This window comes from Nonomuraea sp. NPDC048826, assembly GCF_043198225.1.
Classification (GTDB): domain Bacteria; phylum Actinomycetota; class Actinomycetes; order Streptosporangiales; family Streptosporangiaceae; genus Nonomuraea.
Window position 1 is genome coordinate 1 of the sequence record NZ_JBICUQ010000013.1, and the last position, 108,796, is coordinate 108,796.

The 108,796-nt window shown below is 70.6% G+C and carries 117 protein-coding genes, 1 tRNA gene and 1 pseudogene (1 of these 119 cut by a window edge); 62 read left to right on the forward strand and 57 right to left on the reverse strand.

Features of this window, described 5'->3' with window-relative positions; all coding sequences use genetic code 11:
• Positions 1–1,052 precede the first annotated feature (1,052 nt).
• From ACGFI7_RS37945 to ACGFI7_RS37955, 3 genes are all read left to right on the forward strand, one after another.
• Positions 1,053–2,045 carry a hypothetical protein gene (locus ACGFI7_RS37945; RefSeq protein ID WP_393413437.1) on the forward strand — a complete coding sequence of 331 codons (993 nt, stop codon included), beginning with the start codon at positions 1,053–1,055 and terminating at the stop codon, positions 2,043–2,045.
• A complete protein-coding gene (locus ACGFI7_RS37950; RefSeq protein ID WP_393413439.1) occupies positions 2,042–4,636 on the forward strand; it encodes a hypothetical protein in 2,595 nt (864 codons plus the stop codon). The genes ACGFI7_RS37945 and ACGFI7_RS37950 overlap by 4 nt, the downstream gene beginning before the upstream one ends.
• A gap of 564 nt (positions 4,637–5,200) precedes the next feature.
• Positions 5,201–6,154, forward strand: coding sequence for a GlxA family transcriptional regulator (locus tag ACGFI7_RS37955; protein WP_393413441.1), 954 nt, complete (start codon positions 5,201–5,203; stop codon positions 6,152–6,154).
• Here the strand turns inward: ACGFI7_RS37955 and ACGFI7_RS37960 are convergent.
• Positions 6,147–6,704, reverse strand: a complete 558-nt coding sequence (locus ACGFI7_RS37960) for a hypothetical protein (protein WP_393413443.1) — start codon at positions 6,702–6,704, stop codon at positions 6,147–6,149. The genes ACGFI7_RS37955 and ACGFI7_RS37960 overlap by 8 nt on opposite strands.
• Positions 6,705–7,137: 433 nt before the next feature.
• Between ACGFI7_RS37960 and ACGFI7_RS37965 the strand changes: the two genes are divergently transcribed.
• Together ACGFI7_RS37965 and prfH are read left to right on the forward strand one after the other, a co-directional pair.
• Complete coding sequence (locus tag ACGFI7_RS37965) at positions 7,138–8,331, forward strand: RNA ligase RtcB family protein (protein WP_393413445.1); 1,194 nt, start codon at positions 7,138–7,140, stop codon at positions 8,329–8,331.
• A complete protein-coding gene (gene prfH, locus ACGFI7_RS37970) occupies positions 8,328–8,951 on the forward strand; it encodes a peptide chain release factor H (protein ID WP_393413447.1) in 624 nt (207 codons plus the stop codon). Before ACGFI7_RS37965 ends, prfH begins: the two co-directional genes overlap by 4 nt.
• A gap of 334 nt (positions 8,952–9,285) precedes the next feature.
• Here prfH and ACGFI7_RS37975 read toward each other — a convergent pair whose 3' ends face one another.
• Complete coding sequence (locus ACGFI7_RS37975; protein ID WP_393413449.1) at positions 9,286–11,283, reverse strand: hypothetical protein; 1,998 nt, start codon at positions 11,281–11,283, stop codon at positions 9,286–9,288.
• A pseudogene (locus ACGFI7_RS37980) lies at positions 11,261–11,590 on the reverse strand (hypothetical protein); the annotation flags it as partial. The pseudogene ACGFI7_RS37980 and the gene ACGFI7_RS37975, both read right to left, overlap by 23 nt.
• A gap of 209 nt (positions 11,591–11,799) precedes the next feature.
• Between ACGFI7_RS37980 and ACGFI7_RS37985 the strand changes: the two are divergent.
• From ACGFI7_RS37985 to ACGFI7_RS38015, 7 genes are all read left to right on the forward strand, one after another.
• Complete coding sequence (locus ACGFI7_RS37985) at positions 11,800–12,204, forward strand: DUF1048 domain-containing protein (RefSeq protein ID WP_393413451.1); 405 nt, start codon at positions 11,800–11,802, stop codon at positions 12,202–12,204.
• On the forward strand, positions 12,204–12,968 hold the full coding sequence (locus ACGFI7_RS37990; protein WP_393413453.1) for an ABC transporter ATP-binding protein: 765 nt from the start codon (positions 12,204–12,206) through the stop codon (positions 12,966–12,968). Before ACGFI7_RS37985 ends, ACGFI7_RS37990 begins: the two co-directional genes overlap by 1 nt.
• Before the next feature lie 9 nt (positions 12,969–12,977).
• Positions 12,978–13,739, forward strand: coding sequence for an ABC transporter permease (locus ACGFI7_RS37995; protein ID WP_393413455.1), 762 nt, complete (start codon positions 12,978–12,980; stop codon positions 13,737–13,739).
• Positions 13,740–13,750: 11 nt separating this feature from the next.
• Entirely contained in the window at positions 13,751–14,959 is a 1,209-nt protein-coding gene (locus tag ACGFI7_RS38000; RefSeq protein WP_393413457.1) for a cytochrome P450, read from the forward strand.
• 78 nt (positions 14,960–15,037) lie between these two features.
• Positions 15,038–15,364 (forward strand): PadR family transcriptional regulator, encoded by a 327-nt coding sequence (locus ACGFI7_RS38005; RefSeq protein WP_393413459.1) that lies wholly within the window; start codon positions 15,038–15,040, stop codon positions 15,362–15,364.
• On the forward strand, positions 15,361–15,717 hold the full coding sequence (locus ACGFI7_RS38010; protein WP_393413461.1) for a DUF1048 domain-containing protein: 357 nt from the start codon (positions 15,361–15,363) through the stop codon (positions 15,715–15,717). Before ACGFI7_RS38005 ends, ACGFI7_RS38010 begins: the two co-directional genes overlap by 4 nt.
• A 1-nt stretch (position 15,718) precedes the next feature.
• Positions 15,719–16,045, forward strand: coding sequence for a DUF1048 domain-containing protein (locus ACGFI7_RS38015; protein WP_393413463.1), 327 nt, complete (start codon positions 15,719–15,721; stop codon positions 16,043–16,045).
• 46 nt (positions 16,046–16,091) lie between these two features.
• On the opposite strand, the gene ACGFI7_RS38020 is transcribed toward ACGFI7_RS38015, so the two are convergent.
• From ACGFI7_RS38020 to ACGFI7_RS38045, 6 genes are all read right to left on the reverse strand, one after another.
• On the reverse strand, positions 16,092–17,996 hold the full coding sequence (locus ACGFI7_RS38020) for a PKD domain-containing protein (protein ID WP_393413465.1): 1,905 nt from the start codon (positions 17,994–17,996) through the stop codon (positions 16,092–16,094).
• 141 nt (positions 17,997–18,137) lie between these two features.
• Positions 18,138–19,193: a VWA domain-containing protein gene (locus ACGFI7_RS38025; RefSeq protein ID WP_393413467.1), complete on the reverse strand. Its 1,056-nt coding sequence runs from the start codon at positions 19,191–19,193 to the stop codon at positions 18,138–18,140.
• The gene (locus ACGFI7_RS38030) at positions 19,194–20,186 is read right to left on the reverse strand and encodes a VWA domain-containing protein (RefSeq protein ID WP_393413468.1); all 993 of its coding nucleotides are present in this window, start codon (positions 20,184–20,186) and stop codon (positions 19,194–19,196) included.
• On the reverse strand, positions 20,183–21,067 hold the full coding sequence (locus ACGFI7_RS38035; RefSeq protein ID WP_393413470.1) for a DUF58 domain-containing protein: 885 nt from the start codon (positions 21,065–21,067) through the stop codon (positions 20,183–20,185). Before ACGFI7_RS38035 ends, ACGFI7_RS38030 begins: the two co-directional genes overlap by 4 nt.
• 3 nt (positions 21,068–21,070) lie before the next feature.
• The gene (locus ACGFI7_RS38040; RefSeq protein WP_393413472.1) at positions 21,071–22,060 is read right to left on the reverse strand and encodes an AAA family ATPase; all 990 of its coding nucleotides are present in this window, start codon (positions 22,058–22,060) and stop codon (positions 21,071–21,073) included.
• Positions 22,061–22,081: 21 nt separating this feature from the next.
• The gene (locus ACGFI7_RS38045; RefSeq protein ID WP_393413474.1) at positions 22,082–22,879 is read right to left on the reverse strand and encodes a S1C family serine protease; all 798 of its coding nucleotides are present in this window, start codon (positions 22,877–22,879) and stop codon (positions 22,082–22,084) included.
• A gap of 105 nt (positions 22,880–22,984) precedes the next feature.
• On the opposite strand from ACGFI7_RS38045, the gene sigJ reads away from it, so the two are divergent.
• Both sigJ and ACGFI7_RS38055 read left to right on the forward strand, forming a co-directional pair.
• Positions 22,985–23,935 carry an RNA polymerase sigma factor SigJ gene (gene sigJ / locus ACGFI7_RS38050; protein ID WP_393413475.1) on the forward strand — a complete coding sequence of 317 codons (951 nt, stop codon included), beginning with the start codon at positions 22,985–22,987 and terminating at the stop codon, positions 23,933–23,935.
• Positions 23,936–24,016: 81 nt separating this feature from the next.
• Positions 24,017–25,210: an NAD(P)/FAD-dependent oxidoreductase gene (locus tag ACGFI7_RS38055; RefSeq protein WP_393413477.1), complete on the forward strand. Its 1,194-nt coding sequence runs from the start codon at positions 24,017–24,019 to the stop codon at positions 25,208–25,210.
• Between the two features lie 15 nt (positions 25,211–25,225).
• On the opposite strand, the gene ACGFI7_RS38060 is transcribed toward ACGFI7_RS38055, so the two are convergent.
• The 4 genes from ACGFI7_RS38060 to ACGFI7_RS38075 are packed head-to-tail and all read right to left on the reverse strand — an operon-like array spanning position 25,226 to position 28,167.
• Positions 25,226–25,603 carry a VOC family protein gene (locus tag ACGFI7_RS38060; protein ID WP_393413479.1) on the reverse strand — a complete coding sequence of 126 codons (378 nt, stop codon included), beginning with the start codon at positions 25,601–25,603 and terminating at the stop codon, positions 25,226–25,228.
• Complete coding sequence (locus ACGFI7_RS38065) at positions 25,600–26,352, reverse strand: ArsR family transcriptional regulator (protein ID WP_393413481.1); 753 nt, start codon at positions 26,350–26,352, stop codon at positions 25,600–25,602. Before ACGFI7_RS38065 ends, ACGFI7_RS38060 begins: the two co-directional genes overlap by 4 nt.
• A 46-nt stretch (positions 26,353–26,398) precedes the next feature.
• The gene (locus ACGFI7_RS38070; protein WP_393413483.1) at positions 26,399–27,061 is read right to left on the reverse strand and encodes a response regulator; all 663 of its coding nucleotides are present in this window, start codon (positions 27,059–27,061) and stop codon (positions 26,399–26,401) included.
• Entirely contained in the window at positions 27,058–28,167 is a 1,110-nt protein-coding gene (locus ACGFI7_RS38075) for a sensor histidine kinase (protein ID WP_393413485.1), read from the reverse strand. Before ACGFI7_RS38075 ends, ACGFI7_RS38070 begins: the two co-directional genes overlap by 4 nt.
• A 214-nt stretch (positions 28,168–28,381) precedes the next feature.
• On the opposite strand from ACGFI7_RS38075, the gene ACGFI7_RS38080 reads away from it, so the two are divergent.
• Both ACGFI7_RS38080 and ACGFI7_RS38085 read left to right on the forward strand, forming a co-directional pair.
• Complete coding sequence (locus ACGFI7_RS38080; protein ID WP_393413487.1) at positions 28,382–28,783, forward strand: DUF6223 family protein; 402 nt, start codon at positions 28,382–28,384, stop codon at positions 28,781–28,783.
• 24 nt (positions 28,784–28,807) lie between these two features.
• Positions 28,808–29,761 carry a TAXI family TRAP transporter solute-binding subunit gene (locus ACGFI7_RS38085; RefSeq protein ID WP_393413489.1) on the forward strand — a complete coding sequence of 318 codons (954 nt, stop codon included), beginning with the start codon at positions 28,808–28,810 and terminating at the stop codon, positions 29,759–29,761.
• 2 nt (positions 29,762–29,763) lie between these two features.
• Here the strand turns inward: ACGFI7_RS38085 and ACGFI7_RS38090 are convergent, their stop codons facing one another.
• Together ACGFI7_RS38090 and ACGFI7_RS38095 are read right to left on the reverse strand one after the other, a co-directional pair.
• Positions 29,764–31,188 carry an ATP-binding protein gene (locus ACGFI7_RS38090; RefSeq protein WP_393413491.1) on the reverse strand — a complete coding sequence of 475 codons (1,425 nt, stop codon included), beginning with the start codon at positions 31,186–31,188 and terminating at the stop codon, positions 29,764–29,766.
• 6 nt (positions 31,189–31,194) lie between these two features.
• Positions 31,195–31,878, reverse strand: coding sequence for a response regulator transcription factor (locus ACGFI7_RS38095; RefSeq protein WP_393413493.1), 684 nt, complete (start codon positions 31,876–31,878; stop codon positions 31,195–31,197).
• Positions 31,879–32,048: 170 nt separating this feature from the next.
• Between ACGFI7_RS38095 and ACGFI7_RS38100 the strand changes: the two genes are divergently transcribed.
• From ACGFI7_RS38100 to ACGFI7_RS38110, 3 genes are read left to right on the forward strand one after another with little or no spacing between them, the layout of a single operon-like run.
• The gene (locus tag ACGFI7_RS38100; RefSeq protein ID WP_393413495.1) at positions 32,049–33,089 is read left to right on the forward strand and encodes a tripartite tricarboxylate transporter substrate-binding protein; all 1,041 of its coding nucleotides are present in this window, start codon (positions 32,049–32,051) and stop codon (positions 33,087–33,089) included.
• Position 33,090: 1 nt separating this feature from the next.
• Complete coding sequence (locus ACGFI7_RS38105) at positions 33,091–33,552, forward strand: tripartite tricarboxylate transporter TctB family protein (RefSeq protein ID WP_393413497.1); 462 nt, start codon at positions 33,091–33,093, stop codon at positions 33,550–33,552.
• A 20-nt stretch (positions 33,553–33,572) separates the two neighbouring features.
• Positions 33,573–35,078 (forward strand): tripartite tricarboxylate transporter permease, encoded by a 1,506-nt coding sequence (locus ACGFI7_RS38110; protein WP_393413499.1) that lies wholly within the window; start codon positions 33,573–33,575, stop codon positions 35,076–35,078.
• Positions 35,079–35,130: 52 nt separating this feature from the next.
• Here ACGFI7_RS38110 and ACGFI7_RS38115 read toward each other — a convergent pair whose 3' ends face one another.
• Positions 35,131–36,324 (reverse strand): RNA polymerase sigma factor, encoded by a 1,194-nt coding sequence (locus ACGFI7_RS38115; protein ID WP_393413501.1) that lies wholly within the window; start codon positions 36,322–36,324, stop codon positions 35,131–35,133.
• Entirely contained in the window at positions 36,321–36,659 is a 339-nt protein-coding gene (locus tag ACGFI7_RS38120; RefSeq protein ID WP_393413503.1) for a YciI family protein, read from the reverse strand. Before ACGFI7_RS38120 ends, ACGFI7_RS38115 begins: the two co-directional genes overlap by 4 nt.
• 194 nt (positions 36,660–36,853) lie before the next feature.
• Between ACGFI7_RS38120 and lgt the strand changes: the two genes are divergently transcribed.
• Positions 36,854–37,690: a prolipoprotein diacylglyceryl transferase gene (gene lgt / locus ACGFI7_RS38125; protein WP_393413505.1), complete on the forward strand. Its 837-nt coding sequence runs from the start codon at positions 36,854–36,856 to the stop codon at positions 37,688–37,690.
• Positions 37,691–37,887: 197 nt separating this feature from the next.
• Here lgt and ACGFI7_RS38130 read toward each other — a convergent pair whose 3' ends face one another.
• A complete protein-coding gene (locus ACGFI7_RS38130; protein ID WP_393413507.1) occupies positions 37,888–38,307 on the reverse strand; it encodes a DoxX family protein in 420 nt (139 codons plus the stop codon).
• Between the two features lie 196 nt (positions 38,308–38,503).
• Here ACGFI7_RS38130 and ACGFI7_RS38135 point away from each other — a divergent pair, with 196 nt between their 5' ends.
• A complete protein-coding gene (locus tag ACGFI7_RS38135; RefSeq protein WP_393413509.1) occupies positions 38,504–41,326 on the forward strand; it encodes a protein kinase in 2,823 nt (940 codons plus the stop codon).
• A 7-nt stretch (positions 41,327–41,333) separates the two neighbouring features.
• On the opposite strand, the gene ACGFI7_RS38140 is transcribed toward ACGFI7_RS38135, so the two are convergent.
• The 4 genes from ACGFI7_RS38140 to ACGFI7_RS38155 form a co-directional block, all read right to left on the reverse strand.
• Positions 41,334–41,939 (reverse strand): dihydrofolate reductase family protein, encoded by a 606-nt coding sequence (locus ACGFI7_RS38140; RefSeq protein ID WP_393413510.1) that lies wholly within the window; start codon positions 41,937–41,939, stop codon positions 41,334–41,336.
• A gap of 68 nt (positions 41,940–42,007) precedes the next feature.
• Positions 42,008–42,139 carry a hypothetical protein gene (locus ACGFI7_RS38145; protein ID WP_393413512.1) on the reverse strand — a complete coding sequence of 44 codons (132 nt, stop codon included), beginning with the start codon at positions 42,137–42,139 and terminating at the stop codon, positions 42,008–42,010.
• A gap of 32 nt (positions 42,140–42,171) precedes the next feature.
• Positions 42,172–44,703 (reverse strand): polysaccharide lyase family 8 super-sandwich domain-containing protein, encoded by a 2,532-nt coding sequence (locus tag ACGFI7_RS38150; protein ID WP_393413514.1) that lies wholly within the window; start codon positions 44,701–44,703, stop codon positions 42,172–42,174.
• 68 nt (positions 44,704–44,771) lie between these two features.
• The gene (locus ACGFI7_RS38155; protein WP_393413516.1) at positions 44,772–44,939 is read right to left on the reverse strand and encodes a hypothetical protein; all 168 of its coding nucleotides are present in this window, start codon (positions 44,937–44,939) and stop codon (positions 44,772–44,774) included.
• Between the two features lie 73 nt (positions 44,940–45,012).
• Between ACGFI7_RS38155 and ACGFI7_RS38160 the strand changes: the two genes are divergently transcribed.
• The 3 genes from ACGFI7_RS38160 to ACGFI7_RS38170 are packed head-to-tail and all read left to right on the forward strand — an operon-like array spanning position 45,013 to position 47,614.
• Positions 45,013–46,293: a cytochrome P450 gene (locus ACGFI7_RS38160; RefSeq protein WP_393413517.1), complete on the forward strand. Its 1,281-nt coding sequence runs from the start codon at positions 45,013–45,015 to the stop codon at positions 46,291–46,293.
• The gene (locus ACGFI7_RS38165) at positions 46,290–47,000 is read left to right on the forward strand and encodes an SDR family NAD(P)-dependent oxidoreductase (protein ID WP_393413519.1); all 711 of its coding nucleotides are present in this window, start codon (positions 46,290–46,292) and stop codon (positions 46,998–47,000) included. Before ACGFI7_RS38160 ends, ACGFI7_RS38165 begins: the two co-directional genes overlap by 4 nt.
• Before the next feature lie 2 nt (positions 47,001–47,002).
• Positions 47,003–47,614: a TetR/AcrR family transcriptional regulator gene (locus ACGFI7_RS38170; RefSeq protein WP_393413521.1), complete on the forward strand. Its 612-nt coding sequence runs from the start codon at positions 47,003–47,005 to the stop codon at positions 47,612–47,614.
• Here the strand turns inward: ACGFI7_RS38170 and ACGFI7_RS38175 are convergent, their stop codons facing one another.
• Complete coding sequence (locus tag ACGFI7_RS38175; protein WP_393413523.1) at positions 47,615–48,496, reverse strand: LysR family transcriptional regulator; 882 nt, start codon at positions 48,494–48,496, stop codon at positions 47,615–47,617.
• Positions 48,497–48,567: 71 nt separating this feature from the next.
• Between ACGFI7_RS38175 and ACGFI7_RS38180 the strand changes: the two genes are divergently transcribed.
• Positions 48,568–48,930 (forward strand): YybH family protein, encoded by a 363-nt coding sequence (locus tag ACGFI7_RS38180; RefSeq protein WP_393413525.1) that lies wholly within the window; start codon positions 48,568–48,570, stop codon positions 48,928–48,930.
• A gap of 130 nt (positions 48,931–49,060) precedes the next feature.
• The gene (locus ACGFI7_RS38185; RefSeq protein WP_393413527.1) at positions 49,061–49,462 is read left to right on the forward strand and encodes a hypothetical protein; all 402 of its coding nucleotides are present in this window, start codon (positions 49,061–49,063) and stop codon (positions 49,460–49,462) included.
• Here the strand turns inward: ACGFI7_RS38185 and ACGFI7_RS38190 are convergent.
• Positions 49,450–49,905, reverse strand: coding sequence for a hypothetical protein (locus ACGFI7_RS38190; protein ID WP_393413529.1), 456 nt, complete (start codon positions 49,903–49,905; stop codon positions 49,450–49,452). The two genes, ACGFI7_RS38185 and ACGFI7_RS38190, sit on opposite strands and share 13 nt — an antisense overlap.
• 123 nt (positions 49,906–50,028) lie before the next feature.
• Here ACGFI7_RS38190 and ACGFI7_RS38195 point away from each other — a divergent pair, with 123 nt between their 5' ends.
• Positions 50,029–50,328 (forward strand): hypothetical protein, encoded by a 300-nt coding sequence (locus tag ACGFI7_RS38195; RefSeq protein WP_393413531.1) that lies wholly within the window; start codon positions 50,029–50,031, stop codon positions 50,326–50,328.
• Between the two features lie 20 nt (positions 50,329–50,348).
• Here ACGFI7_RS38195 and ACGFI7_RS38200 read toward each other — a convergent pair whose 3' ends face one another.
• From ACGFI7_RS38200 to ACGFI7_RS38210, 3 genes are all read right to left on the reverse strand, one after another.
• On the reverse strand, positions 50,349–51,209 hold the full coding sequence (locus tag ACGFI7_RS38200) for a phosphorothioated DNA-binding restriction endonuclease (RefSeq protein WP_393413847.1): 861 nt from the start codon (positions 51,207–51,209) through the stop codon (positions 50,349–50,351).
• Positions 51,210–51,280: 71 nt separating this feature from the next.
• A complete protein-coding gene (gene thiL, locus ACGFI7_RS38205; RefSeq protein ID WP_393413533.1) occupies positions 51,281–52,348 on the reverse strand; it encodes a thiamine-phosphate kinase in 1,068 nt (355 codons plus the stop codon).
• A 23-nt stretch (positions 52,349–52,371) separates the two neighbouring features.
• Complete coding sequence (locus tag ACGFI7_RS38210; protein ID WP_393413535.1) at positions 52,372–53,031, reverse strand: HIT family protein; 660 nt, start codon at positions 53,029–53,031, stop codon at positions 52,372–52,374.
• 202 nt (positions 53,032–53,233) lie between these two features.
• Here ACGFI7_RS38210 and ACGFI7_RS38215 point away from each other — a divergent pair, with 202 nt between their 5' ends.
• Together ACGFI7_RS38215 and ACGFI7_RS38220 are read left to right on the forward strand one after the other, a co-directional pair.
• Positions 53,234–53,953: a hypothetical protein gene (locus ACGFI7_RS38215; protein ID WP_393413537.1), complete on the forward strand. Its 720-nt coding sequence runs from the start codon at positions 53,234–53,236 to the stop codon at positions 53,951–53,953.
• On the forward strand, positions 53,946–54,608 hold the full coding sequence (locus ACGFI7_RS38220; protein ID WP_393413539.1) for a class I SAM-dependent methyltransferase: 663 nt from the start codon (positions 53,946–53,948) through the stop codon (positions 54,606–54,608). The genes ACGFI7_RS38215 and ACGFI7_RS38220 overlap by 8 nt, the downstream gene beginning before the upstream one ends.
• Before the next feature lie 2 nt (positions 54,609–54,610).
• Here the strand turns inward: ACGFI7_RS38220 and ACGFI7_RS38225 are convergent, their stop codons facing one another.
• Positions 54,611–55,129 carry an HIT family protein gene (locus tag ACGFI7_RS38225; protein WP_393413541.1) on the reverse strand — a complete coding sequence of 173 codons (519 nt, stop codon included), beginning with the start codon at positions 55,127–55,129 and terminating at the stop codon, positions 54,611–54,613.
• A gap of 300 nt (positions 55,130–55,429) precedes the next feature.
• Here ACGFI7_RS38225 and ACGFI7_RS38230 point away from each other — a divergent pair, with 300 nt between their 5' ends.
• A complete protein-coding gene (locus ACGFI7_RS38230) occupies positions 55,430–55,831 on the forward strand; it encodes a hypothetical protein (protein WP_393413543.1) in 402 nt (133 codons plus the stop codon).
• Between the two features lie 110 nt (positions 55,832–55,941).
• Entirely contained in the window at positions 55,942–56,754 is an 813-nt protein-coding gene (locus tag ACGFI7_RS38235; protein ID WP_393413545.1) for a hypothetical protein, read from the forward strand.
• Here ACGFI7_RS38235 and ACGFI7_RS38240 read toward each other — a convergent pair.
• Positions 56,751–57,191: a hypothetical protein gene (locus tag ACGFI7_RS38240; RefSeq protein WP_393413547.1), complete on the reverse strand. Its 441-nt coding sequence runs from the start codon at positions 57,189–57,191 to the stop codon at positions 56,751–56,753. The two genes, ACGFI7_RS38235 and ACGFI7_RS38240, sit on opposite strands and share 4 nt — an antisense overlap.
• On the reverse strand, positions 57,152–57,553 hold the full coding sequence (locus ACGFI7_RS38245; protein WP_393413549.1) for a hypothetical protein: 402 nt from the start codon (positions 57,551–57,553) through the stop codon (positions 57,152–57,154). Before ACGFI7_RS38245 ends, ACGFI7_RS38240 begins: the two co-directional genes overlap by 40 nt.
• 144 nt (positions 57,554–57,697) lie before the next feature.
• On the opposite strand from ACGFI7_RS38245, the gene ACGFI7_RS38250 reads away from it, so the two are divergent.
• Both ACGFI7_RS38250 and ACGFI7_RS38255 read left to right on the forward strand, forming a co-directional pair.
• Positions 57,698–57,841, forward strand: a complete 144-nt coding sequence (locus tag ACGFI7_RS38250; RefSeq protein WP_393413551.1) for a hypothetical protein — start codon at positions 57,698–57,700, stop codon at positions 57,839–57,841.
• A 110-nt stretch (positions 57,842–57,951) separates the two neighbouring features.
• A complete protein-coding gene (locus tag ACGFI7_RS38255; RefSeq protein ID WP_393413553.1) occupies positions 57,952–58,656 on the forward strand; it encodes an NADPH-dependent F420 reductase in 705 nt (234 codons plus the stop codon).
• A 102-nt stretch (positions 58,657–58,758) separates the two neighbouring features.
• Here ACGFI7_RS38255 and ACGFI7_RS38260 read toward each other — a convergent pair whose 3' ends face one another.
• The 4 genes from ACGFI7_RS38260 to ACGFI7_RS38275 all read right to left on the reverse strand — a co-directional run bounded on the left by ACGFI7_RS38260 (position 58,759) and on the right by ACGFI7_RS38275 (position 61,628).
• Positions 58,759–60,339 carry a TROVE domain-containing protein gene (locus ACGFI7_RS38260; protein ID WP_393413555.1) on the reverse strand — a complete coding sequence of 527 codons (1,581 nt, stop codon included), beginning with the start codon at positions 60,337–60,339 and terminating at the stop codon, positions 58,759–58,761.
• A 121-nt stretch (positions 60,340–60,460) separates the two neighbouring features.
• A tRNA-Ser gene (locus ACGFI7_RS38265) sits at positions 60,461–60,528 on the reverse strand.
• A gap of 346 nt (positions 60,529–60,874) precedes the next feature.
• Entirely contained in the window at positions 60,875–61,057 is a 183-nt protein-coding gene (locus ACGFI7_RS38270; protein ID WP_393413557.1) for a hypothetical protein, read from the reverse strand.
• Positions 61,058–61,115: 58 nt separating this feature from the next.
• On the reverse strand, positions 61,116–61,628 hold the full coding sequence (locus tag ACGFI7_RS38275) for a hypothetical protein (RefSeq protein WP_393413559.1): 513 nt from the start codon (positions 61,626–61,628) through the stop codon (positions 61,116–61,118).
• Between the two features lie 109 nt (positions 61,629–61,737).
• On the opposite strand from ACGFI7_RS38275, the gene ACGFI7_RS38280 reads away from it, so the two are divergent.
• Entirely contained in the window at positions 61,738–62,175 is a 438-nt protein-coding gene (locus ACGFI7_RS38280) for a DUF1772 domain-containing protein (RefSeq protein ID WP_393413561.1), read from the forward strand.
• Here the strand turns inward: ACGFI7_RS38280 and ACGFI7_RS38285 are convergent.
• From ACGFI7_RS38285 to ACGFI7_RS38320, 8 genes are all read right to left on the reverse strand, one after another.
• Complete coding sequence (locus ACGFI7_RS38285; RefSeq protein WP_393413563.1) at positions 62,172–63,188, reverse strand: nitrilase-related carbon-nitrogen hydrolase; 1,017 nt, start codon at positions 63,186–63,188, stop codon at positions 62,172–62,174. The two genes, ACGFI7_RS38280 and ACGFI7_RS38285, sit on opposite strands and share 4 nt — an antisense overlap.
• The gene (locus ACGFI7_RS38290; protein ID WP_393413565.1) at positions 63,185–64,108 is read right to left on the reverse strand and encodes an oligopeptide/dipeptide ABC transporter ATP-binding protein; all 924 of its coding nucleotides are present in this window, start codon (positions 64,106–64,108) and stop codon (positions 63,185–63,187) included. The genes ACGFI7_RS38285 and ACGFI7_RS38290 overlap by 4 nt, the downstream gene beginning before the upstream one ends.
• Entirely contained in the window at positions 64,105–65,055 is a 951-nt protein-coding gene (locus ACGFI7_RS38295) for an ABC transporter ATP-binding protein (protein WP_393413567.1), read from the reverse strand. The genes ACGFI7_RS38290 and ACGFI7_RS38295 overlap by 4 nt, the downstream gene beginning before the upstream one ends.
• A complete protein-coding gene (locus tag ACGFI7_RS38300; protein WP_393413569.1) occupies positions 65,055–66,641 on the reverse strand; it encodes an ABC transporter substrate-binding protein in 1,587 nt (528 codons plus the stop codon). The genes ACGFI7_RS38295 and ACGFI7_RS38300 overlap by 1 nt, the downstream gene beginning before the upstream one ends.
• Before the next feature lie 40 nt (positions 66,642–66,681).
• Entirely contained in the window at positions 66,682–67,530 is an 849-nt protein-coding gene (locus tag ACGFI7_RS38305) for an ABC transporter permease (protein ID WP_393413571.1), read from the reverse strand.
• Positions 67,531–67,541: 11 nt separating this feature from the next.
• Positions 67,542–68,510 carry an ABC transporter permease gene (locus ACGFI7_RS38310; protein ID WP_393413573.1) on the reverse strand — a complete coding sequence of 323 codons (969 nt, stop codon included), beginning with the start codon at positions 68,508–68,510 and terminating at the stop codon, positions 67,542–67,544.
• A 214-nt stretch (positions 68,511–68,724) separates the two neighbouring features.
• Positions 68,725–69,426 (reverse strand): ThuA domain-containing protein, encoded by a 702-nt coding sequence (locus tag ACGFI7_RS38315; protein ID WP_393413575.1) that lies wholly within the window; start codon positions 69,424–69,426, stop codon positions 68,725–68,727.
• Positions 69,427–69,493: 67 nt separating this feature from the next.
• Positions 69,494–70,036, reverse strand: coding sequence for an LGFP repeat-containing protein (locus tag ACGFI7_RS38320; protein ID WP_393413577.1), 543 nt, complete (start codon positions 70,034–70,036; stop codon positions 69,494–69,496).
• A 113-nt stretch (positions 70,037–70,149) separates the two neighbouring features.
• Between ACGFI7_RS38320 and ACGFI7_RS38325 the strand changes: the two genes are divergently transcribed.
• From ACGFI7_RS38325 to ACGFI7_RS38335, 3 genes are all read left to right on the forward strand, one after another.
• A complete protein-coding gene (locus ACGFI7_RS38325) occupies positions 70,150–71,478 on the forward strand; it encodes an MFS transporter (protein ID WP_393413579.1) in 1,329 nt (442 codons plus the stop codon).
• 64 nt (positions 71,479–71,542) lie between these two features.
• Positions 71,543–72,625 (forward strand): DUF6745 domain-containing protein, encoded by a 1,083-nt coding sequence (locus tag ACGFI7_RS38330; RefSeq protein ID WP_393413581.1) that lies wholly within the window; start codon positions 71,543–71,545, stop codon positions 72,623–72,625.
• A 10-nt stretch (positions 72,626–72,635) separates the two neighbouring features.
• Positions 72,636–73,076, forward strand: coding sequence for a hypothetical protein (locus tag ACGFI7_RS38335; RefSeq protein ID WP_393413583.1), 441 nt, complete (start codon positions 72,636–72,638; stop codon positions 73,074–73,076).
• A 4-nt stretch (positions 73,077–73,080) separates the two neighbouring features.
• Here the strand turns inward: ACGFI7_RS38335 and ACGFI7_RS38340 are convergent, their stop codons facing one another.
• A complete protein-coding gene (locus ACGFI7_RS38340) occupies positions 73,081–74,457 on the reverse strand; it encodes an alpha/beta hydrolase family protein (protein ID WP_393413585.1) in 1,377 nt (458 codons plus the stop codon).
• A 133-nt stretch (positions 74,458–74,590) separates the two neighbouring features.
• On the opposite strand from ACGFI7_RS38340, the gene ACGFI7_RS38345 reads away from it, so the two are divergent.
• Entirely contained in the window at positions 74,591–75,109 is a 519-nt protein-coding gene (locus ACGFI7_RS38345) for a hemerythrin domain-containing protein (RefSeq protein WP_393413586.1), read from the forward strand.
• 149 nt (positions 75,110–75,258) lie between these two features.
• On the opposite strand, the gene ACGFI7_RS38350 is transcribed toward ACGFI7_RS38345, so the two are convergent.
• Together ACGFI7_RS38350 and ACGFI7_RS38355 are read right to left on the reverse strand one after the other, a co-directional pair.
• Entirely contained in the window at positions 75,259–77,082 is a 1,824-nt protein-coding gene (locus tag ACGFI7_RS38350) for an ABC transporter ATP-binding protein (RefSeq protein ID WP_393413588.1), read from the reverse strand.
• On the reverse strand, positions 77,082–78,896 hold the full coding sequence (locus tag ACGFI7_RS38355) for an ABC transporter ATP-binding protein (protein ID WP_393413590.1): 1,815 nt from the start codon (positions 78,894–78,896) through the stop codon (positions 77,082–77,084). The genes ACGFI7_RS38350 and ACGFI7_RS38355 overlap by 1 nt, the downstream gene beginning before the upstream one ends.
• A 140-nt stretch (positions 78,897–79,036) precedes the next feature.
• Here ACGFI7_RS38355 and ACGFI7_RS38360 point away from each other — a divergent pair, with 140 nt between their 5' ends.
• The gene (locus ACGFI7_RS38360; protein WP_393413592.1) at positions 79,037–79,567 is read left to right on the forward strand and encodes a hypothetical protein; all 531 of its coding nucleotides are present in this window, start codon (positions 79,037–79,039) and stop codon (positions 79,565–79,567) included.
• 71 nt (positions 79,568–79,638) lie between these two features.
• Here the strand turns inward: ACGFI7_RS38360 and ACGFI7_RS38365 are convergent, their stop codons facing one another.
• Entirely contained in the window at positions 79,639–80,133 is a 495-nt protein-coding gene (locus ACGFI7_RS38365; protein WP_393413594.1) for a hypothetical protein, read from the reverse strand.
• 88 nt (positions 80,134–80,221) lie between these two features.
• Between ACGFI7_RS38365 and ACGFI7_RS38370 the strand changes: the two genes are divergently transcribed.
• Entirely contained in the window at positions 80,222–80,377 is a 156-nt protein-coding gene (locus ACGFI7_RS38370; protein ID WP_393413596.1) for a DUF6203 family protein, read from the forward strand.
• Here the strand turns inward: ACGFI7_RS38370 and ACGFI7_RS38375 are convergent.
• Positions 80,374–80,790, reverse strand: a complete 417-nt coding sequence (locus tag ACGFI7_RS38375; RefSeq protein WP_393413598.1) for a MarR family winged helix-turn-helix transcriptional regulator — start codon at positions 80,788–80,790, stop codon at positions 80,374–80,376. The genes ACGFI7_RS38370 and ACGFI7_RS38375 overlap by 4 nt on opposite strands.
• A gap of 89 nt (positions 80,791–80,879) precedes the next feature.
• Between ACGFI7_RS38375 and ACGFI7_RS38380 the strand changes: the two genes are divergently transcribed.
• Together ACGFI7_RS38380 and ACGFI7_RS38385 are read left to right on the forward strand one after the other, a co-directional pair.
• Positions 80,880–81,221 carry a DMT family transporter gene (locus tag ACGFI7_RS38380; RefSeq protein ID WP_393413600.1) on the forward strand — a complete coding sequence of 114 codons (342 nt, stop codon included), beginning with the start codon at positions 80,880–80,882 and terminating at the stop codon, positions 81,219–81,221.
• 20 nt (positions 81,222–81,241) lie between these two features.
• Positions 81,242–81,562: a DMT family transporter gene (locus ACGFI7_RS38385; protein WP_393413602.1), complete on the forward strand. Its 321-nt coding sequence runs from the start codon at positions 81,242–81,244 to the stop codon at positions 81,560–81,562.
• Between the two features lie 3 nt (positions 81,563–81,565).
• Here the strand turns inward: ACGFI7_RS38385 and ACGFI7_RS38390 are convergent, their stop codons facing one another.
• Positions 81,566–83,575, reverse strand: a complete 2,010-nt coding sequence (locus tag ACGFI7_RS38390; protein ID WP_393413604.1) for a sensor histidine kinase — start codon at positions 83,573–83,575, stop codon at positions 81,566–81,568.
• A gap of 187 nt (positions 83,576–83,762) precedes the next feature.
• On the opposite strand from ACGFI7_RS38390, the gene ACGFI7_RS38395 reads away from it, so the two are divergent.
• A complete protein-coding gene (locus tag ACGFI7_RS38395) occupies positions 83,763–84,095 on the forward strand; it encodes a cupin domain-containing protein (protein WP_393413606.1) in 333 nt (110 codons plus the stop codon).
• A 4-nt stretch (positions 84,096–84,099) separates the two neighbouring features.
• On the opposite strand, the gene ACGFI7_RS38400 is transcribed toward ACGFI7_RS38395, so the two are convergent.
• On the reverse strand, positions 84,100–84,576 hold the full coding sequence (locus ACGFI7_RS38400; RefSeq protein WP_393413608.1) for a nitroreductase family deazaflavin-dependent oxidoreductase: 477 nt from the start codon (positions 84,574–84,576) through the stop codon (positions 84,100–84,102).
• A gap of 24 nt (positions 84,577–84,600) precedes the next feature.
• Positions 84,601–85,416: a polyphosphate kinase 2 gene (ppk2, locus tag ACGFI7_RS38405; protein ID WP_393413610.1), complete on the reverse strand. Its 816-nt coding sequence runs from the start codon at positions 85,414–85,416 to the stop codon at positions 84,601–84,603.
• 127 nt (positions 85,417–85,543) lie between these two features.
• On the opposite strand from ppk2, the gene ACGFI7_RS38410 reads away from it, so the two are divergent.
• The 8 genes from ACGFI7_RS38410 to ACGFI7_RS38445 all read left to right on the forward strand — a co-directional run bounded on the left by ACGFI7_RS38410 (position 85,544) and on the right by ACGFI7_RS38445 (position 91,690).
• Entirely contained in the window at positions 85,544–86,338 is a 795-nt protein-coding gene (locus ACGFI7_RS38410; RefSeq protein WP_393413612.1) for an alpha/beta fold hydrolase, read from the forward strand.
• On the forward strand, positions 86,335–86,781 hold the full coding sequence (locus ACGFI7_RS38415) for a YdeI/OmpD-associated family protein (protein ID WP_393413614.1): 447 nt from the start codon (positions 86,335–86,337) through the stop codon (positions 86,779–86,781). The genes ACGFI7_RS38410 and ACGFI7_RS38415 overlap by 4 nt, the downstream gene beginning before the upstream one ends.
• Positions 86,782–86,895: 114 nt before the next feature.
• Positions 86,896–87,513, forward strand: coding sequence for a hypothetical protein (locus ACGFI7_RS38420; protein ID WP_393413616.1), 618 nt, complete (start codon positions 86,896–86,898; stop codon positions 87,511–87,513).
• A 73-nt stretch (positions 87,514–87,586) separates the two neighbouring features.
• Entirely contained in the window at positions 87,587–88,741 is a 1,155-nt protein-coding gene (locus ACGFI7_RS38425; RefSeq protein ID WP_393413618.1) for a sensor histidine kinase, read from the forward strand.
• A complete protein-coding gene (locus tag ACGFI7_RS38430; RefSeq protein WP_393413620.1) occupies positions 88,738–89,400 on the forward strand; it encodes a response regulator in 663 nt (220 codons plus the stop codon). Before ACGFI7_RS38425 ends, ACGFI7_RS38430 begins: the two co-directional genes overlap by 4 nt.
• Positions 89,401–89,480: 80 nt before the next feature.
• Positions 89,481–89,693: a hypothetical protein gene (locus tag ACGFI7_RS38435; RefSeq protein WP_393413622.1), complete on the forward strand. Its 213-nt coding sequence runs from the start codon at positions 89,481–89,483 to the stop codon at positions 89,691–89,693.
• A gap of 144 nt (positions 89,694–89,837) precedes the next feature.
• Positions 89,838–90,578 carry a hypothetical protein gene (locus ACGFI7_RS38440; RefSeq protein WP_393413624.1) on the forward strand — a complete coding sequence of 247 codons (741 nt, stop codon included), beginning with the start codon at positions 89,838–89,840 and terminating at the stop codon, positions 90,576–90,578.
• Positions 90,579–90,676: 98 nt separating this feature from the next.
• The gene (locus ACGFI7_RS38445; RefSeq protein WP_393413626.1) at positions 90,677–91,690 is read left to right on the forward strand and encodes a fatty acid desaturase family protein; all 1,014 of its coding nucleotides are present in this window, start codon (positions 90,677–90,679) and stop codon (positions 91,688–91,690) included.
• A gap of 12 nt (positions 91,691–91,702) precedes the next feature.
• Here ACGFI7_RS38445 and ACGFI7_RS38450 read toward each other — a convergent pair whose 3' ends face one another.
• Positions 91,703–91,912 (reverse strand): hypothetical protein, encoded by a 210-nt coding sequence (locus tag ACGFI7_RS38450; protein WP_393413628.1) that lies wholly within the window; start codon positions 91,910–91,912, stop codon positions 91,703–91,705.
• A gap of 81 nt (positions 91,913–91,993) precedes the next feature.
• On the opposite strand from ACGFI7_RS38450, the gene ACGFI7_RS38455 reads away from it, so the two are divergent.
• The 4 genes from ACGFI7_RS38455 (at position 91,994) to ACGFI7_RS38470 (ending at position 95,921) form a co-directional block, all read left to right on the forward strand.
• Positions 91,994–93,118 (forward strand): sensor histidine kinase, encoded by a 1,125-nt coding sequence (locus tag ACGFI7_RS38455; protein WP_393413630.1) that lies wholly within the window; start codon positions 91,994–91,996, stop codon positions 93,116–93,118.
• On the forward strand, positions 93,115–93,792 hold the full coding sequence (locus ACGFI7_RS38460; RefSeq protein WP_393413632.1) for a response regulator: 678 nt from the start codon (positions 93,115–93,117) through the stop codon (positions 93,790–93,792). The genes ACGFI7_RS38455 and ACGFI7_RS38460 overlap by 4 nt, the downstream gene beginning before the upstream one ends.
• 110 nt (positions 93,793–93,902) lie before the next feature.
• Positions 93,903–95,156: a cytochrome ubiquinol oxidase subunit I gene (locus ACGFI7_RS38465; RefSeq protein WP_393413634.1), complete on the forward strand. Its 1,254-nt coding sequence runs from the start codon at positions 93,903–93,905 to the stop codon at positions 95,154–95,156.
• Positions 95,157–95,180: 24 nt separating this feature from the next.
• A complete protein-coding gene (locus tag ACGFI7_RS38470) occupies positions 95,181–95,921 on the forward strand; it encodes a cytochrome d ubiquinol oxidase subunit II (RefSeq protein ID WP_393413636.1) in 741 nt (246 codons plus the stop codon).
• On the opposite strand, the gene ACGFI7_RS38475 is transcribed toward ACGFI7_RS38470, so the two are convergent.
• Both ACGFI7_RS38475 and ACGFI7_RS38480 read right to left on the reverse strand, forming a co-directional pair.
• Positions 95,922–97,673 (reverse strand): bifunctional metallophosphatase/5'-nucleotidase, encoded by a 1,752-nt coding sequence (locus ACGFI7_RS38475; protein ID WP_393413638.1) that lies wholly within the window; start codon positions 97,671–97,673, stop codon positions 95,922–95,924.
• Between the two features lie 47 nt (positions 97,674–97,720).
• Entirely contained in the window at positions 97,721–98,452 is a 732-nt protein-coding gene (locus ACGFI7_RS38480; protein WP_393413640.1) for an SDR family NAD(P)-dependent oxidoreductase, read from the reverse strand.
• 68 nt (positions 98,453–98,520) lie between these two features.
• Between ACGFI7_RS38480 and ACGFI7_RS38485 the strand changes: the two genes are divergently transcribed.
• Positions 98,521–99,108, forward strand: coding sequence for a TetR/AcrR family transcriptional regulator (locus tag ACGFI7_RS38485; RefSeq protein WP_393413642.1), 588 nt, complete (start codon positions 98,521–98,523; stop codon positions 99,106–99,108).
• A 10-nt stretch (positions 99,109–99,118) separates the two neighbouring features.
• Here ACGFI7_RS38485 and ACGFI7_RS38490 read toward each other — a convergent pair whose 3' ends face one another.
• On the reverse strand, positions 99,119–100,777 hold the full coding sequence (locus ACGFI7_RS38490) for an alpha-amylase family protein (RefSeq protein WP_393413644.1): 1,659 nt from the start codon (positions 100,775–100,777) through the stop codon (positions 99,119–99,121).
• A 181-nt stretch (positions 100,778–100,958) separates the two neighbouring features.
• Between ACGFI7_RS38490 and ACGFI7_RS38495 the strand changes: the two genes are divergently transcribed.
• Entirely contained in the window at positions 100,959–101,159 is a 201-nt protein-coding gene (locus ACGFI7_RS38495; protein ID WP_393413646.1) for an EF-hand domain-containing protein, read from the forward strand.
• Between the two features lie 3 nt (positions 101,160–101,162).
• Here the strand turns inward: ACGFI7_RS38495 and ACGFI7_RS38500 are convergent, their stop codons facing one another.
• A complete protein-coding gene (locus ACGFI7_RS38500; RefSeq protein ID WP_393413648.1) occupies positions 101,163–102,446 on the reverse strand; it encodes a hypothetical protein in 1,284 nt (427 codons plus the stop codon).
• Between the two features lie 133 nt (positions 102,447–102,579).
• Between ACGFI7_RS38500 and ACGFI7_RS38505 the strand changes: the two genes are divergently transcribed.
• Positions 102,580–103,827, forward strand: a complete 1,248-nt coding sequence (locus ACGFI7_RS38505) for an MFS transporter (protein ID WP_393413850.1) — start codon at positions 102,580–102,582, stop codon at positions 103,825–103,827.
• Positions 103,828–103,830: 3 nt separating this feature from the next.
• Here ACGFI7_RS38505 and ACGFI7_RS38510 read toward each other — a convergent pair whose 3' ends face one another.
• Together ACGFI7_RS38510 and ACGFI7_RS38515 are read right to left on the reverse strand one after the other, a co-directional pair.
• Positions 103,831–104,940, reverse strand: coding sequence for an NAD(P)/FAD-dependent oxidoreductase (locus ACGFI7_RS38510; RefSeq protein ID WP_393413650.1), 1,110 nt, complete (start codon positions 104,938–104,940; stop codon positions 103,831–103,833).
• Between the two features lie 39 nt (positions 104,941–104,979).
• On the reverse strand, positions 104,980–105,519 hold the full coding sequence (locus tag ACGFI7_RS38515) for a hypothetical protein (RefSeq protein WP_393413652.1): 540 nt from the start codon (positions 105,517–105,519) through the stop codon (positions 104,980–104,982).
• A 180-nt stretch (positions 105,520–105,699) separates the two neighbouring features.
• On the opposite strand from ACGFI7_RS38515, the gene ACGFI7_RS38520 reads away from it, so the two are divergent.
• The 4 genes from ACGFI7_RS38520 to fahA all read left to right on the forward strand — a co-directional run.
• Positions 105,700–106,329 carry an IclR family transcriptional regulator gene (locus tag ACGFI7_RS38520; protein ID WP_393413653.1) on the forward strand — a complete coding sequence of 210 codons (630 nt, stop codon included), beginning with the start codon at positions 105,700–105,702 and terminating at the stop codon, positions 106,327–106,329.
• 79 nt (positions 106,330–106,408) lie between these two features.
• A complete protein-coding gene (locus ACGFI7_RS38525; RefSeq protein ID WP_393413655.1) occupies positions 106,409–107,578 on the forward strand; it encodes a homogentisate 1,2-dioxygenase in 1,170 nt (389 codons plus the stop codon).
• Positions 107,575–108,348 carry a hypothetical protein gene (locus tag ACGFI7_RS38530; protein ID WP_393413657.1) on the forward strand — a complete coding sequence of 258 codons (774 nt, stop codon included), beginning with the start codon at positions 107,575–107,577 and terminating at the stop codon, positions 108,346–108,348. Before ACGFI7_RS38525 ends, ACGFI7_RS38530 begins: the two co-directional genes overlap by 4 nt.
• A protein-coding gene (gene fahA, locus ACGFI7_RS38535; protein WP_393413658.1) for a fumarylacetoacetase crosses the window boundary here: on the forward strand, positions 108,345–108,796 show its start. It continues 652 nt past the right edge of the window; 452 of the gene's 1,104 nt are visible here — the first part of the coding sequence; the start codon lies at positions 108,345–108,347; its stop codon lies beyond the right edge, outside the window. Before ACGFI7_RS38530 ends, fahA begins: the two co-directional genes overlap by 4 nt.

Below are 108,796 nucleotides of genomic sequence, written 5' to 3' on the forward strand. Positions count from 1 at the left end.
GCCCGCGGCCGTCGGCGGACACGGTGATCTTGCGGCGGGAAGCGATAGAGTTCACTCGGAAAGTGCCTTCTGATCTGGGATGGACGGGGCCTTAGACAAGTCCGATCCTCCCAGTTCAAGGGCACTTTTCTTATGTGAACGATCAGGTCGGCTCAAATCCGCCGTGAAAGCCGCAGGTTAGGTCACCGCCCGTAGGTCAGGACATTCCGGAACACTAACGACAAGACACGAGAGCCTGGCCGAAAAGACCACTGCAGCCATCCAAAGATTTCGGACACGTTGCCAGCCGGCGGCCGCGCACGGATCAGCACTGTGCGGGAGATGCGCTGGATGATCTTCCTAACGCTGCGTTCGACGCGGAGGATCTGCCCAGGTCAGAGCATAAGAGGCAGCCGTACAGCCACCACTCTCCTACAGCGCGGGCGGTGGTCGAAGCTTGCTCGGCCAGCGACCCGGAGCTCCTACGGCTCTGCGCAAACCATTGACCAAAAGCGTGGAACTTGTGTTGTGATGCCACTGTGACGGTTGTCTTTGGGCCAAGGTGGGCCGCTCGAGGCCTTCACCCGCGAGCCGGCCGCTATCCGCTGTCGGTCGAAGCACCTGTCATGCGAGCCGTCGAAGTGCTCGTTCCCGGGTTGTCGACAGTGACCCGCTATGTCCGCTACTACGCCCTATACGCCGCGCTGGCCGCTCACGCTGGCGAACACAGCTTAGACAGCGAGGCCTGTCGGCGGCTTCTTCGGCGAAGCGAAGTGATCCTAGCCGCGGCGCACCACGAAGTTTCGGCGGAGGCTCTGCCAGGGCCCGCTCACGGGATCGATCGCGTTCGGACTTTCTATCACGACCATCTAGACGTCGCGCGAAGTGCCGCTGACGGCCAGAGCTCATATTCGCCAAGGCCGTGGGGGTTCTGGGCACAGTATGGCGGGCCAAGCCTGGTCCTGGGCACCGTCTCGCTCGAAGAAGGGGCACTACGACCCGGCCGGCACCCTTGCCCGGTCGACGTCCGAGAGCTGTTCGAGCCGCTCTTCTCCCACGCCCAAGCCGACTCGTTGTCCGACCAGTATCTGGGCGACCTCAAGGACGTGACCCTGCAATCAGAGCGTCAACCAGAGGTCCCCTGGCTGCGGGGTTTGTTCACTGCCTCGTGGATGGGTGCTCACGATCCAGGCGCATGGCAGGCCGACGATCGAACCCGGCGAGCCACCCTGCGCATCCTGGCCCGCGCCGTCGAGCTGCACGGAACCGAGGGCGGTTCCTTTGAGGAGGTCTTGCGATCCGCCGTGGCCTTCGGCCACCAGATCGCGTTGGATCCAGTGCTGTCGTCAATCGAGCAGAGCCAGGGGTGGCGCGGAGTGCTACTGCGCCACTACTCCGTGGGCGCCTGGCGGCGCCTGTGGGCAGCCCTGGTCGCATCGATGGGCAGCGAGGGTGGTGAAGCGGACTTGACCCGGGAAGAACTGCGGGGATGGCTTGCCGATCAAGTCGAAGACGTGACCGTCGGAACGGTCCTGGATCAACTGCAGCCCTTGCAGGACGGCTCCGGGCATCCAGTACCCCGAGAGCGCCATTTGCTAAATGGCGACCGACGGGCACCGTTCACCAATATCAAGGTGCTGCTGGCAGGTGCAATGCGAGCGCATGAGCTCTCCGGAATCGTCCAGAAGACCTTCCTCGGGCCACGCCGGCGCGGCACGGGCGAAATCCTCGATCCTACCTGGGTGTACTTTCTAGCTAAGGACTTCCACCACCGCTCAGTGAAAGATCTCGCGGCGCGGCTAGTGGACGACATGCTCGCCCAGGCAATGCGGATAGCACGGGCCAAAATGCGCATCGATCCCGCGACACAGCGTTTGCTCTTGTTCTCCCGCGTGCATGAACGCAACGACCGCCTCTTCAAGACCAGCAACGAGGGAGACAGCGACATCGGCCTGCGCATTGAGCAGCTCGGAGACTTCGCCGTACAGCTCGGACTGATGCACGAGGATGGCGACGGCTGGGATGTCACCCCCACGGCCCGCACCGTGCTGGAGCTGAGGGCATGACCGCGACGGAGTGGAGGTTCACGTCCCCGCTGTCATTACTAAACGACTGGCATGCCCGCGCCGACCAAGCACCCTTGCACGAGCTGGTATTGCTCGGATTCACCATGGACTTGCCGTTCCTCGAGCAGGTGGCGATTCCGACGGCTCGGGGCCTGGGCGCGCGAATCATCGTAGTTGGCGACGCCGGCCAAGGCCTCTACGACCCCATCGACGTACGCTTGGCCGGTAGCTCCTACCTGCACAGCCTGGCCACCTGTGCCGGAGCGTTCCATCCGAAACTGGCCCTGCTCGTCGGCGAGAACGACGTCTGGATGGCCATCGGCTCCGGCAATCCCACCGTTTCCGGCTGGGGTTCCAACGACGAGCTGTGGACAGTCATCGTCTCGTCAGGTGGCCTGGTAAGTCACACGATCGCCGAGGCTGGGACTTGGCTGCGGCGGTTGGCTGATACGAGCCGCTTGTCGATGACGCACTGGGCGGCCGAGCTCTTACGCGAAGTGGCTGCCGACATCAGCGCGCGCCCTTTCGCGGTCACCGACCTGCACGTGCGGCTGCTGGACAACCTAGATGAAGCTTTCGTCCATCAGCTTTCCGCTGGACCGGTCGACGAGTTGTGCCTGTACGCGCCTTTCATCAGCGGCGAGGCAATCCGAGCTTTGATCCACCGCCTTGAGCCCCTACGCACGACTCTGGCGGTGCAGCCGCGCTGGACCAGCTATGACGGCGATGCACTGCTCGATGCCCTGGGCGGTCAAGGCGTGGAATTGCGGTTTCTGGAAGAGAAACATCTACGGCACGGCAAACTGATCCAATGGCGTGTTGGCGAGCAGTTGTACGGGTTGATCGGCAGCCCGAATCTCACGCGCAGCGCTCTTTGCATGGCGACTGCCGAGGGGGGCAACTGCGAGCTAGCCCTCATGGCGCCGCTGCCGGAGAACCTCATGCCCAACGGCGCTGCCAAGTCTCCGGAGGCGCTGGCAGGCCATTCCACCGTTCGTCGTCGGTATCCCTCTCCCTCGCTTGTTTTGCTGGGCGCATTGGTACACAGCAAAGGCTTGGAGGTCACCCTCGCAAGGCCTCAGCCAGAAGCAACCGTGATTCACAGCTCCCCAGATGGGGCTCCCGGCTCGTGGCAACCCATCGGCATCATTCCGCCCGGCGAAATAGCGCTAGTGCTCACAGTGCCGGAGGCCCCCGGATCTGTCATCCGCGCGGAAAGGACCCTGCCCGACGGCCGGATCATGCAGTCCCCGCCCGTGTTCGCCGCCAGTCCCGCCCGATGTGCACGTCGCATCGCCGAAGCCCAGGGGCCACGGCTGCGCCGTGAGTACACCGTCGAGGAAATCTTCACCGATCCTGAACTGGCCCGCCGGTTCAACGCGGATCTGATCCGCCTCGCAGAAATCCTGCCGCGCGCCACTAGCACTCGTCCGGCGCCTGGAAAAGTTGAAGGCAACACAGTCCGCTCGGTGATAGAGGACCGCTGGACAGCGCACTTGGAGGAGTGCGACCGAGTCTACGGCTCATCATTCACGGGCTTGATTTATGGTCCGATCGCCGCGGCGCTTCCCGCTTCCTCACGCCTGTCCCGATGGTCCGCCACCACGAGCGTCGTCGATGAGAGCGATGAAGAAGAAAAGCCGCCAGAAAGCTCGCCTGTGCCGAAGATCGCTCCCTCCCAGTATGCTGCCTATCAGCGCTGGGCGGATCGGTGGGTGCAGGCCGTGACTCGGCCCGGTGAGCTCTCGCCGCTGCCGCTGCGCATGTTGATGGCAGGAATCTACGTAAAACTCCTAGCTGCGGGAGTCTGGGACCACTCCAACGACTCCTGGAGACAGGCCCTAAGCAGATTGACCAAAGCCCTGGTTCCCACGGCTGGCATCGACGCACTCGAGGAGTCAACGGAACGACTGTGTGCTGTCACGGCCGTATGTACAGCTCTCCTGGCTCAGGACTTGTCCCTCACCGGCGGCAGGCCCGACGAACTCCTAGCCGCAAGCGTTTGGGCCAAGGTCAAGCCTCTAATCGCCAAGGCGGATCTCGACCTTGGCGAAGACCTGCTCCTGCCGCCTGTTCAACCTCGAGCCCGCGTCGTTTCCCGTAATGAAGTTCAACGGCTCATCAACCTGGCCGCTGACGACGACCCTCTGGCAGAGATGAAGGCCGAGATCGACAGCGCTGGCTGGGAGATCACTGACCGCAACGGCCTGTGGGAGATCACCGGAAACTTCACCAACCCCACGCCTGTCGCGACCCGCGTGGCGACCACGATAGGCGCAACAGGAAGGCCGGCCGTGGTCCTGGCAAGAACCAGCACAAGATGGACGCTCATCGCGTGGCGGCCACCCGAACTCGTCCTTCTTAGCGACCCAGGACGTGCCTGGCGAACCTATCGCATTACGCCACCCGCGAGTCCTACATCACGCTTCGCGTCAGCCGACATCGCCTCCGTTCCCGGGCGAGTCGGCACGGCAGTGCACATGAGCCAGGCACCTCCCGAGTCGGCGCGCCAGGTTTTCGCGGATTGCGGCTTCGATGCGCTTCAGCTGCGTGACTATGCCATCAAGAAACAATCCATGCAATCGAAATAGCATCTGAGCTGCGCATCCGGCAATGATCAAGCCTACGCCTGGATTGCGCGGGAGTTCGCCGCATCCGACGTCGACATGCTGCTCCCTCCACTTGCTCGGACGCGAAAACTCCGGCGCGTATGGAGAGCAGCATGCGGGCTCGATAGGTCACGCGTCCGATCGGTGCCTCGCAGCTTGTGGCCCTCTGTCCGCGCAGCCCGACAGTCCAGGTGCGGGGACATACGCGGGATGATCTTCCAGATGGCACGGAGAGCGTGAAGCATCTGTGCAGGTCAGAGCTCGCGACCGAGCTGTATAGCCATCACTCTCCTAAAGCGGGTGCGGCGGTTCATATCCTGCCGGGGCACTCCCCTAGATCGCCATTTCCTGTCCCTGACCTGCAGGCGATACAGCCCCGACCCGGGCTGCTACTCATCTCCGCGGCCGTGACTACGCTGGATCGGTGCCCCCGACACCTCGCTGCTCCGTCCACCAACACTGCCCCAGCTCCTGGCCACTCATACCCGGGAGCGCCTCGACGCCCGAGGGATGGCGATGAGGGCGAGCGGTGATGTCGTGTTCGCCGTGTCCGACGGTGTCTTGTTGCTGGATGTGGCCGGGCCTGTTCAGGTGTTCGACAGCGCCGGTGGGTACCGGGTCCGGCTGGCCTCAGTGGACGGGCGATCTGTTCGTACCGACGTCGGTATTTCGCTGAGCGTCGACCTCGCGCTGTCCGAGCTGGACGGCGACGTGGACACCTTGGTGGTGCCGGGATACCCCCGGGACGAGTTCGCCGGGGTCGACGCGGAGCTGGTGGACGCCGTGCGGCGGGTGGCGGCCGGCGCGCGGCGGGTGGTCTCGGTGTGTACGGGCGCGTTCCTGCTGGCGCGAGCGGGGCTGCTCGATGGTCGGCGGGCCACGACGCACTGGACGGCGTGTGCGGCGTTGGCGGAGGCCTTCCCTGAGGTGCGGGTAGAGCCTGACGCCATCTATGTGCGGGACGGTTCGATCGTCACCTCGGCGGGGGTGACCGCCGGGATCGACGTCGCCCTCGCGCTCGTCGGCGAGGACCGGGGCGAGGATCGGGCCCGTGCGGTCGCGAAGTACCTGGTCGTGTTCCTGCAACGGCCCGGCGGCCAGTCGCAGTTCCGGGCCCGCGACGCCCTGGCCGGTCCGCGCTCGGCGACGCTGCGGCGGGCGATGGATCTGGTGACGGCTGACCCGTCCGGCGACCATCGCCTCACCACGATGGCCGACGCGCTCGCGGTCAGCGAGCGCCACCTGAGCCGCCTGTTCCGCCGCGAGCTCGCGATGACGTGCGGCCAGTTCGTCGAACGCCTCCGGGTCGAAGCCGCGCAGGTTCTTCTGGAGTCCGGCGAGGATACGGTGCCGGACGTCGCCCGTGCCTGTGGGTTCGGCTCGGGCGAGACGATGCGGCGGGCGTTCCTGTGCGTGCTCGGCGTCCCGCCGTCGGCCTACCGGCACCGCTTCCGGCTCGCCAAGCAGAGAACCGCACCACGGCGACCGGCGGTCAGTTGACGAACGCGATGACGATGAGCCCGAGGCCCAGAGGTACGTCGAGGAAGATGCAGGCCTCGGCCAGCGACGGCGCCACGACCAGCTTGCGTCGGAGGTGGATCACGTCCCAGATCGCGTGGCTCGCGAGCGCGAGGCCGCCCACGATCACGCCTACCTGAGGTGTGCTGAACACCGCGATCATGGCGACACCGCCGAACCCGACCACGGCGAGGGCCTGGGCGAGGAGCGCGGACCGTGACACCCGCAGGGCGAGGCCGACGAGGACGAGGACGACGGCCGTGCCGCCGAGGCCGGCCCACCAAGGTATCCCGATCAGTTCGCTGACGACGACGACCAGGCTGGCGCCCAGGACGGCCGGCCACACGGTCCAGGGTTCACCCAGCGCCGCCGCGGCGAGATAGCACACGGCGGCGACGGCCAAGGTGATGGCCAGGGACTCCTGGTTGCTGCCGGTCACCAGGGAGAGGATGGCGACGGCCAGTCCCAGTGCGGTGGGCCAGCGATGCAGGAGAAAGTGCCATCGGCTGACTGTCGTCGAAGGGGAGCTCATGACGGGGAGAGTACGAGAGCGCGATGCGGCCATGGACAGCATTACCGGAGCTGTGGGATTGATGGCCGGAAGCGTGGAATCGTACGTACTGTCAGGCGCTCACAGGTGACGCATCAGCGCCTGTGAAGAGGGCGCCACGGTTCGCGCGCTTCGGCCGGCATGCCTGCCACTGCCATGGTGATCGAGACCCGGCCTTCCGGAACCAGTGGCCTACGCCGTGGACCCCGAAGCCGGAAGAGTACGGTGTCCGGCTCCTGAGGCTCCGATCGGCCCGCGCATACCGGATAGATCGCCCGATATTCGGTTGCTCCGGGGAGTCGGCTCGGAAACCATGGTGATCACCACGGTCCGACGGACCACACCTCCCGATCCTCGATGCCGGCTCACGCCGTGATGCCGCCTGCCCACAGCCTGTTCAGCGAAGAGAGCGCCGTTGTCTCAGCACCACTCCCGGCCGCCGGATGCGACGGCCACGGTCACCGTGTTCGCCTCGCCCGCGAGCTGGATCGAGTCCGATGCCGTGGCGCAGTGTCATCAGGTGGCCGCGCTCGACGGCATGGTGCACGTCGCCGGCATGCCGGATCTGCATCCCGGCAAGGGCGCTCCCATCGGCGCCGCCATGGCCTCGACCGTCCTGTATCCGTTCCTCGTGGGCTCCGACATCGGCTGCGGCATCGCCGTGTTCCCCATCAAGCTCAGGCGCACCGTACCCGAGAAGATCGCCGCCCGTTTCCCCGATCTCGATCGCGCGCTGGACCCTGAGCGGGATGCCGGCGATCCCGCCTGGGACGTGGTCCAGGGGGACATCCCGGCAGGCCATGTCGAGGGGCTCGGGACGGTCGGGCGGGGCAACCACTTCGTCGAGCTGGCCCGGATGGGGACCGTCTTCGAACCTGATCGCGCGAGCCGTCTCGGGCTCGCCGCCGACGACCTGGTGCTGATCGTCCACAGCGGTTCCCGGGGGCTGGGCGAGCGCATTCTGCGGGCGCACACCGAGGTCCACGGCGCGGGTCCCGCGCCTGATCCGGCCGCCTACCTGGCGATGCACGACGAGGCCGTCCGCTGGGGGTCGCTCAACCGGCGGCTGCTGGCCGCCCGGGTCGCCGACGCCCTGGGGGCCGAGCCCACCGAGCCGGTCGTCGACCAGTGTCACAACTCGGTCGAGGTCCGCGACGGGATCTATCTGCATCGCAAGGGGGCGGCGCCGGGCGACGGCCGCGACGTGCTCATCGCCGGCACCCGCGGCACCCCTTCCTATCTCGTGGCCGGGCACGCCGGGCCGGAAGCCGGCCATTCGGTGGCGCACGGCGCGGGCCGCAAGATGTCGCGGGCCGACGCGCTGCGCCGGGGGCGGGCCAAGCACACGGTCGAGGAGCTGCGCCGGACCCCGGTGGGGTCGCTGGTGGTGTGCGGCGACCGTCAGTTGCTGTTCGAGGAGGCCCCCACGGCGTACAAGCGCATCGAGCAGGTGATCGCCGACCTCGTCGCCCACGACCTGGCCACGCCGGTGGCCACCACGATCCCGCTGGTCACCTACAAGACGCTCGATCTCGGATCGGCGCCGCGCAAGGACCAGCGTGAGCACCGGGACCACCGGGATCACCGCCGCAGGCGGGCGCGGCCGTGACCGTCCACCTGCTGCTGTCGGCCGGGCGCGGCCCGCAGGAATGCGCCTGGGCGGTGGCTCAGCTGCTGCGCCGCCTGGAGGCCGACGCGGTCCGGCAGCGCCTGACCACCCATCGGGCGCATGTCGTTCCCGGCGACCGGCCGGACACGCACCGATCGGTCCTCGTACGCGTCGAGGGTGACGGCGCCGAGGCGTTCGCCGCCTCGTGGACCGGGACCTTGTGCTGGCAGGCGCCCAGCCCGTACCGTGCCCGCGCCGGCCGGAAGAACTGGTATGTCATCGCCCAGCCGTGCCAGGTCGACCCGCCGCGCACGACGTTCGCCGAGGCCGACGTCGACTTCGTCGCCTGCCGCACCGGTGGTCCGGGCGGCCAGCACCGCAACAAGGCCAGCACAGCGGTACGGGCGACGCACCGGCCCACGGGGATCGTCGTGGTGGTCGACACCGAGCGGCAGTTCAGTCTCAACCGCCGCATCGCCGTCGAGTCGCTGCGCCGGCGCATCGAGCACGACAACGAGGCGGCGGCGCGCGCCGTCGCCGAGGCCCTGCGGCGGATCCATGACGAGCTGGTACGGGGCAACCCCACCCGGGTCGAGCGGCCGGCACGCTCCCCGGGCTGACCTGTGCGCGGGTCGAGTTCAGTTCGAATCGCCTGACGATTTCCGAGAACGATGGGTCGTCGTACGCGGCCATCCGAAACCGGCTCTGACACGAAACTCGTGATGTCGTGGGTGACCGTGGCCGTCGCGCGACCTCATGGCACGATCCGCGTCGACGTCATCGATGCGGGCTCGGACGGCGACCTGTCCCGGGATACGTACCGGCCTCGATGAAGCGCACTGTTCCGGCCCTGGGTTGTGGCCGGTCCGCGAGCCGGCTACGGCCTGGGGCCGGTACGAGAGCGAGCCCGGCCGCGTGGTCTGGTTCCGGCTCGCGGCACCTGACCTGGCCGGGTCAGCGCTTGCGTTTCTTGCGGCGGCCGGCGGCGCCCGGGGGCCGGGTGGGGACGAGGCGCAGGGGGTGGCCGGCGGTCCGGCGGAGCGGTTCGGCCACCTGTTCGCGTAGTTCGCGCATGCCTGCCTTGTCCGGGTGGCCCGAGGCCAGGATCGCGTCCAGGAACTCGGGAGCGTCCCCGGCTCCTATGGCCTTGAGCTGCTCGATCATCATCTCGGGTCCGGCGAGCTCCAGCATCGCCAGGAAGTTCTCCGCTCCCAGCAGCAGGTTCTCTCGCTCGCTCAGCGACCCGGCGTCCAGCTCGCCGGCGTCGATGAGCTGGGTCCAGACGGCGGGGCCGAGGACCGGGTCGTGACGCAGTTCGTCCCGCAGGCGCCTCTCGGGCAGGGCGTCGGCCAGCACGCGCAGCATGGCTCCCACCCGGGTGCGGAACGGGCAGTCGCGTACGGCCTGCAGCAGCGTCTCGATGTCTTGTCCCGGCTGGTCCAGCCAGCCCCGGAGTTCGGCGGCGGCGTCCTCCGGCGGGTAGTGCTGGGCGAGCACGCCGAGCAGTTCGGCCGGCGGGGCAGTGGCGAGTTCGCCGACGAGGGGGGCGTCGCGGCCCTCGGCGAGGAGGCGGTCGCGGACGCCGCGGACGCCGAGCGGGGTGAGGCGGACCAGCGGGAGGTCGGGTTCGGCGAGGGCGGCGCGCAGGCGTTCGACCGCGTCCGGCGGCAGGGGCTGGTCGTCGTGGTCGAGGTCGCTGGAGTAGAGAGGGTCGGCGGGGCCGCGGGTGAGTTCCACGGCGCCGAGGTCGGACAGGACCTCGAACATGCGCCCCAGGTCGCGGGCGGAATCACGGCGCCAGAGGTCGAGCAGGCGCTCGTCCTTCGGGTCGAACAGGTAGTACTCCTGGCAGGCCAGCCACACGGTCTCTTCGAGCCGGACCACTGGCATGTCGTCCATCCCGTACATGGTGTTGAGCACGTCCGGCAGGATCTCGTCGAAGATCCCGGCGAGGATGGGTTCGGGCCGCCACGACCCGGGGAGCAGGGTGACCGCGCGGCCGAGCTCCGGCAGCGCCTCGAACGCGCGCCGCCACAGCGCCTCCGGGTCGCGCAGCAGAGGCGCGGCCTTGGCCACGCGGAGGAGCCGGCCCTTGCTGGTGCGGATCAGGCGCAGCTTCTTGGCCCAGGCGAGCAGCAGGTTGAGCTGCGGCAGGTCGGTGGCGCTGCGGACGCGCAGCTGGTCCTCGCCGGTGCCCAGCAGTGCCGACACCTCGCGGGCGTCGGCGACGCGGAGGTTGCCGGCGTCGGTGAGGGCGCGGCCGTCCTTGCCCACCCAGTCGGCCAGGGTGATGAGCCGCCGCACGGTCTGGCTGCGGGCGGCGGCCTCGGTCAGCTCGGAAGCGGGCGGCAGGGAGACGGGCGGCTGGGGGAAGGCGCGTTCCTCGGCGATGCCGCCGTTTATCATGCGGTTCTGCATGATCTGGTCGAGGACCTGCTCGTCGTACGAGACGCGACCGGCGTCGATCTCGCGCTGGAACCGCTCGAACGCCCCCGGAACGGTCAGGTCGATTCCCTGGTCCATGGCCGTGTACGCCCAGAACGTCGCCATTCCCCGCAGCGTGGGGTCGTCGAGCGCCGCCGCGTACTCCGTCCGCGCCTCGGCGATGATCTCCCCGGCCTCCGCGGGCGTGGCGCCGCGCGGGTCGCGAAGGCCCGTGACGTCGAGGTAGCGCAGGTACGTGAGCAGCACGTCGGGGGCGTGGTCGAGCATCTGCCGCGGGGCCGTCACCTTGTACGGCACGTACCGCAGCAGGAAGAACCTGATGCCCGCACGGTCCCAGTAGGCCAGCCGGCCGTCCCGGCTCTCGTGCCGCGCGTCGACGGCGGCGGAGAGCAGCAGGCTGCCGACCGGATGCCCGCGCTCCTCCGCCCAGGTGACGCACCGCCGGATCAGCAGATCCTTGGCGGCCTCGAACTCCTCGGCCTCTTCAGGTTCGAACCAGGTACGCACGATCCCCAGCGTGCCATCTCCGAAGGGGTGCCGTGCTCCGTCGTCCGGAAAGCCGGGGCCTCGGCGGCCCCTGACGTGCCGTGGACGGTGCCGGCCGATCCGGAGGGCAACGAGTTCTGCGTCCTCGGCAGGGGGTGACCCGGGTCACCCCCTGGTAGGGCAGGTCCTTGCCGTCCATGGTGATGACGGCGGGTGGGCGGAAGTCGATGGCGCTCTTGATGCCGTCGCCGCCCTGCTCGCGGACGAGTTCCTCGATGGTCGGCCCGTAGGCCTGGATGACCTTGTACAGGCGGTAGGTCGGCGGGGACGCCGGAGGACACGGCGGCGGTCGCGGGTCAGGGGCTGCCTGAGGTTCATGCCCTGCCGCCGTCGGCGAGGACGACCCGGCCGTTGATCCGGTGGACGGGGCAGGTCACGCGGCCCGAGCTATTCGGTGTTGCTAGGTACCAGTATTCAGTGTTACTTTGTACCAGTACTCAGCAGCACCAAGTAGCCCCCCGAAAGGGAGATACCCCCATGGCCAACGAGCCGAAGAGCCGCTACCTGCAGTACCTGGAGCTCGTCCTCGGGTCGCTGGACGACAAGAAGCGGTGGCGGCGGTACAAAGCCCGCGTCAAGCAGCTCCCCGAGAACTACCGCGTCGCCGTCGAGGCGATGGAGCGCTACCTCATGCACTTCGGCCCGGCCGACGGCTCCGGGGCGATGGAGATGTACGACGACCTGGCCGAGCTGTTCGAGCAGAGCGCGGCCGACGGGACCCCGATCCGCGACATCTTCGGCGACGACCCGGTGGAGTTCGCCGAGGCGTTCATGGCCAACTACCCCCTCGGCCAGTACCGGGCCAGGGAGCGACGCCGGTTCGCCAGTGCCGTCGAGCGCGCCGCCGGCGAGAAGCCCGAGAACGAAGACAGGAGCTCGTGATGACGACACAACAGAACGCGGCGATCCAGGTGCACGGCCTGGAGAAGTCGTACAAGGAACTCAAGGTGCTCCGCGGCGTCGACTTCACCGTCGCGCGGGGCAGCATCTTCGCCCTGCTCGGCTCCAACGGCGCCGGCAAGACCACGGTGGTGAAGATCCTCTCCACGCTGCTCAGGCCCGATGCCGGGACGGCGCGGGTGAACGGCTTCGACGTCACCGCGCAGGCGGCGGACGTGCGGGAGTCCATCAGCCTCACCGGGCAGTTCGCCGCGGTCGACGAGATCCTCAGCGGGCGGGAGAACCTCGTGCTGGTCGCCCGGCTCCGGCATCTCAAGAACCCTGGCAAGATCGCCGACGACCTGCTCGAACGGTTCTCGCTGACCGAGGCGGGCGGCCGGAAGGCGTCGACGTACTCGGGCGGCATGCGCCGCCGCCTCGACATCGCGATGAGCCTGATCGGCGACCCGCCGGTCATCTTCCTGGACGAGCCGACCACCGGCCTCGACCCCCAGGCGCGCATCGAGGTCTGGCAGGCCGTCAAGGACCTCGCCGCCCAGGGCACCACGGTGCTGCTCACCACCCAGTATCTGGACGAGGCCGAGCAGCTGGCCGACCGGATCGCGATCCTGCACGAGGGCCGCATCCTCGTCAACGGCACCCTCGACGAGCTCAAGCAGCTGCTCCCGCCCGCCAAGGTCGAGTACGTCGAGAAGCAACCGACCCTCGAAGACGTCTTCCTCACCCTCGTCGGCACGAAGGCCTAAGGACACACGATGAGCAAGCATTTCTTCGGCGACACCGCCGTCCTGCTGGGACGCTCCCTGCGCCACATCACCCGCAGCCCGGACACCATCATCACGACCGCGATCATGCCGATCGCCATGATGCTCGTCTTCGTGTACGTCTTCGGCGGCGCGATCAGGACCGAGTCCGACTCGTACATCAGCTACATGCTCCCCGGCATCCTGCTGATCACCGTCGCCTCCGGCATCGCCTACACCGCCTACCGGCTGTTCATGGACATGCAGGGCGGCATCTTCGAACGGTTCCAGTCGATGCCGACCGCGCGCTCGTCCGTGCTGTGGGCGCACGTGCTCACCTCGCTGGTCGCCAACCTGGTCTCCCTCGTGGTCGTGATGCTCGTCGCCCTGCTCATGGGCTTCCGCTCGTCGGCCGGCGTGCTCGCGTGGCTGTCGGTGGCGGGCATCATGCTCCTGTTCACCCTGGCGCTGACCTGGATCGCCGTCATCCCCGGCCTGACGGCCACGACTCTGGAAGGCGCGAGCGCGTTCTCGTACCCGCTGATCTTCCTGCCGTTCCTCAGCTCGGCGTTCGTGCCCACCGAGACCATGCCCACGGTGGTGCGCGTCTTCGCCGAGAACCAGCCGGTGACCTCGATCGTCAACGCCGTCCGCGCCCTGTTCGCCGAGCAGCCCGTGGGTGACGACATCTGGATCGCGCTCGCCTGGTGCGTCGGCATCCTGATCGTCGCGTACGGCTTCGCCATGAACACCTACCGCCGCAAGATCTCCTAGAAGGAACGGTCATGACCGCTTCGCTTCACACCCTCACGCCGATGCCCACGACCCGGCAGCCCGGATGCCCCTTCGACCCGCCCAAGGCGCTGGTCGAGGCCCGCGAGCACGGCCCCATCAGCCGCTTCCCCTTCCCCGACGGGCACCAGGGCTGGCTGGTCACCGGCTACGACCTGGTCCGCTCGATCCTGGCCGACCCCCGCTTCAGCTCACGCAAGGAGCTCATGAGGCACCACCCGACCATCGACTACGGCGACATCGAGGTGCCGCCGGCCGCGCCCGGCGAGTTCCTGCTCATGGACGAGCCGCTGCACGGCCGCTACCGCAAGCCCCTGGTCGGCAAGTTCACCGTCCGGCGGATGCGCCTGCTCACCGAGCGCGTCGAGCAGATCACCGCAGCGCACCTGGACGCCATGGAGCAGGCCGGTCCGGGCGCCGACCTGGTCACCGCCTTCGCCAAGCCCATCCCGGCCGTCGTCATCTGCGAACTGCTGGGGGTGCCGTACGAGGACCGGGACCGGTTCCAGGAGAACATCGACAAGTTCCTCGGCGGCGAGGCCGGCGACGAGGAGCTGATCGCCGCCTACGTCGCCACCCAGCGGTATCTCGCCGAGCTGGTGGCCGCCAAGCGCGCGAACCCGACCGACGACGTGCTCAGCGACCTGCTCGACAGCGACCTGACCGACGAGGAGCTGCAGGGCATGGCCCTGATCCTGCTGTCGGCCGGTTTCGACACCACCGCCAACATGCTGGCCCTCGGCACCTTCGCCCTGCTGCGGCACCCGGACCAGCTCGACGCCCTGCGCGCCGACCCCGGGCTCGCCGACCAGGCCGTCGAGGAGCTGCTGCGGTACCTCAGCGTGGCCAAGCAGTTCCACCGGGTCGCGCTGGAGGACGTCGAGGTGGCCGGCCAGATCATCGAGGCCGGTACGACGGTCATCCTGTCCTTGAACGTCGCCAACCGCGACCCCGAGCGCTTCCCCGACCCTCACGCGCTCGACCTGCGCCGCCAGGCCGGCGGCCACCTTGCCTTCGGTCACGGCATCCACCAGTGCCTGGGCCAGCAGCTGGCCCGCGTCGAGATGCGGGTCGCGTTCCCCGCGCTCCTCGACCGCTTCCCCACCCTGCGGCTGGCGGTGCCCGCGGACGAGGTCGCCCTGCGGCCGGAGCTCGCCGACATCTACGGCGTCAAGAGCCTCCCCGTCACCTGGGACGCGTGACCACGGGCCGGATACGGTACCGTGGAGCGCTACTTGGTACCACAGAGTACTAACGAAGGCATCGGAAGAAGACCCACGATGGACAACCTGACCGAGATGCTGAAGGGCACGCTCGAAGGCTGCGTGCTCCAGATCATCGGAAGCGAAGAGACCTATGGGTACGCCATCACCCGCCGGCTGAACGACCTCGGCTTCACCGATGTCGTCGAGGGGACGGTTTACACCATCCTGCTGCGACTGGAGAAGAACGGGCTCGTCCAGGTGACGAAACGGCCGTCCGAGCAGGGCCCGCCGCGCAAGTTCTACGCGCTCAACGACGCGGGACGCGCCGAACTGGCGACGTTCTGGGCGAAATGGGAGTACATCACCACCCGGATCGAGAAGCTCAAGGAGGGCGGGCGATGAACTTCTGGGAGACCATCACCGGAAGCGACATCACCAGGGACTGGAAGGCCTTCGACGCCCGGGCCGCGACCCTGCCGGCCGACTACCGTGCGGCCTGGGAAGAGATCAAGGGACACGTCTCTCTCTACTCGGACTTCACCGGCCGCAACCTGATCCCGATCCTCGACGGCGCTCTGGGGCTGCTCGAAGAGACCGCGGCCGAGGGGCAGAGCGTCGGCGAGGTGCTGGGCGACGACATCCCGGGCTTCTGCGCGGCGCTGGCCGGCGAAGCGGGGGGCCGGAGCTACCGCGACCGGTGGCGCGAGCAGCTGAACAGGAACGTCGCGAGAAAACTGGGCCGGCTGGGAGGCTGACGTGGGCATCCACGACATCATCAAGGGCAAGAAGCAATGGCGGGCGCACACGGCGCGGGTCAAGGCGCTCCCGCCCGACTACCAGATCGTCTACAAGGAGATCCAGCGCTACTACTTCAAGGTCGGGCCGGTCGGCCTGACGGACGGCACCCTGCTCCCGGGGATCGTCGACTTCTTCGAAGAGGGCGCGGCGGCCGGCAAGGGAGTCCTGGAGCTCATCGGCGACGACGTCGCCGCCTTCTGCGACGGCCTGATCAAGGACACGCCCACGTACGCGGACCTCTACCAGCAGTCGATCACCGGGAAAACCGGCAAGACCGAGAAGTGAGACCACGGAAGCGGGGCGGTCCCAGGGCACCCCGCCTCCGTGGCGGTCAGCGGTGGATCCGGATGGAGCCGTTGCCGCTGGGCGGCGGGTCGGCCTGGTCGAGGTCGTACGATGCGCCCTCGCGGTTGTCGTGGACGGTGTCGCCGTCCGGGTAGGGGCCGTCGGACAGACGCCAGACCACCAGCCGGAACCGGTCGGGTTCATCGGTCACGTAGGCCACGAAGCCGTGGTCGCCGGAGACTCCCTTGACGGCCGCGCCGCCCTGGGGGGTGACGACCAGCCATTCCAGCGCCGTCGACCCGATCGCGAGATCGGGCAGGGTCGCCTTGAGCCGCCCGTGGCCGGGGGCCGGGCCCTCGTCGTGCGGTCCGTACTGCGGGTTGAGCGCGAACCGGCCGCCCTCGAAGGAGCCCGAGCCCGTCACGAACCCGGCGTCGGGGTCGTAGACGACCACCATGACCGCGGCGGTGTCCGAGGCGCCGTCGTCGTCGGCGACCTGCACCTTGATGGTGTACATGCCGGGCGCGGCGAAGGTGTGCGAGCGGTCGCACGATCCGTCGGCGGCGTATCGGTCGGTGTCGCCGTCGTCCCAGACGACCTCGCAGGTGTGGCTGTCGTTCGTACCCCGGTCGGTGAAGCCGGCGGTGAGCGGCACCGGCGTACCGGCCCTGAACACCTGCCAGGGGCGGGGTCCGGTGAGCGTGAGCACCGGGGCGGCGTTGGCGATCCGCACCAGGGCGGAGTCGCGGACCGGCGGGTTGACCCCGTCGTCGGCCGTCAGCTCGGCGGCGTAGACGCCGTCGTCGGTGCAGGTGATCGTGGTCCTGAGTGCTTGCGGCGCGGAGAACGCGCAGCTCGCGCCCGGGTCGGTCCCGTCGAGCGGCGTGTACGTCCACCGTGTGGTGACGCTGTCCTCGCGGTCGAAGGCCGAGCCGTCCAGCTCGACCGCCTCTCCCTCCTCGCCCTTGACGTTGGGGCCGGCGTCCACCCCGGGCGGGTGGTTCTCCGGGTCGCTGCCGCCGCCTCCGCCGCCTCCTGGTGTGTCCAGGTCGACGGTGATGTCGGCCCACAGCGGGTCGTGGTCGGAGTGGAGCGCGTTCGTCACATCGGCGTCGCGTACGTGGATGTCCGGAGAGACGAAGAGGTAGTCGATCTTCTTGCGGGTGAAGAGGTTGCCGTGCGTGGACTCGCCCGACCGGCAGGGGATGAAGACCGGGAGGGGCGTCAGGACGAGGAGCCGTTCCGTGATCACGTTGCGGCACGGGCTGTCGACCTCTTTGAGCGTGCCGTCCGCGCCGGAGCCGTAGCCGGAGTGGTAGAAGCTGTCCAGGGGGTCCTCGCCCGGTTCGGCGTTGAGGTCGCCGCCCAGGAACGTGGTGTAGCCGGCGTACTCGGATTCGAGGATCTCCTTGGCCTCCGCCGCCTCGTGCTTCCGGTCCTCGTGGGAGTCGCCGGACGAGAGGTGGGTGCTGCAGATGACGAACCGCCGGGCCGCCGAGGCCACGCAGAGCAGCTCCCGCTGCTCGGAGCCGGCGGGGCTGCCCAGGCTGTAGCCCTCGGGACGGGTGTCGATGCCCAGGTCGTCACGGTAGATGATCGCGTTGCCGAAGGGGCTCGGGTGCTTGCAGTCGGCGGGCGCGCCGCCCCGCTCGGTGAGGACGGGGTCGAAGTGCACGCTGTAGGCGGGGAGCAGGGCGTCCAGCCTCTCCAGCCAGTCCTGGCAGCCCTCCTGGACGGTGACGAAGGCGGGGTCGCGGTTCTCGATGCTGCGCACCAGCGCGTCGGGCGCCTCGTCACCCTTGTGCCCGTGGTCATCGTTGCCGCCCGCCATGTTGAACTGGCCGATCTGGATCTCCACGACCTCGGCCTGTGCGGGCGTGGCGCCGAACGTGGCCGCGACCATCATGACGGCGAGGGCCGTCACCAGGACGCTGCGTAACTCCCCGGGCATGTCGCTTCCTTCCATCGGGTGTCCGGCTTATGACACCCCGACTCCCTTCGGTTGACAAGGCCCTGAAAGGGGTTGACCGCACGTGTCAACCGCTCAACCGAGCGTGAGCCCGGCGGGCCACGAGTCTCGCGCCGGGGGCGGTCAGCGCGAAGGGGTCCGGGGGCGGTTCCACCAGAGGGAGAGGGACAGGGCCGCGATGACGAGGAGCGCGCCGCCGCCCGCGAACACCGCCGCGGTGTCCACCTTCTGGCGGATCACGGTGAAGGTGCCGGGCAGCGAGTCGAGGGCGGTCTGGAGCTGGTCGGCGTTCTCGGCGCGGTGGTAGGAGCCGCCGGTGGTCTCGGCGATCTGCTTCAGCGCGGGCTCGTCGATGGTGCGCGGGTTGCGGCTGCCCCGGTCGAAGCCGCCGCGCCCCCGGCCGCCCCACGAGCCGAAGCCGCGGCCGTCGAACTGGGAGTTGGCGCAGACCATCGGGGCCGGGTTCGTGGTGCCGAAGCCGATGGTGAAGACGCGGACCCGGCGCAGGGCCGCCTCCTGGGCGGCGGTCTGGGGGTCGACGCCCTGGGTGTTCGCCCCGTCGGTGAGCACGACGACGGCCGCGCCCGCGTAACCCTCGCCGCCGCTGCCGGGGTCGGCTCCCGTGGGCGCGACGGACGGGTCGACCTCGGCGATGGCGTCGATCGAGGTGAGCATGGCCTGGCCGATCGCGGTGCCGCGGGCCACGGCGAGGCCTTCCAGTGCCTCGATGAGCGCGTCGGTGTCGTCGGTGGGCGGGACGAGCAGGCCCGCGGTGCCGGCGAAGGTGACCAGGCCGATGCGCGGCCCGCCGCGCTGCGACTCGATGAACTCGGCGGCGGCCTTCCTCGCGGCGGTGAGGCGGTTGGGGTCGACGTCCGTGGAGCACATGGAGCCGGAGGTGTCGAGCGCGAGCAGGATCGTCGCCGACGTCTGCGGCACGGGCACCGACGCCTGCGGCCGCGCGGCGCCGATCACCAGGAGCACGAGCCCGGCCACGAGCAGCGCCGGGGGGATCTTGCGCGTCCAGCGGGTGCGGCCGGGCAGGGCGGTGCGGACCAGCGCGAGCGAGGTGACGCGCACGGCGGCCCGCCGCCGGCGGCGCAGCGCCCACCAGCGCACGGCGAAGATCAGCGGGATGACCAGGACGGACAGCAGTGCCCACGGCCACGACAACGACATTCAGATCACCCGTCCAGACCGGAGCACGGTGAGCGCCGCTCCCCCGGTGAGCAGCGCGAGGGCGAGCCCGATCAGCCCGCCGGCGAGGGGCAGCGGCTCGTCGGAGACGGTGAGCCGCAGGTCGATCGTGTCGGCGACCCCGTCGAGCGACGCGGTGTCGGACGCGGGGTGGTAGCCGCCGCCGGTGGTCCGCGCGATCAGGGTGAGCGTTTCCTCGTCGAGCGCGGTCTGCAGGTGGAAGCCGTCCACCTGCACCGCCGCCCCGGTCGCGGTGCCGATCCCGACCGTGTGGACGTGCACGCCGGCCTTCTGGGCCACGGTGGCCGCCTGCTCGACGTCCGCGCCCTGGTTGTGGCCGTCGGAGAACATGACGATCGTGGCCGACGGCCAGTAGCCGATGTCGGGCGCGTCGCCGTCGCGGTCGAGGACCACCTGCTTACCGGTGATCGCCGAGAGCGAGCCGGTGATGGCCGTGCCGAGCGAGGTGCCGCCGGTGAGCTTCAGCCGCTCGATGGCCTTGAGCGCGATCGTGTGGTCGGCGTCGGGCCGCGCGGTGGTGAGCGCGCCCCGTTCGAACGCGACGACCCCGATGTCGACGCTGTCCGGCTGGGCCTCGACGAACGCGCGGGCCGCCCGCTGCGCGGCCGCCAGCCGGTTGGGCGCGACGTCGTCGGCGCCCATGCTGTTGGAGACGTCGATGGCGAGGATGACGGTGCCCGCCGTGCGCGGGACCGGCACCATCGCCGCCGGTCCGGCGGTGGCGAGCGCGAGCACGCCCACACCGGCGATCGTGAGTACGGTTCCGAGGGACGTCCTGCGTCCACCCTGCACGACGACCCCGGCGGCGGCGAGCGCGGCCGTCCGGCGGCGCGCCGAGACGACGGCGGCCCAGGCGAGCGCCACCGTGATGAGCACGCCGACGACCAGCAGCAGCGGGGAGGACAGGGTGAGAGGGACGCCTTCTGCCGGTGTCACGGCGAGCGGGCCGGTCATGGCGACCGGTCCCGGGTCTTGGCGACGACCTCGACGAGCGCCTCGGCCAGGTCGCGGTCGGTGTCGACGCGGTGGACGGGCACCCCGGCCCGCCGCATGCCCGCCGCCAGCCGGGCGTCCCGGGCGTCGACGGCCTCGCGGAACCGTACCCGGAGCAGCGGGTCCGCGGAGTCGACGACGAGTTGCTCACCGGTCTCGGCGTCCTCGACGACGATCAGCCCGGCCTCGGGCAGGACGTCGTCGGCGGTGTCGACGATCCGCAGGGCGACGACCTCGTGCCGCCGGGCCAGGCGCTGGAGCGAGCGTTCCCAGTCGCCCTCGCCGATGAAGTCCGACAGCACCACGACGAGCGCGCGGCGGCGGGCGAGCCGCCCGGCCGCGTCGAGCATCTCCGCCAGGTCGGTGGTGGCGCCGCCGTGCGCCTGGGCGGTGCGTTCCAGTTCGGCGCCGATCCGCAGGGTGTGCCGGCGGGTGGTGCCGGGCGGCACGACGCGCAGCATCCCGCTGTCGAACAGCAGCGCCCCGACCCGGTTGCCGCCCCGCCCGAACAGCCGGGCCAGGACGAGCGCGAGCTCGGCGAGCACCTCGTGCTTGCCGCGCCCCGGCCGCCCGGCGGCCATCGACGCCGACCGGTCGAGCACGAGCCACACCGTCAGCTCGCGGTCCTCGGTGAACACGCGCAGGTGCGGCTCGTCCAGCCGCGCGGTCACGTTCCAGTCGATGTGCCGGGCGTCGTCGCCGTCGCCGTACGGGCGCAGTCCGGTGAAGTCGATCCCGGAGCCGCGGTACGCGGTGCGGTGGGCGCCCTGGAGCCGGCCGTCGAGCCTGCGGACGACCTTCCACTCCAGGCGGAGCAGGAGCTTCTCGGGGGCGGTGGCCATGGGTCAGCGATTCTGCAGCACGACGTCGGGCGTCCGGACGGCCCGCAGGACCCTGGTGATGATCGTGTCGGCGTCCACCTCGTCCGCGAGGGCCTCGTACGACAGTACGAGGCGGTGGCGGAGCACGTCGAGCGCCAGCTCCGTCAGGTCGTGCGGCAGGACGTAGTCGCGGCCGCGCAGGAACGCCAGCGCTCGGGCGCCGGTGACGAGCGCGATGGACGCCCGCGGGCTCGCCCCGTACGTGACGTACCGTTCCAGCTCGCCGAGCCCGGCGGTGGCGGGGGAACGGGTCACGGCGACCAGGCGGACCGCGTAGTCCACGATCGCCGGGTCGACGTAGACCTGCTGGGCGCGGGCCCGCATGGCGATCAGCTCCTCGGCCGACACCATCGGCTGCGGCGGCTCCGGCGGGCGCAGCGCGCGGGCGACGATCGCCTGCTCCTCGGCCTGCGTCGGGTAGTCGACGACGACCTTCATCATGAACCGGTCGACCTGGGCCTCGGGCAGCGGGTAGGTGCCCTCCGACTCGATCGGGTTCTCCGTCGCCATGACCAGGAACGGCTCGGGCACCCGGAACGTCTCGCGGCCGATCGTCACCTGGTGCTCCTGCATGACCTCCAGCAGGGCGCTCTGCACCTTGGCGGGGGCGCGGTTGATCTCGTCGGCCAGCAGCAGGTTGGCGAACACCGGGCCGAGCTCGGTGCGGAACTCCCCGGAGTGCTGGTGGTAGACCCGGGTGCCGACGAGGTCGGCGGGCACCAGGTCGGGGGTGAACTGGACGCGCTGGAAGCTCCCCGCCATGGCGGCGGCCAGCGACCGCACCGCGAGGGTCTTGGCCAGCCCCGGCACGCCCTCCACCAGCAGGTGGCCGTCGGCGATCAGGGCGACGGCCATCCGCTCCAGCAGCAGGTCCTGGCCGACGATCGTCCGCTTGACCTCGAACAGCACGTGTTCGAGGGGGTGGGCCGGGTCGGGGAACTGGGTCGAGGTCATGGTGTTCCTTCTCGTGACACGTCAGATCTGGGGTCCGTCGCCGGGCGGGCCGTCGCCTTCGGTGCCCAGGGCCGCGCCGATCGGCACCGCGAACGCGATGCCGGCGAACGCCTCGTCGCCTCCGGGGTCGGCGATCGAGACGACGATGCCGACGACCAGGCCGCGGGCGTCCAGGAGCGGGCCGCCGGAGCTGCCCGGGTTGGCGGCGGCGTCGAACTGGATGAGCCCGCTCAGGCCGCCGTTCTGGGTGCTGCGGTCCAGGCCTGACACGACGCCGGTGGAGACGCTGTAGGTGAGGCCGAGCGGGTTGCCGATCGCCACGACGGGCGCGCCCACGGCCACGCCGCCGCCGAGCGTCGCCGGGACGACGATCTCCGGCAGCTTCGCGGGCCTGAGCATCGCGACGTCGCGCTTGGGGTCGGCCGACGCGACGACGGCCTCGGCCTTGGTGCCGTCGGCGAAGGTCAGGCTGACGTCCTTCGCGCCCTTGACGACGTGGTGCGCGGTCAGGATCGTCCCGTCCTCGGCCGCGATCACGCCGGTGCCGAGCGATTTCCCGGCCCGGATGACCACCACCGACGGCCCGGCCCGCTGGAAGACCTCGGCCGTGGTGAGCGTGGCGCTGGGGGTCGGCGTCGGGCTGGGCGCGGGCGCGGCCTCCTCGCCGTTCCCGCCGGCGCTTCCCAGCCAGTACGCGAGCACGGCCACCAGCACGAGCGCGGCGCCACCGGCGGCGAACAGCCGGGTTCTGCCCGTGGCCACGGCCCCCTGATGTTCCTGAGCCTCGGCCGCACCGTTGTCCTGCGGCACGCGCTCCATCGCCCCATAATCGTAAATTTCAGTTGAAAGTGCTACAAAGACCGCCTGAGAACTCCATGAGAACCCGCCTCTTGGACCGCGTCCACCCCGTCCTAGGATCGGGGCATGGGCTTGACGGCGCATGACGTCGACCGGTTCGAGGCTTCGAGGCCGCGGCTGGAGGCGATCGCCTACCGCCTGCTCGGCTCCGCCGGGGAGGCGGAGGACGTCGTGCAGGAGACGTTCCTGCGGTGGCAGGCCGCCGATCCCGACCGGATCGAGGTGCTCGAGGCCTGGCTGACGAAGGTGCTCACCAACCTGTGCCTCAACCTGCTGAGCTCGGCGCGGGCGCGCCGCGAGACCTACGTGGGCCGGTGGCTGCCGGAGCCGCTGCTCGACGGTGACCCGATGCTCGGCCCGGCCGACACGGCCGAGCAGCGCGACTCGCTCTCGTACGCGGTCCTCACCCTGCTGGAGCGGCTGTCCCCCAACGAGCGGGCGGTGTACGTGCTGCGGGAGGCGTTCGACTACCCGCACCGGGAGATCGCCGAGATCCTCGACCTGACCGAGCCCGCCAGCCAGCAGATCTACCACCGCGCCAAGAAGCACGTCGCCGACGGCCGGGCCCGCACCGAGGTCGACGCGGCGGTCGCGCGGCGGATCGTCGAGGAGTTCCTCATGGCCGCCCAGAACGGCGAGACCGAGCCGCTGGTGCGCCTGCTGAAGGACGACGCCGTGGCGATGAGCGACGGCGGCGGGAAGGTCCCGGCCCGGCGCAGGGCGTTCGAGGGCGCCGCCGCGGTCGCCACGTTCGTGCGGGGGCTGCTCAAGCCCAGCAAGGCCAAGATCGCCCTCATCGGCGGCGCGCCCGACGTCTACCTCTCGACCGCCAACGGCGACCCCGCCGCCGTGGTCGTCATGGACGGCCGGGTCCTCGCCATCCTGTGCATGGAGGTCACCGCCGAGGGCGTCGCCGCGCTCCGCAACCAGGTCAACCCCGACAAGCTCGTCCGCGCGAACGCGCGGTGGGCGGCCGGCGACCACGGGGAGCCGCTGTTCACCGCCTTTCAGGTGTGAGGCAGTTCACACCGCGTTCCTGTCAGCAAACGGCGGACTGCCCGGTTCAAGGGGCAAACCGCGTAAAGGCAGGAGCAGAGAATGCAGCACCGCATCATCGTCCTCGGCGCCGGCTACGCCGGAGCGATCGCCGCCGGCCGCCTCGCCGGGCGGCTGCGCCGCCAGGATGTCGCGATCACCCTCGTCAACGCCGAGCCCGACTTCGTGGAGCGGGTCCGCATGCACCAGCTGGCCACCGGCCAGAAGCTCAAGCCGCGGCCGTTCAGCAAGATGTTCGCGGGCACCGGCGTGGCACTGAAGATCGCCCAGGTGACCGGCGTCGACGTCGACCGCAAGACCGTCACCGTCGAGAGGGCCGGCTCCACCGAGCGGCTCGGCTACGACACGCTCGTCTACGCCCTCGGCAGCGCCTGGAACACGCACGACGTCCCCGGCGTCGCCGAGCACGCTCACGAGATCGCGAGCCGCCCCGGCGCGCTCCGGCTGCGTGCCCGCCTGGCCGAGCTCAGGACCGGTCAGCGCGTGGTCGTCGTCGGCGGCGGCCTGACCGGGGTGGAGGCCGTGACCGAGATCGCCGAGTCCCGTCCTGACCTCGACGTCGCTCTCGCCGTCGCCGACGGCCTCGGCGCCTCGCTCTCCCCCAAGGGCCGCGCCCACCTGCGGAAGGTCCTCCACAAGCTCAAGATCACCCTGTACGAGCACACCGAGGTCACCGGCGTCGAGCCCGGCCGCGCACTCACCGCCGACGGCGACGCCATCCCGGCCGAGGTCACCCTGTGGACCACCGGCTTCGCGGTCCACCCGATCGCGCGGGCGACCGCCTTGGAGGTCGACGGCACCGGCCGGATCGTGGTCGACGGGACCATGCGTTCGGTCTCGCACCCGGACGTGTACGCCATCGGCGACGCGGCCCTGGCGATCGGCGCCGGGGACAAGCCGCTGCGGATGTCGTGCGCCTCGGGGACCCCGATGGCGTGGCAGGCCGCCGACTCGATCGCGGCGCGGCTGACCGGCGGGAAGATGCCGCACGCGCCGCTCCGCTACTTCAACCAGTGCATCTCGCTGGGCCGCAAGGAAGGCCTGATCCAGTACGTGACGGCCGACGACCGCGCGGTGCGGGCGGCGCTGACCGGGCGGCTCGCCGCCGTCTACAAGGAAGTGGTCTGCAAGGGCGCCGCCTGGGGCGTCGCCAACCCGTTCCTCGGCATGCCGGTCCGCCGCCGCCCGGTCACGCGGGCGCACGCCGCGGGCTCGCCGGTCAAGTCGCCGGCGTGACCGGCCGTGGCGGGCTCAGGCGGGCTGGAACAGCTCGACGAGGTTGCCGGCCGGGTCGGTGAGCAGGATCTGGCGTCCGCCCGGCCCCGTGACCGCGTCGCCGAGGAACGATGACACCCCGGCGGCGCGGAGCCGGGCGATCTCGGCGTCGAGGTCGTCCACGATGAGGTGGATGCGGTTGCGCCCGGCCGCCGTGTCGCGCGGGGTGGCGCGGGCGCCGGAGCTGGCGGGGCCGGACAACAGCAGCCGGAGCGGGCCGCGGACCACGTCGGCGAAGGCGGGTGCGGCGTCGACGTTGACGGTGAACCCGAAATGGGCGGTGTAGAACGCGACGGCGGCGGCCACGTCGTCGACGAGGTAGCGGACTCCGGCGAGCTGGGTCGGTGCGGTCATGGCTGTGCCTCCTGGGACATGAGGACGGGCAACAGATAGCGGATACGGGTGTCGATCTCCTCGGCGGTCCGGGCGAACGCCGGGTAGCCGCCGTCGGCGGCCGGGTCGGGGATGCTCCAGTGGACGCGCCGCGGGTCGCCGCCGAAGCCGGGAGAGATCTCGCGGACCTTGTCGCACAGGCTGATCACGTAGTCGAACCGGCGGCCGGTCACCGTGTCGAGGTGCCGGGGACGCCGGCCGGACAGGTCGATGGCGTGCCGTTCGCGCAGCACCCGCACGGCGTCGGGATGCAGCTCGCGGCGGGGGTGGCTGCCCGCGCTCGTCACCTGGACGCCGCCGCCGGTGCGGTGGCGGAGCAGGGCCTCGGCGATCGGGGAGCGGGCGCTGTTGCCGGTGCAGGTGAACAGCACGGCGGTCCGGGCGGCGGACGCCGGAGGTGACGGCGGGGCCGCGGTGAGGCGCAGCGCCGGGTGCAGCGCCGCGCCGGTGGCGGCCAGCGCGCGGGCGCAGCCGTCGAGGTCCAGGTGGTAATAGGTGTCGCGGGCGTCGAACGTGCTGCGCCGGGCGGTGACCAGGCCGTCGCGCCGCAGCAGCCGCAGGTGGTAGGAGACCAGGTTCTGCGGCTCGCCCACCAATCCGACCAGCTCACGGACGCGGTAGTCGCTCGCGGCCAGCTCGGTCAGCAGCCGCCACCGCAGCGGATGGGCGGCCAGTCGCAGGAAGGCCGGAGCGGCCTGAGCCGATGCCACACCCCCAGAATACATCAAACTCATTTGATGCATTAGCCGGGCCCGGTCAGGAACCGCCGGGGACCACCAGACCGGACTCGTAGGCCAGGACCACGAGCTGGGCCCGGTCGCGGGCGCGCAGCTTGGCCATCGCGCGGTTGACGTGGGTCTTCGCCGTCATCGGGCTGATCAGCAGGTGAGCCGCGATCTCGTCGTTCGACAGGCCCCTGGCGACCAGGGCGACGGCCTCGCGTTCGCGGTTGGTGAGGTCGCGCAGCGTCTCGGGGGTGCCGGCGGTGCGCGGCTGGGTGACGTACCGGTGGATGAGCCTGCGGGTGATCGACGGGGCGAGCAGCGCGTCGCCCCGCGCGGCGACGCGCACCGCGTGCAGCAGGTCCTCGGGCACGATGTCCTTGACCAGGAACCCGGCCGCCCCGGCCCGCAGCGCCTCGAAGACGTGCTCGTCCAGGCCGTAGTTGGTCAGGATGACGACGTGCACCCCCGCCAGGGCCGGGTCGGCGGCGATGCGCCGGGTGGCCTCGATGCCGTCGACCACCGGCATGCGGATGTCGACCAGCGCGATGTCGGGCAGGTGTTCCCTGGCCAGGGCCAGACCCGCCGCCCCGTCGCCGGCCTCGGCCACCACCTCGATGTCGTCCTCCAGGTCCAGGAGCGCGCGGAACCCGCTGCGGATCAGCGGCTGGTCGTCCACCAGCAGGACGCGGATCATGACGCCCGGTCCACGGGCAGCTCGGCCTGGACGGTGAAGCCGCCCTCGCCACGCGGTCCGGCGTGCAGGCGGCCGCCGAGCGCGGTGACGCGCTCGCGCATGCCGAGCAGCCCGACCCCGGTCGTCGGGGCGGAGCCGGGCACGGCCCGGCCGTCGTCGTCGACGCGGACCTCCAGGGCGTCGGGGCGGCAGTCGATCCGGACCGACGCGGTGCCGGCGTCGGCGTGCCGCGAGACGTTGGTGAGGGACTCCTGGACGATCCGGTAGACGGTCCGGCTCACCGCCGCCGGCACGTCGTGACATTCCCCCTCGATCGTCAGCGTCGTGTCCAGGCCGATCGCGCGGGCCCGTGCCACCAGCTCGGGGACGTGCTCCAGGTCGCGCGGCGGGGCGGTGTCGTCGTCGCGCAGCGCGCCCAGGGTCGCGCGCAGCTCCCTGGCCGCCTCGCGACCGGCCTCCTGGATCGCCAGCAGCGCCTCCGGCACCTCCTCCCCGCGCCTGCGGGCCACGTGCACGGCGACCTCGGCCTGCAGCTTGACGATCGAGATCTGGTGGGTGAGCGCGTCGTGCAGCTCCCGTGCGATGCGCAGCCGCTCCTCGTCGGCGCGCCGCCGCGCGGTCTCCTCCCGGGTGCGCTCGGCCTCCTCCGCCCGCCGCTCGGCCTGCCGCAGCGCCTCCGCCGCCGCCCAGGCCGCGATCAGCCAGGCGATCTCCAGCGCGCCCCGGGACCTGGCGAACGCCTCACCCGCGCCCGCCACGCCCGAGACCAGCGCCGCGAAGGGCAGCGCGGCCAGCATGACCAGGCTCGCCACCACCGTGACGACGCGCCGCCCGGCCCGTACGGCGGCGTAGACCGCGAACAGGTACGCGACGACGAGCACGTCGAAGCCGGCCGCCTGATAGCCCACGGCGCACAGCCCGGTGACGGCCAGGACCAGGACCGGGGCCCGGCGGCGCGCGGCCAGCGCCAGGCCCCCGGCCGCCAGCAGCGCGTACCCGATCGGATGGGAACCGGAGTCCTGCGCGGTCGCCCCGGCGGCCAGCAGCGCCGCCGTCACCCCGGCGGCGATCGCCCAGTCGGCGACGACGGCCCGGCTCACTCCCATGCGCGCACCCTAGCCCGTCGTCCGCGCGACCGGCTCCTGCGGACGGATGAGAGTCCGGCTACCGCGCCCGCGGTAGCCGCGCGCGGCACACGGCGGCCGCGGTATCCGGTTGCCGCGCCCGCGGCAGCGCGAAGTGTCTCCGTGGGCCGGACGACCGGGGGCGGGTCCGGCGGACACCATCAAGTGACACGTCCCGTCGAAAGAGGAGGGCCTCATGCCGGCCAGATATGTGCTCGTCGTCGCGGGGGCCGCGCTGATCGGTGTCGTCGGGTTCGCCGCCCCGGCGCTCGCGGAGGTCGTGGTCGCGCCGGAGCAGTCCGGCGGCTACCTGACCCCCGGGCGGCTCTGGTCCCTGGTCGCCGGCGGGGTGGGGCTCGTCGGCGCCGTCGTCGGCGGCCTCGCGCTGCGCCGTCCCGCCGCCATGCGGTGGGGAGCCGTCGCGGCCCTGGTGGCGGGGCTGGCCGGGGCGGTCGGCGGCGGGCTGGTGGTGGCCGCCGCCGAGGGCGGCCCCGGCACCGGCTACGGCATCGTCGGCGGCTACGTCGCGCTGGCGGCGGGGCTGGTCGCGATGGCGCTCGGCGGGCTGGCGCTCGCCCGGACCCGCCGCACCGGCTGACGTCGCCGTCCGTATCATCGCGGCATGGCGCTGACTCCGGAGCTCACCCGGCGGGCGGTGCTGCTGGCCGCCGGGGGGCTGCTCGCCGGGTGTTCCCGGCAGCCCGAGGCCGACAGGTTCCACCTGCGGCTGGCCACCGGGCCGGCGGGCGCGGTGTACCGGCGCATCGGCGGTTCGATCGCCGAGCACCTCGCCGAGCAGGTGCCGGGCGTCACGGTGAGCACCGTGCCGAGCGGGGCGTCCACCGACAACATCCGGATGCTCAGGGCCGGCGAGGTGCACCTCGGGCTGACGAGCCTGGACGCGCTGATCAGGACCGACGGCAGCGCCCCCGCCGAGCTCTCGGCGGTGTGCCGGCTGTACGACAGCCACCTGCATCTGGTGGTCATGGCCGGTTCGGCGATCGAGGAGTTCGGCGACCTGGCGGGCAAGCGCGTCTCGCTGGGCGCCCGCGACTCGGGCACCGAGTTCACCTCGCTGCGGATGCTGGAGCTGGGCAAGACGGACATCGACGGCCGCTACCTGAGCCAGGCCTCGTCGGCGGCGGCGCTGCGCGACGGCGAGATCGACGCGATGTTCTCGCTGACCGGCGTCCCGACCCCGGCCATCACGGAGCTGGCGCTGGCGCACGCGATCCGGCTGATCCCGCTGGACACGCAGGCGGGCGCGCTCTTCACCGCCTTCCCCGGGCCCTACGCCCCTGCCATGATCCCCGCGACCGCGTACGCCGGGGTCCTGGCCACCCGCACCGTCGCGGTGCCGAACGTGCTGCTCGCCAGGAACGACCTGCCCGACGACCTGGTGTACGCGATCACCGACACGATCTTCACGCACACCGGCACGATCACCTCCGCCGGCCACGACGACACCGAGACCGTTCCCGAGGCGTGGCACATCAACGTGCGCACCGGGATCTCGACGGCGTCGGTCCCGCTCCACCCGGGCGCGGCCGCGTGGTTCCGCGGCCACAAACGCTGACCTCAGGCCGGGGCCGGATCCGACGGCGGCACCACCGGCAGCGCGACCACCGCGGCGAACCCGTACCCGGACCCGTCCGGGCGCGGCAGCCCGTCCTCCAGCCGCAGCTCGCCCCCGGCCGCGCCGACCAGGTCGGCGCAGATCGCCAGCCCCAGCCCGGTCCCGGACACGTTCTGATGGCGCGGCGACCGCCAGAACCGGCGCAGCGCCTGGGCCCGCTCGGCCGCGTCGATCCCCTGGCCGTCGTCGCGGACGGCGATCGTGACCACCCCGCCGTCGCCGGCGTCCGCCGCGCGGGCGCTCACCTCCACCATCCGCGCGCCCGACAGCCGCAGCGCGTTGCTGATCAGCTCGTCCAGGATGCTGCCCAGCCCGCCCGTCGGCTCCAGCAGCCGCAGCCCCGGCGGCACGTCCACGGCCAGTGTCTGGCCCGCCGTCGCCGTCAGCGCCCGCCACCGCTCCACCCGGGTCGCCAGCACCGCGTCGAGGTCGACCGGCGAGGCGGTCCGGATGCTCTCCATCCGCGCGCTGGCCTGCAGCGAGTTGAGCAGCCGCTGCATCGCCTTCAGCTCGTCCACCGCGACGTCGTACACCGGCCGCCCGCTGTCGGGCAGGTGCGGCTCCAGGCTCTCCACGGCCAGGCGGAGGCTGGTCAGCGGGTTGCGCAGCTGGTGCGAGGCGTCGGACACGAAGGCCCGCTGGCGCTGCACGGCGTTCTCGACCGCGTCCATCATGGTGTTGAACGACTCCGCCAGCCGCCGCAGCTCCGCCGGCCCGGCCTCGGCGTCGGCCCGGATGGTGAGGTCGCCCAGGGAGATCCGCGAGCTGGCCGCGTCCAGCTCCCGCACCGGCCGCAGCACCCACGCCGACACCGGCCAGGCGACGGCCACCAGCGCGACCAGCGGCAGCAGCCCCAGCCCGGCGAGCTGGGCCCAGCGGACGAGGATGCTCCGGCGCGTCTTCGACAGGTCGGAGATCGTCACGACGGCTCCGACGACCTCGCTGTCGCGGCCCACCGGCTCGGCGACCACCAGTGCGGAGTCGTCCCACGGCGCCCACTCGCCGGACGGCTCCGGCCGCCCGCCGGCCAGCGCCGCGGTCGTGATGCGGGGCAGCTCCGGCTCGTCCCGCGCCGCCTCGCGGTAGGCGTCCGTCGGCCCGAGCAGCACGGTGCCCGAGGAGTCGATCACCGCGACGGGGATGCCGTAGAGGTCGTGATAGCGCGCCAGCTCCTGCTGGAGCGCCTCGCTGCGCCCGGTCGACAGCGCGGTCTCGGCCAGCGACGCGAACCGGCCGACGTCGTTGAGCCGGTCGACGTACGTCTCCTGCATCTCCCGCTCGGCCACGGTGACGCTGAGCGGCACCCCGAGCGCCGTGACGAGCAGCACGGCCAGGGGCACCAGCACGACGAGCAGGCGGCGGTGCACGGCCGGTCAGCCGATCGGCTCCGGCCGGTCGGCCAGGAGCCGGTAGCCGACCCCGTGGACCGTGCGGATGACCGCGGCCGGGCCGATCTTCTGCCGCAACGCGGCGATGTGGGTGTCGAGCGTGCGGCTCGACGACTCCCAGGTGGCGCCCCAGATCTGGTCGAGGATGACGTCGCGGCTCACCACGTTGGGCGCCCGCCTGGCCAGCAGCAGGAGCAGGTCGTACTCCTTGCGGGTGAGGGTCACGGGCGTGTCGTCGACGGTGACCTCGCGGGTGCCGGCGCTGATCCGGATCGGGCCGGCGACGACGGGCTCGTCCTGGTTGCTCAGCGCGCGGGCCACCCGGGTGCGCCGCAGCACGGCGTCGATCCTGGCCAGCAGCTCGGGGATGCCGAACGGCTTGACGATGTAGTCGTCGGCGCCGGCGCGCAGGCCGCGGACCCGCTCGTGCTCCTCCGACCGCGCCGTCACGGCGATGACGGCGGTCTCCGGGCGGTCGCGCAGCTTGCGGATCACTTCGAGGCCGTCGCCGTCGGGCAGGCCCAGGTCGACCAGGACCACGTCGGACGGGGCGGCGCGCACGGCCTCGCCGGCGGTGGCGAGGCGGTGGACCTCGAAGCCCGCCTGGGACAGGACGGTCACCAGACCACGGGCCACGCGGTCGTCATCTTCGATGATGGTGATCCGCATACCGGATTGTACGGCCGGGCTCGACCCCTTGGTTAACCAGTTCTTGGGGTTTCTCTGACATTTCGCACATTCCTTGGGATTCCTTTAACACAACTCTCGCCTTCTCCAGCCCAAACTGAGGCCGCGCACTCACCGACGAAAGCGAATGCGCTGACGAGGAGGCCCCCCACATGAGTACGTTCCCCCGATACCGGGCCGCCGCGCGGATGATCGCCGCCATCGGCGTCCTCTCGCTGGCCGCCGCCTGTGCAGGCAACGGAGGCGGCGGCGGGACCAGCGGCGCCACCGCCGACGGCGGGTCCGGAGGCTACCCGGACCAGAACATCACGTTCGTCGTGCCGTTCAGCGCGGGCGGCCCGACGGACACCGTCACCCGCATGATCGCCGAACCGATGGCCGCCAAGCTCGGCGCCAAGATCGTCGTACAGAACGTCGAAGGCGCGGGCGGCACGGTCGGCGCCGGGGAGGTCGCGCGGGCCCAGCCCGACGGTTACACCGTGCTCATGCACCACATCGGCATGTCGACGGCGCCCGCCCTCTACCAGGACCCCGGCTACAAGCCGCTGGAGAGCTTCGAGATGGTCGGCCTCGTCACCGAGGTGCCGATGACGATCGTCGCCCGCAAGGACTTCGAGCCCGCGACGCTCCAGGACCTGGTGACGTACGTGAAGGCGAACGCCGACAAGGTCACCCTGGCCAACGCCGGCATCGGCGCCGCGTCCCACCTGTGCGGCCTGCTGTTCCAGACCGCCACCGGGGTCAAGGTCCAGGAGGTCCCGTACGAGGGCACCGGCCCGGCGCTGACCGACCTCGTCGGCGGCCAGGTCGACTTCATGTGCGACCAGACGACCAACACCAGCGGGCAGATCTCCGCGGGCGAGGTCAAGGCGTACGCGGTCACCACGCCGGAGCGGGTCAAGAGCCTGCCCGACCTGCCCACCACCACCGAGGCCGGGCTGCCCGACCTCAAGGTCAGCGTCTGGCACGGCCTCTACGTGCCGAAGGGCACCCCGCAGGACGCGGTCGAGAAGCTGTCCGAGGCGCTCAAGACGGCGCTGGCCGACCAGAAGGTCATCGACCAGATGGCCAAGCTCGGCACCGCGCCCGTCCCGGCCGAGGACGCGACCCCGCAGGCGCACCGGGCCAAGCTCGAAGAGCAGCTCACCACCTGGGGGAAGGTCATCTCCGACGCCGGGATCAAGGCCTCCTGAGGTGGAGCGCCGCCGATCCTTCCCCGACGTCCTCGCCGGGGGAATCTTCATCCTGCTCGGTGGCGCGTTCGTGGTGGGGTCGCTCGGCTACGAGCCGGGCACCCCGCTGCGGATGGGTCCGGGCGCCTTCCCCCTGCTGGTCGGCGCCCTCGTGGCCGCGCTCGGCCTGGCGATCGTCGTCAAGGGCCTGGTGGCCGGCGAGCTGATCGAGTTCGGGCGGGTCCCGTGGCGGGCGATCGCCGTGATCTCGCTCGCGCTGCTGTTCTTCGGGTTCACCGTACGCGGTCTCGGATTCGTCCCGACGTCGGCGGTGACCGCGCTGCTCACCACGCTGGCCAGCGAGCGCGTGCGGCCGCTCATGGCCCTCGCCGTGACGGCCGGGCTCACCGTGGCCGCCACGATCATCTTCGTCGTCGGCCTTCAGCTCCGGATCCCGCTATGGGGCCCGTGGCTGGGGTTCTGACGCGGCATCCGGACTGAGGCATGGAACTACTCGACAACCTCGCCCTGGGCTTCTCCACCGCCCTCCTCATCCAGAACGTCCTCTACTGCTTCGTCGGCGTACTGCTCGGCACCGCCGTCGGCGTGCTGCCCGGCATCGGGCCGACGGCGACGGTGGCGATGCTGCTGCCGATCACGTTCAACTTCGAGCCGGTCACCGCGCTGATCATGCTGGCCGGCATCTACTACGGCGCCCAGTACGGCGGCTCCACCACCGCCATCCTGATCAACCTGCCCGGCGAGTCGTCGGCGGCGGTCACCGCGCTCGACGGGCACGAGATGGCCCGGCAGGGCAGAGCCGGGGCGGCGCTGGCCGCCGCCGCGGTCGGCTCCTTCATCGCGGGCACGCTGGCCACCGTCGCGCTGGCCGTCGCCGCCCCGCCGCTGGCCAGGGTCGCGTTGCAGTTCGGGCCCGCCGAGTACTTCTCGCTGGTGCTGCTCGGCCTGATCGTGTCGATCGCGCTGGCCCGCGGCACCGCGCTCAAGGCCCTGGCGATGATCTTCCTCGGGGTCCTGCTCGGCACCGTCGGCCAGGACATCTACACCGGCACCCCCCGGTTCACGTTCGACCAGCGCGAGCTGTACGGCGGCATCGACTTCGTGTCGGTCGCCGTCGGCATGTTCGGCGTGGCCGAGATCCTGCGCAACCTGGAGAACGAGCACACCCGCGCCACGATCATCGGCAAGGTCAAGAACCTCTGGCCGACCCGCGAGGACCGGCGCCGGATGGTCGGCCCGATCCTGCGCGGCACCGGTCTGGGCGCCGCGCTCGGCGTCCTGCCCGGCGGCGGTCACGTGCTGGCCTCGTTCACCTCGTACGCCGTCGAGAAGCGCGTCTCGAAGCGGCAGGAGGAGTTCGGGCACGGTGCGATCGAGGGCGTGGCCGGGCCCGAGTCGGCCAACAACGCCGCGGCGCAGACGTCGTTCATCCCGCTGCTCACCCTGGGCCTGCCCGCCCACCCGGTGATGGCGCTGATGGTCGGCGCGTTCATCGTGCACGGCATCACCCCGGGCCCGAACGTCATCACCGACGAGCCGGCGCTGTTCTGGGGCCTGATCGCCTCCATGTGGATCGGCAACGTGCTGCTGGTGATGCTCAACCTGCCGCTGATCGGCATGTGGGTGCGCATGCTGCGCATCCCGTACCAGGTGCTGTTCCCGATGATCATCTTGTTCGCCTCGATCGGCACGTACTCGCTGGGGTTCAACGCCTACGACGTGTACGCGATCGTGCTGTTCGGGCTTCTCGGGTACGTGCTGATCAAGTGCGGGTGCGAGCCGGCGCCGCTGCTGCTCGGGTTCGTCCTCGGGCCCCTGCTGGAGGAGAACCTCCGGCGGGCGCTCATCATCTCCCGCGGCGACGCGTCGGTCTTCCTCACCCGCCCGATCTCCGCCGCGCTGCTGGCCGTGGCCGTCGCCGCCCTCGTCGTCGCCGTCCTCCCGGCCATCCGCAAGCGCCGCGAGCAAGTGTTCACCGAGGACGACTAGGTCCGGGAAGTGCGGGAGGAGGCGTCATGGGGGCCGTCTCCTCCCGCCCGGCTCACCAGTCCAGCCGTTCGGCCAGGAGCGCCTGCTGGGCCGGGTTGGCCGTCAGCGCCAGCGCCCGCTCGTCGGCCCGGCGCGCCTCCTCCTTCCGGCCCAGCTCGCGCAGCAGCTCGGCCCTGGTGGCGTGGAACAGCGGATAACGCTCCAGCGCCAGCCCGGCCAGCTCGGCCAGCGCCGCCTCCGGCCCCCGGACGTGCCGCAGGGCGACCGCCCGGTGCAGCCGGGTGACCGGCGAGGGCGCCAGCCGCAGGAGCATGTCGTACAGGACGAGGATCTGCGTCCAGTCGGTGGCCTCGAAGCTCCCGGCCTCCGCGTGACAGGCCACGATCGCCGCCTGCAGCTGGTACGGTCCCGGCCGGTGGTGGGCGCGGGCGGCGCGCGTCAGCAGCGCGGTGGCCTCGGCGATGGCGTCGTGGTCCCAGAGCGAGCGGTCCTGGTCGGCCAGCAGCACGAGCCGCCCGGCTCGGTCGAAGCGGGCCGCGGCGCGCGCCCGGTGCAGCCGGATCAGCGCCAGCAGCCCGGCCGCCTCCGGCTCCTTCGGCATCAGGTTCGCCAGCAGCGCGGCCAGCCATTCGGCGTCGTCCACCAGGTCACGCGCCTCGGCCCGCTCGGGCGTACTGCACAGGTAGCCCTCGTTGAACAGCAGGTAGACGACGGCCAGCACGCCGGCCAGCCGCTCGCCGAGCTCCTCCTCGCCGGGGACCCGGTACGGGATCCCGGCCTCGCCGATCTTCCGTTTGGCGCGGGTGATGCGCTGGGCCACGGTCGTCTCGGGCACCACGAACGCCGCCGCGATCTGCGCCGTGCTCAGCCCGCACACCACCCGCAGCGTCAGCGCGATCTGCGCCGCCCGGGACAGCGCCGGATGGCAGCAGGTGAAGACCAGCCGCAGCCGGTCGTCGCGGGGCGCCGGATTCGGCCAGGCCAGCCGGGTCAGCTTGGCGCGGTAGTTCGACTCCCTGCGCAGCACGTCCAGGCCCCGCCGCCGGGCCACGGTGAACAGCCAGGCGTCCGGCCGCTCCGGGATGCCCTCCTCCGGCCAGCGCCGCAGCGCGGTCTCGACCGCGTCCTGGACCAGGTCCTCGGCGGCGGCGAAGTCGCCGAGGAGCGAGACCAGGGACGCGGCCAGCCGGCCGGCGTGCTCGCGCACCACCCGCGCGAGCACCTCCTCGTGCGCCGGCTCTGTCACGAGACGGGGCGGATCTCCACGACCGGGCAGGCGGGCCAGGAGCGGACCATCGTCAGGGCCTCGTCCAGGTCGGCCACCTCGATCTCGGCGAACCCGCTGACCACCTCCTTGCCCTCGACGAACGGCCCGTCGGTGACGACCGGCTCCTCCCCGCCCAGGTCCACCGTGGTGGCGGTGTGCACGGGCGCCAGGTGGGAGTGGTAAGTGATCTTGTCGGCGTGGTCGGCGAACCACCTTCCGACGGCGGCGTAGGCGGCCTCGCGTTCCACGTCGCCCATCGCCTCGAGCTGCTGGGCGAACTCCTGGGTGTCGACGAACATGAGCACGTACTTCACGATGCCCTCCTCAGGGTGCCGGGAGCGGGATCGCCCCCTATTCACCTGACGATCGGCGCCCGCCCCGATACGACATCATCCGCCGGAACCCGTGCCGGTGACGACGCGATCCATCCTCTCCGCTTTCTCCAGATCCATCCTCTCCGCTTTCTCCAGCCGCGCGGCCCGAACCCCCATCGGCTACCGTCACCCACATGCCCCCAGCCTTGATCCCCAGCCCTGCCGAAGGTGTCTGGCATCTGCTCTTCATCCCCATCAGGGCCTACGCGCTGTGCTTCATCGTCGGCATCGGCTTCGGCATCTGGCTCAGCCGGCGCCGCTGGCGCGCCCGGGGCGGCGAGGAAGGGGCCATCGCCGACATCGCCGTGCCAGGCGTGATCTTCGGCCTGGTCGGCGCCCGCCTCTACCACGTCATCACCGACTGGCAGCTCTACTTCGGCCCGCGCGCCGTCAAGGAGCCCTACCAGGCGCTGTTCATCTGGGAAGGCGGGCTGAGCATCTGGGGCGCCGTCGCCCTGGGAGGCGTCGGCGTCTGGCTGACCTGCCGCCGCCGGGGCCTCTCCGTCGGCGCCATCGCCGACACGGTCGCCCCCGGCATCGCGTTCGGGCAGGCGATCGCCCGCTGGGGCAACTGGTTCAACCAGGAACTGTACGGCTCGCCCACCACACTCCCGTGGGGCCTGGAGATCGACGCGGCCCACGGCGGCCGGCCGGGCGAGCTCTACCACCCGACGTTCCTGTACGAGTCGCTCTGGAACGTCGCACTCGGATTCATCCTCATCCTGGCCGGCCGCCGCCTCGCCCTGGGCCACGGCCGGCTGTTCGCCCTCTACGTCGCCGGCTACACGCTGGGCCGGTTCTGGATCGAAGGCCTGCGCATCGACCCGGTCGGCGGGGTGGACCACGCGGTGACGTTCCTGGACCTGCGCATCAACCAGTGGACCTCGATCGCCCTGTTCGCCGGAGCCCTGATATACCTCTGGGCCACCCGCCACAAGGACAGGAGCCCAGCGGAAGCCTCCACAACCTGAGGCCGCTTGCCGGTCTCCACCGGGTCCTTGCCCGTCTTCAGTCCGACGAAGGACCTGGGGATCACCGCGACCGTTCAAGCTCGTCCTGATCGAGGGAGAGGAAGGCGAGCCGACGCGCATGGACCGCCTGGGCGTCAAGGCCGACGCCGACGCCCTGGGCGCCTCCGCCGTCCCAGGCCGGAACCGTTCCTGACCGTTCAGCTCCGCTCTTCCGCGAGCGGGCGCGACGGCGTGAGCGCCGCCGACAGCGCCCAGCGGCCCGGGCCGAGGGCGGCGATGAGGAGGAAGCCCCAGCAGAACAGCGCGGCCTTCTCGCCGCCGTTCTCGATCGGGAACAGCGCGTGCGGCTGGTGGACGACGAAGTAGGCGTACGCCATCGTCCCCGAGCAGACGACGGCGGCGGCGCGGGCAGCCAGCCCCAGCAGGACGAGGGTGCCGCCGACGAGCTGGATGACGGCCGCCCACCAGTCGGGCCACTGCCCGACGCCGGGCACCTGGCCGTGCGGTCCGCCGAGCACGTCGAAGAGCGTCGCCGCGCCGTGGCAGGCGAACAGCAGACCGATCACGATCCGGTACAGAGCCAGGAACAGTCCTCGATCCTTGATCCACGAATCCACAGTGGCGCCCTTCCTATCGGATAATTTGGGAGCGCTCCCAAACGCAGGTTCCCCAGCGCGGGGACACGCTGTCAATCACGCCCCACCCGCCGGACCGGTCCCGCGACGCCGCCACGAGGCCGAACACCCGATTAGATGCTTGAAAATTTCACCAGTCCAGGCGACACCTCACCGCCCCGGTGATAGATGTCGTTACGTGCCCGATGTTCGGCTGCGCACGACCTTCCGCTACATCCACGAGCCCCTGCCGGCGGACGAGGACGTCTTCCCCATGCTCGGCAACCAGGCGTTCGTGGACGAGCTCAAGCAGCGCCTGCGCAAGTCCGAAGGCGGCACGTTCCTCGTCACCGGATTCCGCGGGGTGGGCAAGAGCACGGTCGTCGCCAGGGCACTGCACGCCATCGAGAAGGACGCCGAACCGGGTGAGATCGTCGTCCCGATCACGGTCAACGTGGCGCGGCCGATCTCGCCGGAGCGGCTGCTGTTCGCCGTCGTCCGCCGTACCTACGAGGAGCTGGCCGATCGCGGCCTCCTGAGCCGGATGACCCCCGCCGTGCAGCGGGCGCTCATGCTCGCGCACATCCGCACCTCGTACGGGCTCAAGCAGACCTCGTCCGACGCGACCGAGAACGCCGCCAACCTGACGCTGGGCATGGGCGAGGCGGCCAAGAAGATGGCCGGGCCGCTGGCGTTCGTCGCGCCGGGGCTCGGCCTGTCGCGCAAGCGCACGCGTTCGATGGCCACCGAGGCGTCGTTCCTGACCTACTCCGACACCGACGTCGAGCACGACCTGCACCGGATCGTCTCGCTGATCGGCATCCCGGCCACCCGCCGGTGGTGGCGCCGGCGGCCGGGCAGCCGCGTCCACCTGGTGATCGTGCTGGACGAGGCCGACAAGCTGACCGGGACGCCGGAGGGGCTGCGCGCCTTCGAGCTGATGCTCAACACGCTGAAGAACGCGCTCACCATGCGGGGCGTGCACTTCCTCATCGTGGCCGGGCCCGACCTGCACGACCACGCCATCCGCGACGTCAGCCGGGGCAACAGCGTGTACGAGAGCGTGTTCGCCTGGCGCATCTACGTGCCGTGCATGTGGGAGGCTCCCGAGCGCCTGCTCGCCGCCCTCCTGTCCGACACGCCGGACGAGGCCGAGCTGCGCCGGCTGACCTGCTATCTCCGGTTCAAGGCACGCGGGGTGCCCCGGCGGCTGCTGCAGGAGTTCAGCGAACTGGTCGGCTGGGAGGGCGACCAGCCGTACCTGCGGATGACGGCGACGGACCGCGAGCGCGTCGCCGTCTACGCGGCCATGGAGGACGTCCTTCACGAGTATCACCAGGCCAGCGGGCGGGAGAGGCTGCTGGCCGTGCCCCTCGACAAGGACCGCTGGCGGATGGCGGGCTACTACGTCCTCGACTGGGTGCTCAGGACGGACGGCGAGGTGTTCTCGATCGAGGACATCCTGCGCGCGGGCGAGCTCGACCCGCTGCTGCACGTCGCCCACACCGAGCTGGAGCAGCTGCTGGGCCATCTGGTCAAGCGGCAGGTCATCCAGATCGTCCGGCAGGCGGGCGCCGAGTCGACCCTGATCGGCAACACGCCGGCGGCCCAGCTCACCAGCTACACGCTGGCCGACGATCTCCGGCGGCGGCTGCTCGGCCTGGCCCTGCACAGCGAGTCCGAGCGGGCCGCGCTCGACGTGTCGCTGCTGCTGCCGTCCGCGGAGGACGAAGCTCCCGTACGGAGCGTGATCCGGGTGATCGGCGGCCGGTACGACCTGGTCGAGGTGATCGGGCAGGGCGGGATGAGCTCGGTCTACAAGGCGTGGTCGCGTACGGACCAGACGTTCGTCGCCGTGAAGCTGATCAGGACCGACGTCGGCGGGGAGGGGATGCGCTGGCGCTTCGAACGGGAGATCGAGCTGGCGCGGCGGCTGGACCACCCCGGGATCGTCCGCACCCTGGACGTGGTGCGGGACGAGCAGGAGCTGGCCCTGGTGATGGAGCTGGTGGCGGGCCCCACGCTGCAGGAGCAGGTCGCAGAGCGCGGTCCGCTGCCGCAGGCCGAGGTGACCGCGCTGGGAGTGCGCCTGGCGGAGGCGCTGTCCTACATGCACACGCTCGGCGCCTTCCGGCTGGATCTCAAGCCGTCCAACATCATCCTCGCCGACGCCGGCCCGAAGATCGTCGACGTGGGCATCGCGAAGACCGCTCACGACTCCGAGACGACCTCGCCCCACCTCCTGGTGGGCACCCCGTCGTACATGTCGCCCGAAGGGGCCACCGGGGTGAAGCAGGACATCAGGTCGGACATCTACGCCCTCGGCCTGGTGCTGGGCTTCGCCGCCACCGGCCGGGCCCTGGCGGGCAGCGGGAACGTGACGGACGTGCTCCTCCGCATCGTGCAGGGGCGTCTCGACCTCGACGGCCTCGAACCGCCCCTGCTCGACGTGGTGGCGCGCGCCACCCGGCATGACCGCGCCGAGCGCTTCCAGCATCCGGACGAGCTGCGGGCCGCGCTGCTCGGGCAGGCGTTCCCGCCGAGCCCCGGCGGCGCCCGGACGCAGGCGGGCCGGACCGCCTTCATGATCGACGGCGTGCACTGCCCGAACGGGCACTTCACCGACGGCGCCCGCCCCGCGTGCATGGTCTGCGCGGCGGAGCTGGGCCCGGATCCGGTCCGGCACTGGATGGCCCGCCCCGTGCTGGGCACTCTCGTCCTCGACGACGGCCGCGAACTGCCCCTCGACGGTGACTACCTCATCGGCTCCGCCCCGAAGACCCGGGCGGGCACCCGTACGGTGAAGCTGGCCGGCATCGACGAGCACCACCTGTCCATCCGGCTGGACGGATGGCGTGTCCTGGCCCGCGACCTCGACACCACCGGCGGCACGGCGCTCGCGAACACCGAGCACGGCACCTTCCACCAGCTCCCACCGGGAGCGACCGTGGGCCTGCACCCGGGGATGGTGCTCCAGCTGGGCCGCCGGGCGACGATCCGCTACCGGGGCCGCCAGTCCTGACGCGCCGTCACCGGCGGACGCGATAGAGCAGGTGCAGCACCCGGTCGCCCTGCACCACCGCGTGCGGGTCCTCCAGCAGGTGCTGAGAGTCGACCGGCCCGAAGTAGCGCTTGCCCGAACCGAACAGCACCGGCACCACGTCCATCGCCACCTCGTCCACCAGCCCGAGCGCGAGCGCCTGCCCGCCGACGTCGCCCGCCGCCACGGCCACCAGGCGGTCCCCCGCGAGTTCCTTGGCCCGGGCGACCGCCCGCGCCACGTCGTCGACGAAGTGGTACGACGCCTCCGGATGCCAGCCCTCCGGCTTGGGCCGGTGCGACACCACGACCACGTGCTCACCGGTCGGCGGCTTCGCGTCCCAGCCGTTCGTCATGTCGAACAGGTGACGGCCGATCACCATCGCCCCGATGCCGTCCCAGAACGGCTGGACGTACCCGGCCGAGGCCCGCGAGATCTTGAGCGCGCCGCTGTCGCCGAGCGGGACGTCGCCGTTGTAGTACCAGTCGAACAGGGGGCCGATGTCGTCGTTCTTGTCGGCGATGAAACCGTCGACCGACACGACGGCGTGCGTCACCACGATGCCCATGATGTTCTCCCAAGGTGTCAGGACCATGTCTTCCTTTCACCTATGCGTCGACGGGACACCGCCGGGATCGACATCGCCGGGAAGATTCTTTCCGTCTACCACGCCGCGAGCAGTTCCGCCGGTCCGAACGCGGCGTCGAGTCCCGCGCAGTCGCCCCCGCCGCGCGAGATGGCGACGACGGGGATGGGCTCGGGCTCCTTGGCGATCGGCGCCCGGTCCGCACCCACGACGTCGATGTCGTCTCCCGGGATGACCAGGCTCAGCGCAGTGTCGCGGTGAAGGTGCGGCCGTAGGCGTGGCGGGTCGTCGCCTGGATCAGCGTTCCGCCCGGCACCCGTCGCACCTTCACCCCCTCGTCGGCCGAGTCGACCCGCAGCCGCGGCCCGGGGAGCACGACGCCGACCCGGTCCTGCTTCATCGTCGGGTCCGACAGCGCGACCATCGTGCGTTCCCCCGACCGTACGATGACCGAGGCCGGCCCGTCGACGAGCAGCCGCCCGGCCAGGCGCGGCCCGGCGGTGAAGACGTTGGCCGCCACGATCCCGAGGCCCTGGTGCTGGATCGCCTGGATGTGCCGGTCGTTGGCCAGCACGGTCAGGGGTCCGCGCGCGTACCCGCGCAGCCTCGTCTCGGTCGCGCCGGGCACCAGCGCGTAGGCGATCCCCGGGACGCCGCCTCGCGCGGGATGCGTGACCGAGGCGGTGAAGACGTTCTTGGTCACGAGGGTGTCGGGATTGCTCGTACGGACGACTCTGCGGCTGCGGGTCACCGTCTCCAGCCCGGCGGTGACGGGCTGCCTGGTGAGGAAGGCGTAGCCGACGGCGGTGCCGCGGGTGTCGTTGGCGTACCTCAGCCACCGCACGGGCGCGGCGTCGCCCGCCTGCCACGCTCCCCCGCCCCAGCGTTCGCCGCTGACGGCGACGGCGTCGCCGGGCGCGGCGATGCGGCTGTCCACGGTCGTGACCGCGTCGCGCCCGCCCTGCCCGGAGACCCCCGCCACCAGCACCGCGATCTCGTCGTCGAGCATGAACCACGACTTGACGGCCCGCGCGTTCTGATAGGTCACGAAGTCCTCGGGCAGCAGGCCCTCCCGCTTGGCGGTCCAGGCCACGTCGTCGGACTGCACGAACCCGGCCGCGCCGTACCCGTCCAGCGTCGCGCCGCCGGAGAACGCGTTCTCGCCGCGCGGGAAGTACACGTACGTGTTCTGCGACTCCGACGACGAGGTGAAGCCGAGCGGATGGCCCGGGTTCTCGTACCAGAACCGGCCGTACAGCTCGGGCACCGTCCGCCGCTCCTCCACCGGCGCGGTGATCCCGGCCAGCCGGTACGGGGAAACGGTGGTGAAGTAGTCGACCCCGAACGCCTCCCGCTGGTCCTCACCGGCGAGATAGAGGTAGTAGGCCCCGTCGCCCTGGAACCAGGGCATGAGGTTCTCGCCGTTCATGTACTCGTACTTGCTGATCCGGTCCGAGCTCCGCGCCAGCGCGAACGCGTACCCCGGTCGCCGGTGCACGGTCCGGTCCATCGCGTTGAAGGCCACGGACCGCGCGGGCGGGTTCAGGTCGGCGGCCGGGACGGCGGGGTCGGCGCGGATGGCCGCGTACCGGGCGATGCTGACCGGGGAGACGAAGGCGGCCGTGTCGGCGGCCGGCAGGTGCTTGACGTACTTCCTCAACGCCAGCGCGCCGTCACCGCCGACGTGGTCGGCCAGGTCGGCGATGGCCTCCACGATCACCCCCACGTCGGCGTACCCGGTCTGGGGACGGGAGACGGCACGCCCCTTGACGATCTCCATCATCCAGCCCTCGAAGATCAGCGGGGCGAAGCCGTCGGTGATCCACCGGTACACGACGTCGGCCAGGCCGGAGGGGCTGCCGGTCGTCGCGCCTTCGAGCACCTTGAGGGTCTGGACGACGCGGGTCAGCAGGATGCGCCCGTACGAGCCGGTGTAGGCGACGGAGTGGTGCTGGATGAAGGAGCCGTCCTGGTAGTGGCCGTCGGTGACGCCGTGCCGCAGGTCGTACGGGTCGACGGTGGCGAAGACGGTGGCCTGGTCGGCGATGGCCTTGGCGACGCGGGCGTCGTCGGCGGTGAGCGCGCCCTGGAGGATGCGGTTGGCGGTGATGTCGGCGAGGTTGGCGCCGGTGTGGAAGCGGGAGTCGAGGTCGACGTCGCCGTTCTCGCCGTTGCGGAGGTAGGCGTCCATCGTGGCGAGGTACGTGCCGGTCAGGTCGGGTCGTTCGGCCCGCACCAGGTCGGACAGGAGGACCAGGGTCCGGGTGGCGTGGGTGGGGATGCCGATCTCCCAGTTGTGCCAGTTGCCGTAGTAGCCCGCCGTCTGGTCGCCGAAGTGGCGTTCGTGCAGCCAGTGCAGGCCGTCGGCGACCCGGCGCTGGACGGTGACGTCGCCGTCGAGTTCGCCGCCGGGGGTGCGGGTGGCGAGCGCGATCTCGTACAGGTACTGGAAGGCCTGCCGGAGCGCGACGTCGTCGGAGCCGAGCGCGAGACCGGCGAACAGCTCGCCGTCGCCCGCCTGGTCCATGGCGGCCAGGCGCTGCCTGGCGGTTCTGAGCACGGCGGCCAGCTTGGCGGCGACCTCGGGGCGGGTGTTGGAATCGGGGGTGCCGGCCAGCATGGCGACGGTGTTGGCGAGCAGCCGGCCGTGGTCGGTCCCCGAGACCGCCCGGGCTGGGGGCGCCAGGGAGAGCAGACCGGCGGCGGGGATCAGGGAGAGAACCTGGCGGCGGGACAGGTACGGCACGGCGAGCTCCAGGCGGGTCGGTGACACCCCACATGATCCCTATTCGCCGCGTTGAAATCTATAGTCAGACTTCTCCATGCGTGCGAAAAAATCTTTCAGTCGGCGGCGTACGACAGGGTCACGGCGTCCGCCGGCAGCGTGATCTGGTTCCGGGCGTGGCAGCCGGCCTGGTGGGTGGCGAGGTCTGCGCCGCATCCCGCGCGGACGAGGTCGGGGCCGTCGACGTCGCTGATCCCGCAGCGCTGATCTTGCATGACGCGCATTGATGCGTATTGTGTACGTTTGAGGTCACTGTCTCTTCGCCCACGGGTGCCCGCCCGGGAACAGGATGCGTAGATGAGCGACGACACCCCGCAGGCCGCGGCGGACTCGCCGAGTTCGAGCCCCACGGCGATGCGCCGGATCATCCCCGCGGACATGCTGGAGCGCGGCCAGTGCCCGTTCGACCCGCCGCCCGGCCTGCGTGCGCGGCGCGGCCAGGGCGCGGTGCAGCCGCTGCCGCTGGCCAACGGCGCGCAGGCGTGGCTGGTGACCGGATTCGAGGAGGCGCGCACCGTACTGTCGGATCCGCGGTTCAGCGCCGACAAGATGCGTCACCGCGACGCCACGTCGCTGCAGCCGCACGAGGTGGACGCGCCTCCCGCCCCCGAGCCGCCCGCCACCCGGGAGGACGGGTTCTTCGTCTTCATGGACCCGCCCGAGCACACCCGGCTGCGGCGGCTGCTGACCGGCCAGTTCACCGTGCGCCGGATGAAGGCGCTGGAGTCGCGGGTCACCGAGATCGCCGTGGAGCACATCGAGGCGATGAAGGCGGCCGGCGACGAGGCCGACCTGGTGCCGGCGTTCGCGCTGCCGCTGCCGTCACTGGTGATCTGCGAGCTGCTCGGCGTCGACTACGCCGACCGCGCCTCGTTCCAGGAGCACACCGCCATCGCGCTCAACACCTCCTCCGACCCCGAGAAGCGCGCCCTGGCCGGGGCCGAGCTGTACGGGTTCATGCAGCGGCTGGTCGCCCACAAGCGCGACAACCCGGCCGACGACCTGCTGTCCGGGCTGGTCCATGACGCCGACCCGCCGCTCACCGACGCCCAGCTCGTGGACGTCGCGCTGGTCCTGCTCGGGGCGGGCCACGAGACGACCGCCAACCAGCTGAGCCTGAGCATGTTCGCGCTGCTGGAGAACCCCGACCAGCTCGCCGCGCTGCGCGAGGATCCCGCGCTGATCGACAACGCCGTCGAGGAGCTGCTCCGCCACCTGAGCATCATCCAGCTCGGCGTCAGCCGGGTCACCACCGAGCCCGTCACCCTCGGCGGCGCGGACATCCCGGGCGGCGCCACGGTCGTGGTCGCCACCCCCGAGGTCAACCGCGACGCCCAGCACTGGCCGGACCCCGACCGGCTCGACGTGCACCGCCCCCGCACCCCGCACCTCGCCTTCGGCCACGGCGTCCACCAGTGCCTCGGCCAGCAGCTCGCCCGGGTCGAGATGCAGATCGGGCTCCGGGAGCTGATCACCCGCCTGCCGGGCCTGCGCCTGGCCGTCCCGGCCGAGAAGGTCCCGCTGCGCAACGAGATGCTGATCTTCGGCGTGCACGAGCTGCCGGTGACGTGGTCATGAGCGCCCGGGTCGCCGTCGTCACCGGCGGCGCGTCGGGCATGGGCCTGGCCGTCGCCGCCGAGTTGTCCGCCCGCGGCCACCGGGTCGCCTCGCTCGACCTCGACGAGACGCCGGGCGACGGGCTCGGCCTCCGGGTCGACGTCACCGACCGGGGGGCCGTGGACCGGGCGCTCGCCACCGTGCGGGCCGAGCTCGGACCGGTCGGCATCGTCGTCACCAGCGCCGGGCTGGCCCCGTTCACGGACTTCACCGCGATCACGCCCGAGGTGTGGCAGAAGGTGCTGGCCGTCAACCTGACCGGCACGTTCAACGTCATCCAGGCGGCGATCCCCGACATGGTCGCCGCCTCCTGGGGGCGGGTCGTGACGATCTCGTCGGCGGCCGGGCAGAACGGCTCGCCCCGGCAGGCGCACTACGCCGCGTCCAAGGGCGGGGTGATCGCCCTCACCAAGGCCCTGTCCTGGGACTACGCGCGCCTCGGGATCACGGCGAACTCCATCGCGCCCGGCCCCGTCGACACCCCGATGGCCCGGCGGGCCCGCGACGACGGGAACATGCCGGACAACGAGACCCTGGGATCCTTCGTACCCGTGGGGCGGGTCGGCACCGTCGAGGAGATCGCCGCGGCCTGCGCCTACCTGTGCTCCGAGGCCGCCGGGTACGTGACGGGCCAGGTGCTCGGGGTGAACGGCGGGCTGGTCCTGTAGCGATGGGCACTCCGGCACCCGCCGTCGGGCGGCGCGAGCGCAAGAAGCAGGCCACCCGGGCGGCGCTGCGCGACGCGGCGCTGCGTCTGGCGATCCGCGACGGCGTCGAGAACGTCACCGTCGAGCGGATCGCCGACGAGGCCGACGTCGCCCTGCGGACCTTCTTCAACTACTTCTCCAGCAAGGAAGAAGCCGTGGTGGCCACCGTCTCGTCGGCGGCGGAGGCGCTCATCGCCGAGTTCCGCGCGCGGCCGCGTACGGAATCCGTCCTGCGGGCCTTCCGCGAGGCGGTGCTGGTCATACTCAACGAGAGCGACGCCGCCAACCGCGACTATCTCGCGGTGGTACGGCTGATCAAGCGGACGCCGTCACTGGTGCCGCAGCAGCTCGCCGTGCTCGCCGCCCAGGAGAAGGCGCTCGCCGACGCGATCGGGGAACGGGTCGGGTCGTCGGACTCCGTGTATCCGGCGGTGTGCGCGGCGGCCGTGCTGGCGGCGCTGCGCATCGTGGTGGACCAGTGGCAGGAGCCGGAGCGGGTCCCGTCGGCGGCCGTGCTGGGCCGCCGGATCGACCTGGTCATCGCCGAACTCGCCACCGGGCTCGACCGGCCCTGACTACTGCCGCGCGAACGCCTTCCGGCACTGCGCCAGCGCCTCCCGTACGGCTGGATTGTGGGTGTTCTTCCAGACCAGGGCGAGCAGGGCGGGTCGTTCGACGTCGGCGATGACGCGCGCGGTGAGGCGGTCGCGGTGCTCCTCGGCCATCGACTCGCTGAGGATGCCGACACCGAGCCCGCGGGCGGCCAGGTCGGCGATGGCGTCCGCGGCGCCGGCCTGGAACGCGATCACCGGATACCGGTCCGCCGCCTGGCATCCCTGGTCGAAGACCGCGCGCAGGCCGGTGCCCTGGGGCATGCAGATGATCGGGTACGAGGTGAGCTCGTCGAGCGTGACCCGCGGCCGGTCCGCCAGCGGATGGCCGGGCGGCACCGCGGCGACCAGGCTCTCACTGATGATCGTCATCAGGTCGAGCCCGTCGTGCTCGGCGCTGCCGGTGCCGACGAGGGCCAGGTCGATGGTGCCCGCCCGGACGCTCTCGACGAGCTCGTCGGAGTTGCCCTCCAGCAGCGCGATCTCCACGTTCGGGTGGGCGCGGTGAAAGGCGGCGAGTGCGTCGAACAACGGCGTGACGGTGCAGCCGAGCACCATGCCGACGGTGAGCCGGCCCCGGATCAGGCCCGTCACCTCCCCGACGGCCCGGCCGACGTTCTCGGCGGCGGCGAGCGCGGCGCGGGCGTGGTCGAGCGCGGCCTTGCCGGCGACGGTGAGGGTGACCGTGCGGGAGTGGCGGTCGAACAGGTCGGCGCTCAGCTCGCGTTCGAGCCTGCGGATCTGGGCGCTGACGCCGGACTGGCTGATGTGGACGCGTTCGGCGGCGCGGGTGAAGTTGCGCTCCTCGGCGACGGCGACGAAGTATTCCAACTGCCGCAGTTCCATAAGCTCAGATTCTAGTTCGTATGAGAACCATCTGTTGGACTTCTGGCCGTGGAGACGGCGATGCTGGAGACATGAGCGCACACGAGAAGGCCATGCGGCCCGAAGACATCACCCGCCTGTTCGTCGAACGGTCCAACGCCGGCGACGCGGCCGGGGTCGCCGCCCTGTACGAGGAGGACGCGGTGCTGGCGTACCCGCCGGGGAGCCAGACGGTGGGGCGGCAGGCGATCCAGGCCCTGTGGGAGAAGGTGCTGGCCGGCCGGCCGCACTTCACCCCGGAGGAGCCGCTGCCCACCCTGGTCTGCGGCGACCTCGCCCTCACGTCGACCCCGCCCAAGGACGGCGCCGGCGCCCGGGCCCAGGTGGTGCGCCGGCAGCCCGACGGGAGCTGGCTGCGCGTCCTCGACCAGCCCGAGTTCGTGTCCCCGGGGTAGGACGACGCCTCCCTCCCCCGAATCTGATTGCTGATGAAGGGCCGTCGGCCTGGCAGCGGCTTCCAAGTGGGTCACAAGGCGCTCCGCCTATCTCTAGAGGTGATCACTTCACCGACCACCCGGAGTTCCCATGCGTCTGGTCGCTTTCCTCGCCGCCCTGGCCCTCCCCTTCACCCTGGCCGCCCCGGCCGCCGCCGACCCCACGTCCTGGAAGTGGCGGACCGTCTACTCCGCCGACGGCAAGGCCGGCGCCTGGGGCAAGGTGTCGGTCGGCCAGTCCGGCTTCGTCGTCCGCGGCAACGTGCGGGACGTCCCCGGCAAGGCCTGCTCCTGGGCGATCCTCCGCGCCCAGAGCGCGACCAACGGCCGCTGGAAGGCCCACGGCTTCTACTACTGCAAGCCCGGCATCGGCACCTTCCGCAAGAACTACGGATCCGTGCTGCAGATCAAGGTCCAGGTCTGCCGGGGCACCGCCAAGCAGCCCACCGGGTCGTGCTCGAAGCAGCGGACCATCTTCACTCAGGGCGGCTGAGACAGCGGCCAACGGTGGTAGCGGGCGGCGCGGGCCTCGTCCTCGGTGCAGAAGAAGCGACTGTCCAGCGGCGTCACCTCGTACTCCGCGCTGCTGGGCACGGTGTAGCTCCTGGCGGAGGCGAAATCCGTGGCGACGATCGGCAGCCCGCCGCACCTGATCAGGTGGATCGGGAAGGTCGCCATGGCGGTGGTGACCGGCACGATGAGCGCGACCACGTACATCACCAGCGCCGCGGCGAGCGCCCGCAACCAGTCGGGCGACAACCTGAACAGCGCGAGCGGGATGAGCCCCAGGACATAGGCCAGTACTAGCAGCGCCAGGTACCAGCCCAGGAAGGCCACCGGCCTTTGCAGGAACGACGCCACCACCGCCAGCCCCGCCATCGGGACAACCAGGACGAACGCGGCCGACCACGCACTCGCCACGGCGAATCGCCTCATAGTCGAGTATGACTGGCCGAGCCAAGGGTTCGTTCATCGTCGACTGAGCGGCATCATGACTACGCTCCGAAGTACGATGAACACGCTCACGGCCTGGCCGCGCGGCGCCTCCTGGAGGAGATCATGAAATCCACCGCCTGGCCGGTCTACAGCCCGTTCGCGCGCGAACACTACGGCCGCGGCCTCGAAGAGGGCCAAGCTCAAGGCAAGGCAGCAGGCCGAGCCGAGGGCAAGGCCGAGGGCGTGGCAGAAGGTAAGGCGGAGGAGGCTGGGCGGTTGGTGCTGCTTCTGCTGGAGACCCGGGGCTTCGAGCTGTCGGACGACATCCGGGCCCGCATCACCGCCTGCACCGACCTGGACCAGCTCGAAGGCTGGGCCACCCGCGCCGTCACCGCCCAGACCGTCGACGACCTGTTCCGATGATGGAGGCGAGGTAGTCCAGTTCAACCCCGGGCGGGGGTGCGGAAGACCTGGCGGCCGTGCCAGCTGATGTGGTCCTGGCCGACCGCGTCCAGGCCCGGCTGGGGGTCCCGTACCGGGCGCCCCGCCAGCGAGAGCACCATGTCGCGCGACGCCTGCGACCGGCCCACGAACCTGGCCGAGACGGCGATGGCCCGCTCCTCGGTCAGCCCGAGTACGCCCTTGTCGAACAGCTTGTGGTGGATCGCGCACAGGCACAGCCCGTTGACCAGGTCGTCGGGCCCGTCGAAGGCCCACCAGCGGACATGCGCCGCGTCCAGGCCCACCACCGCACCACCCAGCCAGCCGTCGTACGAGCAGAACGCACAGCAGTACTCGTACGCCATGAGCACCCGGTCACGGAAACCCGGGTCGCGGCGGGCGGCCGGCGGCTTCCTGATCTCTTGGCCGGTTTCCGGTGTCTCCAGGTCGAGGCCGACCAGGGTGCACAGGTCGGTGTGGAGGGACGGGGCGAAGTTGGCGTCGAGAAGACAGCGGGCGATCCGGGCCAGCAGCCCGGGCTCCTCCGACAACGCCCGGGCCAGATCGGGGTGAAGCCGGCCGCTGGCCTGACTGTCGCGCAGCCTGCCCAGTTCAGGGCCAGGACTGCCCGGACCGTGCCGGGTCTCGACCAGCCACAGGCCGTCGCTGGTCAGATGGTGGAACGGGTAGCCGGGGCTGGTGTCGCGGGGCGGACCGTACTCCTTGAGCAGATTCTTGAGCTCGGCTTCCGCGGCGCTGAAGGGGATGGGCCGGTTGCCGTGACGCTGGAACCGGCCCAGCGCGCACAGCAGGAGGAGCGGCTTGTGCGGCGCCCGTTCGCCGCCTCTGGTCCAGCGCCGGATCTTCCGGTTCTCGAAGGATGTGGAGGCATTCGACCATCACCCGCGAGATCAGTGGCTGGGAAGAGCAAGTTTCAGGTGGAGTGCCTCCACTCCACCCCCGGCAGGTCTTCCAGCAAGCCATCGAGACGGCGCAGCATGACTGCCCGATCTTCGGTGGCCACGCCGATGCGGTGGAAAGGCAATCCGCCGGCGGTGAGCTCTTCTTCCAGCCGCGACTGCGCCGCTGCCGCGACCGTGAAGACGAGCTGGAAGTCGACGGAATCCCCCAAAACCATACCCACGGGATCGGCGCCTCCGAGCTTGGCCACCTCGGCCACCACGTCCGCGATGGGTAGCGTATCCTCCTCGACCAAGAATCCCACTCCGCTCAAGGTGGCGATCGTCTGTATTCCAGCCTTGAGCCCGTCTGATGAGTCCTGGCAGCTGGTGACCACGCCGCTGCGGCTTAGACACCGGCCGTGCCGGACAAGCGCTTTCGGGCGTTTCCAGGCACCGATCAGCTCCTCTTCCATGCCGTCGAGCCTGGTTGCACCCGTACTCACGATCTTGCTGAAGTACAGTTGTGCGGCGGCGGCGATCCCGGTGGGGCCGGTGATGTACAGCAGGTCTCCTGGACGCGCACCGTTTCTACGCAACGACCGTCCCGGCTCGACCACACCCATCGCGCTGGCGGAAAGGATCAGACGCTCGGCAGTGCCGATGTCACCGCCGACATTGGGGGCTCCGACGCTTGCGCAGGCATCCCGGACACCCTCTATGACCTGGCTGAATACATCATCCGGCATGTTTTTGGGGTATCGGATCACAGATAGCAGGGCTATCGGATGGGCGCCCATGGCGGCGATGTCGCTGAAGTTCGCGATTGCCAGGTAGTAGCCGATGTCATATTCGTTCAGGTGGCCAAGCTCGTAGAGCTGGAACTTGGGACCACGGACATAGTCGGATCCCAGAACCAGCTCTTGGTCTCCCAGCAGCCCGAACACCGCACAGTCGTCCTGTGCAGGAACACCCGCCAGCAATCGAGTGCTGCTGCCGTTGTCGAGCCGGCTGGACCAGCCACGTGCCTGGTCAGCGAACAAAGGGTGGATGATCTCCGCGAGACGTGTCGGCTCATCGGAAGCAGCTTTGACTTCCACCATGCTTCTCCCCGTAGGATTCGAACTTATGTGATAAGCCACCCCGAGGTCAGGTTCATCGTGGTGTGCAGTATATCTTTGCGGATGACCACTGCATAGTCCCATTCCGGATCCGGTATGCCCAGAAGTCGTCCTGCTATCGAACGTAAATACTGCCTTCGCAAATCACGCCTGGAATCGTATACATGGGACCGAGATCTGTCCGCGCAATAGAAGTACGGCGAGCCGCCCTCACCGAACTTCGCGAGCGCTCCAATTCCGCCCAGCTCGGTGCATGCGAGGCCGTCCTCCGACATCTCCTTATGGATGGCTTCCCATTCGAGGGGTAACACATGCAAGTGCGCATGACTGATGCAGGCGCCGCGATCCATCTCAAGTGAAGATCCGTGTTCCAGAATGACCGGCTCACGAATGCTCTCTACGTAGAAGTCGAAAATGCGATCGAGAGCGTGCTCCACCTCCGCACAGTACTCTTTGACAACTTCCGCGAAGCTCACATAGTGGCCATTTGGCACAAGCAGAAGGTGTCCCACACACAATGGCGACATATCAACCAACAGTGCTAGATTTTCACTCCGTGAAATGATCCGCTCAGGTGGATCACCGCCGTAGACGCTCTTGAACGCGGTATCAGCATGCCCGGACAACTCCTGACAAAAATCAGCACCCGAGCATGAACCATCCATAGAAGTATGCATACCGCCCTCGACTCGGAGTTTAGGACGACACCTTTCCGACCGGCAAGGATGACCTAAAGCGGAGCTGCCGGGATTCAATGCCATAATACTTCACCAGCACATCTGACCAAGAGCAGAAACGAGTGCACTGGAACGGCAGGCGATTGTGCGATTGGCAACCGCGCGGACCGCAGACCGCAGCGTCCTGCTCATGGCCACGCTGGCGCTCGCTGGAAAGCAATATGGCTATCCTTCCACCGCTACCTGGCAGTTCATCACGGCGGAGCACCCGTACATCCTGGTGACTCTCATCGCGGTGGTCGGCGTCTTCGGTGTCCTGACACCCTTCGAAGCGCTCACGCACAGGATCCGGGTCCAACGCCAAGTGGTCATACGGGGTCAGATTCTCACCACGTTCGGCCAGCTTCTCGAAGTCACCTCAAAAGTCCGGCCCACGCTGGCCCCCAGCGATCCAGCGCTTCACGTGTGGCAGCGAAGGCGTACTCTACGCCATCCTGCGGGCGAGCTTATCCGGATCGCTACGTATCGGCTGGGCTCCACGCCCATGACCCGCTCTCTCCGACCGGCACGCGGCATAGGCGTCGTGGGGTTGTGCTGGAAGCGCAACCATGAGGTCGGGTTGAACATCTTGGATCTTGCCCAGCACCTGACAGACGAGAGCAAGTTCGCGACTTACCGTCAGCAGAACGGTCCGGACGCCGTGATGGGCTTCTCATGGCCGGATTTCGAGCGATACAGGCACCGAGGTGCTGTCTTCGCCAGCCCTGTCAGAAATGGCAGGTCCAAGTTCATCGGATGCGTGAGCTTCGACGCGAGCCATGGCTATGATCAGCTTGACTGTGCCCGAACCTGGCATGAGCTCAACTCCCTTTGTCACCTACTCGGCCAAGACGAACTGGAACATGTCTGAAGCATCGGAAACATCCACGACCACATCAGTGGAAACGGTCATCAGAATCACCACGCAAACCTATAGCCAGAAGGCTCAAGAATATGCGATGACCACAGGAGACTATGCAAGTTTCCCGGGGCTCGAAGCCGAGGTGCTCTCATTCGCGGACATGACGCCTGCGCGTCTGCCTCTGCTCGACCTCGGGTGTGGGGCCGGCCGTGACGCCCATCGTATAGCGGCGCTCGGCAGGAAGGTCATCGCCGGCGATATCAGCGTCAGCATGCTTCGATGCGCTCGGCGGCATGCGGAGGCCGATAACACGCCCAGCGTGCCTTACACGGCCTTCGATGCGCTACGGCTTCCCTTCCGCGCAGGCGCCGTTGGTGGCGTCTGGGCATCAGGCAGTTTGCTTCACCTCCCCTCGTCCGTGATTCCCCAAGCCCTGTCCGAAATCCTTCGCGTGCTGGCACCGGGAGGTGTGGCAGCCATTAGCATGCAGGCAGGAACGGGTGAAGGATGGCGGGACGGAGGAACCCTCAACGGCCGGAGATGGTTCACGTTCGTCCAGCCAGAGCACTTCTCCTCCGCTATGAGCTGTCTTGGATTCGATGACGTGCGGGTACTCCGAACGGGACGACGCAACTGGTTCATCGCATGGGGCAGCTCGGCATAGCCTCACAGCCAACTGTCGGGCTCACAGTTAGGTGCCGCCTGGCGGATTCCGCCACGGGGGTCCTTGACGTCACCGAAGTAGCGTGGAATCAGGTGAACGTGCAGGTGTTCGATCGATTGCCCTGCTGCCTTCCCTTCGTTGACGCCGATGGTGTATCCGTCCGGAGTATCGTATTCTTTAATCAATTTGCTACGCGCCTCGCGGAGAAGAGCGTAGGCTTCCAGAATTTCGTGATCCGTCAGTTCGAAGAAGGACGCAACGTGCCGTTTCGGAACGATCTCCACATGGCCCGCGACAGCGGGATAGTTGTCGTGCCGGGCAAAGAACGTAGTGTTTTCACACAGGATTCGATTGAGCTTCGGATCATGACGAAGACAGAATATGCAATCGTCTTGCCAGGATTTATCCACCGTCGTCGCAACCCTCAGCTTGCGGGAGATCAGCCTAAATATGTGGGCAAATCTGCTTATCATTGATATTCGAGGATGTGATCGCCGGTAGCGGACAGCCAGGGCGTGCATAGAACCTCCTTGGATGTCCCCCACGGCCGTGGGGACCGAGTTCCTAGTGTGCACGAAATACAGTGATGATGCGTAGTCACCAAGCGCTTTCGCTGGTCAGCACCACTAACACTCAGGTACTCGCTACCTCATGTGAAGCTATGTACTCGTTCCCTACAGATCGCATCCTGTATATGCCCTTGTGGCCGATTCCTCCGTAGGCGACGAGGACAGGGCTCACAGCTCGGCTTCAAGCCGATCGCAAGGCGCTCGGCCTATCTCTAGAGGTGATCACGTCACGCGTCACCCCGGAGTTCCCTCATGCGCATGCTCGCCTTCCTCGCCGCCCTGGCCCTCCCCCTCACCGTGGCCTCCCCCGCCGCTGCCGACCGCACGTCCTGGAAGTGGGGGACTGCGTACTCCACTGACGCCAAGGCCAGCGCCTGGGGCAAGGTGACGGTGGGCCAGTCCGGGTTCGTTGTCTCCGGCAACGTGCGGGACATCCCCGGCAAGGCCTGTTCCTGGGTGATCGTCCGCGCCCAGAGCGCGAAGAACGGGCGCTGGAAGACCCACGGCTTCTACTACTGCAAGCCCGGCGTCGGCACCTTCCGCAGGAGCTACGGGTACGTGCTGCAGATCAAGGTCCAGGTCTGCCGAGGCACCGCCAAGCAGCCCACCGGGTCGTGCTCGAAGTCGAAGACCATCTTCACCCAGGGCAGCTAAGGCACAGGTAGCGGGGCAGCCCGCCGCACCTGATCACGTGGAGTCGGGAAGCTCGCCACTGCTCGCCACCCGATAACACTAACAGTGATTGCTATGTAACAATGAGTGGCATGCCATCCCCCCGACATGACGCACTCATTCAGCTGTTCAAAGACCGGCCCGAGCTGGCAGTGGAGATCTTGCGCGACCTCAGGGGAGTGGAGATGCCCGCCACTGCCCTGATCCGCGTCGAGGACAGCGCGTCTAGCGACCTCCCCTCGGGAGAACTCGAAGCTGACGTGGTCGTCGTCCTGGGGCCGCCCAACCAGCCCGCGCACGCCATCGTCGTGGAGGTCCAGCACGACAAGTCCAAGGACCCGAAACAGCTCGCCCGCTATGCCGCCGCCCTGTGGCTGCTGCTGCGCTGCGACGTGGCCGTCCTGGTCGTCTGCCCTGACCAAGAGGTCGCCGCTCACTACGCAGCGCCGGTCGATTCCGGGCTGACCGGCTACCGCTTGTACCCCCACGTGCTGGGGCCGGACGACATTCCGATCATCACCGACACCCACGAGACCTCAGCCCACCACGCCCTCTCGGCCATGGCGGTCAAGGTCCACGGCATGAAGTCCACCGCCTGGCCCGTCTACAGTCCCTTCGCCCGCGAGCATTACGGCCGCGGTTTCAAAGACGGCCTTGCCCAAGTCAAAGCAGAGGGCAGGGCCAAGGGCAAAGCAGTGGGCAGGGTGGAAGAAGCCGCTCGGGTGGTGCTGCTCGTGCTCGGAGCTCGTGGCTTCGCGGTTTCCGATGACATCCGGGCCCACATCACCGCCTGCACCAACCTCGACCAGCTCGAGACCTGGTCCACTCGTGCGGTCACCGCCCAAACCCTCGACGACCTATTCGATGAGTTGGAAGATCAACGTAAGGGCGAGCGGACGGCTTAAGGAGCGCTGAACGGCTCACCTTCGTACGCCTGGTGCAGCATTCGCACGAAAGACGGCGCCTCAGGCAGAGAGGTCAAGGCGATCTGCCGTACAGCAACCCCCGGCATCCACGAGTTCATGACCATGGCCCCGGCCAACGATGGCAGGTCGGTGAGCGTGATCTCCTGGACTCGTTGGGGACACCGAGCCGGTCCAGTTGCCGGCGGACGATGGACATAGTGGTGCTGCCCGACATCCCCGCCTCGGGCCACACCACCGCCGCCTCCTCCCAGAAGGCCAGGTTCCAGATGGATCCCTTCGATGAGCCGACCACGGCGGTCGACGAAGGCGGCGTCGTCGAAGCCGCTGGCCACGGCCTGGCGCAGGAAGTACGTCTTGGCCACCTCGCCGACGTGTTTCACGGCGGGGAGCACCCGTTCGTGCTCGACCGCCGCCAACAAAAGCGGTCCCCCGGGGAGGGGCCGGACGCGGGCAGGCCGGTGCGTACCAGCAGTTCAAGCTTCAGGTCGGTCACGGTGAACTCGCCCGCCGGGGAGTACACGGTGGCCGTCAGGGAGAGGTCGGCCGGGCCTGCCAGGAGGGCCGACCGCAGCCGGGCCCGAACCAGGTCGCCGGGAAGCGTCCGGCCGAACAGCCTTATGGAGGCGGACCGCAGCCTCTCCAGGTGAAGGTCGAGACCTCGTACGCGACCTCCCCTGACCTGCATGGCGGTGAAGTGGGCGTAGCCCGCGAAGGCGAGCGGCGCGAGTTCCGCGGCGGTAGCCTGGCGGCCGTCGCGGTGGGCGACGAAAGAGGACATGGCTTGCTCCAGCGGTGATGCACGGGCCGGAATGCCCGTTCGACGAGGCGACGTTATGGCTTCACACCGATGCAAAGGTCAACTCATGCTGATCGGGGAGCTGTCCCGGCTGACCGAGGTGCGCCCGAGGAAGCTGGGCGGTTGGTGCTGCTTCTGCTGGAGACCCGGGGCTTCGAGCTGTCGGACGACATCCGGGCCCGCGTCACCGCCTGCACCGACCTGGACCAGCTCGAAGGCTGGGCCACCCGCGCCGTCACCGCCCAGAGCGTCGACGACCTGTTCCGCTGATGGATGCGGAGCAGGGGCGCGGCTCCCGATGAAGGTAAACGACCGGTCCAGGGGGAGTAACCCTCCTGTTGGGTAGGAATAGAGGCTCCGAGGGTGCGGTTGTGGGGGGCATGGCAACTCTTGGATTGATCGGCAGTGGCAACATCGGCAGCACGCTCGCCCGCCTCGCCGTCGACGCCGGGCTGGACGTGGTGCTGAGCAACTCCCGTGGTCCGGAGACGCTGGCGGAGCTGGTCGAGGAGTTGGGGCCGCGGGCTCGTGCCTCCACGCCGGACGGTGCCGCGGCGGCCGGGGACTGGGTGGTGGTGACGATCCCGCTGCGCAACATCGATCAGGTGCCGGCGGAGCCGTTGGCCGGGAAGGTCGTGCTGGACACCGGCAACTACTATCCGCAGCGCGACGGGCAGATCCCGGAGCTGGACGCGGAGGAGACCACCACCAGCGAGCTGCTGCAACGGCAGTTGCCCGGGGCCAAGGTCGTCAAGGCCTTCAACAACATCTACTTCAAGCATCTGGCCTCGCTCGCCCGTCCTTCGGGGGCCGCCGACCGTACGGCGCTGCCGATCGCGGGGGACGATACCGAGGCGAAGGCGGCGGTCGTCGAGCTGCTGGACAAGCTCGGGTTCGACGCCGTCGACGCGGGGCCGCTGGCCGAGGGGTGGCGGTTCCAGCGGGACACCGCCGCGTACGTGGTGCCGTACGCGAAGGCCCCTCGGGGCAAGGGGATATCCGGGGATGATCCCGGCTCTCCTGCGAGCGCCGACGAGTTGCGCGCCGCGCTGGACGCCGCCCGCCGCTACCGCGACACGGAGTGACAGGGTGGGAGGAACGCGGGCGACCGCGTTCCTCCCACCGGTCATGGCTGTGCGCCTCTCCCCCAGCGGATCAGCCCGTTTCCGGCCACGCTCCTCCCCTGGTCACAGCCAAGGCCAGGTGGCCGAGGTGCCCGCCTCCAGGAGGGGGATCATGCGGAACGCCGCGTCGGAGAAGCCGCCGAACTCGTGGCGGTTCGCCTTGCCCGTGGGCATCGCGGCGTGCTTGTAGCCCTGGAGGTTGTAGCCGTAGATGGGGACGTGGGCGGGCGCCGAGCCGGAGACGTCGCCGCCCCAGCCGTTCATCGTCTGCATGTCCGACAGGATGACGACCCGGTCGTGGCCGCGGTAGGTGGACCGTACGGACGTGGCGATCTGGGTGCCGTGGCCGACCTCGCCGTTCCTGGCGCAGAACCGCTCGACCTCCTTGAGCACGGACGCGCCGCGCTGCACCTGGTGGCGGAACACGCCGTCGGCGAACCCGTGCAGGTCGACCTGGTCGCCGCGCGCCGCCAGGATGACCCCGAACAGCGCCGCCGCCTGCGCGGGCGTGACCGTGGAGCGGGCCGAGACCGATCCGCCGGTCATGGACGCCGAGGTGTCGACCAGGACCAGCGTGCGGCCGGGGAACGCCGGGACGTTGGCCGTCGCGAGCGTCAGCGCCCGCTCCAGCGCCTGGCCCCACCGCAGCGACGGCGCCGCCAGGTAGGCCGAGTAGAACCGGAACGGAAGCTGCCGCGACCGCGCCACCTCGGCCGGGTCGGTGAGCTTGGCGGCGACTCGCCCGGCGAGCTCGTCGGGGATGCCGGCCTGGTCGAGGTTCTTCAAGTTGCGAAGCGACGCCATATAGCCCATCGACGGGATCACGGCGGCCCAGGCGCCCGCGTCCATCGGCCCCTGGAGCCAGCCGGCGAGCGCCTCCCACGTCATGCCCGCCGCCGTCAGCCGCGCCGGGTCGCCGAGCACGCCGCGCCGCTCGGCCACGGGCAGGGCGAGCAGTTCGGCGCGGGCGCGCAGCAGCCGCAGCGTGTCGGGTACGGGATTGTCGCGGTCGTGCCGGCGGTCCAGCGCGTGCCGGAACAGGTCGCCCTGCCACGGCTTGGCCGGGTCCGGCGTCGGGTGGACCAGGTCCAGCACGTCGCCGAACCGGAATCCCCGCGCGTCGGTGTCGTACTTGACCAGGGACCGCTCGCCGTACAGCCGCCGCACGGCGTCGGCGATGCCCCGTTTGACCGGCTTCGGCACGGCTCGCCCGTACGTGGACATCCAGTACGCGAGTGCCTCGCCGGGCTCGTCCGCGCGCTGGAGCACGCTGTTGACGAGCTGCCGGTTGCCGCCGTCGAGCCCGGCGGCGAGCCGCGCCCGCACGGCCTCCAGCGCGGCGACGATCGGCGCGGAGCGCAGGTTGGCCTCGCCGCGCAGCCAGGGCAGGAACCCGGTGAGCCAGTCGAGGTCCTCGACGGCGATCTGGTGGACGAGGGCGCGGAACCGCTGGTCGCGGTCGCCGGCCTTCTCGTAGAAGCTGGTCTCGCCCACCATGTTCGACACGGCCAGCAGGAAGAGCTCGCTCTTGGCGTCGCGGGCGTATCCGGGCGCGCCCTCGTGGGTGCGGCCGGACGGGACCGTCTCGGTGGTGACCGGACTGAATGTCGCGGTACGCGCGAACTTGCGGTTGAACTTGGCCATGGCGGAACAACTCCTTTCACGGGTCGTGCCGAGGAGGAACCGCCATGCGAAAAGGGGTGCCCGAGATCGAAGTCGGCGACGGTACACAGCGCTCTACCGAATTGAGCTACGTCTCGGTTTCCCGAGGCGGCGGGATTCGAACCCGCAACCACTCGATCCCTGTTCGAAGTAACCGTTGCCTGCGCACCGGGCACCCCTCTGATGTCGTTTCCCCCGAGATCGAAGCGACGGCGGCACTGCCCACCGAACTGGGCGGTGGCCCCCATGGGGGACCGTTAAGGGTTCGAACCTTGAAGTAGCCGCAATCTGCGCACCGGGGAATTCGTCTCCCTGAAGCTGAGATCAACGGTAACCGGTCGTCGCGGCGGGCCGCATCCGCATTTATGCCGGATGAAAAGGCCGGACGACAGAAACGGGCACGACCCGTGAGTGAGAGGTCGTGCCCGTTCGTCAACCTGGCGCCGGGGCGTCGCCGTCGCGCTCCCCCCATGGAAACGGATCAGTGCGGCGACCGCCGGGGCGCCCTGGGACGTCTTTAGACGTCCAGGCACCACATCCAGCCGTGGTCGGCGATGTAGCAGCGGTACCAGCCGTCGTCCTTCGGCCTGGCCTGGGCCGAACCCGCGATGATGGACAGGGAGGCTGCGGCGATCACCGTCACGGCGGCGATGCGGCGGCCGGCGCGCGCGAAGGCGCCGGTCTTCGTGTTGGTTCTCATGCGGAGGATTCCACCGGGCCCGGCTTGTGATCTTCTTGGAACTGGCTGGAAGGGGAAGTCAGAGCCAGATCAGCAGCAGGGCGAGGCAGCAGGCCGTGGCGACGAGGGCGGGCGTGCGGGGTTCGCGGGCGGCCTCGCGCCTGGAGGCGATCACCAGGACGGCGCCCATGCCCAGCGCGACCAGCAGATGCAGGACGTACGACCAGACGCCGCCGGAGATGACGCCGCTGAACATGTCGTCGACGGCGACGTAGCCGGAGAGCCCGCCGACCAGGCACAGGCCCAGCGCCGCGAAGGCGTACCGGTGCCGGGCGAGCACGGCCCAGACGACGGTGCCCAGGACGAGCACGGCCAGGGACTTGTTGTGCAGTTGCCGCATGAGCAGGCCGTTCTCCACCTCGAAGCCGAGTCTCAGGGTCGACTCGTAGGCGGCGCTCATGCCGACGCCCCGTAACGGCTCGTAGGCGCCGTCGTAGACGACCTGGTGGTCGCCGGGCGTGAAGTGGTAGGCGAGGAATCCTCCGGTGACCAGGGCGAAGAGGAAACAGAACAGCAAGGCCTCGCTGACCAATCGTGCCGCTCGCTCCATTCGGCCTATCCCACCACAGGAGAGACGCTCGCGTATGCGGTTGAGCGGGCGGTGGATGGCCGTGCCGCCTCGGGCGGCCCACCATGAGGACATGCTGATTCTTCCTCTGGTCGCCCTGGTGCTGCACGGCGCACTCGCGGGCCTCTTCTACGCGTTCTCCATGTCCGTCATGCCGGCGCTCGACGCCGTCGCGCCCGACCGGGCCGAGGAGGTGATGCGGAGCATCAACAAGAAGATCGTCAACCCCTGGCTCTTCATCGCGTTCATCGGCGCGCCGGTCGCGTCGCTGGTGGCGGGGCTGCTCGCCGACGGTCCGGCCGCGGTCTGGTTCTTCGCCGCCGCCGGGGTCAGTGCCGTCGGCTCCTTCCTGGTCACCGCGGTGGTCAACGTGCCGATGAACAACGCCGTGGACGCGGGGACGATGCCGTGGAAGGAGTACTCGCCGCGGTGGACCGCCTGGAACACGGTCCGGACCGTGGCGTCGCTCGCCGGCCTCGCCCTGATGGGCGTGGGCCTGACCTGGCTCTAGCGCCAGCGGGACTTGCCGTTGAGGTAACGGCCGGCGTCCTCCAGGCTCTCCGGCTGGTACGGGGTGAACAGGTTGGGCGCGAAGCGGCTCCGGTACCCCTCGAAGATCGGCCGGTACATGTCCCAGTGGATGTCCGGCTGGCGGTGCCTGGCGCGGTAGGCGGCGATGGGGATCTGGGCCACGACCAGCTTCTCGAACTTGCTGTCCGCCGCCGCGATCACGTTGCCGTCGGGGCCGTAGACGGCCGAGCCGCCCGCGCCGGTGTCCTCGAAGTACGGGGTGTCGCGGGGCAGGAGCGAGTTGTTGACGATCGCGGTGTAGACCCGGTTGTGCAGGGCCGAGGCGCGCACGTCGATCTCGTTGAAGCTGCCGCTGGCGGTGCGGAGGAAGACCTCGGCGCCCTTGATGGCGGCGGCGCGGAAGAGCTCCGGCTCCAGCTGGGTGGACGACATGGTGATGTTGCCCAGCGAGGTGCGAGCGACGGGCACGACCTGGTCGGCGCCGTACTTCTCGACGTACTCGTCCAGCACGTCGTACACGGTGGTGGTGAAGAGTTCGACGCCGCCGAAGACGCCCTTGACGTTCCTGGCCTTCCAGTGCTTGGCGAGGATGGCGCCGTCGGGACCGATGAGCGTGGTGACGCTGAGCACGTGGCCGGGCCAGTCGGGGTCGCGGACGTACGCGCCGAAGGCGATGTGGCAGCCGTACTGGCGCGCCTTGGCGGAGATGGCCTCCGACTCGGGGCCGGGCAGCTCGATGCAGCGTCGTTCGGCTTCGGCCTTGGTCCAGTTGTCCCAGCCGCTGATCGGGAACTCGTGGAAGAACAGCAGGTCGGGCCGGGGGCCGAACGGGGTGTGGAAGCAGTTGTCGATCAGGTGCAGCATGTGGTCGAGGTTGGCCCGCATGCCGGACGGATCGGGCGTGGGGTTCACGGTCGACTGGACGACGCCGAGGGTCCAGACGTCCTTGGCCAGGTCGGCGGTGGGATAGAGGCCGTCGGTGTGCTGGGTCATGCGGTGGTGATCTCCTCGTGGATGCAGGCGACCAGGCGGCCGTCCGGCGCGGGTGCGAGCTCGGGCTCGACGGTCTTGCAGGCGTCGGTCGCGAGCGGGCAGCGGGTGTGGAAGCGGCAGCCGGGCGGCGGGGCCAGGGCGGAGGGGACCTCGCCGGTCAGCGGCGCCACCGGCGGCCGGCCGGGGGTGGGCACGGCGGCGAGCAGCGCCCGGGTGTAGGGGTGGCGCGGGTCGTCGAAGACCTGTTCGGCGGTGCCGGTCTCGACGAAGCGGCCGAGATACATCACGGCGACGTCGTCGGCCAGGTGCCGGGCGATGTCGATCTCGTGGGTGATGAGGACGTAGCTGAGCCCGAGGCGCTGCCGCAGGTCCTGGAGCAGGTTGACGAGCAGCGCCTTGACGCTGACGTCGAGGCTGGCGGTGGGCTCGTCGAGCACGAGCACCTTCGGCTCGACGGCGAGCGCGCGGGCCACGGTGACGCGCTGCAGCTCGCCGCCGCTGACGCCGCCGGGCCTGCGGCCGAGGTACTCCTCGGTGAGGCCGACCAGGTCGAGCAGCTCGCGGACGCGGGCGTCGCGGGCCGCGCGGCCGGGGTGCAGCCCGTGCACGGCCAGCGGCTGGTGCAGCGCGTGCCCGATGCTCTTGCGCCGGTTCAGCGCCGACCAGGGGTTCTGGGACACGAGCTGGATGGCGCGGCGGTCGGCCGCCTCGCTGCCGTGCACGAGGATGCGGCCGCCGGTGGGCTCGGCGAGCCGGACGAGCATGCGGGCGATGGTGGACTTGCCGCAGCCGGACTCGCCGATGACGGCCAGCGTCCTGCCCTGCGGCACCTCGAAGGAGACGCCGTCGACGGCCCGCAGCAGCCGGCCGCCGCCGGTGCGGAAGTGCTTGACCAGACCTTCGGCGCGGACCGCGGTCATCGGGTCGCCTCCGCCACGTGGCAGCGCACCAGGGACTCTCCCACCGTACGGACCTCCGGGTTCTCCTCGTGGCAGCGCTCGACGACGGACGCGCAGCGCGGCGCGAACGGGCAGCCGGCCAGCCGGTTGGCGCCGGTCACGGTGCCCGGGATGGTGCGCAGCGGCTCGCCCCTGCGGTGCCGGCTCGGCATCGCGTCGAGCAGGGCGCGCGTGTACGGGTGACGCGGCGCCTCGAACAGCTCGGCGGCCGGGGCCAGCTCGACCAGGCGTCCCGCGTACATCACCCCGATGCGGTCGCTGACCTGAGAGATCACGCCGAGGTCGTGGCTGACGAAGATCATCGCCGACCCGATCCTGTCGCGCAGGTCCAGCAGCAGCCGGAGCACCTGGGCCTGCACGGTGGCGTCCAGCGTGGTGGTGGGCTCGTCGGCGAGCAGCAGGTCGGGCTGCTTGCCGATGGCCGCCACGGCGATCAGCAGGCGTTGCAGCTGCCCGCCGGAGAACTCGTACGGGTAGCCGTCGAGCCTGTCGAGCACCCCGCCGAGCCCGACGCCGGTGAGCAACTCCTTGAGCCGCCCGCCCTCGTCGAGCCCGTCGAGGTGCCAGCGCAGCTGCCGGCCGACGGGGGTGACCGGCGAAAGCGAGGTCATGGGCCGTTGCGGGATCAGCCCGATGCGGTCGCCCCGCAGCTTGCGCATGCCGTCCTCGCGCAGCTTGGTGAGGTCGGCGCCGTCGAAGCCGAGATGCCCGGCGTCGACCCGCGCGTTGCGCGGCAGCATCCGCGTGAGGGCGGTCAGCAGCGTGCTCTTGCCCGACCCGGACTCGCCGACCAGCCCGAGGATCTCGCCGGGCGCGAGGTCGAAGGAGACCTCGCGCACGGCGGGCACGTCACCCTCCCGGGTACGGAAGGTGACGCCGAGGTCCTTGACCGACAGCAGCGCGCTCATCAGGTGAACTGGACGCCGGGGACGCTGACGCGGCTGATGCCCAGGCGGGACTCGTCGAGCCCGGAGATGTCGGTGCGCTGCGCCACCAGCATCTTCGGGTAGACCGGCGGGATCATGACGGCGTCGGCGGCCAGCAGCCCGTTGATCTGCTTGCACAGCTCGGCCCGCTCCGCGGCGTCGTTCGTGCCCCAGGCCTGGGCGAGGAGCTTGTCGACCTCCTCGTTCTTGTAGCCGAAGTTGAAGTAATAGGTCGAGTTGGCCACGTTCAGCAGGGAGAAGGCGGTGCGCCCGGCGCCGAAGCCGCTCTCGAAGTTGTTCATCACGAGGTCGAACTTGCCGGACGCCCACTTCTTCACCCAGGGGCCGACGTCCAGGGTCTCCAGCGTGCAGGTGATGCCGGCCTGCTTCCAGCCCTCGACGAGCACCTGGCCGATGTTCTTCATCATGGCGTCACTGGTGATCGTCAGCGTGAACGACAGGTTGGCCACGCCGGCCTCGGCCAGCAGCGCCTTGGCCTTCTCGTAGTCGGGCGCCTCGCCGTACAGCTGCAGGGACGGGTCGTGGCCCTCGACGGCGGGGCCGACGGGGCCCTGCGCGATGGTGGCCGCGCCCGCGAACGCCACGTCGCGCACGCCCTTACGGTCCATCGCGTGCGCCAGAGCCTGCCGCACCTTGACGTTGTCGAAGGGGGCCTTGTTGAGCACGAAGTAGGTGATGATGTCGCTGTTCGCGTCCACCTCGTGCACCTTGATCTGCGCGTCCTGCTTGAGCAGCGCCACGCTCTCCGGCGTGACGTCGGTCATGATCTGGATCTTGCCTTCGCGCAGGTTGACCAGGCGGGTGGCGGGGTCGGGCACGGCCTGGAAGACGACGTTCTCCAGCGCGGGCTTGTCGCCGTGGTAGGAGTCGTTGCGTTCCAGCTCGATCGACTGGCCCTGGGTGACCTTGCCGATCTTGAAGGGGCCGGTGCCCATGGTGGTGTCGGTCTTGGCGATGAAGTCCTTGTGGATGATCGGCAGGTTGGTGAGGTGCGAGCGGAGCACGCCGTACCGGGTGGTCAGCTTGATCTTGACGGTGTGGTCGCCGTCGGCCTCGGCGTCCTTGAGGTAGCCGGCGAAGAAGACGGTCCAGTCGCTGGTGGACTTGGGGTCCGAGACGAACTTCAGCGCGGCCACCACGTCGGCGGCGGTGAGCGGGTCGCCGTTGGCGAAGGTCACGCCCTGCTTGAGCTTGACGGTCCAGGTGAGGCCGTCCTCGGAGATCTCCGGCTCGCCGTCGGCGAGCAGCGGCACGGAGTTCAGCGACGCGTCGTAGGTGTAGAGCGACTCCGTCACCGAGTCGGTGACCCAGAGAACCCGGCTGGAGGTGGTGTACAGCGGGTTCAGGTAGTCGGAGATGGAGGTGACGCCGAAGGCCAGCTTGGTCGGCTTGGGGCCGGACGAGGCGGCCGTGCCCGACGTGCCGGGGGTGCCGGACGTCCCGGACGTCCCGCACGCGGTCACGGCCAGCGAGCCCGCGGTGAGCAGCCCGGCCATCGCCAGGAAGCGGCGGCGGCCGATCATCTCGCTGTTGTGGTCACTCTTCACAATGGTTCCTCAGGGGTGGTGGGGTGGAGGTGGAGCGGGTTCAGCGACGGCCCTGCGCGTCGAGCGCGTCGCCGAGGCCGTCGCCCGCGAGGTTGAAGCCGACGGTGGCGACGAGGATGACCAGGCCGGGGATGATGGAGTACCACCACGCTCCGAGCAGCATGTAGCTGGTCGCGTCGCCGAGGATGTTGCCCAGGCTGGGCCGGGGCGGCTGGATGCCGAGGCCGAGGAAGCTCAGCGCGCTCTCGGCGAAGATCGCCACGCCCAGCCAGAGGAACGCCTGGACGAGCACCGGTGGCAGCACGTTGACCAGCACCTCGCCGCCGATGATGCGCCAGCGGGGCACGCCGATCGCGCGGAGCGCGTCGACGTAGTCCTCCTGGACCTCGACCAGGGTGGCCGAGCGGGTCACGCGGGCGAAGTACGGGATGAAGCCGACGCCGAGCAGCAGCACGACCTTGGTGGTCGTGGTCACCGTCAGCGGGCCCCAGTGGGAGTCGCCGGTGCCGGTGATGCCGATGACGAACAGCGCGAAGACGAAGAGCGGCAGCGCCTGCAGCGCCTCCAGCACGCGCATGATCAGGTCGTCGGGCCAGCGCCCGCCGAAGTAGCCCGCCACCAGCCCGGCGGGCACGGCGACGACCAGGCCGAAGGCGACGCCGGCCGCCGCCACGAGCAGCGAGACGCGGGCGCCTTCCGCCGTCCGGGCGAACAGGTCGCGCTGCAGGTGGTCGGTGCCGAACAGGTGGTCGGCGCCGGGGGCGGCCAGGGTCAGGCCGGTGCGCGCGTCCGGTGACCCGGCCACCAGCGGCCCGGCCACGGCCAGCAGCAGGAACAGGCCGAGCAGGGCCAGGCCGGTCCAGGTCAGCGCGGACATCCGGGGAAGCACTCGGTTCATGGTCAGCGGGCCGTCCCGTTCAGGAACCCGGCGCGGATCCGGGGGTTGAGCACGAAGTAGAGGAGGTCCACGATCAGGTTCGTCACCAGGAACACGGTCGCGGTGATCAGGGTGCAGGCGATGGCCAGCGGGTAGTCGTGCTGCTTGAACGCGCCGACGATGGTCTGGCCGATCCCCGGCAGGTTGAAGACGTTCTCCACCAGGACGGTGCCGCTGATGAAGACGCCGAGCATGAGCCCGATCACGGTGGCCGTCGGGATGATCGCGTTGCGCGCGGTGATCCGGCGCAGGATGCGCCGCTCGGGCATGCCCATCGCGCGGGCGAACGACACGTAGTCGGCCTGCGCGGTGTCGATCATCGAGGCGCGCAGCGTACGGGCGATGATCGCGCCGGAACCGAGGCCGAGTGCGAACGCGGGCAGGATCACGGTGCGCAGGTTCTCCACCGGGTCGTCCCCGAACGGCACCCAGCCGCTCGACGGCAGCACTCCCTTGATGTAGAGGCCGAACACCACGACGAGCACGAGCGCGAGCCAGAAGCTCGGGATGGACAGCGCGATGACGCTGATCACCCGTACGCAGCCGTCCAGGAACGAGTCGCGCCGCCGGGCCGCGACGGCGCCGGCCAGGAGTCCGACGGCGACCCAGAACACGAAGGCGATCAGGCTGAGCTCCAGGGTCACCGGGAGCCGCTCGGCGATGATCTCGATGACCGGGCGGTCGCTGAACAGCGAGCGGCCGAAGTCGCCGACCAGGAGGTTGCCGACGAAGGTGCCGTACTGGACCCAGATCGGCTGGTCGAGGCCGAGTCTGTGCTCGACTTCCGCCACCTTCTCCGGTGTGGGGTTCATGCCGAGGTACGCCTCGGCGGGACCGCCCGGGGCGGCCCTGAGCATGAAGAAGACGAGCGTCAGGACGATCAGCAGGACCAGTGCGAGACCGGCGACCCTGCGTCCGACGTACCGGAGCATCTCGGGCCCCTCTGGCTCGACGCTGTTTCGCGTGGCGGACTGTCATTACGGTGAGCGGAATACTAGCCACGCTTCACGGGCATGCGGAAGGGGTTATCGAGAGGATTTGGAACATCGTTCCGCGAACGCGACCTCTGGTCACGATCGAAGAAGAGCAGGCCACGGGGCTTGACCGGGCACTCCGACAACTACCACACCCACGGAGAAGGCAGTCTCACCGCCGGGCGGCCCAGAGCATGCCGCGCTCGATGATCGTGCGTACGGTGTCGTCGCGCAGCACGTCGAGACTGTGGCCAGGAGTGGTGACGAAGATCCGGCCATTACCCCAGCGCCGGGTCCAGATCGCCGGCGAGGTGACCTCCCGGTGCCACGGATCCCACGGGCGGACCCGCTGCGTGGTCGTGGCCAGCACGTCGATGTAGGCGTCGGTCAGCACCCAGTACTGCTCGGTCACGAGGTCGAAGTCCGCCAGGCCGGCGGTGATGGGGTGGTCCGCCGCCTCGGGAAGCAGGTTCACCGTGTACGGCACGAAGTTGTGCGCCTCGGCGCTCTCGTGCGGCTCGGCCGGGTCCTTGCCGGGATGGCAGGCGAACTGCCCGCCGATCAGGTGAAGGTAGTCGGAGGAGTTGCGGAAGGAGTCGGCGATGCCGCCGTGCCAGCCCGCCATCCCGGTGCCCGCCTCGATCGCGGCCCGCAGACCGGACAGTTCGTCCGGCTCGATCGTGCCCATCGTGTAGCACTGCACGATCAGGTCGACGCCGGACATGAACGCGGCGTCCGCGTACGGCGCCGGGGAGTCCGCCCGGTGCACCTCGAAGCCGTGGCCTTCGAGGAAGGGGACGAAGAGATCGGTGGCGGCGACCGGGGCGTGCCCCTCCCAGCCGCCGCGCACCACCAGGGCCTTACGGTTCGTCATGCTCGCGCCTAACGCTCGGGGACCGACCTCTCCGATCGTCGCATCCCCGCGCGCCCGCGCCCCCGGCTCAACCGGTCACCGAGATCGACCAGTGCTTCTGACAGCTGGAAGGACCGATGAGGTTGCTGTCGCAGCCCTTGATGTTCCACCGGTAGCCGCCGTTCGTCCGGGCCTTGACGATGTACCGGCCGCGGAAGCCGCCGGCGGTGTCCTTCTGCACCCCGTTCGGGTCGGCCGCGCTCGTGTAGCGGACCAGGAACGTGTCGAACTGGCGGTTCGTCCGGTGCCAGTCGACGTACGCGTTGCCGCCCGCCGCCCAGGCGGCCACCACGAAGTTCCCGCCCAGCTTGGGCGACCAGGCCATCTGGCCCCTGGCGAACGTCTGGCGGCGGCCGGCCCAGCCGACCCCGTTCTGGTGGATGTCGCGCTCGCCCGTGGTGGGGCAGCCGAGCTTGCCGTGCTCCCCGCCGAGCTGCTGCCAGCGGGCGCCGATGAGCCCGTACGGCTGGATCTCGCAGCCCGTGGCCGCGGTGGCGTGCGCGGGCACGGCGGCGAGCGTTCCGGCGGCGGCGATCGCCGCGGCGAGCGTGAGGGACAGGCAGCGGTTCATCGCGGCGCTCCTTGGGGGGTTGGTTGCTTCAGTGATACGACCGGCCGCTTGCCGGACACTTGACCGTCGCCTTCTGACAGGTACCGTCACGGTTATCCACGGAGGTGCCCGACATGGCCGAGGAACCGCGGGTCGACGCGACGAGCAGTCCTGACAGACGCCAGCTGGTCCGGGCGGTGGTCGCCTCCGCGGTGGGCACCTCGATCGAGTGGTACGACTTCTTCCTGTACGGGTTCGCGGCCAGCACGATCTTCGCCGAGCTCTACTTCCCGTCGAGTGACGAGACCACCGGCCTGTTGCTCGCCCTCGGCACCTACTTCGGCGGGTTCGCCGCCCGCCCGATCGGCGCGGCGATCTTCGGCCACTACGGCGACCGGATCGGACGCAAGGCCACGCTGATCATCACGTTGCTCACCATGGGCGTCGCCACCACGCTCGTCGGCCTGGTGCCCACCTACGAGCAGATCGGCATCTGGGGCGGCATCCTGCTGACCGTCCTCCGCCTGCTCCAGGGCATCAGCGTCGGCGGCGAATGGGGCGGCTCGGTGCTGCTCGCCACCGAGTGGGGCGACCCGCGCGGCGGGCGGCGCGGCTTCCTGGGCAGCTGGCCGCAGTTCGGCGTGCCGGTCGGGCTCGTGCTCGGCTATCTCGCGCTGCAGACCTTCCAGCCGCTCGACCCGTACTGGGGCTGGCGCATCCCGTTCCTGCTCAGCATCGTCATGGCCGCGATCGGGCTCTACATCAGGCTCGGCATCCTGGAGACGCCGGTCTTCACCAAGGTGCTGCGGGAGAACAAGGTCGAGCGGGTCCCGGTGCGCGAGGTCATCGTCAGGAACTGGCGGGAGATCGTGCTCAGCGCGCTGCTGCGCACCGGCCAGCAGGCGCCGTTCTACATCTTCACCGTCTTCATCCTCAGCTACGCCACCCGGACGCTCGGCTTCGCCTCCGGCGAGGTCTACCGGTACGTGCTGATCGCCGGCGTGGTGTCGCTGTTCACCGTGCCGTTCTGGGGATGGGTGTCGGACCTGGTGGGCCGCAGGCGGCTCTACATCGTGGGCGCCGCGGTCATGGTGGTCTGGTCGTTCGTCTACTGGCCGCTGCTCGACACCCGCGTCCCCGCCCTGGTGTTCCTGGCGATCCTGCTGTCGGCGCCGATCCACGACATCCAGTACGGCCCGCAGGCGACGTTCATCGCCGAGAGCTTCACCGGCCGGCTGCGCTACAGCGGCGCGTCTCTCGGATACCAGCTCGCCTCGGTCACCGCCGGCGGCCCGGCGCCGCTGATCGCCGTCTGGCTGCTCGCCACGTACCAGTCGTCCTTCGCCATCGCCGTCTACATGGCGATCTGCGGGCTGATCAGCGTCGCCGCCGCCATCGCGCTGAAGGACCGCTCGCGGCACGACTACGCGGTCGAGTACGACGAACCGATGGTGGACAAATGACGCACAGGCATGTCACCATCACAGACATGATCATTCGAAGGGAGGGCGACGCCGCCCTCGACAGGTGAGCGCGCCCCTGCGGCGGGAAGCCGCGACCATCCGCGAAGAATGGCTGGGCCTGGCGTCGTCGACGCGGCCCTGCGACCGTCCGGCGGCCGAGGCCGCCATCTCGGAGCTCTACCTCCTGGCCGGGTTCGACCCGCCGCGTTTCCACTGGGCCTCCTCGCCCGTCACCGCTCTGACCACCCTGCCGCCCGGCGTCCGGCCGCGCCCTGACGAGCCCCCCGAGCGGGTGCAGGACTGGCCGGTGGTGCGGGCCCTGTCCCGCCTGGCCATGGACCTGCGCGGCCGGATCGACGCCGGCGTGCGGAGCGCGCACCGGGAACTCGACGCGGTCGTCCGCGCCGAGGTGTACAACCCGCTCCAGTGGTCCACGCGCCGGTTCGCCGGCATGCTGGACGCCGCGCACGACCACCGCACCCGGCACAGGAACTGGCACGAGGACATCACGGCCGTCGCGTGGCAGGCGCGGCACGACGCGCTGCGCCGGCTGGGCGGCGTCGCGGTGTTCAGCCGGGCCCAGGAGCGGCAGGCCCGGCTGTGGGCCGCGGTGGCCCGCTCGTGCGGCTGGTGGTGGCCGCGCCGAGACGTGTGCGTGCTCGCGGAACGCCCGGCCGAGCTGCGCACGGAGGTGTGCGGCGAGCACGGCGAGATGCGGCTCCACCACGACGACGGCCCCGCCGTGCGGTACGCCGACGGCTGGGACGCCCACTTCTGGCACGGCACCCGGGTGCCCGCCTGGGTGATCGACGATCCGGCCGCCGAGCGGATCGAACGCGAGCGCAACGTCGAGGTCCGGCGGTGCGCGATCGAGCGCCTCGGCTGGGACGCCTACATCGAACGGGCCGGCCTGCGGCTGCTCGGCACCGCCCCCGACCCCGGCAACCCCGGCTCCGAGCTGCGGCTGTACGAGGTGGGCAGGAGCACCCGGGTGCTGCTCGCCGTCAACGGATCCGTCGAGCGCGACGGGCGTCGCCGCCGGTACGGGCTGACCGTGCCGTGGTACCTCGACGACCCGATCGCCGCCGCCGGCTGGACCTACGGGCTGTCCGCCGGTCAGTACGCAAGCCTTCTCCGCCGAACCTGAGGTGAATGCCGTGAACGTGACTCTCGCCACTCTCGAAGCACAGACCGGGCTGACCGCGCTCGACCACCTGGAGCGGTCGGTCAGCATCCCCGTCATCGACGGCCTGCAGGCCCAGGGCGACCTGATCGTCATCCCGCTGGCCGTCATCGCCGCGTCCATCAAGCTCCCGGACTCCGCCGACCAGTGGGCACACGTCCCGCCGGAGGGCGTCGACCTGCTGCGCGGCGACGCCGGCGGCAACACCCACACGCTCGTCGCCGAACCGGGCGTCTGCCGGTGGACGCGGCTGGTCTCCGACTCCGACCTGCTGGCCATCGGCGCGTTCGAGACCACCGCCCCGGCCTACCTGCTGCACCCGGAGCACGGGGCGTCGGGCTGCGCGCCCGGCACGTACGTGGTCCGCCGCCAGCGCGAGCTGGAGGGCCGCCGGGCCCGCCTGGTGGCGGACTGATCCGTCAGGGGCAGGCGGGGAACAGCGCGCGGGTGCCGGTGCCGTAGGCCGACGGGTCGGTGAACCGGCACCCGTAGTGCGGATCGGCCACCACCGACGGCGTGATCACGTCGTCGCCGGCCGGCCGCGGACCGCCGCGCTGCCAGCGGACCAGGTCGTCCCAGGCGGCGCCGGCCTCGGCCGGGCTGAACTCGCAGTGGCCCACGGCCCGGATCGCCCGCTGCACCAGGTAGGACGACCGGCCGTGCCGGGCCACGTCCTTCCAGTAGTACTGCTCCATCGAGAACGGCACGAAGTTGTCGCCCAGGTCGTGCAGCGACAGCACCGGCACGTTGATCCGGCCCGACACGCTGGGCACGGCCGTCAGCGCGCGGGTCAACCGGGCCACCGGGTCAGCCGGCGGCACCCGCTGCACGGTCGCGTTGACGTTCACCGGCGAGGCGGGCGCGTAGCGGGTGCCGAGGTTCGTGCCCACCCGGCCGGGCTCCTGCGCCAGCGTGCCGCCCTGCTCCGGCCCGGCCAGCCCGAACAGGAAGTCCTTCCAGTACGCGAACGCGGCCTCCGCGCCCGGCCGCTCACCGCCGCCCTGGTTGATCACGATGTCCCGGAGCTGGGCGCCCAGCGCGTTGCCCGGGTCCTGGCCGGTCAGCCCCAGCCGCGCCTGGATCTCCGGCACCGCCGAGGTCGCGTAGTCGGCCGGGAACGGGTACGCGGGCACGTCCGCCAGGTCCTGGGCGACCAGGTGGAAGTCCAGGAAGAAGTCGAACAGCTCGTGGTCGCCGAGCACCCCGCACATCGGCAGCGCGGCGTCGTAGAAGCCGGGGTACTGCTCCAGGGAGCGGACCGTGATGTGCCCGCCCATCGACGCCCCGGAGATGAACGTGCGCTTCGGCTTGCCGACCAGCCGCGCGAAGTGCCCGGCCAGCGCCCGGGTGCTGAGCACGCCGGCCCGCACGTCGTAGTCGTTGGCGTAGTACGAGGAGGCCGCCCAGGCGTACCCCTGGTCCAGCAGCCGCTGCCGGAGCCCGTAGCCGGGCGGGTCCACGGTGAGCACCCGGGTGGCGCCCCGGAAACCGTGCGCCCACATCACCAGGCTGCCGTTCCAGCGCGGCGGCACCTCGATCTGGTAGGCCGCGTGCCCGTGCACCCCCTGCAGCACCCTGGCCGGCCTGCCGTGCACGATCGCGGGCGGCAGCGGCGGGTTCTCGACGGTGTAACCGGGCAGCGGCTGGTCGTCGGGCACCCCCGGGCGCGGGTGCGCCGCCCCGGACGTGCGGCTCGCCAGGTCGGCGGGCGGGTCGGTGCGCGCCTCCGCCGAACCGGGCACGAGCAGCGCGGTGGTCAGAGCGAGGGCGGAGAGAACCAGGCTCGGACGGCGCATCGGCCGTCACCTCCGGGGCGGGGCTGGTCGGGGGGTGCGGGTGATTCGTTCATACTCCGACGAGGCGGACAGTGAAAGGGCCCCTCACCGGGCGGCACGGTTGCGGGCGCGCCACCCGGGTAGCCACGAGCCCATGACAGTGCGGAACGACGTCATCGCCATCGTCCAGGCCGACCACCGCCGGATCGAGGTCCTGTTCAAGCGCCTGCTGCTGGACCAGAAGGACCCCGGGCCCGCCGTGCACGCGCTGCACGCCCTGCTCACCGCGCACACCCGCGCCGAGGAGGACGTCGTCTACCCGCTCCTGAACGCCCACCACGGCTTCGCCCAGCACAAGGAGGCCGAGGTCCGGCTCGACACGCTGCGCCGGGCCCGGGCCGGGACGCCCGAGCTCACCGAGGCGCTGCACCACCTCGTCGTGTCGGTGATGACGCACTTCTGCGACGAGGAGACGACGATCCTCCCGACGCTGGCCCGCAAACTCACCGCCGACGAGCTGGCCGACCTGGGCGCCACCTTCGAACAGGCCAGACAACGCGAACTCGACGCGCTCAGAGGCCGCCCCGCCTCAGGCGAACCCACCCGTCCCCCCGCCACCGGCCGCTTCGGCACCACCAAGACCAAACTCCACGAGGTCCTCACCACCCTCTGAGCTCCAGGCTCCAGGGGACGGAGAAATCCGGCACCGCCCGGGGAGGCCATGGCGGCGAAGCCGGCGCCCGCCCGGTGCCCCACCCTTCAGGCCGAGACCGTCGAGACGAAGCCGGTGCCCGCCGGCCCCCTCCCTACCCCTTTCCCTCCTCAGGCAGGGACTGTGGGGACGAAGCCGGTGCCGGCTCGGTAGTGGGGGGATTGGTGGCGGAAGTAGGTGTTGTAGACCTGGCAGTAGCGCCCGCCCCTGGCCAGCAGCGTCGTGTGGTCGCCCTCTTCGACGATGCGCCCGTGGTCGAGCACGATGATGCGGTCGACGTGCTCGATCGTGGACAGCCGGTGGGCGATGACGATGGAGGTGCGCTCGGCCAGCACCACGTCGAGGCCCTCCTGGATCTGCGCCTCGGTGAGCGGGTCGACGCTGGCCGTCGCCTCGTCGAGCACCACGATCGCCGGATCCTGGATGAGCAGCCGGGCCAGCGCGACGAGCTGGCGCTGGCCCATCGACAGGGCCCGGCCGTGCTCGCCCACGTCGGTGGCGAGGCCCTGGGGCAGGGCGTCGACCCAGTCGCCGCCGCCGACCGACTCGGCGGCGGCCCGCACCTCGTCGTCGGTCGCGTCGGGCCTGGGGTAGCGGATGTTGTCGGCGACCGTGCCGCTGAACAGGAACGGCACCTGCGGCACCGCGCCGATCTGCCGGCGGTACTCGCCCAGGTCGAGGTCGCGGATGTCACGGCCGTCGATGAGCAGCCGCCCCTCCTGGAACTCGTAGAAGCGGGTGATCAGCTTGCTCAGCGTGGACTTGCCGGCGCCGGTGTGGCCGACGAGCGCGACGGTCTCGCCGGCCTCGATGCGCAGGTCGAAGTCGCGCAGCACCGGGCTGGCCGGGTCGTAGCCGAAGGTGACGCCCTGGAACTCGATGCGCCCGGCCAGCCTGCCGACCGGCTGCGCGCCGGTCTGCACCACCCGGGGCGGCGCGTCGATCAGCGCGAAGACCCGCTCGGACGCCGACAGACCCTGCTGGAACTGCGACCAGAACGCCGCGATCGACGTCAGCGGGAACCAGAACAGCGCCACGCCCTGGAGGAACAGGTACCAGTCGCCGACCGAGAGCCGCCCGCCGAGCACGGCCGTGCCGCCGAGCTGGACCAGGGCGACCGTGGCCAGCCCGGCCACCAGGAACAGCACGGGGAAGATGGCCGAGAAGACGAAGCCCTGGCGCAGCGTCACCCGGTAGCTCTGCTGGTTGATCGGCAGGAACTCGTCGTACACCTGCCGTTCCTGGCGGAAGCTCTTGGCCACGGCGATGCCGCCCATGGTCTCCTGCAGGTTGGCGTTGACCCGGCTGAGCGAGCGCTGCGCCTTGCGGGTGGTGGCGCGGGCGAGCCGCCGGAACAGCAGGGCCAGCCCCACCACCACGGGCACGATCAGGAGCGTCAGCAGGGCCAGCTCGACGCTGCGCAGGAACAGCAGCACCGTGACGAAGCCGACCATCAGCACCTGGCTGATCAGGTCCATGGTGAGCGTGGACACGGTGGCGAAGTCGTCGGTGTCGGAGGTCACCCGGCTGACGATCCGGCCGGACGGCGTCTCGTCGTAGAACGACAGGTCGCGCTGGAGCACCGCGTCGAACGCGTCCTCGCGCAGGTGGAGCACGACGTCGCCGGTCACCCGGGCGCTGAACCACTGCCGGAAGAAGTTGAACACCCAGCCGAAGCACCCGGCCACCAGCAGCGCGCCGGTGAGCGGCCAGGCGACGTCGCCGATCGTGCCGTCCTGGACCGCGTCGACGCCCCAGCTCACCAGGAGCGGCACGGCCGCCTGCCCGAGCGACACCAGCACGATCATGGCGGCGACCACGGCCATCGCCCCGAACCTGGGCCGGAAGTAGGACAGGATCCGGCGCAGCAGCTCGCGGTCGTTGTAGCTGCGGTCGTAGTCTTCGGCCTCGAGGCCGTCCATCAGGAAGCCCATCAGCCTGCCCTCCCCTGCTCGCCGGCCAGCACCGGCGCGTCGTCGTCGGCCGGCAGGGCCTCGTCGTAGTGGGCGAAGATGCGGCGGTAGAGGCGGCTGCGCCCGAGCAGCTCGTCGTGGGTGCCGAAGTCGACCAGCTCGCCGCGTCTGAGCAGCAGGACCTTGTCGGCCCAGCGGATCTGGGACAGGCGGTGGGTGATCAGCAGCGTGGTGCGGCCTTCGAGCACGCGGCCGATCGCCTGCTGGATGAGGTCTTCGGTGGCCGAGTCGACGGCGCTGGTCGAGTCGTCGAGGACGAGGATCGCCGGGTCGGTCAGCAGCGCCCGTGCGATGGCCAGCCGTTGCCGCTGGCCGCCGGAGAGGGTGACGCCGCGCTCGCCGATGACGGTGTCGTAGCCGTCGTCGAGCTCGCCGATGAACTCGGCCGCCTGCGCGTCCTCGGCCGCCCGCACCACGTCGTCGCGGCCGGCCCGCTGACCCAGGCCGAAGGCGATGTTCTCGGCGACGGAGCGGGAGAACAGCACGATGTCCTGCTCGATGGTGGAGATCTGGGACCGCAGCGAGTCGAGGTCCCACGCGCGCACGTCGACGCCGTCGACGAGGACGCGGCCCGAGGTGACGTCGTAGATGCGCGGGACCAGCTTGGTCAGCGTGCTCTTGCCCGAGCCGGTCTCGCCGACCACGGCGACGGTCTCGCCCGGCCGCACGGTGAACGACACGCCGCGCAGCACCGGGTCGCCGCCTTCGTAGCCGAACGTCACGTCGTCGAAGACGATCTCGCCGGTGATCGGCGCGGCGTGTCCGTCGGCCGGCTGATCCAGCTCGGTCTCGGCGTTGACGATGTGCAGGATGCGGCGGGCGGCCACGAGGCCGATCTGGACGAGCGAGAACGTGAAGATCGACATCTGGGTGGGGAAGCCGAGCATGCCCATGAGGCCCATGAAGGCCACCACGTCGCCGATCGTGATCTGGCCCGCCGCCTGCAGCGCGAGCGCGTGCCACAGCCCGGCCGCCATGGCGGCCGCGAACAGCAGCGTGGGCAGGTAGCGGGCCTGCACCAGGCCGTTGCGTACGAACGAGTCGCGGTAGAGGCGGGCCCGGGCGCGGAACCGCTGGCGCTCCTGCGCCTCCTGGGCGGTCACCTTGATGACCTCGATGCCGCGCACGGCCTCGTTGAGCCCGGCGTTGAGATCGCCGAACTGCTCGCGCATCCGGGTCGCGACCGGGTTGAGCTGGCGCATGTAGTGCCAGAGCGCGAGCACGAAGACGACGGCGAACACGCCGGGCACCAGCAGCAGCCGGGGGTCGATCGTGGCGATGAAGAACAACGGCACCAGCCCGGTCAGCCCGGAGTCGACGATCAGGTCGATGCCCGGCGAGATCATGATGGACAGCTGCCGGATGTCGTTGGCGGCCCTGGCCATCAGGTCGCCGACCCGCTGGCGGTTGTGGAAGGTCTGGCTCTTGCCCAGCAGGCTCACGTAGAGCTCGTCGCGGGCGTCGCGCTCCAGCCGCTTGGCCAGCACCTCGCCCGACAGCCGCGCCACCATGTCGAACAGCCCGCGGGCGACCACGAGCGCCAGCATGAGCAGCGCGATCGCGCCGAGCGCGGACCCGTCGCCCAGCACCGCGTCGAAGGCCGAGCCGGTGAGCTGCGGGACCATGGCGTTGAGCACCACCATGACGAGCGACCCGCCGAGGAACCCGGTCAGGTGGAGCGGATGGCTCCGCACATGGGACCAGAACCAGCGCACCGGCCCGCGCCGGTCATAGGCCGGACCGGCGACGGAGAACTCCGAACTGCTGCTGTTCACGGGAACGGCCCCCAGACCCCGATCGGCGTAGACATAGAACCTTTTGTGTATCAGCAGCGACCGACACTTTCCCAACGCTTTTCTCCGGCGGTGAGGCGTGCTCATACTCCGGAGAGACACCCAACAGAGAGGGGCACTCCGTGCTGTACGTCTTCGGCTTCGAGCGCATCGGTGTGGCCGTCAGCGATCTCTACTTCGTCGACCCGGAACCGAACAAGGGCCAGGAGGGGCCCGAGCACGGCGTCCGGCTCGAACTGCGGATGCTCGACGAGGGCGAACTGCAGGGCACGATCTACGCGGCCCGCCCGATCAGCCTCGGCCGCCCGCTGTGGCGGGTGGACCTGCTGGAATCCGTCGAGGGGCGGCCGGGCAGCTTCGACAGGACCCACCACCATCCGGTCTTCACCGACTGGAACCCGGGCCCGCGGGTGTTCGCCAGGGAGCTGTCGGCCGACCCGCTGGGCTGGCTGGCCGAGCGGCTGTCGGACCTGGACGGCGTACTCAAGCAGGCGAACGTGGACGAGACGTACCCGCTGGACGCCGCCGCGTTGCGGGAGCGCACCCCCGAGATCATCGCCTGCGTGGAACGCACGCTGGCCGACGTGCGCGCGGGCCGGCTCGGCAACGCCCCGGCCGAGGGCGGCGAGAGCATCAGGGCCAGCTGGCTCTGAGGCGACCGGGCGCCGGTGACTCCCGGCCTGAGGGGTCGAGAGCGTCTGCCCGCGTCCCGGCGGGCGGGTGGTCAGCCGGGGTGGAGCCAGTACTGCAGGGTGGCGCTGCTGCTCTTGAGCACCCGCGGCTCGCCCGACTCCGCCGGCCAGATCTGCAGCAGGTAGTCGTCGACCGGGCCGTCCATGCCCCTGGCGTGGTAGCGGAGCCGGTACCACCCCGGCCCGGCGGGCAGCGGCGGCAGCTCGTAGGCGGGGCCGCCCCATTCGTGCAGCGCCACCCGGCCCACCACCGAGCGGAACCCCACCTCCACGATGTCCTCGAACTCCTCCTCGGGCCCCGGGTCGCGGTCGGCGACCGCCACCATGAACCCGACGGTGCCGTTGTCGACCCCGGTGATCAGGAAGGCGGAGCCCTCCTCGACCCTGATGATGCCCACCGGGTGGGCCGGGTGGTCCTCGGGCAGGCCGTCGGGGCCGGTGGCCTGGTCGTCGACGAGGTAGGCCTGCCGGTGGTGGACGTGGAGGTCCACATGAACGAAGTGCGCCGTCCCGATCGGTTCGCTCATGCCGCGGATCCTAAGCAGGACCGCTGACACTCCGGTTACAGACCGCTGAAAGCACGCCGTGTGACCCGGCGCGTACAGGGCAGGGGCAATGGACATGAAAGGTTTCTTCAAAGTCGTGGTGGCGCGATGGCTCGCCCGTACCCCTCTCGGACTCGCGGCGCTCGGGATCGGCTGGTTCCTGGGGCGGCGGCGCCGGCAGCGTGAGCAGGAGCAGAACCGGCGCGGCGGGCGCCGTCGGCGTTAGCCGCGTACCGCGCCGAGCAGGGCGCGCAGGTCGGGGTGCTGGTCGGCGGCCTCGTCGAGGGCCCCGGTGAGCACCTTCTCGTACGTGGCGCGCGCGGCGTCGAGCCGGGCGCGGCCGTCGTCCTTGAGCACGGCGTAGACGCCGCGTTTGTCGTCGGGGCACAGGTCGCGGTAGGCGAGCCCGGCGGCGTCGAGGCGGCCGACCAGCCGGGTGACCGAGCTCTGGTTGAGTCCGAGCCGGCCGGCGAGGTCCTGCATGCGCAGCTCGCCGTCCGGGGCGCCGGCGAGGAAGCCGAGCGCCCGGAACTCCGACAGACCGAGGCCGTGCCGGCGCTGGAGCGCCTGGGCCAGGCGGCTCTCCACGTGGGCGTGCAGGGTGAGCAGCCGGGCCCACAGGTCGGTGTCGGTGATCATCGCTCTCCTCGGGTTGACACCAGCTTACTTGTACATGCATGCTTTTGCTCGTTCGAAACTTGCACGTACATGCAAATAAAGGAGGACGCATGGCCTGGGTCTACTTGTTGATCGCCTCGGTGTTCGAGGTGGTCTTCGCCCTCGCGACCAACGCCACGGAGGGCTTCACCCAGCTCTGGCCGTCGCTGCTGACCGTGGCCGCCGCCGGGGCCGGGATCTTCTTCCTCAGCCTGGCGCTCAAGTCGCTGGACGTCGGCGTCGGCTACACGGTCTGGACCGGCATCGGCTCCGTCGGCACCGTGATCCTCGGCTCGGTGCTGTTCGGCGAGGTGATCAACGGCTGGAAGGCGCTGGCCTTCGTGCTCATCATCGGCGGCGTGCTCGGGCTCAGGCTCGCCGACCGGTTCGCCCGCGAGCCCGAGACCGCCTGACATCCGAAGGAGAACCTCCCATGGCCTGGATCTACCTCGCGATCGCCATCGTCTTCGAGATCGCCTTCGCCCTCGGCACCAACGCCACTCAGGGCTTCACCAAGCTCTGGCCCTCCGTCTTCACCCTGCTCGCCGCCGCGGGCGGCATCTTCACCCTCAGCCTCGCGCTGACGACCCTGGACGTCGGCGTCGGCTACACCATCTGGACCGGCGTCGGCTCCATCGGCACGGTCATACTCGGCGCCCTCGTCTACAAGGAGAAGATCACCCTGCCGAAGCTGATCTCCTTCGCCGCGATCATCGCGGGCGTCGTCACCCTCAGGCTCGCGGCCGGCGTCTGACGGTCACGGACGCGCGGCATGCGAGGCGGGCTCCGGCTGCGCCAGGAGAGGGAGCATGACCTCCACCCGGGTGCCCTCCCCCGGTTTCCCGCTGATCACGCAGATCCCGCCCAGCTCGGCCGCCCGCTCGCGCATCGAGCTCAGGCCGACGCCGGAGCGACGGCCCTCCGGCAGGCCGGCGCCGTCGTCGGTGACGGTCACCCGCAGCACCCCCGGCTCGCGCTGCAGGGAGATGCGGGCCTGCTCGGCCCGCGCGTGCCGGCGCACGTTGGTCAGCGCCTCCTGGACGATGCGGTAGACGGCCACCTCCACGGCCGCGGGGAGCTCCGACAGCTCCCCCTCGACGGAAACGTCGATCTTGACCTCCGGCGACGCCTGGTCGGCCAGCTCGCGCACCGCCCGCGCCAGGCCCAGGTCGTCCAGGGCCGGCGGGCGCAGCCCGTACACCAGCTCGCGGATGTCGCCGGCGACGGCGTCCATCCCGGTACGCAGCTCGCGCAGCAGGGCGTCGGCCGAGTCCGGCGCCTCCTTCAGCCGGCTGCGGGCGATGTTGATCAGCATGGCCATGCCGGCCAGGCTCTGCCCCAGCCCGTCGTGCAGGTCGCGGCGGAGCCGCCGCCGTTCCTCCTCGCGGGTGGTCAGGATGCGCTCTCTGGAACGTTGCAGGTCCGCGGCCATCCGGACGGCGTGCGCGACGTCGGCCGCGTACGGGGTGAGGGTGGAGAGCACCCGCTCGTTGTGCGCGGCCGGGAAGCGGCGCGGCCCGGGGGCGCCCACGAACAGGCGGCCGACCTGCTCACCGTGCCAGACCAGGGGCACCTCGCGCGGCCGGTCGCCGATCCGGCCGTTCTCCACGTACCGCGGCTCCCCATCCGCTACCTCGACGGCCACCCCCTCGACCGCCAGCCCGTCGCGCAGCACCCCGATGACCGAGGTCAGCGCCTCGGCGGGGTCGCCGCGCCGGATCGCCTGGGTGAGCCGACCGGCCAGCAGCGCGGGGTCGCCGACCTTCCCGTAGAGCATGCGGTCGACGGCCCGCTGCAACGCGCGCCGCAACGGCTGGAAGAACGCCCCGGCGAACAGGGCCGACACCAGCCCGGCGATCCTGTCGTACCCGGACACGCCCAAACTCGCCACGGCGCCGACGCCGAAGTAGACGGCGCTGACCATCACGATCAGCCCGGCGGCCACGAACGTGCGGCTGATGACGGTGTCGATCCCGTACAGCCGGTAGCGCATGACCGAGACCGCCACCGCGACCGGGATGAACCCGGCCCACAGCACCCCTATCCACATGAGTCCGGGCAGCGCGGTCCCGACGAGCAGGAAGACGATGTAGCCGGTGAACGCGAACAGCGGCCACCCGATCTGCCGCCTGCCCACCGGGTCGGCCCGCCGCAACCGCAGCGCGAGTGAGAGCGCGGCCAGCGCCATGGACGTGTAGATGCCGGTCCAGGCGACCGAGAAGATGGCCTCCTGGTACGGGGCGAGCGCCCTGATCTCCAGCGGGTTGGGGATGACCTCGGGGTACCAGTAGCCGGCCGGGGACGGGTCGGGGCGGGTGGCGTTGCGGAGCATCTCGGCGCCGAGCGAGACGGCGCTCAGCCAGAGCGCCCAGCGCCAGCGCGGTGACGGCAGCCGCCCGTCGGGCGAGTACAGCGGCAGCAGCGAGGTGAGCGTGATCCCGCACATGGCCCAGAACAGGACGTACGCGTGCCGCAGGTGACCGGAGAGCAGCAGGTGCCCGTCGGCGGCGACCCGGAGCATGAGGGAGTGGCAGAAGTCGCTGAGCCCGGCCGCGAGACCGCCGACGGACATCATCCAGGCCATGTTCAGCCGCGGCCGGTGCGCGATCAGGAAGGCCCCGACCGCGGGGAAGGTGAACGCCACGGCCGACTGCGGGGTGACGGTGGTGGGAGGCGTCCAGTCAGCGGGCAGCCCGGCCCACTGCACGAGCGCGGCGATCTCGGCCAGCGGCGCCAGCACAGCCATGGCGACAGCCACCAGCCGCACGGCTGTTACTGTGGTCTTCCCGGCGAACACCGCGACCCTGGCCTTTCCCGTCCCCCACCGTCGTCCCTGCCGGAACGTTGGACAGGATTATGGCTTCTTTATGGTGATAAATCACCTTTTGTGGCCGTGCCGTTACTCCTGACCCTTGACGTGAACCCCCGTCACCCTGGATGCCAGACTCGGAAGCATGCAGAAGACATCTCTGGACGCCCTCGTACGCGAGCACCTCAAGCGGGCCGGCGACGCCTCGACGGGCCGCAGCGCCGAGACCCTGTACGGCGGCCACGAGCACGTGCTCCGGCAGACGCTCATCACGCTCAAGGCCGGGCAGTCGCTGGCCGAGCACGAGAACCCCGGCGAGGCCACCCTGGTGGTCCTGCACGGCCGGGTCCGCCTGCGCAGCGGCCCCGACTCCTGGGACGGCATGGCCGGCGACCATCTGATCATCCCGCCGGCCCGCCACAGCCTGGAGGCGCTGGAGGACGCCGGCTGCCTGCTCACCGTCGCGAAGATCCCGTGACGGCTCAGCGGGGCGTGAACCGGACGAACGGGATGCGCCGCCCCACCTCCCGATAGTCGGACTCGGAGCCGTCCACCAGGAACCCCATGAGCTTGACCAGCCGCTTGGCCAGGCCGGGGTTGCGGAGGGCGTACGTGGCCATGAGCTCGGCGCCCTCCTCCGGTTCGAGCGGCCGCGCGACCATCGGGCGGGCGCGGGAGCCCACCTGGACGACGACCTCGGGCGTCTTGAGCACGTTGCGGTACCAGTCGGAGCGGCGTCCGTAGCCGGCGGCCGCCACATGACCCTCGCCCGCCACGTCGTGGTCGACGGTCTCGACGACCACCTGACGCGGCTCGCCGGACACCCGCCCGATGTGGGTGACCAGCATGAACCGGCCGCCCATCAGCCATCCCAGCCGGAGGCGGTAGAGGTGGATCGGCAGCCGGAACAGCAACCGGCGGATCCCTGACGGCTTCGGCGGCGTGTCGAGAATCTCCATCTTCACTCCTTCTGCGTGGCCGCCTCAGTCGGCGGCGAGACCGGCGGTCACGTCGGGCACGCCGTTGTCCAGCCGCGGCGGGCGGCGGTATCCGGTGCCCGGCGGGCGCTCGGGGATCTCGATCCCAGGGCGCGGCACGTCCTCGTACGGGATCGTGGACAGCAGGTGGCTGATCATGTTGATCCTGGCCCGCCGCTTGTCCTCGCTCTCGACGTCGTACCAGGGCGCCTCGGGGATGTGGGTGTGGATGAGCATCTCGTCCTTGGCCCGCGAGTACGCCTCCCAGCGGGTGATGGACTCCACGTCGATGCCCGACAGCTTCCAGCTGCGCATCGGGTCGGCCAGCCGCTTGCGGAAGCGCCGCTCCTGCTCGGCGTCGCTCACCGAGAACCAGTACTTGCGCAGCAGGATCCCGTCCTCGACCAGCAGCCGCTCGAAGATCGGGCACTGGTGGAGGAACCGGGTGTACTCCTCCTCGGTGCAGAAGCCCATCACCCGCTCCACGTTCGCCCGGTTGTACCAGCTGCGGTCGAACAGCACGATGGAGCCGGCCGAGGGCAGGTGCTGGATGTAGCGCTGGAAGTACCACTGGGTGCGCTCGCGCTCGGTGGGCGCGGGGAGTGCGACGATGCGGGTGACGCGCGGGTTCAGATACTCCGTGACCCGCTTGATCGTGCCGCCCTTCCCGGCGGCGTCGCGCCCTTCGAAGATCACCACCACCCGCTTGCCCTCGGCCCTGACCCATTCCTGGAGCTTCACCAGTTCGCCCTGGAGCCGGTAGAGCTCCTTCTCGTACACCTTGCGCGCCAGCTTCCCGCCGGTCTGCCGTTCGTCCGCCATGCGAACCTCCGCTGCCCTGGATACGCGCCGACACCCTAACCGGAGTCCGCCTGTCTTCCCTGCTGCGGCCTTGACAAATTTTTTTGTCGGTGCGAGGGTAAGGGCACTGAACACGAAGGAGACGCACATGACCACCGTGATTTCCCGCGACGGCACCACCATCGCCTACACCCGCGTCGGCCGGGGCCCCGCGCTCCTGCTCGTCGACGGCGCGATGTGCTACCGCGCCTCGGGCCCCAACACCTCGCTCGCCGAGGAGCTGGCCGACACCTGCACGGTCTACACCTACGACCGGCGCGGCCGCGGTGAGAGCGGCGACACCGCCCCCTTCGCCCCCGAACGCGAGATCGAGGACATCGCCGCCCTCATCGAGATGATCGGCGAGCCGGTCTTCCTGTACGGCATCTCGTCCGGCGCGGCGCTGGCCCTGGCCGCCGCCGCGAGCGGGCTGCCGGTCAGCAAGGTCGCGGTGTACGAGCCGCCCTTCATCGTCGACGGCACCCGCCCGCCCATCCCCGCCGACTACACCGAGAGCATCGAGCGCCACCTGGCCGCGGGCAAGCCGGGCGCGGCCATCCGCTACTTCATGCGCAAGGGCGTCAACCTGCCCGCCCCGATCGTCGCCATGATGACCGTCATGCCCGGCTGGTCGTCGATGAAGGCGGTCGCCCACACGCTGCCGTACGACACCGCGTTCGTGACCGAGTTCGAGCACGGCAGGCCGCTGCCCGAGGGCCGGTGGGACGGCGTCAAGATGCCCGCCCTGGTCGTCAACGGCAGCAAGAGCCCCGCCTGGATCCGCAACGGCACCCGCGACCTGGCCCGGGTGCTCCCCGACGCCGAGCACCGCACGCTCGACGGCCAGACCCACATCGTCAAGGCCGCCGCCCTGGCGCCCGTCCTGAAGGGGTTCTTCCGATGATCTTCCGTACCACCGTCGAGCTGGGCGGCAAGACCGCCACCGGATTCGAGGTGCCGCCCGAGGTGGTGGCCGAACTGGGCGCGGGCAAGCGCCCGCCCGTACGGGTCACGATCAACGGGTACGTCTACCGCAGCACCGTGGCCCTGATGGGCGGCCGCTACCTGCTCCCGCTCGCCGCCGAGCGCCGGGAGGCCGCCGGCGTCCAGGCCGGCGACGAGATCGAGGTCGCCCTGGAGCTCGACACCGAGCCCCGTACGGTCACCGTGCCGCCCGACCTGGCCGAGGCGCTCGACCGGGCGCCGGAGGCCAAGGCCTTCTTCGACGGCCTGTCGTACTCCCGGCAGCTGCGCGTCGTGCTGCAGGTCGAGGGCGCGAAGAAGGCCGAGACCAGGCAGCGGCGGGTCGCCGGTCTGGTCGCCAAGCTCGCCGCCGGACAGGACTGAGGCCCGGCCTCCCTCTTGAGAGTGAGCCGGAGGATCGCCCGTGGCGGCGATCCGCTGCCGGGCCGGAAATCTGACGATTGGTAGGCGATCCCGACCCGCTTCGAAGGAGCCACCATGTCCGTCAGACACGACTCTCCCGTCCCGCCGCCCACCACGCTCGCGACCGTCTCGTACGTGGCCGCGCCACTGCTCGCCCTGGTCTACGGAGTGCTCAGGATCGTCGACGGGTTCGACGGGAGCAGAGGACCGGGAGCGGCCTGGACGCTCGGGCACCTGGCCTTCATGGCGGGCCTGGTGCTGTTCGGGGTGATGTTCCAGGACATGCGACGGTTGCTCGGGGGCAACCGGGCCGCAGCCGTGACGCACGCCGTCGGGCTCGCGGGGATCGCCTTCACGTTCGCCCAGTTCGCCGTCGACGTGGTGGTGGGCTTCATGGCCGACGACCACGAGGCCATGGGCACGCTGTTCGACCAAGTGCAGGCGGTGCCCGGGGTGTCGCTGCTGGTCTACGAGGCCGGGCCGATCCTGTTCTACGTCGCCCTGCTCGCCTTCGCGGTCCAGCTCGCCGTCCGGGGGCTCGTCCGGCCCTGGATGCCGCTGCTCGTCCTGGCCCAGGTGACGCTCCCGCCGATCTCGCTCGACCTCATCCCGGTGGGGTCCCTCCTGGGTGTGATCGCGTTCCTGCCGCTGGCCCTGCGGGCCAAGGACCGGGCCGTCCAGGCTCATGCGTGATCAGGTTCTTCCTCGTACGGGACATCCACTGATTTCTAGGGATTCGCCGTACGGTGCGAGAGGATGGGGAGCCGTGCCCGAGCCGCCCCTCATGACCGTGCTGCGGCGGCGCGCGCGAGCGCTGCCGCCCCTGCTCGTCGACGGCGCGCTCGCCCTCCTCATCGCCTGCGCGCAACTCTGGCCGCTGCTGGCCACCCGGCAGGAGGACGGCCTGCCGTGGCACTGGTGGGGGTACGCGGTCGCGATCGGCGCGTCGCTGCCCCTGATCTGGCGGCGCCGGCTGCCGCTGACCGTGCTGCTCACGTCGCTGGGCGTCAGCCTGCTGTACGACCTCGCCGACCACGTCGCCGAGCAGCCCGTCTGGTACGGCACGCTGATCGCGTACTACACCGTGGCCGAGCTGTCGTCCCGGCGGATCCGGATGCTGCTGCTGGCCTGCACCACGATCGGGCTGTTCTTCCTGCCCGGCTCGGCCGACACGGCGCTGCGCAGCGGCATCCTGCTGGTGGCCGCGTACGCGATGGGCCGGGCGGCGGCCGGCTCCCGCGCCCACGCGGCGGCGCTGGAGGAGCGGGCCGCCCGGCTGGAGCGGGAGCGCGAGCTGGAGGCCGAGCGCGCCGCCGAACGCGAGCGCGCCAGGATCGCCCGCGACATGCACGACATCCTCGCCCACGCGGTCAGCCTCATGGTGGTGCAGGCGGAGGCCGGGCCGGTGGCGGTCAGGAAGGACCCGGCGCGGGCCGAGGCGGCGTTCGACGCGATCGCCGGGGCCGGGCGGGACGCCATGGAACAGATCCGGCTCATGCTCGGCATCCTCAAGGACCGCGAGGCGCCGCGCGCGCCCCAGCCGACACTCGACGATCTCCCCGCGCTGGCCGCGCAGGTCACGGGCACGGGCCTGGAGGTGGGGTTCGAGGCGACGGGCGAGCGGCGGCCGGTGCCGGCCGGCTGCGCCGTGGCCGCGTACCGGATCGTCCAGGAGGCCCTCACCAACATCGTCAAGCATGCCGACGCCACCCGCGCCGACATCCGGCTCACCTGGGAGGAAGACACCCTCATGATCGACGTCACCGACGACGGCCGCGGCTCTGGGCGCGCCCTGCCCTCGGGCGGTCACGGGCTCATCGGCATCCGGGAACGCGCCGCGGCCTGCGGCGGCACGGCCACCGCCGGCCCCCGCCGGGACGCTCCCGGGTTCCACGTCTCCACCCGTTTCCCGCTCTCATGACCGCCCCCGGGATCCGGGTGGTGGTGGCCGACGACCAGGAGCTGGTGCGGAGCGGGTTCGCGATGATCCTGGACGCGCAGCCCGACATCGACGTGGCGGCGGAGGCCGGTGACGGGATCGAGGCCGTGGCCGCGGTCCGTGAACACCGGCCCGACGTGCTGCTGCTCGACATCCGCATGCCGCGGATGGACGGCATCGAGGCCGCCGGGATCGTGTGCGCCGAGACCGGGTGCCGGGTGCTCATGCTGACCACGTTCGACCTGGACGACTACGTGTACGACGCGCTGCGGGCCGGCGCCAGCGGGTTCCTGCTGAAGGACGTGCGCCGTGACGACCTGGTGCACGCGGTGCGGGTGGTGGCGGCCGGGGAGTCGCTGCTGGCCCCGTCGGTGACGACCCGGCTGATCCGCGAGTTCACGTCCCGGCCGGCCAAGCGGGGCGCCCGGACGGCGGTGGACGTGCTGACGGCCAGGGAGCGGGAGACGCTGCAGCTGATCGCCCGCGGGCTGTCCAACGCGGAGATCGCCGAGGCCATGGTGGTCAGCGAGCACACGGTGAAGACCCACGTCAGCAACCTGCTGGCCAAGCTCGGCCTGCGTGACCGGGTGCAGGCCGTGATCGCCGCCTACGAGTCGGGGCTGGCCGTCCCCGGCACGTGACAGGCCGTAGTTCACCGAGCGATGGAAAAGCGATGCCGCCAAATGATGCAATGGGCCGACCACCGTACTGAGGAGGCCCGTTGAGAGACAACCTCGACCTCGCCGCGAACGCCCAGGAGCTGGCCGACGCCGCGCCCGCCGGTTCCGTCGACCGGGCGGCGGCGTCGTCCGTGGCGATCACCCTGGCGACGACCCGCGACATCGCGCAGGCCAGGCAGACGCTGGACGGGCTCTCGCCCGAGGAGGTGCGGGAGGCGGCGCTGGCCCTGTTCGACCGGCTGTCCATGAGCTGATCCGGGCCCGATCCGGGCCTGATCCCTGGGCTCATCCCGGGGCGCATCCCGGGCTCGTCCTCGGGCCGACCGCTGGGCGAGCGCGCTCGACCGCTGGGCGACGGGGCCGTTGCAACGCTCCACGTCCCCGATCACCCTGAAGGCATGCCGGGCGTTGACACCATCGACGGCCTGACACGGGCCGTGGCCGACTTCGACACCAGCGGATTCGAGCTGCCGATGGAGGAGGCCGCCCTGTCCAGAGCGCGCCGCTCGCTCGTCGAGACCGGCCTCCTCCTGCTCGGCGAGGTGCACGGGGTACGGGAGAACCCGCTGATCATCCGGCGGCTGGTGGACGCGCTCGGGCTGCGCAGCCTCGCGCTCGAATGGCACGGCGGCCTGACCATGGAGCTCTACACGTACCTGAGACACGGCACGCCGCTGGAGCACCCGCACTGGTGGCTCGGCGACGGGCGGGTGACGGCGGGCCACCTGGCGGTGCTGCGGCAGCTGTCCCCGATCACGATCACGCTGTTCGAGGGCACGGAGATCACGGCCGACTGGTCGGCCAGGGAGGCGGCCATGGCCCGGCGGGTGCTGGACATGGTGGCCGCCCCCACGCTGGTGGTCGCGGGCAACGCCCACACCGGCACCGCGCCGAACGCGCTCGGCATGCCGATGGGCGCCTTCCTGGCGCGCGGGCGGCCGGGGCTGGAGAGCATCCGGATCGACTACGGCCGCGGCGACTTCTACGCGATGGAGCGCCGCAGCGTCGACGAGCCGGCGGCGGCGCGCGGGCTCCAAGTGGTCGGCCGTGAGCTTGTGGTGGGGTTGCCGGAGTTCACCGAGGCGACGGTTCCGCAACTTCCTCTGGACGCGCTGCGGGCGCGGCTCACACGGTTCTGAGCTCCGACTGGGGTCCGACCGAGGCTAAGGGATCTTTCATGGGGGCAGCGGATGCGTCAGTCTGTGGGTATCCGTTCATCTAGACATCGAGGAGACTTGTGGCCGATCCCGTCAGCCTGGCGACCCGGGGCAGCGACTTCGCCAGACTCGCTAACAAGATCACTGAGGCCGGTCTGCTCGACCGGCGTCCTGTCTATTACGCCGTCCGCGGCGCCCTTGTCGCGGCGGCCTACGCGGGCGGCTGGGCGCTGTTCGCGTGGGTGGGCGACTCCTGGCTGCAGATGCTCGTGGCCGCCGTCCTCGCCGTGGTCTTCACCCAGGTCGGTTTCATCGCGCACGACCTCGGCCACCGGCAGGTCTTCAGGAGCCGCCGGACCAGCGACATCGTCGGCCTGCTGGTCGGCAACCTCGGCATCGGCCTCGGCTGGGGCTGGTGGAACACCAAGCACAACAAGCATCACGCCAACCCCAACCACGAGGACCACGACCCGGACGTCTCCCCCGCCGTGATCGTCTGGTCGGAGGACCAGGTGGCCAACAGCCGGGGCCTGCCCCGGTTCCTCGCCAAGCGACAGGCGTTCTGGTTCTTCCCGCTGCTCACGCTGGAGGCCTGGCACCTCCACGTGGCCAGCGTGAAGGCGCTGCTCAAGCCGGGTTCGCGGCACCGCCGCACCGAGGCCGTGCTGCTGCTGACGCACTTCGCGCTGTACTTCGGCGCGGTCTTCGCGGTGCTGCCGTTCGGCAAGGCCCTGCTGTTCCTGATCGTCCACCAGGGGGTCTTCGGCGTGTACCTGGGCTGCTCGTTCGCGCCCAACCACAAGGGCATGCCGGTGCTGACCGCCGCCGACAAGCTGGACTTCCTGCGCAAGCAGGTGCTCACCTCGCGCAACGTCAAGGGCGGCTTCGTCACCGACATCGCGCTCGGCCAGCTCAACTACCAGATCGAGCACCACCTGTTCCCGAACATGCCGGCGCCCAACCTGCGCAAGGCGCAGCCGATCGTCCAGCGCTACTGCGAGGAGATCGGCGTCAGCTACCTGGAGACCGGGCTGTTCAACTCGTACGGGCAGGCGCTGCGGCACCTTCACGAGGTGGGGGCCGCGCTGCGCTGACCCTGGCGCTCATCACTCGTCCGGCCGGCGGCGCAGGCTCTCACGGCGCTCTTCCAACTCGGAGATGAGCCCGGCCTGCTCGTCGGCCTGGGTGATCAGGGCCGAGATCTCCGCCTGGTCGGTCGGCCCCATCTCGCCGATCTGCTCGCGTTGCTCGCGGTTCTCCTCCTTGAGCCGTGCGATCTCCTCGTCGAGCCTGCGCAGTTCCTCTTCGTTGCTCATCCCGGGGCTGTACCCGCGCGCGGCCGGGTTACGACTCGGGGTGTATGGCTCGTACGCGGCGCGGGCGGCGAGAATGGGAGCATGCGCAAACTGCCCGCGAGCACCGTCATGTCGCTCGTCGTCGTGGCGGTGACCGTGCTGGCGTTCGCCGTGACCTGGGTGATCCGCGACGACCTGGAGCTCAGGGTGATCGACGTGGTGCTGCCCGTCGTCGCCCTGGCCGGGGTGCTGCTCCGCGAGCGTTGGCCCGTGGGGGCGCTGATCACCGTGATCGCCGCGACCCTGGCCTACTTTCCCCTGTCCTCGCTCGACGCGCCCATCATCTTCCTGCCGTTCGTGGTCCTCTACACCGCGGCCGAGCGGGGCCATCTCATCGCCGCCGTCACCACCGGCTCGGTCGCGCTGCTGGCCATGGGGCTGGGCGAGACCGGAGACGTGCGCCACGTCGACGACGGCGCGTTCATCATGATCGCCGGTTGGGTGGTGGCAGCCATCGCGGCGGGCAGCGTGACCCGCAACCGCCGCGCCTACCTCCAGGAGGCCGAGCGCCGGGTGCGCGAGGCCGAGCACGGCAAGGAGGAGGAGGCCAGGCGGCGGGCCGGCGAGGAGCGGCTGCGCATCGCCCGCGAGCTGCACGATGTGCTCGGGCACAACATCTCCCTGATCAACGTGCAGGCGTCGGCGGCGCTGCACGGGCTGAAGAAGCGGCCCGACGATGCCGAGCGGGCGCTGCGGACGATCAAGGAGACGAGCAAGGAGACCCTGCGCGAGCTGCGCACCACGCTGGGCGTGCTGCGCCAGGTCGACGAGGACGCGCCGACCGCGCCCGCCGACAGCCTGGCGCGGCTCGACTCGCTGGTCGGGGCGTCCGGGCTGGCGGTCCGCACCGAGCTGTCCGGCCCGCTCGACCGGGTCCCGGTCGAGGTCGACCTGGCCGCGACCCGCATCATCCGCGAGGCGCTGACCAACGTCGCCCGCCACTCCGCCGCGGGCGAGGCCACCCTCGCCGTCGCCGCCGACGACGGGCGGGTGCTGATCCGGGTGGACGACGACGGCCCGGGAGTCCCCTTCACCGAGGGCAGCGGCTACGGCCTGGTGGGCATGCGCGAGCGGGCGACGGCCCTGGGTGGCAGCCTGGAGGCGGGCCCCCGCCCCGAGGGCGGCTTCCGCGTCCTCGCCTCACTACCGCTGGACGGAGCTTCATGATCCGCGTGCTGCTGGCCGACGACCAGACCCTCGTACGGGCCGGTTTCCGGTCCATTCTCAGCGACGAGGACGACTTCGAGGTGGTGGGCGAGGCGGCCAACGGCGCCGAGGCCGTGGCCCTGGCCCGCGACCTGCGGCCGGACGTGGTGCTCATGGACATCCGGATGCCCGAGCTCGACGGCCTGGAGGCCACCCGCCGGATCGCCGGCGACCCGCGGCTCGACGCGGTCAAGGTGATCATCCTGACCACGTTCGACCTCGACGACTACGTCTACGGCGCGCTGCGCGCGGGCGCGGGCGGGTTCCTGGTCAAGGACACCGAGCCGGCCGAGCTGATCCACGCCGTCCGCGTGGTGGCCAGGGGCGACGCCCTCATCTCGCCCTCCGTCACCCGGCGGCTGATCGCCGAGTTCGCCGGCCGGGTCACCCGGCCCGACCCCGCGCCCCGGCTCAACGCGCTCACCGAGCGGGAGCGCGAGGTGCTGGCCCTGGTCGCGGGCGGGCTGAGCAACGACGAGATCGCGGCCAAGCTGGTGCTGAGCCCGGCCACGGCCAAGACCCACGTGAGCCGGATCATGGCCAAGCTCCGCGCGCGCGACCGCGCCCAGCTCGTGGTGCTCGCCTACGAGGCCGGGGTCATCACGCCGGGCTGGCTCTCCGACGGCCGCCGGTGAGCCGTACCTCCCGGGGAGTACGCCCCGGCGGCCCATGACACCCCGGTCGTACGACGGGTGACCGCCGCGGGCTGACGCGCGGGCCGTGACCGTGAGCCGACTCTGGCGGCATGGACACCGTCGACCTGGCGCGCCTGCAGTTCGCGCTCACCGCGGGCGCGCACTTCCTCTTCGTCGCGCTCACGCTCGGCCTGGCCACGCTGGTGGCCGTCATCCAGACCCGGGCCACGATCGGCCGCAGCCCGGTCCATCTGGGCATGACCAGGTTCTGGGGCCAGCTCTACATCATCAACTACGCGATGGGCATCGTCACCGGGCTCGTCATGGAGTTCCAGCTCGGCATGGCGTGGAGCGGGCTGGCGGAGTTCGCGGGCAACGCGTTCGGCTCCGCGCTGGCGCTGGAGACGATGATCGCCTTCTTCGTCGAGTCGACGTTCCTCGGGCTGTGGATCTTCGGCTGGGACAAGCTGAACCGGTGGGCGCACCTGGCGGTGATCTGGGTCGTCACGCTCACCGCGTACGCCTCGGCTTTCTGGATCATGGTGGCCAACGGGTTCCTGCAGAACCCGGTGGGCTACCGGTTCGACGGCCACGCGCTGCACGTCACCGACTTCGGCGCGATGGTGGCCAACCCTGCGGCGACGGTGGCGCTCGGGCACGTCCTGGGCGGGGCGCTGATGGTCGGCGGCTTCTTCATGGCCGGGGTGAGCGCCTACCACCTGTTCAGGCGTACTCCTGACCAGGACTTCTTCCGCAAGTCGCTGCGGATAGGGGTCGGGGTGGCGCTGCCCGCGACGATCGTCACGGCCACGTTCGGCGGGATGGGGTTCCAGACGCTGCAGCCGGGCAAGCTCGCCGCCTGGACGCGCGACGCCGAGCTCGCCGCCCAGGTCCAGGCGGAGATGACCGCGCTGCACGGGCCGGGCGACTACCTGCCGCCGGTGGGGTGGGTGCAGGGCGGGGCGCTGACGATGCTGATCCTGTTCGCGATCATGCTCTTCCTGTCCGGGGCGAACGTCCTGCTCATGCTCGCCCGGCCGGTCGTGCACCGGTTCCGGGCCTGGCACGTGCTGCTGATCGCGGCGATCCCGCTGCCGTTCGGGGCGATGCTGGGCGGCTGGGTCTTCCGCGAGATGGGGCGGCAGCCGTGGGCCGTCTACGGGCTGCTGACCACCGAGGACGCGATGTCGCCGGTGAGCGAGGGGACGATGCGCTTCTCGCTGGTGGCGTTCACCGCGGTGTTCGCCGTCCTGGTCGTGATCAACTTCTGGCTGCTGGCCAGGGCCGCCAGGCGCGGGCCCGCCGGCGTCGCCCTGGGCGCCCGGCCCGCCGAGAAGAAGCCCGAGCCCGTCCCCGCCTTCTGAGGACCCGCCTTCTGAGGAGTGATCATGGAGATCTTCGTTCTGGCCTTCTTCGCGCTCGGCTATCTCGTGCTGGCCGGGGCCGACATCGGCGTCGGCATGACGCTGCCGTACCTGGGCCGCACGCCGGACGAGCGGCGGGAGGTGATCGCCGCGATCGCGCCGTTCTTCCTGGGCAACGAGGTGTGGCTGGTGGTCACCGCCGGGGTGCTGGCCGGGTTCTTCCCGGAGCTGGAGGGCGAGCTGCTGAGCGGCAACTATCCGCTGATCGTGGCCCTGTTGCTGTCGTGGGTGGCGCGCGACGCGGGCCTGTGGCTGCGCGGCCGGCTCGCGGGCCGGCGGTGGCGGGCCTGGTGGGACGGCGCGATCGTGGCCGGCAGCTGGGGGCTGGCCATGAGCCTGGGCGGGCTGCTCGGCGAGGTGCTGCTCGGCCTGTCCGGGCCGCTCGCGCTGCTGCCCGTGGCGGCGCTGGCGGCGTTGTTCGCCACGCACGGGCTGGCCTTCGCCGGGCTCCGGCTCCGCGGCGAGCCGCGGCGGCGCGCGGCGGTGCTGTCGGGCGGCGCCGGGGAGGTCCGCACCTACGCGCTGACGGCGGCGGCGCTGCTGGTCGTGGGCGTGCTGGCCGGGCTCCGGCTGCCGCTGGAGCCCGGCACGTCGGGGGCGATGCTGGTGCCGGTCGTCCTGGCCATGATGCCGCTGATGGTGGCGGCGCAGGCCTGGGTGTGGTGGACGTTCCGGCACCGGGTCACCGGCCCCTCCTACCTGTGATCAGAACACCGGCACGCCCTCGCGGGTCAGGCGCCAGTTCTCCGCCGCGAACTGCGACGGGTCGATGGTGCCCTGGGCGGTGGCGTACTCGATCAGCGCCTGGCGGATCTCCACCTGGGCGTTGTAGAGCACCTCGGCCGAGGTGACGTGCGGGAAACCGCCGCCGCCCGACTGGCGGTAGTTGTTGATCGCCACCACGAACTCCTGGTCGGCGGCGACCGGCGCGCCCTCGTACGACAGGCCGGTGATGCGCTGGCCCACCGGCTTGCTGATGTCGATGTCGTAGGTGACACCGGAGAGCTGGTCGTAGTTGTAGTCGGGGGTGCCGCCCGCGTTGGTGAGGGTCGCGACGTCCACCGGGGCGCCGGGGGCGAGCTGGCTGAAGTACTTGGCCGAGTACTCCAGATAGTCCTTGAGCTGGGCCCCGGTCATCTTGACCGCCAGCAGCGTGTTGTCGTACACGTACAGGCCGGCCACGTCCCGCACCCGGATGTCGCCGGCCGGGAAGACGGCGGTGCGGCTGAACGGGGCCGCGATCGACAGCACGGGCAGCGTGTTGCCCGGCAGCGCCTGCTTGACCGTCTCCACCTGCACGTGCTGGATGTAGTCGAGGATCGGGGTGTCCTTGTACGGGGACTCGCCGGCGGAGAGCGCCTGGGCCGACTGGGCGACCACCGTGTTGACGTAGCCGACGGTGGTGTCGTGCTGCTGTTTCATCAGCCGGACGATCCGGGGATCCTCGGCGACGGCGTTGGTGTTGAGCGTGGTCGCGGACTTGCCGGTGACCTTCCACTTGCCGCGGTGCTTGGTGAGCTGGAAGTCGAGCACGCTGAGCCGCTGGCCCCACTTGCCCGGCTCGCTGAGGAGCACCTGCTCGCCGGTGACCTTGTTGGTGACGAACCGCTCGGGCACGTCGGTGTGCGCGTGCCCGAACAGCACGGCGTCGACGCCGGGCACCTGCTCGGCGACCAGGGCGGAGGCGTTCTCCACGGGCAGGTCGCCGCCGTAGGAGGACATGCCGTTGTCGCCGGCGTGCGCGGTGACCACGACCACGTCGGCGCCGTCCCGCCTGATCTGCGGCACCCACCGCTTGGCCGACTCGACCAGGTCGGTGAAGCGGAGCTTGCCCTCGACGTTGGCCTTGTCCCAGATGGCGACGCCGGGGTTGGTGAGGCCGAGCACGCCGACCCGGACCGGCTTGTCACCCTTGATCTTCATGGTCTTGATGACGTACGGCCGGTAGGCGGGCTTGCCCGTCCTGGCGTGCACGGCGTTGGCGGCGAGCACCGGGGCCTTCATCTGCTTGATCCAGGTGGCCAGCAGCGGCAGCCCGTAGTTGAACTCGTGGTTGCCCAGGGTGACGGCGTCGTACCCGATGGCGTTCATGGCCCGGGCCATCGGGTGGATCTCGCCGGTCTCGGTGATGGGCTCGATCTTGGCGTAGTAGTACGCCAGCGGGGTGCCCTGGATGGTGTCACCGGAGTCGAACAGCAGCGTGCGGTCCGCTCCTCGCTGCGCGCGCACCTGCTTGACCAGGGTGGACACCTTGGCCAGGCCGACGTGGTTGCCGTCCCGGTCGGTGAAGGGCGCGTTCTGGTAGTAGTCCCAGTTGAGCGCGTTGCTGTGGATGTCGGAGGTGCCCATCACCGTGACGGTGACAGGCTTGCCACCCGAGGCCTGCGCCGGGGGCGCGGCCAGGGCGGCCGCCACGAGTGCGGCGGCCGCTCCTGCGGCGAGCTTTCTGGTGTGCATGTGTCGGGACGTTAACCTCCGTCAAATGAGGTGAAAAGGGCAGATATTCACAGGTTGGCGCCCCCGGTGGCGTCGAGAGTGCGGCCGGTCATGAAGCTCGCCCCGGGCGAGGCGGCGAAGGCGATCACCTCGGCGATCTCGTCGGCCCGGCCCACCCGGTTGACCGCGTGCACGCTCTTCGCGAACGCCTCGCCTTCGGGAGTGCTCAGCCAGTCCGCGTTCACGTCGGTGTCGATGATGCCCGGGGCGACGTCGTTGACCGTGATCCCGCGCGGGCCCACCTCCTTGGCCAGCGCGAGCGTGAACGTCCGCACCGCGCCCTTGGTCATGGAGTACGCGATCATCTCGGGGAAGGCGATGTGCGCCACGCCCGAGGTGACGTTGACGATCCGGCCGCCGTCGGGGATGAGCGGCAGCAGGAGCCTGGTGAGGAAGAACAGGCCGCGCACGTTCACCGCGAAGAGCCGGTCGAACGTCTCCACCGTCTCCTGCTCCATCGGCCCGGACGCGGCGATGGCGGCGTTGTTGACCAGCACGTCGAGCCGGTCGGCCGCCCGCGCGACCTGCGCGGCCAGCGCCTCGACCTGCTCCGGCTCGCCCAGGTCGGCGCGGAGCGCGAACGCGCTGCCGCCGTCCGCCTCGATCAGCCGGACGGTCTCCTCGGCCGCGGCCTCGTTCACGCCGTAGTGCACGCCGACGCGGTGGCCGTCGCGGGCCAGCCGCAGCGCGGTCGCGCGGCCGATCCCCCTGCTCGCACCCGTCACAAGAGCGGTCTTCACGTGCGGACTTCCTTTCTGTAGTGATCGCTACAGAAAAATATCATAGCGGTCGCTATAGAATGGGCCGCATGGCGAGACGGCGAGCGTTCGACCGCGACGAGGCACTCGACCGGGCGCTGCACGCGTTCTGGCGCCACGGCTACGAGGTGACCTCCGTCGCCGAGCTGACGGCGGTGATGGGCATCAGGCCGCCCAGCCTGTACGCGGCCTTCGGCGACAAGCAGCGGCTGTTCGAGGAGACGCTGCGGCGTTATCAAGAGACCTACGGCGCGTTCACCACCCGGGCGCTCGCCGAGGAGCCGACGGCCAGACAGGCCGTCGAGCGCATCCTGTACGAGGCCGCCGCCGAGTACACCGACCCCGGCCACCCGCACGGCTGCATGGTCATCTCCGCGGCGGTCAACTGCGGGCCGGAGTCGTCCGAGGTCGAGGAGCGGCTGCGGCTGGCGCGCGAGTCGGCCAAGGCGGCGCTCAGGGAGCGCGTCGAGCGTGACGTGACGGCCGGGCTGCTGCCGCCGTCCACCGACGCCGCGGCGCTGGCCACCTACTACGCGGCGACCATCCAGGGCATGTCCACCCAGGCCCGCGACGGCGCGGGCCGCGACGAGCTGGAGCAGGTCGCGGCCCTGGCGATGCGCGCCTGGCCCGAGGGCTGACGCCGGTCGCTCAGCGCGCCTTGGCCGAGGCGTCCTCGGGGGACACGGCCAGGTCCGACACGCGCAGCCAGCGGGTGCCGTACCCGCCCAGCTCCAGCCGCACCCGGCCCGAGTCCGGCACCTCGACGGTGCCGTCCACCAGCAGGTCGGTCAGCAGGCAGCCGGCCAGCCCGTCCAGGGGCAGCTCCACCTCCGCCGCCTCGTCGCCCAGGTTGTGCACGACCACGACCGTCGCGCCGTCGACGTCGCTGCGGTGCGCGTACACGGCCGGGTGTCCCGGGTCCAGCACCGTGTACTCGCCCCAGGCCAGCTCCGGGCACTCCCGGTAGCGCTCGACGAGCAGCTGGATCCAGCGCAGCATCGACCCCGGGTCGCGCTTCTGGTCCGCCACGTTGACGTGCTCGGGCCCGAACTTCCCCGACGGCATCGGCCGCACCGGCTCCGCCGTGCTGAAGCCGCCGTTCCTCGACCACTGCATGGGGGTGCGGACGGCCATCCGGCCCGGCACCTCCAGGTTCTCGCCCAGCCCGATCTCCTCGCCGTAGAAGAGCACCGGCGTGCCCGGCAGCGAGAACATCAGGCTGTAGGCCAGCTTCATCCGGTCCGGGTCGCCGTCGAACATGCCCGGCAGCCGCCGGCGCAGGCCGCGGCCGAAGATCTGCATGTCCTCCTCCGGCCCGAACGCCTGGAAGATCTCCTGCCGCTCGTCGTCGGTGAGCTTGTCCAGGGTCAGCTCGTCGTGGTTGCGCAGGAACATCGCCCACTGGGCGGCCCTCGGCGCCTGCGGCCGCTCCCGCAGCGCGGCCACGAGCGGGGCGGCCTCCTTGCGGGCCAGCGCGAGCCAGCCCCTCTGCATGGCGATGAAGTCGAAGCACATGGTGAGCTCGTCGCCGAGCCCGTCGCCGAAGTAGCTGATCAGCTCCTTGTACGGCAGGTTGACCTCGCCGAGCAGCACCGAGTTGCCCTTGCGCCGGGTCATGAACGCCCGCAGGTCGGCCAGGAACTCGTGCGGCTCGCCCAGCTGCGGCGAGACGTTCTCGATCAGGAACGGCACCGCGTCCACCCGGAAGCCCGACAGCCCCAGCTCCATCCAGAAGCCGAGGATGCGGGAGAGCTCGTCGCGCACGGCCGGGTTGCCCACGTTCAGGTCCGGCTGGTGCTTGTAGAAGCTGTGCAGGTAGTACTGGCCGGAGCGGTCGTCGTACTCCCAGACGCTGTCCTCCTGGTCGGGGAAGACCACCGACTCCGGCTCCGGTTCCGGCTCGTCCTTCCAGACGTACCAGTCGCGCATCGGCGCGTCCTTGCCCCGGCGCGCGTCCTGGAACCACGGGTGCCTGTCGGAGGTGTGGTTGACGACCAGGTCGGCGATGACCCGCATGCCCCGGTCGTGCGCGGTGCGCATGAACTCCACGAAGTCGCCCAGCGTGCCCAGCCTCGGGTCCACGCTGTAGAAGTCGGTGACGTCGTAGCCGTCATCCTGGTTGGCCGTGGGATAGAACGGCATCAGCCACAGGCAGGTGACGCCCAGGTCGGCCAGATAGTCGATCGCCTGGCTGAGCCCGCGGAAATCGCCGATCCCGTCGCCGTTCCCGTCCTTGAAGGTCTCCACGTCCAGGCAGTAGACGACGGCGTTCTTCCACCACAGGTCGCTCGTGTACGTCATACGCATGCGGGCGAGCTACCCCCAAACGCGCATAAAGAACAAGTCACGAGGACCCCTTCCCGGCGCAGGTTTGGCGGATCTTCCCCGCGGTAAACAGAGCCCGCCGGTTAGCGGCATTTCTCGACGCAATACGACAAATCACCACTAGGGTCTGACCCGGAACGGATCACCCGGAGGGATGTCCATCATGAGCGACCACGCGATCACCTTCGACCTCATCGACACGGACAAGGACGGCCGCATCTCGGCCGAGGAGCTCGTCCGCGCGATGGAGGTCATCGGCCAGCCGGTGACCCTGGAAGCCGCCCAGGCCGGTGTCCGCCGCCTCGACCAGGACGGCGACGGCCTCATCGACGTGGACGAGTTCGGCGCGTTCCTGAAGCCCTGACGATCAGGCGGTGCGGACGTAGAGCTGGCCGAAGATCTCCGACAGGCTCTTCAGGTCCGTGGCCACGTCCACCTCGGGCGTGACCGGGTCGTACAGGGTGGCCAGGCGGGCCCGGACGGCCGTGAGCTTCTTGAGCTGGTCCCAGGTGGGGTTGGCCGCCCACTTCTCGCCGGACACCCGGCTGACCCGGCCCTGGGCGTCCTGCCAGCGGGTCCACAGGGTGACGGTCTCGGCGGCGTCGTCCTGCAGCGGGGCGGCGACGCGCTCGGTGATCGTCTTCGTGGCCTGCTCGGCGGTCAGGCCGGAGCCGCCGGGCGCGGCGAAGCCGGTGTCCTCGGCCGCGATCTGGGCGTAGGCGTCCCAGGCGCGGGCGCGGACCTGGATCCACTGGTTGCGCTGGGCGGTGGCGGCGTCGATGCCCCAGGTGGCGTACTCGGTGGCGAAGTGGCCGCCGTCGAGGGAGAGCTGGTCGACCAGGCCCTGAGCGAGCCAGGCGCCGACGCGGTCCGGGTCGGGCAGCGGGCGCTTCGCGGTGAGCGCCTTCTTGCACTCCTCGTCTGCGCCGCAGCCCAGGGCCGGCACCGCGGTCTGCACGGCGAGCTTCTTGCCGGGGGCGAGCTTGCGGAGCGTGGTGGCCGCCGACAGCACGAACGCGTCGAGCTCCTCGGCGGTGGCGAACGTCTGGTTGTAGCCGAGGCCGGAGCTGAACCGGATGCCGGCCACGCCGGGCTGGGCGGCCAGGGCGGCGATCTTCTTCGCGGTGTCGGCGAGCTTGCCCGCCTGGTGGTCGTCGGCCAGCTCGGTGTCGATCCAGACGCGCATGCCGTTCGCGGCGGCGGCCTTGACGGCCTGACCCGCGGGCGTCTCGGCGGCCTGCTTCAGCGCGGCGCCGGTGACCTCGTCAGGGTCGACGAAGCAAGGCTCGGCGGTCGGGCACTCCGGCTCGCCGCCGTCCTCGCTGCCCTCGACGTCGGGGCTGCCCACGTCGTGCATCTCGCCGTCGCCCTCGGAGTCGGTCGCGCACTGGGCGCCGTCCTCGGTGCAGTCGATGACGATCGGGTTCATCGGCCCGGAGTCGCGCATGTTCCGGCCGTCGTCGTCGAGCCAGAAGCGGGCGATCTCGGCGGCCTCCTCAGGGGTGGCCATCCAGCGGCAGACGACGTACGCGGGGGTGTCCGCCGCCATGAGGTCGTCGCAGCCGCGCGGATCGTCCGCCGACCACGCGGGAACGCCGATGCCGAGGAGGGAGAGTGCGAGACCGATGACGAAGAGCTGCCGCAGTCGCATGGCGCCTTACTTCCGGGGAGTGATCGGCTGGCATCTTGCACAATATCGGCATCAACCGGTGATCTCTACCGCTCGTGTTTGACCCTGTGAAAATTGGGACGACAGCACCACCTCGTACCGGCCAAACTTGAGCGTGCGTGAAATCCTCGGGGACCTCGGTCTCTTCCGCGACGGGCGGTTCGCCCTGCTCTTCTCGGCCCGTACGATCTCCATGCTCGGCACCGCGTTCGCGCCGGTGGCCCTCGCGTTCGGCATCCTCGAACTTCCCGGCGCCAGCGCGACGACGCTGTCCGTGGTGCTGACCGCCGAAGCGCTGCCGATGGTGCTGTTCATGCTCTTCGCAGGGGTGCTGGCCGACCGCTTCCCGAGGCAGCGGGTGATGATGTTCGGCGAGTGGGCCAACGCCCTGGCCTTCTGCACGCTGTCCGCGATGCTGCTGTCGGGCTGGACCCCGCTGGTCGCCCTGGCCGGCGCGGCGGCCATCAGCGGCGTGGCCGTCGCCGTGCTCTATCCCTCGCTGACCGGCATCATCCCCGAGGTGGTGCCGCCCGACCGGCTGCAGGCCGGCAACGCGCTGCTCGGTCTGGGCGCCAACGTCGCCCGGATGGCCGGCGCGGTGGCCGGCGGCGCCACGGTGGTGTTCGTCGGCGGAGGCTGGGCGCTCGCGGTCAGCGGCGCCCTGTTCGCCGTCGCCGGAGTGCTCATCTCGCTGGTGCGGCCCACTCCTCTGGCCGCGCGGGAGGAGCGCCACTCGGTGCTGAAGGACCTGCGCGAGGGCTGGCGCGAGTTCAGCTCCCGGCAGTGGATCTGGGTGGTGGTCGCCCAGTTCTCCATCCTGGTGCTGGCGGTGCAGGCCGGTCACGGGGTGCTCGGGCCGCTGCTGGCCAAGGAGAGCCTGGGCGGCCCGGCGGCCTGGTCGGCGTTCCTGGCCGGCGAGGCGATCGGCACGATCGCGGGCGTCCTGGTGTCGCTGCGGCTCCGGCCGCGCCGGCCGATCCTGGTCGGCACCCTGCTCTGCCTGCCGTCCGCGCTGCCGTACTTCCTGCTGGGGTCGAACGCGCCGCTCTGGGTGACGGTGGCGGGCGCGTTCGTGCTGGGCGTCTGTTTCGACGTGTTCGGCGTGCTGTGGACGACGACCATGCAGCGGGAGGTCCCGCCGGAGTCGCTGTCGCGGGTGAGCTCGTACGACGCGCTCGGCTCGCTGATGTTCGGCCCGATCGGGCTCATGCTGGCGGCCCCCGCGGCGGCGCTGATGGGCGTGCAGAACGCGCTGCTGGCATGCGGTGGCCTGGTGGTGCTGTCCACCTGCGCGGCGCTGCTCTCCCCCGGCGTGCGCAACCTGCGCGCCCCCGGCCGCCTTGAGGTCGTCTCCTCCAGTTGAGTGCTATCCGGCCTGCCCGCTGGTGCGCAGCCCGCGGGCCGGGATCCGCTCGTGCTGCCCGAACCGCGGTTCCGGTCCGTACGCGCCGTCGAGCAGGCCCGCCACATACTCGGCCAGCGCCGGCGCGTGCTTGAACCCGTGACCGGAGTCGCCGCCGAGCAGCCACACGCCGGGCGCGGTCTCGGTGATGAGCCACTCGGCGTCGGGCGTGAGCGCGTACTGGCAGACCTGGCTGAACAGCACCGGCGCCGACGCCAGCGACGGGAACCGACGGGCCAGGTAGGAGCGGGCGTTCGCGACGCTGGCCTCGTCCACGGCGCGCTCGCCGTGCTCGGGATCGTACGGGCGGCCCTCGGCGTCGGAGGTGGCCTTCATGCCCACGCCGTCCACGTCACCGTGGCCGTACGCGGCCGCGGCGTGGTCCACCCAGGCGGGCGTGCCCGGCGTGCTCCAGGCGGCGGGGACGGCGAAGTGCAGCGTGTCCTGCTTGGTCACGGTCACCGGCACCTCGAACAGCTCGGGCAGCCAGGCGCCGCAGGCCCACACCACCCGGTCGGCGGTCAGCACCTCGCCGCCGACCTCCACGGCGGCGCCGGGCGCGGGGGTCGCGCGGCCCCGGACGAGCCGGGCGCCGGCCGCCTCGGCGAGCCCGGCGGTCACCTGGGTGGCCCGGCGGGCCCTGATGACGCCGGCGTGCGGTTCCCAGAGCAGGTGGCTGAGGCCGGTCGGGTCGAAGTCGGGGAAGAAGCGGGCGCCGTCGGCGGGGTCGAGCACCTCACACGGAATATCCAGATTTTTCAGGACCTGGGCACTGGCGTGCTCCCACCCGTCCTCCGTCTGGGCGAACCAGAGCATGCCGGCCTCGGCGTACAGCTCCTCCCCCGCCCGCTCACCGAGCCGCCGCCAGCCGTCCCGCGCCCGCCACGCCAGGCGCGCGTACCACTCCTCGCTGCCGTGCGCGCAGCGCATCAGCCGGGTCTCCCCCGCGCTGGACTGCCGGACGTGCCCCGGCCGGTGCTGCTCGACCAGCGTCACCCGCCACCCGGTTTCGGCCAGCCGCAACGCCAGCGATGAACCCCAAATCCCCGATCCGACCACGATGACCGATTTCATGGGACCACGGTGACCGGAGACGAGCCCCGAAGCAAGGGGTCAGACGACGATCAGTGTCACCACCACGCCCGCGCAGTTGCCCGCCAGGCAGATGCGCACCGGCACCCGCGACACCCCGGACGCCTGGGGCACGCCGCCGACGTGCCCGTCGGGGCCGATGGTGACGCCCTGCGGCAGCGTGTCGGGGTTCGTGACGGTGAACGTCGGCGGCACGCCGGTGGGCCCGCCCTTGATCGGGATGGCCGCGCGCAGCCGCTCCCCGACCCGGCCGGGGAAGGTCAGCACGCCGGGGGCCCACGGCACGTTGCGCAGCACGACGAACGTGACCTGCTGCGGGGAGCAGGTCTGGCCGCGGCAGATCTGGACCGGCGCGGCGAAGGTCCCCGGGCGTTCCGGCCTGCCGTACACCCGGCCGCTCGCGTCCACGCCGAGCCCAGGCGCGAGCGGCGCGCCGGGGCGGATGCTGACGCCCTTCTCCACGGGCATCAGGCGCTGCTCGACCTCGATGCCGACAGTGAGATAGAAGGTGTCCTCCACCAGCCGGTCGGCCGGGGTCGCCGCGGGCGTCGCCCTGGCCATGTAGATCGCTCTCGCGCCGCCGGACGGAAGGGCTGGGAGGAAGGCGCACATGGCCAATCCGGCAACCAGGAGAACCCACGTTTGCCGCATTATTACCCCCCGGTGCTTCTGCTCCCCTACGTACCCCTTTCACCGCATACAGTCACCACAGCCCCAGGAAGGGCACGGGATAATCGCCCTATGGCCGCTGAATCCGCTCAGACACTCGAACGCGGGCTCCGCCTGCTCAGGCTGCTCGCCGACGGCAAGGGCGGGCGGACCCCGACCGAGCTGAGCGCCGAGCTGTCGCTGAGCCGCCCGGTGGTCTACCGGCTGCTGACGACCCTGCTCAACGAGGGGTTCGTGCGCCGCGACGCCGAGGGCCGGGTCCACCTGGGGTTCGGGCTGCTCGTGCTGGCTCAGGCCGTGCAGCCGCTGCTGCGCGCGGCGGCGGTGCCCACGCTGCGCCGGCTGGCCGAACAGGTGGGCGCGACCGCGCACCTCACGGTCGCCGAAGGCGACGACGCGCTGGCCGTGGCCGTGGTGGAACCGTCGTGGACGAGCATGCACGTGGCCTACCGGGAGGGCGCCCGCCATCCGCTGGCCGTGGGCGCGGCCGGGCGGGCGATCCTGGCGGGCCGCGAGGGCGGGTCCGCATATCTGGTGACCGAGGGGCAGTTGCAGGAAGGGGCCCGGGGGGTGGCGGCGCCCGTCCTGGGGCTGCCGTGGCTGGAGGCCTCGGTCGGGGTGGTCACGTTCGGGCCGCTCGCGGAGTCGACGGGGCCCCGGGTGGTCGAGGCGGCCGCCGAGCTCGCCGCGGCCCTGGGTTGACATCCGTCCAGGCATGACGGACGGTTGTCACATATAGAGGACACTTACGTCCGATAAACGGACGATTCGGGAGGGGCGGATGCCGTACTACCGCGCGGTGGGCGAGGTGCCCCGCAAGCGCCATGTGCAGTTCAGGCGGCCCGACGGCGGCCTGTACGCCGAGGAACTGATGGGCGAGGAGGGGTTCTCCTCCGACTCGTCGCTGCTCTACCACCGCCACCTGCCGACCGCCATCATCAAGGCCGAGGCCGTCACGCCGACCGGCGACACGCGCCTGTCGCCCAATCTGCCGCTGTCGCCGCGCCACTTCCGCACCACCGAGCTGGTCAGCGCCGGCGACCTGGTGTCCGGGCGCATCCTGCTGGCCGGCAACGGCGACGTCCGGTTGTCGTACGCGACCAGCGACCGGCCCAGCGAGCTCTACCGCAACTCGATGGGCGACGAGTGCGTGTACGTCCAGGACGGCACGGCCCGCTTCGAGTCCACGTACGGCGTGATCGAGGCCGGCCCCGGCGACTACGTGGTCATCCCGACCGGCACCATCCACCGCTGGGTGCCGAAGGGCCGGGTCAACGTGCTGGCCGTCGAGGCGTCCGGGCACATCAGGCCGCCCAAGCGCTACCTGTCGCAGTACGGCCAGTTCCTGGAGCACGCCCCCTACTGCGAGCGCGACCTGCGGGCGCCCGAGGAGCCGCTGCTCGCCGAGGGCGAGGAGGTGCCGGTGCTGGTGCGCACCCGGGGCGGGCTGACCCGCCTGGTCTACCGGCACCACCCGTTCGACGTGGTCGGCTGGGACGGCTACCTCTACCCGTACGCGTTCAACATCGACGACTTCGAGCCGATCGTGAAGAAGACGCACGCGCCGCCGCCCGTCCACCAGACGTTCGAGGGGCCGGGCTTCGTGATCTGCTCGTTCTGCCCCCGCCCGCTGGACTTCCACCCCGACTCGGTGCCGATCCCGTACAACCACCACAACGTCGACTCCGACGAGTTCATGTTCTACGTCGGCGGTGACTACTCGGCGCGCCGGGGATCGGGCATCGACGTGGGCTCGATCTCGCTGCACCCGGCCGGCTTCACGCACGGGCCGCAGCCCGGCGCGGTCGAGGCCGTGATCGACGCCGTCGCCCGGGGCGTCACCACCACCAGCGAGATGGCGGTGATGGTCGACACCTTCCGCCCGCTGGACCTCGGGCAGGGCGCGCTGGCCTGCGAGGACCCCGGATACGCCTGGACCTGGTCACGATGATGCTCTACACCGCTCTGATCGACGACGCGGGCCTGTTCCCGCCGACGTCACTGCACATGTCCGACGCGCTGGACCGCCACCGGCGCGACCAGGAGCGGGGCAGCCCGGTGCTGACCCACCGCTTCCTCTGCCCGGCCAGCCGGCTCGACCGGCTGCGCGCCGAACCGTTCACGCCGCGGCGGATCGGGCTGATCCTCGACACGCCGGAGCTGCCGGACCTCGACGGCCTGCCGATCGACATCGCCGAGGCCAAGCTGCCGCCCGACCGGAGCGTCGAGGAGCTGGCCCACGAGCTGAGGCGGCTGCTCCCCCAGGGGGTGCGGCTGTTCGTCGAGGTGCCGCCCAGGAAGTTCGTCCCCGACGTGCCGGAGGGCGTGGGCCTGAAGGTGCGCTGCGGCGGAGAACAGCCGCAGGCGTTCCCGGCGGCCGAGCAGCTCGCCGCGTTCATCCGGTTCTGCGTGGCGGGCGACATCCCGTTCAAGGCCACCGCCGGGCTGCACCACGCCGTGCGCCACTTCGACCCGTCGCTGGGCGTCGACCGGCACGGCTTCCTCAACCTGCTGCTGGCCGTGTGCGAGGCCGTCGAGGGCCGCGACCCGGTGCCCGCCCTGCGCACCACCGACGTGGGTCACCTCGCGCGCATCTCGCGGACCGTGCCCGAGCAGACCGCGAAGCGGGCCAGGCAGCTGCTGGTCAGCTACGGCTCGTGCAGCACCACCACGCCGCTGGACGACCTGCGGACCCTGCAACTGATCGAGGAGGACGCGTGAGCTGGGGCCTGGACAACCTGCCCTACGGGGTCTTCTCCCGGCGAGGCGAGGCGCCCCGGGTGGGCGTCCGCTACGGCGACCGGGTGCTGGACCTGGCCGCGGCGCTGCACGACGAGGTGTTCGCCGCTCCCTCGCTCAACCCGTTCATGGCCCGCGGCCGCTCGGCCTGGCACGACACGCGGCGGCTGATCAGGAACAAGCTGTCCGGCGACCTCGCGGTGACCGAGCCCCACCTGATCCCGCTGGAGCGGGTGCGGCTGCACATGCCGTTCGAGGTGGCCGACTACGTCGACTTCTACTGCTCGCTGGAGCACGCGACCAACGTAGGGCGCATCTTCCGCCCCGACTCCGAGCCGCTGAAGCCCAACTGGCGCCGCCTGCCCGTCGGCTACCACGGCAGGGCGGGCACGGTCGTGCCGTCCGGCACGCCGATCAGGCGCCCGCACGG

Bases quoted from the DNA above. Each gene is read 5' to 3' on its own strand.
- ACGFI7_RS37950 (WP_393413439.1), top strand. From the start codon at position 2,042: ATGACCGCGACGGAGTGGAGGTTCACGTCCCCGCTGTCATTACTAAAC.
- ACGFI7_RS37960 (WP_393413443.1), bottom strand. From the start codon at position 6,704: ATGAGCTCCCCTTCGACGACAGTCAGCCGATGGCACTTTCTCCTGCAT.
- ACGFI7_RS37985 (WP_393413451.1), top strand. From the start codon at position 11,800: ATGGCCAACGAGCCGAAGAGCCGCTACCTGCAGTACCTGGAGCTCGTC.
- ACGFI7_RS37990 (WP_393413453.1), top strand. From the start codon at position 12,204: ATGACGACACAACAGAACGCGGCGATCCAGGTGCACGGCCTGGAGAAG.
- ACGFI7_RS37995 (WP_393413455.1), top strand. From the start codon at position 12,978: ATGAGCAAGCATTTCTTCGGCGACACCGCCGTCCTGCTGGGACGCTCC.
- ACGFI7_RS38000 (WP_393413457.1), top strand. From the start codon at position 13,751: ATGACCGCTTCGCTTCACACCCTCACGCCGATGCCCACGACCCGGCAG.
- ACGFI7_RS38005 (WP_393413459.1), top strand. From the start codon at position 15,038: ATGGACAACCTGACCGAGATGCTGAAGGGCACGCTCGAAGGCTGCGTG.
- ACGFI7_RS38010 (WP_393413461.1), top strand. From the start codon at position 15,361: ATGAACTTCTGGGAGACCATCACCGGAAGCGACATCACCAGGGACTGG.
- ACGFI7_RS38020 (WP_393413465.1), bottom strand. From the start codon at position 17,996: ATGCCCGGGGAGTTACGCAGCGTCCTGGTGACGGCCCTCGCCGTCATG.
- ACGFI7_RS38025 (WP_393413467.1), bottom strand. From the start codon at position 19,193: ATGTCGTTGTCGTGGCCGTGGGCACTGCTGTCCGTCCTGGTCATCCCG.
- ACGFI7_RS38030 (WP_393413468.1), bottom strand. From the start codon at position 20,186: ATGACCGGCCCGCTCGCCGTGACACCGGCAGAAGGCGTCCCTCTCACC.
- ACGFI7_RS38035 (WP_393413470.1), bottom strand. From the start codon at position 21,067: ATGGCCACCGCCCCCGAGAAGCTCCTGCTCCGCCTGGAGTGGAAGGTC.
- ACGFI7_RS38040 (WP_393413472.1), bottom strand. From the start codon at position 22,060: ATGACCTCGACCCAGTTCCCCGACCCGGCCCACCCCCTCGAACACGTG.
- ACGFI7_RS38045 (WP_393413474.1), bottom strand. From the start codon at position 22,879: ATGGAGCGCGTGCCGCAGGACAACGGTGCGGCCGAGGCTCAGGAACAT.
- sigJ (WP_393413475.1), top strand. From the start codon at position 22,985: ATGGGCTTGACGGCGCATGACGTCGACCGGTTCGAGGCTTCGAGGCCG.
- ACGFI7_RS38055 (WP_393413477.1), top strand. From the start codon at position 24,017: ATGCAGCACCGCATCATCGTCCTCGGCGCCGGCTACGCCGGAGCGATC.
- ACGFI7_RS38060 (WP_393413479.1), bottom strand. From the start codon at position 25,603: ATGACCGCACCGACCCAGCTCGCCGGAGTCCGCTACCTCGTCGACGAC.
- ACGFI7_RS38070 (WP_393413483.1), bottom strand. From the start codon at position 27,061: ATGATCCGCGTCCTGCTGGTGGACGACCAGCCGCTGATCCGCAGCGGG.
- ACGFI7_RS38075 (WP_393413485.1), bottom strand. From the start codon at position 28,167: ATGGGAGTGAGCCGGGCCGTCGTCGCCGACTGGGCGATCGCCGCCGGG.
- ACGFI7_RS38080 (WP_393413487.1), top strand. From the start codon at position 28,382: ATGCCGGCCAGATATGTGCTCGTCGTCGCGGGGGCCGCGCTGATCGGT.
- ACGFI7_RS38085 (WP_393413489.1), top strand. From the start codon at position 28,808: ATGGCGCTGACTCCGGAGCTCACCCGGCGGGCGGTGCTGCTGGCCGCC.
- ACGFI7_RS38095 (WP_393413493.1), bottom strand. From the start codon at position 31,878: ATGCGGATCACCATCATCGAAGATGACGACCGCGTGGCCCGTGGTCTG.
- ACGFI7_RS38100 (WP_393413495.1), top strand. From the start codon at position 32,049: ATGAGTACGTTCCCCCGATACCGGGCCGCCGCGCGGATGATCGCCGCC.
- ACGFI7_RS38110 (WP_393413499.1), top strand. From the start codon at position 33,573: ATGGAACTACTCGACAACCTCGCCCTGGGCTTCTCCACCGCCCTCCTC.
- lgt (WP_393413505.1), top strand. From the start codon at position 36,854: ATGCCCCCAGCCTTGATCCCCAGCCCTGCCGAAGGTGTCTGGCATCTG.
- ACGFI7_RS38140 (WP_393413510.1), bottom strand. From the start codon at position 41,939: ATGGTCCTGACACCTTGGGAGAACATCATGGGCATCGTGGTGACGCAC.
- ACGFI7_RS38155 (WP_393413516.1), bottom strand. From the start codon at position 44,939: ATGCGCGTCATGCAAGATCAGCGCTGCGGGATCAGCGACGTCGACGGC.
- ACGFI7_RS38160 (WP_393413517.1), top strand. From the start codon at position 45,013: ATGAGCGACGACACCCCGCAGGCCGCGGCGGACTCGCCGAGTTCGAGC.
- ACGFI7_RS38165 (WP_393413519.1), top strand. From the start codon at position 46,290: ATGAGCGCCCGGGTCGCCGTCGTCACCGGCGGCGCGTCGGGCATGGGC.
- ACGFI7_RS38170 (WP_393413521.1), top strand. From the start codon at position 47,003: ATGGGCACTCCGGCACCCGCCGTCGGGCGGCGCGAGCGCAAGAAGCAG.
- ACGFI7_RS38175 (WP_393413523.1), bottom strand. From the start codon at position 48,496: ATGGAACTGCGGCAGTTGGAATACTTCGTCGCCGTCGCCGAGGAGCGC.
- ACGFI7_RS38180 (WP_393413525.1), top strand. From the start codon at position 48,568: ATGAGCGCACACGAGAAGGCCATGCGGCCCGAAGACATCACCCGCCTG.
- ACGFI7_RS38185 (WP_393413527.1), top strand. From the start codon at position 49,061: ATGCGTCTGGTCGCTTTCCTCGCCGCCCTGGCCCTCCCCTTCACCCTG.
- ACGFI7_RS38190 (WP_393413529.1), bottom strand. From the start codon at position 49,905: ATGAGGCGATTCGCCGTGGCGAGTGCGTGGTCGGCCGCGTTCGTCCTG.
- ACGFI7_RS38195 (WP_393413531.1), top strand. From the start codon at position 50,029: ATGAAATCCACCGCCTGGCCGGTCTACAGCCCGTTCGCGCGCGAACAC.
- thiL (WP_393413533.1), bottom strand. From the start codon at position 52,348: ATGGTGGAAGTCAAAGCTGCTTCCGATGAGCCGACACGTCTCGCGGAG.
- ACGFI7_RS38210 (WP_393413535.1), bottom strand. From the start codon at position 53,031: ATGGATGGTTCATGCTCGGGTGCTGATTTTTGTCAGGAGTTGTCCGGG.
- ACGFI7_RS38215 (WP_393413537.1), top strand. From the start codon at position 53,234: ATGGCCACGCTGGCGCTCGCTGGAAAGCAATATGGCTATCCTTCCACC.
- ACGFI7_RS38220 (WP_393413539.1), top strand. From the start codon at position 53,946: ATGTCTGAAGCATCGGAAACATCCACGACCACATCAGTGGAAACGGTC.
- ACGFI7_RS38225 (WP_393413541.1), bottom strand. From the start codon at position 55,129: ATGCACGCCCTGGCTGTCCGCTACCGGCGATCACATCCTCGAATATCA.
- ACGFI7_RS38230 (WP_393413543.1), top strand. From the start codon at position 55,430: ATGCGCATGCTCGCCTTCCTCGCCGCCCTGGCCCTCCCCCTCACCGTG.
- ACGFI7_RS38235 (WP_393413545.1), top strand. From the start codon at position 55,942: ATGCCATCCCCCCGACATGACGCACTCATTCAGCTGTTCAAAGACCGG.
- ACGFI7_RS38245 (WP_393413549.1), bottom strand. From the start codon at position 57,553: ATGTCCTCTTTCGTCGCCCACCGCGACGGCCGCCAGGCTACCGCCGCG.
- ACGFI7_RS38255 (WP_393413553.1), top strand. From the start codon at position 57,952: ATGGCAACTCTTGGATTGATCGGCAGTGGCAACATCGGCAGCACGCTC.
- ACGFI7_RS38260 (WP_393413555.1), bottom strand. From the start codon at position 60,339: ATGGCCAAGTTCAACCGCAAGTTCGCGCGTACCGCGACATTCAGTCCG.
- ACGFI7_RS38270 (WP_393413557.1), bottom strand. From the start codon at position 61,057: ATGAGAACCAACACGAAGACCGGCGCCTTCGCGCGCGCCGGCCGCCGC.
- ACGFI7_RS38280 (WP_393413561.1), top strand. From the start codon at position 61,738: ATGCTGATTCTTCCTCTGGTCGCCCTGGTGCTGCACGGCGCACTCGCG.
- ACGFI7_RS38285 (WP_393413563.1), bottom strand. From the start codon at position 63,188: ATGACCCAGCACACCGACGGCCTCTATCCCACCGCCGACCTGGCCAAG.
- ACGFI7_RS38290 (WP_393413565.1), bottom strand. From the start codon at position 64,108: ATGACCGCGGTCCGCGCCGAAGGTCTGGTCAAGCACTTCCGCACCGGC.
- ACGFI7_RS38295 (WP_393413567.1), bottom strand. From the start codon at position 65,055: ATGAGCGCGCTGCTGTCGGTCAAGGACCTCGGCGTCACCTTCCGTACC.
- ACGFI7_RS38310 (WP_393413573.1), bottom strand. From the start codon at position 68,510: ATGCTCCGGTACGTCGGACGCAGGGTCGCCGGTCTCGCACTGGTCCTG.
- ACGFI7_RS38315 (WP_393413575.1), bottom strand. From the start codon at position 69,426: ATGACGAACCGTAAGGCCCTGGTGGTGCGCGGCGGCTGGGAGGGGCAC.
- ACGFI7_RS38320 (WP_393413577.1), bottom strand. From the start codon at position 70,036: ATGAACCGCTGCCTGTCCCTCACGCTCGCCGCGGCGATCGCCGCCGCC.
- ACGFI7_RS38325 (WP_393413579.1), top strand. From the start codon at position 70,150: ATGGCCGAGGAACCGCGGGTCGACGCGACGAGCAGTCCTGACAGACGC.
- ACGFI7_RS38340 (WP_393413585.1), bottom strand. From the start codon at position 74,457: ATGCGCCGTCCGAGCCTGGTTCTCTCCGCCCTCGCTCTGACCACCGCG.
- ACGFI7_RS38345 (WP_393413586.1), top strand. From the start codon at position 74,591: ATGACAGTGCGGAACGACGTCATCGCCATCGTCCAGGCCGACCACCGC.
- ACGFI7_RS38350 (WP_393413588.1), bottom strand. From the start codon at position 77,082: ATGGGCTTCCTGATGGACGGCCTCGAGGCCGAAGACTACGACCGCAGC.
- ACGFI7_RS38365 (WP_393413594.1), bottom strand. From the start codon at position 80,133: ATGAGCGAACCGATCGGGACGGCGCACTTCGTTCATGTGGACCTCCAC.
- ACGFI7_RS38370 (WP_393413596.1), top strand. From the start codon at position 80,222: ATGGACATGAAAGGTTTCTTCAAAGTCGTGGTGGCGCGATGGCTCGCC.
- ACGFI7_RS38375 (WP_393413598.1), bottom strand. From the start codon at position 80,790: ATGATCACCGACACCGACCTGTGGGCCCGGCTGCTCACCCTGCACGCC.
- ACGFI7_RS38380 (WP_393413600.1), top strand. From the start codon at position 80,880: ATGGCCTGGGTCTACTTGTTGATCGCCTCGGTGTTCGAGGTGGTCTTC.
- ACGFI7_RS38385 (WP_393413602.1), top strand. From the start codon at position 81,242: ATGGCCTGGATCTACCTCGCGATCGCCATCGTCTTCGAGATCGCCTTC.
- ACGFI7_RS38395 (WP_393413606.1), top strand. From the start codon at position 83,763: ATGCAGAAGACATCTCTGGACGCCCTCGTACGCGAGCACCTCAAGCGG.
- ACGFI7_RS38400 (WP_393413608.1), bottom strand. From the start codon at position 84,576: ATGGAGATTCTCGACACGCCGCCGAAGCCGTCAGGGATCCGCCGGTTG.
- ppk2 (WP_393413610.1), bottom strand. From the start codon at position 85,416: ATGGCGGACGAACGGCAGACCGGCGGGAAGCTGGCGCGCAAGGTGTAC.
- ACGFI7_RS38410 (WP_393413612.1), top strand. From the start codon at position 85,544: ATGACCACCGTGATTTCCCGCGACGGCACCACCATCGCCTACACCCGC.
- ACGFI7_RS38415 (WP_393413614.1), top strand. From the start codon at position 86,335: ATGATCTTCCGTACCACCGTCGAGCTGGGCGGCAAGACCGCCACCGGA.
- ACGFI7_RS38420 (WP_393413616.1), top strand. From the start codon at position 86,896: ATGTCCGTCAGACACGACTCTCCCGTCCCGCCGCCCACCACGCTCGCG.
- ACGFI7_RS38430 (WP_393413620.1), top strand. From the start codon at position 88,738: ATGACCGCCCCCGGGATCCGGGTGGTGGTGGCCGACGACCAGGAGCTG.
- ACGFI7_RS38440 (WP_393413624.1), top strand. From the start codon at position 89,838: ATGCCGGGCGTTGACACCATCGACGGCCTGACACGGGCCGTGGCCGAC.
- ACGFI7_RS38450 (WP_393413628.1), bottom strand. From the start codon at position 91,912: ATGAGCAACGAAGAGGAACTGCGCAGGCTCGACGAGGAGATCGCACGG.
- ACGFI7_RS38455 (WP_393413630.1), top strand. From the start codon at position 91,994: ATGCGCAAACTGCCCGCGAGCACCGTCATGTCGCTCGTCGTCGTGGCG.
- ACGFI7_RS38460 (WP_393413632.1), top strand. From the start codon at position 93,115: ATGATCCGCGTGCTGCTGGCCGACGACCAGACCCTCGTACGGGCCGGT.
- ACGFI7_RS38465 (WP_393413634.1), top strand. From the start codon at position 93,903: ATGGACACCGTCGACCTGGCGCGCCTGCAGTTCGCGCTCACCGCGGGC.
- ACGFI7_RS38470 (WP_393413636.1), top strand. From the start codon at position 95,181: ATGGAGATCTTCGTTCTGGCCTTCTTCGCGCTCGGCTATCTCGTGCTG.
- ACGFI7_RS38475 (WP_393413638.1), bottom strand. From the start codon at position 97,673: ATGCACACCAGAAAGCTCGCCGCAGGAGCGGCCGCCGCACTCGTGGCG.
- ACGFI7_RS38485 (WP_393413642.1), top strand. From the start codon at position 98,521: ATGGCGAGACGGCGAGCGTTCGACCGCGACGAGGCACTCGACCGGGCG.
- ACGFI7_RS38490 (WP_393413644.1), bottom strand. From the start codon at position 100,777: ATGCGTATGACGTACACGAGCGACCTGTGGTGGAAGAACGCCGTCGTC.
- ACGFI7_RS38495 (WP_393413646.1), top strand. From the start codon at position 100,959: ATGAGCGACCACGCGATCACCTTCGACCTCATCGACACGGACAAGGAC.
- ACGFI7_RS38500 (WP_393413648.1), bottom strand. From the start codon at position 102,446: ATGCGACTGCGGCAGCTCTTCGTCATCGGTCTCGCACTCTCCCTCCTC.
- ACGFI7_RS38510 (WP_393413650.1), bottom strand. From the start codon at position 104,940: ATGAAATCGGTCATCGTGGTCGGATCGGGGATTTGGGGTTCATCGCTG.
- ACGFI7_RS38515 (WP_393413652.1), bottom strand. From the start codon at position 105,519: ATGGCCAGGGCGACGCCCGCGGCGACCCCGGCCGACCGGCTGGTGGAG.
- ACGFI7_RS38520 (WP_393413653.1), top strand. From the start codon at position 105,700: ATGGCCGCTGAATCCGCTCAGACACTCGAACGCGGGCTCCGCCTGCTC.
- ACGFI7_RS38525 (WP_393413655.1), top strand. From the start codon at position 106,409: ATGCCGTACTACCGCGCGGTGGGCGAGGTGCCCCGCAAGCGCCATGTG.
- ACGFI7_RS38530 (WP_393413657.1), top strand. From the start codon at position 107,575: ATGATGCTCTACACCGCTCTGATCGACGACGCGGGCCTGTTCCCGCCG.